A 112643-nucleotide genomic window follows, 5' to 3' on the forward strand; every position below is an offset into this window, starting at 1 on the left:
CACGGCCAGCACCAGGTAGACCCCGGCGGTGCCGAGCGGCAGCAGCGGGAAGAACGTCGCCGCGATCTCCCAGCGCCGCTGCAGGGCGAGGTAGACGAAGGAGTCGCCGACCGTGACCAGGCCGAGCAGCGCGGCCCAGAGCGTCACGCGCCGGAAGTCGCTCTGCTTGAGGAGACCCGCCGCCGTTCGCAGCGACACCGCGGCGCGGTCGACGCCGCCGGGGTGGTCGCGGACGAAGAGGGCCAGCAGCAGCACGGCGATCGCCGCGACGCAGAAGCTGGTGAAGAACACGCTGGGGTAGCTGCCGAGGCTCAGCGCGAGCACGGCCATGGCGACGAGCGGGCCGAGGAACGCGCCGACGGTGTCGAGCGCCCGGTGCACGCCGAACGACCGGCCGAGCGCGTCCGGCTCGCTGGACAGCGAGATCAGGGCATCGCGCGGGGCGGTGCGCACGCCCTTGCCGGTGCGGTCGGCGGCGAGGACGACGCCGATCGCGGCGACCGAGGAGCCGGCCGCGACCAGGCCGAGCTTGCACACCGCGGACAAGCCGTACCCGAACCCGGCGACGGCCTTCAGGCGCCGCCACCGGTCGGCGAGGTGGCCGCCGAGCACCCGCACCAGGGCGGTGGCGCCGGCGTAGAGCCCGTCGAGCAGCCCGAACTGCAGCGGGTTCAGGCCGAGGCCGAGCACCAGGTAGAGCGGGAGGACGGCGGTCACCATCTCCGAGGAGACGTCGGTGACCAGGCTGACCATCCCCAGCGCGACCACGTTGGCCGAGACCCTCTTGAGCGCGGGTTTCCGGTTCTCGCCGGCCGCCAGGTCCGAGGTACGGCTCGCCGCGATGTACATGCCCGGCTCCTAGTGGCAGGTGTAGGTCGGGCTGCTGTCGAGGACCTTGCCGTCGACGCCGATGAGCTGCGACTGGAACGAGGTGTCCGTCATCGACAGCTTGAGGACGCCGTAGGTCTTCAGCAGCTTGGCGGTCGTCGGGTGCGCGGTGTGAAGGTCGTACAGGCTCGCGCCGCCACTGCCGCCGACGATCTCGACCGGCCCGTTCGCATCGGCTTGGCCGTCGGCGTTCTGCGGGAGGAACCGCTCGTAGTCGTGGTCGTGGCCGTTGAGGACGAGATCGACCTTGCCGGCGGTCATGATGTTCCACAGCTCGATGCTGTCCGGGTTGTCGCCGTGGTCACCCGAGCTCCAGCGCGGGTGGTGGTAGTACGCGGCGACGCAGCCCTTCGTGTTGTTGGCGAGGTCCTGCTTGAGCCAGGTGACCTGGGGCGGCTCGGCGAAGTCGTCGTGGGTGACGAAGTCGTTGGAGTCGAGGGCGATGAAGTGCCAGTTGCCCATTTCCCAGCTGTAGTAACGCTTTCCCTGCGGCTTGGCGATGGCGCCGAAGTAGTCCTCGTAGCCTTTGAAGGGCGTGTCGTCGTAGGACTCGTGGTTGCCGGGGATGGGGTGGGTGATGCTCTTGAACTTGCCCCACGTCTTGTCGTAGTAGGACTTGAAGTCCGAGAGGTGCGCGTCGTCGTACTGGTTGTCGCCCATGGTGATCACGGCGGCCGGGTTCATCGTTTCGACGAGTTTCGCGGTCTTCACGTGGGCGCAGCTCGAACTGCTCGAGGTGCAGCGTTCGGCGATGTCGCCGGCCGCGGCGAGGACGAAGCTCGTTCCGCTGCCCGCCTTGGTCTTGACGGTGACCGGCGTGCTGGCGGCCGAGACGTTCCCGGCTGCGTCGCGCGCGCGGACGGCGTAGGTGTAGCTGGTGTCGGGCGCGAGGCCGGTGTCGGTGTAGGACGTCGTGGTGCTGGTGGCGACGGGGGTGCCGTTGCGCAGGATGTCGTACCCGGCGACGCCGACGTTGTCCGTGGCGGCGGTCCAGGTGAGGGCGGCGCTGGTGGCGGTGGTCGTGCCGGCGGTGAGGCCGGCCGGGGTGGTCGGGGGCTGGGTGTCGCCGGAGGAGTCCGTGCTGCCGAAGACCTGCATTTCCCAGAAGGAGTAGCCGTAGCTGGTGGCGCGGGTGACGCCGACGAAGCGGACGTACCGGCCGTGCGCGTTCAGGGTGAGGTCGTCGGTCTTGCCGTCGCCGGCGTCGACGGACGTGGCGGCGGTGAAGTTCGTGCCGTCGTCGGAGACTTCGATGCGGTACTTCTTGGCGTACGCGGCTTCCCAGTTGAGGAGCACGCGGTGGATCGCGGCGGACTGGCCGAGGTCGATCCGCAGCCACTGCGGGTCGGCGCCTGCGGCGCTGGCCCACCGGGTGGTGGCGCTGCCGTCGACGGCTTTGCTCCCGGCGTAGGACGAGCTCTCGACGGTGGAGGTCGCGACGGGTTTTCCTTGCGAGAGCAGGACATCGGCTTGTTCGCTGGCTTGTGCGACGACGATCGCGGAGGGCAGCAGGGTGGCCGCGGCTAGCACGGGGATGAGGCGGGTGAATGTTCGTAGACGGGTCGACGGCACGTCGCGCTCCTTACGGGCCTGGCGGTGGCGGGTGGGCTGCGGCGTCGGTTAACGGGAGCTAAACTGTTAGGAAACTTTCCTAACTAAGCAGACTGTATCGATGATCGGTTTCGGCTGACAAGACGTGTCTTGTCGTTGAATCGGTCAAGAGGGTGAGTTTCAGGCGGTTTCCCCAGCTCAGGGCGTGTGTCGATGAGCGGAATACTGCACCGCGCCGCGGGACGGCGGTCCGACCTTTCCCGGTGGCTTCAGTTTTTGTCGGTGGTCGCGGGTAGCGTGGGAACCGGGGGCAGCGCCCATCACCTCGCCCGTGCTTCCCTTGCTTCACAACAAAATCGAGCCTCGGCGCCGCCGCCGAGCTTCACCCGATCCAGCGATGATCATCGCACAGGTGTTCGGGTAGCTTCGGATGTATGACTTCAGCCGTCCGAACTCAGCAGCTTCTTGATCTCGCCGACCGCGGCCCGTCCCGCCCGATTCGCCCCGACGGTGCTCGCCGAAGGCCCGTACCCCACGAGGTGCAGCCGCGGCTCGCGCACGACGCGCGTGCCGTCCATCCGGATCCCGCCCCCGGGTTCCCGGACGTGCAACGGCGCGAGGTGGTCGATGGCCGCGCGGAACCCGGTCGCCCAGAGGATGACGTCGGCGTCGAAGCGAGAGCCGTCCGCCCAGACGACCCCGTCGGGCGTGATGCGCTCGAACATGGGCCGCCGATCGAGGATCCCGGCGGCCCGCGCGGCGCGCACCTCGGGCGTCACGGCCAGATCGGTCACGCTCACCACGCTCTCGGGAGGAAGCCCGGCACGCACGCGTTCATCGACCCTCGCGACGGCGTCGCGTCCCCAGTTTTCGCTGAAGGGCTCGTCCCGCCACACCGGCGGCCGCCGGGTGACCCACGCCGTCGCGCGAGCGAGCGGAGCGAACTCCATGAGTAGCTGAACGGCAGAGGCCCCGCCCCCGACAACGACAACCCGCCGGCCGCGAAACTCTTCGGGCCCGGTGTAGTCGGCCGTGTGCACCTGACGGCCGGCGAAGGTGTCCTGCCCGGGATAGCGCGGCCAGAAGGGCCGGTCCCAGGTACCGGTGGCACTGATGACGGCCTTGGCGGCCCACGATTCCGCGGGGCTCGCCACCACGAGCCGATCCCCCGCCCGCGTCACGGACTGGACGTCGACGGGTCGCAAGACAGGGAGGTCATAGACGCTTTCGAACCGGGCAAAGTACTCCGAGACGACCTCGGAGGCGGGCCGCGTCACGTCCGGGCTGCCGAAGGCCATGCCGGGCAGGTCGTAGATGCCGTGCACCTTGCCGAGCACCAGGGAGGGCCACCGGTACTGCCAGGCACCCCCAGCGCGTTTGCCATGGTCGAGGACGACGAAGCCATCGCCATTGGCAAACCCGGCCCGCCGAAGGTGATAGGCGGCCGAGAGGCCGGCCTGCCCAGCCCCGACAACCACGACGTCGGTCTCGTGATCCGCACGGCTCATGTCGGTTTCAACGGCTACGGCGAGGGGGTATTTCGCGCCGTTCATCACAGGGGCAGGTGTTGCGCGCCACCGCAGCAGAGCTGTACTCCGATGCCCGCTTACGACCCGAGCCGCACCAGCTCGGCCACCCAGCCCCGGCGGTCACGAGCGCAGCAAGGCCGCATTTCGCCCACGATCAGCGCCTCGCGACTTTTCAGCCGACCGTGTAATCCAGCCACCCACATGTCGCCGCTGCCCGCCACCCCCATCGACCCGGCCCGACCGCACCGCGGTCCGGCCCTGGTCCAAACCCGCACCTCCGCGCGCTCTCAACCGGCACCCTCGCCGCGCGGCACCGCAGCCGACCGCTCCCATCCGCACCCACCCGCAGGCCGCCGCCCGCAGCACCTCAACCGACCAGCCGCTCCCGCGCGCCACCCCTCACACGGCGACCCGGTTCCGCCCAGCCTCCTTCGCCCGATACAAAGCCGCATCGGCGGACCTGAGCACGTCATCCAATGTCGGCCCCGCGTCCGGATGCCGCGCCACCCCGATCGATACCGACAAACCGCTCACCCGGACCGTGCCACCGCCCGTCGAGATCACCACGTTCAGTTCCCCCACCGCAGCCCGCACTCGCTCGGCGATCGCCAGCACGTCCGCGCGGCCGATGGCCGGCAGCAGCACCACGAACTCCTCGCCGCCGAAGCGGCCGACCGTGTCGCCCTGGCGCACCGAGCCCGAGATCGCCACCGCCACCGCGGCCAGGACGTCGTCGCCGGTCAGGTGGCCGTACGTGTCGTTGATGCGCTTGAAGTGGTCGAGGTCGATCATCAGTACCGCGAACCCGCTGCCCGCCGGGCCGCGACGCTGCGCTCGCGTGTGTTCTCGCACCGCCGACTCGTGCCAGCCCGCCGTGTTGAGCAGGCCCGTCTTCTCGTCCGTCACCGCCGCTACCTGTAGTTGCTGTTTCAGCAACAGATACCGGTGCAACAGCAGCAACGGCGCGACCACGAACACCACCAGCACCGGCTGCTCGGCCAGCGCCAGCGCGGCGAGGCCGCCCAGACAGAGCGTCGCCAGCTCGAACGCGTTGTCCTCCCACGTGCCGATCAGGTCGGCCGCCGAGCGCTGGCTCGTGTAGAGGTAGATCCCGGCCGCGACCAGGCCGATGTTCACCAGCTCGAACACCACCGCGGCCAGGCAGAGCGCGAACAGCCCGCGCGCCGTCTGCAACGGCGTTCCGTGCAACCCGGACACCGCGAGAACGGACGAAGCAGCGAAGCACGAGAGCATCGCCCAAGCCGTGCTGGCGACGAAGCGATGCGCGGGCCGCGTACGCACCTGACGCCACACGCGCACCCACAGGTGCGTGTAGAGCACGACGGCCAGCAGCGCCACCCACGCGGGCGGCAGCAGCACGACGCCGGCGAGGTACCAGACCGACGTGACGTTGATGTGCGTCTGCCCGCTCATCCACCGCCGCAGCCGCTCGATCCGGCGCGACATCTCGGCCTGCGCCACGCCGAGCGCGACGAGCACCGCGAACCACACCGGTCGCACGGGCCCGCCGAACCCGGTGACCAGCGCGGTCCCGGTCGCGACGACGGCGACCAGCTCACACCCGAGCGCGTAGGTGATCCAGCGGGCTTTCGCCCCGCCCCACATTTCCCACCGCGCGGGCCAGCCCGGCCAGGCGGAAAGCGCTTCCCGGCGCACGGCGGCCTGGGCTCTCAAGAGCCGAAGCCACGGAAGTGACGGACCGGCATCGTGACGTACCCCTTGCGCGAAGTTCGGCCGACCAGGTAGCCCAGCGTAGCCGTTCCGGCGACGCGCGTCGCCAGTCCGGGCGATTTGCGGGCAACGCGCCTGCCCGAACACCCGCGCAGGGTAGATCCACCCAGCTCAGCGGCGCACGAGCGGATCATCGCCCGGGGAAAACGGACCCGAGAACGCGGGGCCGGGAACGCGAACCTGGGAACGCCGAAGTGGGAATCCCACCTCAGCGGTCCCACCCTCGCCATGGGAGGAGCAAGATCACCGACTGCCCGGCTCGGCGTGCAGCGCGAATGCCCCGGCCGCGACCACTTAGCGCGGCTCAAGCTCGCAGCGCCGATGCCCCGCGCGGGCCGCCCGCCAGTACAAACTCACACGCGGCCTGGCCGAGGCCAGGCGAAAGCGCCGCGGCCTGACCAGCGCCGCAACACTGGGTGGCAAGCCTCGGCCAGCGCGCCCGGCTCGGCTTCGCTCCGGAGAAACTCCTACTTGCGCAAGGCGCGGATGATCGCCACCAAGCCCACGATCGCCGCGATGCCGAGCAGTACCGGCGCCAACCGCTTCAGCACCGACTGCCCCGCGTAGTCGAGCAAGTCGATCGCTTCCGTCTCCGGGGCCGCCGGGACGCTTCGCAACGGTGGGCGGTCCGCCGATGTTGCCGCCGGCTTCGGGTCCGTGTTGATCTCTGCCGTCGTCGGGGCCGGTTTGACCGCCGGGGCCGGCTTGGCCACCGGCTCCGCAGTCGCGGTCGGCTCCGGTGTCGGCGCTGCGGCCACTGGCGATGGCGCCGGCGAAGCCGCCGGGGCCAGCTTGCCCGACAAGCACCCCGCGAACGTGTCGAGGATCTTGCCGCCCACCTCGCTGATCAGGCCGCGACCGAACTGGGCCGGCTTGCCCGTGATCGACAGGTCCGTCGCCACCGCGCCGTGGGTTCCGCCGTCGGCCTCCGTCAGCGTCAGCGTTACCGTTGCCGCCGCCGTGCCCGCTCCGCGGGAGTCCTTGCCCGATGCCTTGATCGTGACCTTGTGGGCGGCGTCGTCCTTCTCCAGGAACTCGCCGTTCCCCTTGTACAGCAACGAGATCGGCCCGAGCTTGACCTTCACCGTGCCGCTGAACTTGTCGCCTTCGACCTTCGTCAGCGTGGCGCCCGGCATGCACGGGGCGACGCGCTCGGGGTCGACGACCGCCTGCCAGACCTCGCCGATCGGTGCCGGGACGGTGAATTCGTGGTCGAGCCGCACGGGCCGACCTCCTTCCTGAAGACGACGGGTCTGATGCCCACCCTAGCCGCCGCCGCGGCGACGGCCAGGGTGTGACGCGTCAGGCTCCGGCCGCCGCCGCGATCGCGCGGCCCGTCAGCACCTGGGCCAGGTGGCGGCGGTACTCGACGTCGGCGTTGCTGTCGACCGGCGGGTTCGTGCCCTCCGCCGCGTGCGACGCCGCCGCGGCGATCGAATCGGCCGACGCCTGCACGCCGACCAGCGCCGCTTCGACACCGGACGCCCGGACCGGCGTCGAGCCCATGTTCGTCAGCGCGACCCGGGCCTCCTCGATGACGCCCGCCTCGGTGCGGACGGTGACCGCGACCGCGACCATCGACCACGCCTGGGCGACCCGGTTGAACTTCTCGTAGTGCGCCCGCCACCCGGTGTGCTTGGGCACGCGGACCTCGACCAGCAGTTCGTCCGGCGCCAGCGCCGTCGTGAACAGGTCCTGGAAGAACTCCGCGGCCGGCACCGTCCGGCGCCCGGACGGCCCGGCGATCACCAGCGACGCCTCCAGCGCGAGCACCGGCGCCAGCAGGTCGCCCGCCGGGTCGGCGTGCGCGATCGCGCCGCCCAAAGTCCCGCGGTGGCGGATCTGCGGGTCGGCCACCGTGTCCGTCGCTTCCTTGAGCAACGCCGCGTGCTCGGCCACCAACGCGTCCCGCTGGACGTCGTAGTGCGTGGTCATCGCGCCGATGACCAGCTCGTCGCCCTCCTCCCGCACGCCGCGCAGCTCCGCGACGCGCCCGAGGTCGATCAGCGTCGTCGGCGCGGCCAGCCGCATCCGCAGCACCGGCAGCAGGCTCTGCCCGCCCGCCAGCACCTTGGCGTCCTCGCCCGCCGACGCCAGCGCCTGCACCGCTTCGTCCACTGTGGACGGGCGGACGTAGTCGAAGGAAGCCGGGATCACTGCGCACCTCCGGTGGCGTCGATGGAACCGAGCCCGCCGCCCGCTTCGCCGCGGCCGGGGCCGCCCGCGTCGGTCGTGCCGTGCTGGATGGCGTGCCACACCCGCATCGGCGTCAACGGCATCTCGATGTCGTTCACGCCGAACTGCCGCACCGCGTCGATCACCGCGTTGACCACCGCCGGGGTGGACGCGATGGTGCCCGCCTCGCCGACGCCCTTGGCGCCGAGCGGGTTGGACGTCGCCGGCGTCTCCGTGCGGTCGGTGGTGAACGACGGCAGGTCGGCCGCCGACGGCAGCAGGTAGTCGGCGAACGTGCCGGTGGTGAGCGTGCCGCTGTCGTCGTGTTCGGTGCCTTCGAACAGCGCCTGCGCGATGCCCTGCGCGAGCCCGCCGTGCACCTGGCCCTCGACGATCAGCGGGTTCACCGCGACGCCGACGTCGTCGACACAGACGTAGGAACGCAGCTTGATCCGGCCCGTCTCGGTGTCCACCTCGGCGGCGCACAGGTGCGTGCCGTGCGGGAACGAGAAGTTCTCCGGGTCGAACGTGGCGTCCGAGTCGAGCGACGGCTCGACACCGTCGGGCAGGTTGTGCGCCGCGAAGACCGCGAGCGCGATGTCGCCCATGGTCGTGGACGTGTCGGTGCCCTTGACCGTGAACTTGCCGCCGGCGAACTCGAGGTCGTCCTCGGCGCATTCGAGCAGGTGCGCCGCGATCGGCTTCGCCTTGGCGATCACCTTCTCGGCGGCCTTGATGACGGCGATGCCGCCGACCACCAGCGACCGCGAGCCGTAGGTGTCCATGCCCTTGTGCGACGACTGGGTGTCGCCGTGCAGGATCTCGACGTCCTCGAACGCGACGCCCAGCTGGTCGGCGACGATCTGGCTCCACGCCGTCTCGTGGCCCTGGCCGTGCGCGGACGCGCCGGTCGTGACCTCGACCTTGCCGGTCGGCAGCATCCGGATCGACGCGTACTCCCAGCCGCCGGCGCCGTAGTCCAGCGAGCCGAGCACCCGCGACGGCGCGAGCCCGCACATCTCGGTGAACGTCGAGATGCCGATGCCGAGCTGGACCTTGTCGCCCGCCTTGCGGCGCTTGTCCTGTTCGGCGCGCAGGCCGTCGTAGTCGAAGAGCTGCTTGGCCTTTTCGGTGGCGGCTTCGTAGTTGCCGGAGTCGTAGGTCAGCCCGCACACCGTGGTGAACGGGAACTCCTCGTGCTTGATCCAGTTCTTCTCGCGCAGCTCCATCGGGTCCACGCCGAGCTCGACGGCGAGCTCGTCCATGATCCGCTCGATCGCGAACGTCGCCTCGGGCCGGCCGGCGCCGCGGTAGGCGTCGGTCAGCGTCGTCGTCGTGTACACGTTGGTGCACGCGAAGTGGTATGCCGGGATCTTGTAGATCGCGTTGAACATGAACGCGCCGAGGATCGGCACGCCGGGGCCGACGAGGCCGTTGTACGCGCCGAGGTTGGCGAGCAGCTCGACCTTGAGGCCGGTGACCTGGCCGTCGCGGGTCGCCGAGATGGTGATGTCCTGGATCTGGTCGCGGCCGTGGTGCGCGGCGAGCATGGTCTCCGACCGCGTCTCGTTCCACTTGACCGGCTTGCCGAGCTTCTGCGCGACGAGCAGCGACATCATCTCTTCGGGCAGGACGCCGATCTTGCCGCCGAAACCGCCGCCGACGTCCGGGGCGATCACGCGCAGCTTGTGCTCGGGGATCCCGAGCGTCAACGCCGACATCACGCGCAGGATGTGCGGGACCTGCGTGGCCGCCCACATGGTGATCTGCGTGCTGGTCGGGTCGACGACGCAGGCGCGCGGCTCCATGAACGCCGGGACGAGGCGCTGCTGGCGGAACCGGCGCTTGAGCACGACCTCAGACGAGCTGATCGCGTCTTCGACGTTGCCGCCGGTGCCGGCCTCGGCCGAGTCGAACTTCCAGACCGCGCTCGTGTTGGTGCCCAGGTCCTCGTGGACCAGCGGGGCGCCGTCGGCGATGGCGGCTTCCATGTCGAGGATCACCGGCAGCTCGTCGTACTCGACGTCGATCTCCTCGAGCGCGTCGTGCGCTTCGGCGGACGTGCGTGCGACGACGACCGCGACGCCTTCACCGGCGAAGTTGACCGTGTCGGAGGCGAGCACCGGGCGGCGCGGCGCCTTCATGTCCGGCGTGATCGGCCACGCGCAGGGCATGCCGATCGCGCCGTCGGGGTCGAGGTCCTTGCCGGTGTACACGGCGACGACGCCCGACGCGCCCTTGGCCGCCGACGTGTCGATCGAGACGATCTTGGCGTGCGCGAACGGGCTGCGCAGGACCGCCATGTGCAGCATCCCGGGCAGCGCGATGTTGTCGGTCCAGCGGGTGCGGCCGGTGATCAGCCGCTCGTCTTCCTTGCGGCGACGGGACTTGCCGACTTCCGGTTCGATCGTGGCGGTCATCAGTCACCACCCACGCCGACGTGCTTGGTCTCGGCGATGCGCTCGGCTTCGGGGCCGGCGCCGGGGCTCATGTGCTGCGCGGCGTCGCGGACCGCGCGGACGATGTTCTGGTAGCCGGTGCAGCGGCAGAGGTTGCCTTCGAGACCTTCGCGGACGGCCTGTTCGTCGGGGTCCGGGTTGTCGGCCAGGAGGTCGATCGACTGCATGATCATGCCGGGCGTGCAGAACCCGCACTGCAGTGCGTGGTTGTCGTTGAAGGCCTTCTGCACGGGGTGCAGCTGCCCGTCGCGGGCGAGGCCTTCGATGGTGGTGACCTCGCAGCCGTCGGCCTGGACGGCCAGGACGGAGCAGGACTTCACGCTGTGCCCGTCCAGGTGGACGGTGCAGGCGCCGCAGTTGCTCGTGTCGCAGCCGACGACGGTGCCGACCTTGCCGAGTTTTTCGCGCAGGTGGTGCACGAGCAGGGTGCGGGGCTCGACTTCGTCGGTGTACTTCGTCCCGTCGACGGTGACGGTGATGCGCATCAGGCCTCCAAAAGCCGGTTCGGGAACGGCCCGCCCGACCGTGATCGGGCTCACAGACTCCCGAGCGTGCTACGCGACCTTCGCGCGGACAAGTCCTGATGTCACACGTTCAACTACTTGTTCCGCAGATGCGCTGCGCTTACGCACTAGAAGCCGCATCTGCGGAAGTCCGGATGGGTGAACTTTTGTGGGCCACCTGGACCAGCGGTCAGCCGTGGATGCGCCCGGTGAGTTCGGCGAGCCGCTTTCCGCCGCCGCCCCACCGCAGCGCGATGATCTCGGCCGCGATGGACACCGCCGTCTCCTCCGGGGTTCGCGCACCGAGGTCGAGGCCGATCGGCGAGGACAGCCTTTCCAGCTCCGCCTCGGTGATCCCGGCTTCGCGCAGGCGGGCGAAGCGGTCGTCGTGCGTCTTGCGGGAGCCCATCGCGCCGACGTAGCCGACGTCGAGGCGCAGCGCGACCTCCAGCAGCGGCACGTCGAACTTCGGGTCATGGGTCAGCACCGCGATCGCCGTGCGCTGGTCGATCCGGCCCGCCTCGGCCTCCGCCGTCAGGTAGCGGTGCGGCCAGTCGACGACGACGTCGTGCGCGTCCGGGAAACGGCTGCTGGTGGCGAACACCGGCCGCGCATCGCAGACCGTGACCTGGTAGCCGAGGTAGGCGCCCATGCGGGCCATCGCGGCGGCGAAGTCGATCGCGCCGAAGACCAGCAGCCGGGGCGGCGGCTCGAACGAGTTGACGAACACCGCCATGCCTTCGCCGCGGCGCTGCCCGTCCGGGCCGTAGTGCAGCGTGCCGGTGCGGCCGCTGGCCAGCAGGCCGCGCGCGTCGTCGGCGACCGCGTCGTCCATCCGCGACGACCCGAGCGAGCCCGCGGTCCGGTCCGGCCAGACGATCATGTGCTCGCCGACCAGGCCCTCGCGCTCGTGCTCGATGACCGTGACGACCGCGACGGGCTCGCCGCCACGCACCGACGCGACGACGTCACCGAGCTCCGGCATCGACGCGCGGTCGACGTGCTCGACGTAGATGTCGATGATTCCACCGCAGGTCAGGCCGACCGCGAACGCGTCGTCGTCGGTGACGCCGTAGCGCTGTAGCACCGGCTTGCGCTCGGCGACGACCTCCTGCGCGAGCTCGTAGACCGCGCCTTCGACGCAGCCGCCGGACACGCTGCCGGCGACGGTCCCGTCGGGCGCGACGACCATCGCGGCCCCGGGCGCGCGCGGCGCCGAGGAGAAGGTCGCGACCACGGTGCCGAGGCCGACCGTCTCGCCGTCGGACCAGCGGCGGAACACGTCGTCGAGTACGTCACGCATCGGAAATCTCCCCGAGCAGTCGTTCCAAGGTGGCCAGGGTGTGCCCGGCCAGGAGCCGGTCGATGTGGGGCAGCGCGGCCACGATGCCCGACTGGACCGGAGCGTACCCCGCACGGCCGGCGTGCGGATTCACCCAGAATACGGCGTGCGCGAGCCGGCGCAGGCGCGCGAGCTGCTCGCCGAGCAGGCCGGTGTCGCCGCGTTCCCAGCCGTCGGAGAAGACGGTGACCACGGCGCGGCGCGCGACCCCGCGCTGGCCCCAGCGGTCGAGGAAGGCCTGCAGCGTCTCGCCGAGCCGGGTGCCGCCCGCGAAGTCGGGCACGGCCGAGCCCGCGGCGAGCATGGCGCGTTCGGGGTCGCGTTGCCGCAGCTGGCGCGAGACCCGCGTGAGACGCGTGCCGAGCGTGAAGACCTCGACGGACTGGGGCGCCGACCGCGTCAGGACGTGGGCGAAGCGCAGCAGGGCGTCGGCGTAGGGCGACATCGAGCCCGAGACGTCGATGAGCAGCACGACCCGGCGCGGCCGGCTGCCGCGGCGGACGTGCTGCAGCTTCACGGGTTCGCCGCCGCTGGCGAGCATGGCGCGCAGGGTGCGGGAGGGGTCGAGCCGTCCCCGGCGCGACGGCGTCCGGCGCGCGGCCGGGCGTGTCGGGGGGACGGGCCTCAGGGTCGCGAGGAGCTCCCGGAGGTGTTCGCGTTCGGCGGTGGTGAGGGCGGCGAGGTCGCGGTGGCGCAGGACCTCTTGCGCGCTGGCGGCGACTTTGAGCTGGTCAGGTGCGTCTTCGGTGGTGGTCTGCCCACCGTCGGCGTCGACGAGCGGCGCGATGCGGGCCTGCTTGGGCGCGGCGGCTTTCGCGCGTTGCGGCTTGGTCGTCTCGATGGCGAACCACTGGCTGAACGCTTCTTCGTAGCAGGGGAGGTCGTCGGGGCTGGAGCAGAGGGTGAGCCGGCCGGCCCAGTAGAGCTGGGTGGGTTCGGCGACATCGATCTCGGCGACCGCAGCCAGGTAGGCCTGCACCCGATGGGCATCGCAGGCGACACCGGCCTCCCGCAGGGCGGCGGCGAACCCGGCGTACCCGGCGACGGGATCGGCGGCGGTGGTCATGACTCCATTGTGCGCTCACCCGGCGACAGCCGGCCCTGTGGACAAGGCGCCGTCGGGCGACGGAGATCGTCGGTGCCCTCCGCTAGCGTGGAAACGGGGGCTCGTTTTTGGCGTCCCGGCGAGGAGTCGAACCTCGGACCTCGGCGTTCGTAGCGCCGCGCTCTGTCCTGCTGAGCTACCGGGACGGGGCGGTCTGCGCGCACGTCCCTCCCCGGACGGGCGCAGACCGCGCTCTTCGCGGCGACCGACCCGAGGTAGCGAGGGGTGGGCGCGAAGAGCCTTCAGGAAGATTCAGCGAACGGCACGGGAGATCGTGCCGCAGCGGTGCGTTTGCCGGTTCACGATCTCCTCCTCTCGGCGGTGGTTCCCGCGGTGTTGGGAAAAGGATGCCGGAGCCCGGCGCACCGGGCAACGCATTTAATTCTTCCGTCCTTTGTGGACGCTCAGGCGAACAGCGCGTCGAGTTTCGCGCGGACGCGGTCGAGGTCTTCGCTGTACTTCAGGACGGCTCCGAGCGTCCGGGCCGCCGATGCCGCGTCCAGTTCGTCGCGGTGCAGCGCCAGCAGGGCGCGGGCCCAGTCGAGCGACTCCGCCACCCCCGGCGGCTTGAGCAGGTCCATCTCGCGGAGGCGGTGCACCGCCTCGGCGACCTGGAGGGCCAGGACCTCACCGATCTCGGGGATCCGCCGGCGCAGGATGATGACCTCCCGCGCCAGGTCGGGGTGTTCCAGCCAGTGGTAGAGGCAGCGGCGCTTGAGGGCGTCGTGCACTTCGCGCGTCCGGTTCGAGGTCAGCACCACCAGCGGCGGGTGTTCGGCGCGGACTTCGCCGTATTCGGGGATGGTGACGGCGTGCTCGTCGAGCAGCTGCAGGAGGAAGGCTTCGAACTCGTCGTCGGCGCGGTCGATCTCGTCCACGAGCAAGACGCACGGCGCGGTGAGGGCCTGCAGGAGCGGCCGGGCCAGCAGGAAGCGTTCGGTGTAGAGCGAGCGTTCGGCGGCCTCGACGTCGAGGTGCCCGTCGCCGGCGGCCTCGAGGGCGCGCAGGTGCAGGAGCTGGCGGGGGAAGTCCCATTCGTAGAGCGCCTGGGCGGCGTCGATGCCTTCGTGGCACTGGAGGCGGATGAGCGGGCGCTCCAGCGCGGTGGCCAGGGCGATGGCGAGCGAGGTCTTGCCGGTGCCGGGTTCGCCTTCGCAGAAGAGGGGGCGGCCCATCCGCAGGGCGAGGAACCCGGCGGTGGCGAGCCCGTCGTCGGCGAGGTACCCGGTCGCGTCCAGCGCGGCGGCGAGTTCTTCAGGCGAGTCGGTCACGTTGTCGATCGTAGGCGGCACGCTGGTCACCGGCCGGGCAGATCGGCCCGGCGGTCGACGTCCCGGCCGCTGCCGAGGTCCCCGCATTCGATGAGTGTCAGGTCGGAGCGGGTGGACAGCCAGTCCCGGGCACCGCGGTCGCCCTGGGCGGAGCCGGCGATTTCGGACCACCAGCGGCGGCCGAAGAGAACGGGATGGCCGGGAACGCCGTCGTAGGAGGCGCGGGCGACGGTTCCGGTGGTGGCGTTCGCGGCGACGCGGGTGAGGACGTCGGCGCCGACCCACGGCAGGTCGACGAGGTGCACGAGGGCGGCGACCGGGCCGGGTTCCGCGGAGAGTGCGGCGAGGCCGGCTTTGAGGGAGGCACCCATGCCGGTCTCCCAGCTTTCGGCGAAGACGGCTTGGCGCGGATCGGGCAGGAGGGCGCGTACTTGTTCGGCGGCGGCGCCGAGGACAACGCGGACGGGGTCGCAGCCGGCGACGGAGAGGGTGTCGAGGGCGCGGAGGACGAGGGGCCGCCCGTCGAGTTCGGCGAGGGCTTTGGGTCCCCCGAACCGCCGCCCGGCCCCGGCGGCTAGCAGCAGGCCAGCGACGGGTGGGGTGGCCGGAGTCATCGGCGCACCGGCTTCCTGGCGACGGGCTGGGTCATCGGCGCGCCGATCGCCTGGTGAGTACTCCCGGCCTCGCCCGGCGCGGTTAACGCCCGGTCGGCAGCCCCAGCCGCCGGACCGACCGGCGCACCCAATGCTTGCCCAGCGACCCCGGGCGCGGGTTCGGCCGCCGCCACCACCGGGCCGAATGCCCGGCCGTTGTCAGGCATGGGCCCGGCCTGGGGCGCCGATCGCCAAGTCGGCCTCGATCGCCCTCGCCGTCTCCAGCAAGGGGGGTACCAAGTCCCTCTCCACCGACTCCGCCGTTGTGCGGCTCGCGTGCGTTGACAGGTTCACCGCCGCCACCACCCGGCCGCGGCGGTCGTGGATCGGGGCCGCCACCGATCTGAGGCCTTCCTCCAGCTCCTGGTCGACCATTGCCCAGCCTTGTTCGGTCACCTTGGCCAGTTCCGCGCGGAGCACGTCGGGCACGGTGACCGTGCGATCCGTCAGCGGGTCGAACTTCGCCACCACGAAAAACGCTTCCAGCTCCGCCCGGCTCAGGCCGGCCAGCAGGACGTGCCCCATCGAGGTCGCGTACGCCGGGAAGCGGGTTCCCACGTTGATGCTCACCGTCATGATGCGGGAGACCGCCACCCGGGCCACGTAGACGATGTCCGTTCCCTCCAGGACCGACACCGAACTGGACTCGTGCACCCGCGCCGACAGCTGCTCCAGGTGCGGCTGCGCGACCTCCGGCAGCGTCATGCTCGACAGGTACGAATACCCCAGCTCCAGCACGCGGGCCGTGAGGGAGAAGTACTTGCCGTCGGTGCGGACGTACCCCAGGTCGGTCAGGGTCAGCAGGAACCGGCGGGCCGCGGCGCGGGTGAGGCCCGTCGACCGGGCCACGTCGCTCAAGGTCAGCTCCGGCGCCTCCGCGTGGAACGCCTTGATCACGGCCAGGCCGCGCTCCAGCGACTGCACGTGGTGGGCACCGCGTTGCGCCGGTTCGGTGTCGGCCTCGGCTTCGCCCTGCCTCCCCACGTCCATGACCGCACCCTATCCGGCGTCGGCGGGGCGGGCGGTCGGCTCGCCGAGCTCGGCCAGGGTGCGCTGCGCGATGGCGAACGCCGCGTTCGCCGCTGGGGCACCCGCGTAGACCGCCGTGTGCAGCAGGACCTCGCCGATCTCCGCCGCCGTCAGGCCGTTGCGGATCGCGGCCCGGACGTGCATCGCCAGCTCGTTGTGCGCCTGCAGCGCGGTCAGCGCCGCGAGCGTGACGCAGCTGCGCGTCCGGCGGTCCAGGCCGTCGCGGGCCCAGACCGAGCCCCACGCGCCTTCGGTGATGTAGTCCTGGAACGGCCGGCTGAACTCCGTCGTGCCCGCGACCGCGCGGTCGACGTGCTCGTCGCCGAGCACCTCGCGCCGCACCTTCATGCCCTGCTCGTGGCGGTCGGTCACGCTCGCTCCAAGTGGTCCAGGATCAGCCGGGTGAACTCTTCGGGCCGCTCGTAGCTGCCCAGGTGCGCCGCGTCCGCGACGACCTCCAGCCGCGCGCCGGGGATGCCCGCCGCGATCAGGTCGGCGTGCCCCTCCGGCGGGGTGGACGGGTCTTCGGCGCCCGCGATGACCAGGGTCGGTGCGGTGATCTTCGGCAGCGCGTCGAGCTGGTCCATCCGCTCGATCGCGCCGCAGCAGGCCGCGTAGCCCTCGGCCGGGACCCCGGCGATCATCGAACGCAGGAACGCGGCGCGGTCCGGGTGCCGCTGGGCGTACGCGGGGGTCAGCCAGCGGGCGACCCCGGCCTCGGCGACCGCGGCGGTGCCTTCGGCGCGGACTGTGCGGGCCCGGTCCGCCCACATCCGCGGCGGCCCCAGCTTCGCCGACGTGCAGCAGAGCACCAGGCTCGCGACCCGGTCGGGCGCGTGGGCGCCGAGCCACATGCCGGTCATCGCGCCCAGCGACAGGCCGACCAGGTGCGCCCGCGCGACCTCGAGCTCGTCGAGCAGCGCGAGGACGTCGTCACCCAGGTCGCCGATTTCGTACGGCCCGGGCGGCACCGGCGAGGCGCCGTGCCCGCGCGTGTCGTAGCGGACCACGCGGAAGCCGCGTTCGAGCAGCGGCACGACCTGCGGCTCCCACATCCGGACGTCGCTGCCCAGCGACCCGCCGAACACCACCACCGGCCCGTCCTCCGGGCCTTCCACGACCCGGTGCACCCGCACGGCGCCCACGTTCCCACCTCCGTTCATACGGCGAAGAACACCGTCTCGCCGTCACCCTGCAGCCGCACGTCGAAGCGGTAGCCGTCGTCGCTCTTCGCCGCGATCAGCGTGCCGCGCCGCTCCTCCGGCACCGTCGCCAGCACCGGGTCGGCGGAGTTGTCCTGGTCCTCGAAGTAAATCCGCGTGACGACCCGGTTGAGCAGGCCGCGGGCGAACACCGAGACGTCGATGTGGCGCGCCTGCGTGGTGCCGTGCTCGCCCGGCACCGGGCCCGGCAGCAGCGTGAGGATTCCGTACGTCCCATCGGTTTCGGTCGGGCAGCGGCCGAAACCGCGAAAGTCGCCGGCCGCCTCGCCGCGCGGGTCGTCGGGGTGGCGGAAGCCGCCGTCCGGGTCGGCCTGCCACGTCTCGATCATGGCGTCCGGGACCGGGTCGCCGTTGCCGTCCCGGACGGTGCCGCGGATCCAGAACGCGCCGGGCGTGCCTTCGGGCACCACGTGCGGACCGTCCGGCCAGGGCAGCCCGATCGAGAGGTACGGGCCGACGGTCTGCGACGGGGTGGGCAGCAGCTTGGTCATTCGTCCTCGTCCTCTTCCTCTTCGAACACCGACGCGTCCCGCCCGCGCAGCACGATGTCGAACTGGAACCCGAGCGCCCACTCGGACTGGGTGACCTCGTGGTCGTAGCGGGAGACCATGCGCTGCCGGGCCTTCTCGTCCGGGATCGAGTTGAAGATCGGGTCCTGGGAGAAGAGCGGGTCGTCCGGGAAGTACATCTGGGTGACCAGCCGCTGCGTGAACGCCGAGCCGAACACCGAGAAGTGGATGTGCGCGGGGCGCCAGGCGTTGTCGTGGTTCTTCCACGGGTACGCGCCGGGCTTGATGGTGGTGAAGGTGTAGCGGCCGTCCCTGTCGGTCAGGGTGCGCCCGACGCCGTCGAAGTTCGGGTCCAGCGGCGACGGCCAGCGGTCGCCGGTGTGGCGGTAGCGGCCGCCGGCGTTGGCCTGCCAGATCTCGATGAGCGAGTCGCGCACCGGACGGCCGTCGCCGTCGAGGAGCCGGCCGGTGACGATGATCCGCTGCCCTTGTGGCTCGCCCTCGTGCTGGCGGGTGAGGTCGTTGTCGTGCTCGCCGAGGCGGCCGGGGCCGAGCAGCGGGCCGGTGACCTCGGTCAGCATCTGCGGCAGCAGCAGGAGGTCCTGCTTCGGGTGCCGCAGCGCCGTCGAGCGGTAGCCGGTGAAGCCGAGGGGCGGGTGCGTGCCTTCGGGGTCCTGCCCGTAGCGCGGCAGCCTGAATTCGGTCGGAGTGGCCACGTTTTCTCTCCCTTACCGGCCTTCGAGGACGACGGCCAGGCCCTGGCCGACGCCGATGCAGATGGCGGCCAGTCCCCAGCCCCCGCCGCGGTGGTGCAGGTCGTGGGCCAGCGTGCCGAGGATCCGGCCACCGGACGCGCCGAGCGGGTGACCGATGGCGATCGCGCCGCCGTGGGTGTTGACGATCTCCGGGTCGAGCTTCTTCCAGTCGCGCAGGCAGGCCAGCGACTGCGCGGCGAAGGCTTCGTTGAGCTCCACCGCGGCCAGGTCGTCCCAGCCGATGCCGGCCCGTTCGAGGGCGATTTCGGCCGCGCGGACCGGGCCGATGCCGAAGACGTCCGGGTCGACACCCGCCGCGCCGCGGCCGGCGATCCGGGCCAGCGGCGCCTTGTTCAGGCGGTTCGCGGTTGCCTCGTCGCCGAGGAGGAGCGCCGAGGCGCCGTCGTTCAGCGGGGAGGCGTTGCCGGCCGTGACGGTGCCGTTCTCCTTGCGGAAGACGGGCTTCAGCTTGGCGAGCTTCTCGGGGCTGGAGTCCGGGCGGATGCCCTCGTCGCGGGCCAGGTCGACGCCCTCGACCGGGACGACCAGGTCGTCGTAGAAACCTTCGTCCCACGCCTTCGCGGCGTTGACGTGGCTGCGGGCGGCGAAGGCGTCCTGCTCGTCGCGGCCGATGCCGTAGCGCTCGGCGAGCAGTTCGGTGGACTCGCCGAGGGAGATCGTCCACTGCGCCGGCATCGCCGGGTTGACCATGCGCCAGCCGAGCGCGGTGTTGTAGAGGGTCTGGTTTCCGGCCGGGAACGCCTTCTCCGGCTTCGGCATGACGAGCGGCGAGCGGGTCATCGACTCGACGCCGCCGGCGACGACCAGCGACGCGTCGCCGACCTGGATCGCGCGGCTGGCCTGCATCACCGCGTCCAGGCCGGAGCCGCAGAGGCGGTTGACGGTGTTGCCCGGAACGCTCGTCGGCCAGCCGGCGAGGAGCGCGGCCATGCGGGCGACGTTGCGGTTGTCCTCGCCCGCGCCGTTCGCGTCGCCGAGAGTCACCTCGTCCACTGTGGACGGATCGAGGTCGTTGCGGGCTTGCAGTGCCTTGAGGACACCGGCGGCCAGGTCGTCCGGGCGGACGCCGGCCAGCGCGCCGCCGTACCGGCCGAACGGGGTGCGGATCGCGTCGAGGACGTAGACGTCGGTCATGCCTTCTCCAGGTCTCGGAGCACCGTCAGCTCCTGCTCGGTCGGGGCGGGGGTGACCTTCAGGTCGTCCGCGACCTTCAGTGTCCACCCCGTGGCCTTGATCGCCTGGTCGAGCTCCACACCCGGGTGGAGCTCGGTGAGGGTCAGCTCGGCGGTCTCCGGGTCGGGGCGCATCAGGCCGAGGTCGGTCACCACCAGGGTCGGGCCCTTGCCGGGGAGGCCGAGCTTCTCGCGGTCGCCCTTGCCCGTGCCGTGGCCGAAGGACGTCACGAAGTCGACCTTTTCGACGAAGGCGCGGGGGCTCTGGCGGAGGACGATGAAGACCTCGCCGCAGGAGGCCGCGATCTCGGGGGCGCCGCCCGCGCCGGGGAGGCGGACCTTCGGGTCGTGGTAGTCGGAGCCGATGACGGTGGTGTTGATGTTGCCGAACTTGTCGAGCTGGGCGGCGCCGAGGAAGCCGACGTCGATGCGGCCCGGTTGGAGCCAGTAGTTGAACACCTCGGGGACGCTGACGACGGCGTCGGCGGTGTCGGCCAGCTCGCCGTCGCCGATGGACAGCGGGAGGCGGGACGGCTTCGCGCCGAGGCAGCCGGATTCGTAGATGAGGGTGAGGTTCGGGGCGTGAGCGCGGCGGGCGAGGTTGGCCGCCTTGCTGGGGAGGCCGATGCCGACGAAGCAGGAGGTGCCGTCGGCGAGAGCGCGGGCGGCCGCGATGCTCATCATCTCGTCGGCGGTGTAGTCGGTGCTCACGCTGGGACCTCCGCGGAGTCGGGCACGGTGGGGCGGGCCGGGATGGGGCGGCGGGCCGCTCGGGTCAGCCGCTGGGTCGGGGCCTCCGAGACGGAACGCAAGCCGCTCGGGGTGGGCGCCGGGTCGCCGCCGACCACCGGCCGGACAGCCCGAAGATCGCTGGCCGCCGCATGGGCTCGGGGCGAGACCGGGTGGCTCGCGGCGGCGAAGGCCGGCTGGGCAACTCCGCGACGGCGGATCCGCCGAGCCGACAAGCTGCTGCTCATGCCTTCACCCCGGTCAGCTCGTTCAGCCACTTCGTGAACGCCTCGCGGTCGCGGCCGACCTCGTCCCATGCCTGGTACGCCGAGTTGTCGCGCTCGTAGTAGCCCGCCGCGTACGACGGCTTCGCGCCTCCTGGGACCTCGGCCACCGCCGTGACCACCCACGCCGGGAGGACGACCGCTCCTGGACGGGGCTCCAGCTCGTCGACGATCTCCTCGACCGTCACGATCGAGCGCTTCGCCGCCAGGACCGCTTCCTTCTGGACCCCCGTGATGCCCCACATCTGGACGTTGCCGGCGCGGTCCGCGCGCTGGGCGTGGACGATCGTCACGTCCGGGTTCAGCGCTGGGACGGCCGTGAGCCGCTCGCCGGTGAACGGGCACATGATCGGCTTGATCGTGTCCGTCTGGGCCGGGAGGTCCGTGCCCGTGTAGCCGCGCAGCACCGCGAACGGCAGGCCGGACGCGCCGGCCACGTACCGGTTCGCCATGCCCGCGTGGCTGTGCTCCTCGATCTCGAGCGGGACCGGCCAGTCGTGCTGGACCGCGTCGCGGAACCGGTGCAGCGAGCCGACCCCGGGGTTGCCACCCCACGAGAAGATCAGCTTGCTCGCGCAGCCCGCGCCGATCAGCTGGTCGTACACGATGTCCGGGGTCATCCGCACCAGCGTCAAGCCCCGCCGGCCCTGCCGGATGATCTCCTGCCCGGCCGCGACCGGGATGAGGTGCGTGAACCCTTCGAGCGCGACGGTGTCGCCGTCGTGCACCAGCCGGCCGACGGCCTCTTCCAGTGACAGCAGCTCCGCCATCCCACGCTCCGAATCCGTTCGCATCACGCACACTCGTTCTTCAACCGAACATAGCACGACGAGGCAGCACCGACCAGACGTCTTCCACCCAATGGATGACGCACACACGACGAAGGGGACTTTCCTCGCGCCAGCAAGCGAAGAAAGTCCCCTTCGTGCGAGGGACTCAGCCGATCCGGACCAGCCGGGAGCCGTGCGGAGGCACCGCGGCCGCCGTCCAGGAGCCTCGGAACCGCCCGAGGTCCTTGCGCGCCACGAGGTCACGCACCGGCCGCGCGCCCGGGACACCCAGGTCCACCGTGATGTCCGCGGGCGCGGAACCCAGGTTGTAGACCGCCGCGTACCACGTCCCGTCCGGCGCCTTCTTCTTCCAGACCTGCAGGTTCCCGCCGGTCACCCGCGTCGGATAGGAACCGGCGTGGTCGACCGCGATGACCTCGGGGTTCGTCAGGATCGACACCGCCGAAGCGTCCAGGAAGTAGATGTCTCCCCCGACGTACAACGGCGACGACGCCATCGACCAGAACGTCATCACGCTCTGCCGCTCGACGTCGGAGATCCCGTCCTGGATGCCCGATCCGGTGTTGTTGCTGATCGGCATCGAGTCCAGATCCGGCCGGTACTGCGGCCCGAACACGCCCAGCCAGTCCGGCAGGTCCGACCACCGCGCCTTGACCGAGCTGTCCCAAGTGGACACCGTCTCGCAGTAGCACTCGACGTCGGTGTCGACGCGCACGCCGTTCGCGTACGGGGCCAGCGAAGAACCGATGGACCGCGGCACCGGCCACGCGCTCGCCGTCAGCCACATCGGCCGCCGCGAGTGGTCGATCGCCGACGACCACGCCTTGATGTCGGCGACGTTGTCCGCGGTCGTCCCGTCGACCTTGACGAAGTCGACGCCCCAGGACGCGAAGCGCGCCACGGTCGAGTCGTAGTACTTCTGGGCGCACGGGTTCGTGAAGTCGACCTTCCAGTTGCCGCCCCAGCCGTTCGACGGCGTCAGCGGCCGGTACGCGATGTCCTGAGCGCGGCACGACGTCCCGAGGATCGGCGCGTTCTTGTCGTAGACCTCCTTCTCGAGCCCGGTCACCGCGTACAGGCCCAGCTTCAGCCCGAGGGAGTGCACGTAGGAAGCCAATGTCGCGATCCCGGAGGGGAACCGCGTCGGATCGGGGTCGGGGATGCCGTTGACGTCGGTGTGGAAGACCCAGGACTGCGAAGCGTTCCAGCCCGAGTCGATGTTGACGTAGGTGTAACCGGCCGACTTGAGCTTCGAAGCCATCGCCGAAGCCGCGTCGCGGACGTGCGACTCGTTAAGCCACGAAGTGCCGTAACCCGCACGGGTCGACGACTCGAGGCTCCAGCTGCTCCAGCCCATGAACGGCTTCACGAACGGAGTCCGCGCGTCGGCCGCAGGAACGACCAGCGAGAAAAGCCCGAGCACAGCGAGGAAAACGGAAAGGAGGCGCTTCACTGAACACTCCTCGATAGGGGGGACCTACTCCTTGAGCCCGCTCGCCGCGATCCCGCGGACGATGAACCGCTGGGCGACCAGGAACATCGCGACCAGCGGCGCGATGGTGACCAAAGCACCGGCGAACAACGCCGGCAGGTTGACCGACTGGGCGGTCAGGAACGTCGAAAGGGCGATCTGCGCGGTCCACGACGACGGGTCCTGCCCGATCACCAGCGGCCACAGAAACGCGTTCCAGCTTTCGATGAACATCAGCGCGCCGAGCGACGCGATCATGCTTCCGGAGTTCGGCAGGACGAGCCGCCGGTAGACGCCGAGGTAGCCGAGCCCGTCGAGCCGCCCGGCCTCCTCGATCTCCGCCGGGAACCGCAGGTAGAAGTTGCGGAACAGGATCACGGTGAACGCGCTGAACAGGTTCGGCGCGATGATGCCCCACTCGGTGTTGACCCCACCCATCGAACCGACGACGACGAACGTCGGCACGAACGTCACCGACTGCGGGATCATCAGCGTGACCAGCACGTACGTGAACACCGCACGCCGTCCCGGGACGTTGATCCGGGCCAGCGCGTACCCCGCCATCGAACCGAACAGCGTGCCGACCGGGGCCGTGACGATCGCGACCAGGAACGAGTTCCACAACGCGTGCGCCATCGGCACCGACGCGTCGGCGAACAGGTCGCCGAAGTTGACCCAGGAGAGCGGGTCCGGCAGCCACGACCAGTCCGGCGAGCTGACCTGCCGGCGCGTCATCAGCGCGTTGCGCACCATGATGTAGAACGGCAGCAGGAAGACCAGCGAGAGCACGGATGCCAGGACGTACTTCGGGGCTTTCCGGTACACCGGGAGGACGGCCATCAGTCCTTCTTCCCGAAGCCGACGAACCGGCCCTGCAGCAGCGTGATCACGACGATGAGCACGGTCAGCAGGAACGCGCCCGCCGAGCCGACGCCGTAGTTCTGGTCGCCGAGCGCGGAGTCGTACAGGTAGACGAGCGGCGGCTTCACCGGCGCGGTCGCCGTGCCGGAAAGCCCGGTGCCGAACAGGTTGTAGAACTCGTCGAACGCCTGGAACGCGGCGATCAGGATCAGCAGCAGCACCGCCACCGACGTGTTCCGCAGCTGCGGCAGCGTGATGTAGCGGAAGGCCTGCCACTTCGTCGTGCCGTCCAGCTCACCGGCCTCGTACAGCGTCGGCGAGATCGCCTGCAGCCCGGCCAGAAAGAGGATCATGTACAGCCCGACCTGCAGCCACAGCCGCAGCGTCACGACCGCGACCCAGTACACCGGCGGGCTCGTCGTCGACAGCCACGGCACCGGGTCGGCGCCGAACAGGCCGCCGAGGACGTTCGCGACGCCGGACGGCAGGCCGTTGAACAGCGCCATCTTCCACACCAGCGCCGCGACGACGTACGACACCGCCGCCGGGATGAGGAACACCGTCCGGAAGAACGCCTTGCCGCGCTTGATGCTGTTGATCAGCACCGCGAGACCGAGCGAAGCCACGAAGGTGATCGGCACGATGAAGATCGTGAAGACCGCGATGGTCGACAACGACGTCAGGAAGGCGTCGTCGCCGAGCAGGAACGCGTAGTTGTCGAAGCCGATCCAGTGCCCGATCGTGATCGTGCCGCGGGCGTCGTTGAAGCTGAGTAGGAAGCTCCACGCGATCGCGACGTACTTGAACAGCCCCAGCCCGATCACCACGGGCCCGGTCAGCACGGCGAACGCGCCGATCGCCCGCCAGTCCCTCCGGCGGCGACGCTTCTTCGCCACCGCCGGAGAGGCCGCGGGAGCCTCCATCAAGGCCGTCATGCCAGCTGCTTGTCGACTTCGGCCTGCGCCTTCTTCGCCGCGTCGGCGAGCTCGGCGGCCAGGTCGGCCTGCCCGTTCGCGATCTTCGTCGCGGCCTGCAGGAACAGCGTCGCCGACGCCTTGTTCCACAGCCCCGAGTACGACTTGCCACTCTGCTGCGAGATCGTCACGGCGTCCTTCGCGGGACCGCTGGAGAACTCGGTCGTCCCCGCCGCGACCTCCTTGCGGGCCGGGATGTGGAAGCCGTACTTGACGCACCAGTCCTTCTGCAGGTCGGCGTTCTTGACCCACAGCCAGTCGATGAACTTCTTGGCGGCGTCCAAGTTGGCCGACTTCGCGTTCGCCAGCTGGTACCAGCCGCCGACGCGGGCGACCTGCTTGCCGGCATCACCGAACTTCGGCCACGCGACGACGCCGAAGTCGTCGCCCAGGGCCTTCTTGATGTCCGGGAGGGACCACAGGCCGCCCCACTGCATCGCGGTGGCGCTGTTGGCGAACGCGCCCGGGTCGGACCAGTCCGTCGGGTAGCCCTGCAGCAGGCCGCCGGTGTCGTGCAGCTGCTTGAGGCCGCCGATCGCGGCGATCGCCTCGGGTGACGCGAACGCGACCTTCTTACCGCTCGAGTCGAAGAAGTCGCCGCCGGACGACCAGAGCAGGAGCGTCGCCGCCTCGCCGACGCCGTCGGTGCCGACGTACAGGCCCTTCTGCTTGCCGGTGTTCAGCTTCCGCGTCGCCTCGAGCAGCTCGGCGAACGTCTGCGGCGGCTGGACGCCCGCCGCCTGCAGCACGCTCTTGCGGTAGTACAGCATCATGACGTCGTCGATCATCTTGACGCCGTAGACCTTGCCGTCGACGGTCACCGTGTCCAGCGCGGCTTGGCTGAAGTCGCCCTTGACCGGGTCGACGATGTCGTCGAGCGGCGCGAGCAGGCCGTTCTTGACGTTCTGGTAGCGGAAGTCACCCAGCTCGAACAGATCCGGCGCCTGCGCGGTGAGCATCGCCGAGTTCAGCTTGGTCTCGTAGTCGCCGGCGATCCAGCTGACGTTGATCGCGATGTCCGGGTTGGCCTTGGTGAACTCCTGCGCGTACCGCTGGACGGCTTGCTGCGTCCCGGATTCGCCGTACGCGTGGTACCACTGCTGCAGCGTGACCTTCGCGCCCGAAGCGGCGTTCTTGTTCAGCGGGTCCGAGGTGCAACCCGCGAGAGCCGCTCCCCCCGCGAAGAGAACGGAACCGACCAGGAAGCTTCGACGATTCATGGGGCTCACGAGGTGTCTCCTTGGACGCTGTCGAACACGAAAAGGCTCTGGACGGCGACGGCGGCGGCGCCCCGTGCCCACTCCTCGAACGGCAGCGGCCGGATGACCAGGCCACACCGGGCGGCGCTGCCGAACGCCTGGACCGCGAAGGTCCGGCGGATCTGCTCCTCGAACAGGTCGTAGGTGGCGACGCCCTCGCCGGACACCACCACCCGTTCCGGGCCGAACAGGTTGACCAGCGCGGCCAGCCCCAGCCCGATCGCGTGGCCGGCGGCGGCGAAGACCTCACGCAGCGGCTCGTCGCCGCCGCGAGCACGCGTCACGGCGTCGTCCATCGACAGCCCGGGTTCGCCGGTGACCTGCCGGGCGCGCGTCAGGATCGCTTCGGTGGACGCGATCGCCTCGACGCAGCCGCGCCCGCCGCAGTGGCACGCCGGCCCGCCGTCGGCGACCGGGACGTGCCCGATCTCCCCGGCGACGCCATGAGCGCCGCGGACCAGGTCACCGTTCACGACCAGCGCACTGCCGATGCCCGTCCCCACTGTGACCAGCGCGAACGACGACGCCCCGACCCCCTCCCCGAACCACTGCTCGGCGACGGCGAGGGCCTTGACGTCGTTTTCGAGGGTCACGGTCAGCCCGGTGGCCTCCTCGAGGAGTTCGGCCAAGGGGACGTCCCGCCAGCCGAGGAACGGGGAGTACCGGACGACGCCGGACGCCCGGTCGACGTCGCCGGACACCGCGACACCCAGGCAGTAGGCACGCTCGCGAAGCTCGCCGGACAACAACTCCCCGGCGAGATCGGCCAGCGCGCGGACGACGTGGTCGACGTCGTGACCGGTCAACGCGTGGTGGGCGCTGGCCCGGACGTCGGCGCGCAGGTCGGTGACCACGCCGATGAGGTCGTCGCCGGTGATCTTGACGCCGACGAAGTACTCGCGGTCCGGGCGGATCGCGAGTGGGTTGGCGGGGCGGCCGGCGCCCGGCGTGGTGCGGCCTTCGGAGGCGAGTTCTTCGAGGTAACCGGCTTCGATGAACGGCCGGGCGGCCTTGGTGACCGCGGCCGAGGACAGACCGGTGCGCCGGGCGACGTCGACGCGGGAAACCGGCCCTTCGGTCAGGACCGTGGTGAACACGGTCGCCGCCGCGGGACTGGTGATCGGCGCCCTTGCCGGTGCACTGCGAGGCATGGCCGGAAGGGTAGACAGGATTAATTAACTTCGTCAAGAATTTATTTTTTGCCTGGTCATGCCTACGCTCGGGATCATGTCGCTCGTCGAACACGACCCCGCGCACCGGCTCTGGCTGCTGCGCACCCCCGGCAGCTCGTACGCCTTCCGGCTCGACGCGGACGACCGGCCGCGGCACGTCCACTGGGGCCCGCCGCTCACGTTGGCCCAGGCCACGCAGGTCGCCGCGCGCCGCAACCCGGCCGACAGCAGCTTCGACGAGCCGGGCGACGAACGGCAGGAACTGCCCGCGGAAGGCGGCGCCTTCTTCGGCGTCGCCGCGCTGGCCGTGCGGTACGAGGACGGGACGTCCGCGCTCGAGTGGCGCTACGACGGGCACACCAGCACCGAGGACTCCCTGGTCGTGCGGCTCGTGGACCGGCACTACCCCCTGCAGCTCTCGCTGCACTACCGCGTCCGCGGCGACGTCGTCGAACGCTGGGTCTCCCTGCGCTCCGAAGAGCCGGTTTCCTTGCTGCGCACGGATTCCGCGTCCTGGACGCTCCCCCGGCGCACCGGGGCGCGGCTGACCCGGACGTCGGGAGCGTGGAGCGCCGAGTACGGCGTGCTGCGCGAAGCCGTGCCGGTCGGCGAAACCACGCTCACCAGCCGCCGCGGCGTGTCCAGCCACCAGGTCAACCCCTGGGTGATGCTCGACGCGGGCGACGCGACCGAGACGGCCGGCGAGGTGTGGTCGACCGCGCTCGCGTGGAGCGGGAGCTGGCGGATCACCGTCGAGCACACGCACACCGGCCGCGTCACGTGGACCGGCGGGTTCGGCCACGAACACGTCGGCTGGTCGCTCCGGCCCGGGGAAACCTGGGAGACGCCGGTGTTCGCCGGGCTCTACGCGGCCGACGGCTTCGGCGGCACCAGCCGTCGCTGGCACGCCTACGTCCGCGAGTTCGTCCAGCCGCACCCGGAGGAGCTGCGGCCGATCGTCTACAACTCGTGGGAGGCGACCGGCTGGGACGTCGACGAGCGGACCGAAACCTCGCTCGCCGAGGCCGCCGCGAAGCTCGGCGCGGAACTGTTCGTCATGGACGACGGCTGGTTCGGCGCCCGCACCGGCGACACCGCCGGGCTCGGCGACTGGACCCCCAACGAGCAGCGCTTCCCCGCGGGCTTGCGGCCCTTGGTCGACGCCGTCCACGCGCACGGGATGAAGTTCGGGCTGTGGGTCGAGCCGGAGATGGTCAACCCGGACAGCGATCTCTACCGCGCGCACCCGGACTGGGTGCTGCACATGGCGAACCGCGAACGCACGACGCTGCGCAACCAGCTCGTGCTGAACTTCGCGCGCCCGGACGTCGCGGACTGGGCGCACAAGTGGCTCGACCGGCTCGTCGGCGAGCACGGCATCGACTACCTCAAGTGGGACATGAACCGCGCGTTCACCGAAGCCGGCTGGCCGGGCGGCGACGCCGGGCGCGTGTGGGTGGACCACGTCCGCGCGGTGCACGCCATCCTGGACCGGCTGCGCGCCGACCACCCGGCGTTGCGCATCCAGGGCTGCGCGGGCGGCGGCGGGCGCACCGACCTCGGGATCCTCGCGCGCACCGACGAGATCTGGGCGTCCGACAACACCGACGCCGCCGACCGGATCACCATCCAGCACGGCTACGGCCAGATCTACCCCGCGGGCACGATGTCGGCGTGGGTCACCGACAGCCCGAACCCGACCACCGGCCGCGAGGCGCCGCTGAGCTTCCGCTTCCACGTCGCGATGGCGGGGGTGCTCGGTCTAGGCGGCGACCTGCCTCGCTGGTCCGCCGCCGAACTCGCGGAAGCGGCGGAACTCGTGGCGCTGTACAAGGAGATCCGGCCGGTCGTGCAGCACGGCGAGCTGTACCGGCTGGCGGACCCGGCGACGTCGGCGCTGACCGCGGTCCAGTACGTCCTGGGCGGCGACGTGGTCGTGTTCTTCTGGCGGCGTCCGACGGAGTTCGCGCGGCCGGTGACACCGCCGCGGCTGGCGGGACTGGAGCCGTCCGCGCGGTACCGCGACTCCGGCGGCGCCGTGCACGACGGCGCGGTGCTGCTGAGCCACGGCCTCGACGTCGACCTGCCGGGAAGCGGTTACGCGAGCGCGGTCGTGCGGCTGACCAGGGTCTGATTACCCACGCCGATCGGCGTGACCGGGGCGGGATCGATTGACTTTTCACGCACCGCGACACGCAGCCGCTGCCGGTGAGCACGTGCAAGGCGAAGTTCACCGCGGGCGGCGTCGACCAGCTGGAAACGCTGTCACGGCGACGGCACCGAAGATCGCGGCATCGCTGCGGACGATCAAGGAGCGCTCGCCGCGGGCGCGGATTCTGCTCGTGAACTACCTCGCCGGGCTGCCCGCGAGCGGGAAGGGCTGCTGGCCGGTCATCCCGATTGCCAATGGCGCCTGATCCCGATCTCGACGAGCAACCCGCCGCTGCTCGCGTTCCCCTTCCACCCCAACGGAGCCGGGGCCGCGGCGCAGTCGGAGATCGTCCTGGACGCGGTTCAGCGGGGCTGAATTGTCGGTGCCGTGAACTAGTCTGTCGGGGTGGCCAAGATCGTGGTGACCCGATGGATTCCGGACGACGCGGTGAAGCTCCTCGCCGAGGCGGGCGACGTGGTGGTGTCGCCCGCCGATCGGCCGTTGTCGCCGGACGAACTGCACGAGTTCGTCTCCGGCGCTTCGGCCGTCGTCGGGATGCTGCACGACCGGCTCGACGGCGCGCTGGCCGACGCCGCCGGGCCCGGGTTGAAGGTGGTCGCGAACGTCGCCGTCGGGTACGACAACGTCGACGTCCCGGCCCTGGCCTCCCGCGGGATCGTCGTCACGAACACGCCGGGGGTGCTGACCGACGCGACCGCCGACCTCGCGTTCGGCCTGCTGCTCGCCGTCACGCGGCGGATCGGCGAAGGGGAACGGCTGCTGCGCTCGCGCACGCCGTGGTCGTTCCACCTCGGGTTCCTGCTCGGCTCGGGCCTGCAGGGCAAGACGCTCGGCGTCGTCGGGCTCGGCCAGATCGGCCGGGCGATGGCCCGGCGCGCACAGGCGTTCGGGATGTCGATCGTCTACTCGGGACGGTCGAAGCAGGACTTCGACGCGGAATACGTGTCCTTCGAAGAACTCCTGGCGCGCTCGGACGTCGTTTCGCTGCACTGCCCGCTGACTCCCGAGACGCGGCACCTCATCGACGCCGCCGCGTTGCGCGCCATGAAACCCGGCGCCTACCTGGTGAACACCACGCGCGGCCCGGTCGTCGACGAAGCCGCGTTGGCGGACGCTCTCGAAGCCGGGGAGATCGCCGGCGCCGCGCTCGACGTGTTCGAGAAGGAGCCCGACGTCGAACCGCGGCTGCTCGGCCGCGACGACGTCGTGCTGAGCCCGCACCTCGGGTCCGCGACGGTGGAAACGCGGACGGAGATGGCCGTGCTGGCGGCCCGCAACGTCGCCGCGGTGCTCGCCGGGCGTCCCCCGCTGACGGAGGTGAAGCCGTGACCAGGGTCGTCATCGCGCCCGACAAGTTCAAGGGCAGTCTCACCGCGGTCGAGGCCGCGGAGGCGATTGCGCTCGGCGTGCGCGATGCCTTGCCGGACGCGGAAATCGTGACGTGCCCGGTCGCCGACGGCGGCGAAGGCACCCTCGACGTCCTCGAAGCGGCGGGCGCGCGGATCGTCCGGCTGACGGTCCGGGGGCCGCTGGAGGAGCCGGTCAAGGCTTCCTACGCGGTCTTGGACGGCACGGCGTACATCGAGTCGGCGCGCGCGTGCGGGATCGAGTTCGTCGAGCCCAGCCCGGAAACCGCGCTGGCCGCGCACACCTGGGGTGTCGGGGAGCTCCTCGCCGACGCGTTGATCCACGGCGCCCGCAGGCTCGTCCTGACCGTCGGCGGCACGGCCAGCACCGACGGCGGTGCCGGGATGCTCGGCGCACTCGGTGCGGGCGTGCTGGACGCGTTCGGCGCGCCAGTCGGCTTGGGCGGCGGCACGTTGGGGCGCGTCGCGTCGACCGAACTGGCTCCGGTGCGGGAGCGCATGGACGGCGTGAGCGTCGCAGTCGCGACCGACGTCACGAACCCGTTGCTGGGGCCCTCGGGGGCGGCGGCGGTGTTCGGGCCGCAGAAGGGCGCGGGCCCGTCGGAAGTCGCGTTGCTCGACGAAGCGCTCGGGCGGTGGGCGCACGCCTTGAAGGTGGGTGGCGCTCCGGACGTCTCGCAGGTCCCGGGTGCCGGGGCCGGCGGCGGGGTGGCCGCGGCCGCGATCGCGCTCGGGGCGACCGTCGAATCCGGGTTCGACCTCATCGCCGGGCTGACCGGGGTCGACCAGGCTCTGGACGGCGCCGATCTCGTCATCACCGGGGAGGGGTCGCTCGACGAGCAGAGCCTGAACGGCAAGGCGCCCGCCGGGATCGCGGACCGGGCGCGGCCGCGCGGGGTACCGCTGCTGGCGCTGGCCGGGCGGATCCAGCTCGACGCCGCCGGGCTGGAACGGCTGGGAGTGGTGGGGAGCAGCGCGTTGATCGACCACGCGCCCTCACTGGATTACGCGCGAGCGAACGCGGCGGAGTTGCTTCGGGCTCGCGCGGCGGAGGTGGTGCGCGCCTGGCGGGCCTGAACAGACTCGTTCACGACGTCGGCCGCCCGGTCGGCGAACGGACCTTCCGCGCCGCTGCGAAAGGCCCGTCCGCCGCGGTCAGCTCGTGTGCTGCGGCAGCACGGCGAAGGCGACTCCGCCGGCCTCGTCCTCCTGGACGTCGAGCACCTTGTCGTCGAGCAACGCGGCGGCCTGCGGCTCCAGGAAGACCTTCGGGCCTTCCTCGGCGCCGAGCACGCTGTCGCCCTCCGCGGGTTCGGGGGCGACCGACAGCGCGAGCTGGGCGCTCTCGCCGTCGGCGTTCTGGACGGCCAGGCGGAGCCCGGCGTCGCCCTCCCCCTGGCTGGTCAGTGCGGTGATCGCCTCGTTGGCGGCTTCGGTCACGGTCAGCATCTTCGGCCTTCCCTTCGTCGCGGTCCGATGCACTGGAAGCCCCCACGCTAGGGGCGTCCGTTCGGGCGTGCAGTCTGAGCGGGTCAGCTCTGCCGCGCCTCGCGGATGGCGTCCGCGACGGACCCGCCCGCGTAGTCCGCCTGTTCGCGCGGATCGGGGTCGGCGTGCCGGCGCGGCACTTCGTCTTCCGGGGCCACCGGCTCGAAGTCGGCCGGGGCGTCCTCGACGGTCTCGTCGAGCTGGTCCGCCGGGGTCACCGCGAGCGGGCGCTCCGGGACGGGCTCCGGCTCGGTGTCCGGCACCTCTTCGGCGAGGCGCTGGTCCATCGGCTCGCCTTCGCGGGCTTCTCGGGGCGTCGTGCCGAAGCGGTTGGCGGCGCTCCAGTGCTCGGGCGGCTCCACGCCCTCCTCGAGCGGGTCCACGCGCAGCTCGTCCTCGTCCAGCGCTTCACTGGGGGCCAAGCTTTCCGGTTCGGCCGCGTCACGGTCACTCACTGGTCTCTCCCGGCGCGTAGGAAACAGGCATCATCGGTGGACCTACCCGGGGTCCCGGAGGCCGAAACTCCGGCGGTGTCGCCGGGATCACATTTCTTCAACTGGTTTAACACATTCACAAGTTTGTGAACGCAAGGTAGGTTGGCATCATGGCCACCACCAGGTGCGCACCGGAGCACCGGCTGCTCGCCACCGATCCGGAACGCCACCACGAGCTCGGCACCCATGCCGCGTGGTACGTCGTGGCCGGCGTGGTGACGACCGGCGTCCAGGCCGTGCTGTTCCTCCTGCTGCGCGACGAGCTCGGCTCCCAGGTGGCGAACCTGGTCGCGATCGCGCTGACGACGGTCGGGAACACGGAGTTCCACCGCCGCGTGACCTTCGCCGGACGGCGGAGCAACGCGGGCAAACGGCACCTGCAGGACCTGCTGACGTTCGCCTTCTACGCCGGGTACGGCTCGGCGGTGCTGGCGATCCTCGACGCCGTGGTCGACCGGCCGACATCGTGGGAGGAGACGGGCACGCTGCTGCTGGCCAGCCTGGTCGGCGGGTTCGTGCGGTTCGCGGTGCTGCGCTGGTGGGTGTTCGCGCACGGCACCGAAGGCGCCGCGGCGGCCCACACCGGCTAGCGTCGGGGCCGTGGCCTCGGACGACATCACGCCCCACGCGGGCGGCAGCGAACCGGACTATCGCTTCACCCTGGCCAACGAGCGAACGTTCCTGGCGTGGTTGCGAACGGCGCTGGGGCTGCTGGCGGGCGGAGTGGCGGTCCACCAGCTGGTCCCGGCCCCGGCGAGCGCGGTCCTGGCGGGGCTGTGCGTAGTACTGGCGGCGGCCCTGGCGGCGACGGCCTATCCGCGGTGGCGGCGGGTGCAGATCGCGATGCGGGCCGGGGAGCCGTTGCCGCGGAGCTGGATGATCGTGGTGTTGACGGGCGGGCTGCTGGCTTTGACGGTGGCCGCGGCGGTGCTGCTGGTGGTGTCGTGAGCAAGCGACGCGGGGCACGGACGGGCGGCGAGCCGACCCAGGTGCCGCGGGACGAGCCGACCCCGCGAGGGCGGCGCGGCGGATCGGCCAAGCCCGGCGCGGTCCAGCCGCCTCCGGCCACGCCGCGCTGGCGACGAGCCAACCCAACCGGGACCGAGCAACTTCCGGCCATGTCGCGGCGGCGACCGGCCAACTCGGTCCGGACTGAGCCATTGCCGACCGCGCCGCGCCGGCGACCAGCCGACCCGACCCGGACCGAGGCACCTCCCACCATGTCGCGCCGGCGACCGGCCACGCCAACCCGGGCCGAGTCACCTCGCACCGCGCGAACCCCATCCCCCGCGAGGGTGCCTCGCACTCGGCCGCCGCGGACCGGGCGGACCTCGAGAATCGGCCTTCGACTCGGCCGCGTCCGAATTGGGCCGTTCGCGCGACCACGGACCGCACTCGGCGCCACCCCACCCGATCGGGTTATCCACACCCCCGCGGCCGCCGCTCCGGCCGTTCGGCTCAACCCCGCTTCACCTCGGCGTCGCACCCGAATACCGCTGCTTCGCGATTATCACGACGTCAGAAGTACCGTCATTCCCCGACGGACCCCCGCGTGACCAGCCCTGGCGGGGCTCAAGCCGAGCGGACCGGGCTCGCCTGGCGGCGGACCGCCCTCGCCTCCGCCGCCTGCACCGTACTGCTCCTGCACACCGCCGCCCAGCGCCATTGGGGTGTCGCACTGGTCCCCGTTCTGCTCGCCGCCGCCACATCTGCCCTGCTAGCAGGCGTGGCCGTGCGGCGGGAACGCGACCTTCGGACCGAAAAGCCCGCCGCGATGGGCCCGATTCTGCCCGCCGTGGCGTCGCTCGCCGTGACCGTGACTGCCGCTTCCGTGGCCGTCCTCCACTGACGGGTGAACTCGGCACATCCTGAAACCGATTAATCGCAATGTGCACGACCGGGTCGCGGGAACATCACGGTCACTGCTGCTAACGGGGTATTGGTCGTTGAAATCTGGACTGATGGCCCGGGAGGTGCTTACGATTACCGAGCGTCGCACCGAGCGCAGGTCAAGCGGGGGAGCCCGGGAAGATCTGCAATCGAAAAGTCACGGAGAGTGGAGCCCCCGGCAGCGACGGTCGAGGGTCGGCCGGGGAGACGACCATGACAGCACCGCCGAGGACCACCGAGCAATCCGCTTCCGACGTTCGCGATTATCGCACCCTGGAGTCATCTCCCAGGCCCAGCGGACGCCTGACGAAGGAGGACCTCGACCCTCTGGTGAAGGATGCCGGCGAGGGCAACCCCGCCGCCATCCACAACCTGCTCCAGATGATCGAACCGGTCGTCGTGCGGTACTGCCGCGCGCGGATGGGCGGCCGTGACCTCTCGTACCTCTCGGCCGACGACGTCGCCCAAGAGGTCTGCCTCGCCGTCCTGAAGGCCCTTCCGGATTATCAGGACCGCGGCGGCTCCTTCCTCTACCTCGTCCACGCGATCGCGGCCAACAAGGTCGCCGACGCCTACCGCGCCGTCGCCCGCGACCGCTCCGAACCCGTCCCCGAGCTCCCGGAGAGCCCGCACGTGGCCGGCAACGAGCCCGAGTCCCACGCACTGCACCTCGACCTCGGTGCCCGGCTCGGCCGGCTGCTCGCCTCGCTGCCGCGCGTACAGCAGGAGATCCTGACCCTGCGCATCGCGGTCGGCTTCTCCGCGCAGGAAACGGCCGAAGCCCTCGGCATCTCCGCGGGCAACGTCCGCGTGACGCAGCACCGGGCGCTGACCCGGCTGCGCGGCATGATCAGCGACGAAGAGTTCTAGGCCACCCCAGCGGCGGGCGGGGAAACCTCTTTTACCCCCTGGAAGAGGTTTCCCCGCTCGCATCCAAGCCGTAGACGCGGCGGGCGTTGTGCTCGAACACGCCCAGCCGCTCGGCGTCCGACAGCGAGCCGGTCAGCGCGATCGCCGCGTCCAGGACCACCTCGTAGGACGCCGCCAGCTCGCACACCGGCCAGTCCGAGCCGAACAGCAGCCGCTCCGGGCCGAACACGTCCAGCACGTGGTCGAAGTACCGGCGCAGGTGCCCGACCTCCCAGCCCGTCCAGTCCGCCTCCGTGACCAGCCCGGAGAGCTTGCACACGACGTTCTCGCGCGCGGCCAGCGCCGCGACGCTGGACGCCCACGGCTCCCACTCCCCCGCCGCGATCGGCGGCTTCGCCGCGTGGTCCAGCACCAGCCGCAGCTGCGGCAGCCGCAACGCGACCTCCGCCGCCGCGGGCAGCTGCGCCGGGCGGACCAGCAGGTCGTACGCCAAGCCCGCCGACGCCACCGCGCTCAGCCCGGCGACGATCTCCGGGCGCAGCAGCCAGTCGTCGTCCGGCTCGTTCTCCACCTGGTGCCGGGTCCCCACCAAGGGGCCGTCCGAAGAAGCCAGCCGGTCCGCGACGTCCGGGGCCGCCAAGTCCACCCAGCCGACGACGCCCGCGATCACCGGCTCGGCCTCGGCGATCGCCAGGAACTCCGCGGTCTCTTCGGCCGACGACACCGTCTGGACCAGCACGGTCGCGTGCACGCCGGCCGCCTTGGTCACCGCGCGCAAGTCGTCCACCGTGTACGGACGGCGGATCGGGGCCAGGGCCTCCCCCGCCATCCACGGGTACTCGCGCCGCGCCGGGTCCCACAGGTGGTGGTGCGCGTCGATCATGAGACTCCTTCGGCGAGGACGACGTCGGCGCGCAACAGGCCCGCGTCGACCAGGTCGGTCCACAGTTCCGGCGGCACGACGGCCCGCGCGCGCCGCGCGTTGACGCTGACCTGGGAAGGATCATGCGCGCCGACCACGACCGACGCCACCGCGGGATGCGCCATCGGCAGCGCCAGCGCGGCTTCCGGCAGCTCGACGCCGTGCCGCGCGCAGATCGCCGCGATCCGCCCGGCCCGCTCGACCAGCTCCCGCGGGGCTTCGGCGTAGTCGTAGACCCGGCCGGGCTCGGCGGTCGCCAGGATGCCGCCGTTGAAGACGCCGCCGGCGACCACCCGGACGCCGCGGTCGAGGCACAGCGGCAGCAGCTCGTCGAGCGCCGGCTGGTCGAGCAGCGTGTAGCGCCCCGCCACCAGCAGCACGTCGAGCTCGGTCCGGCGGACGAACTCCGCGAGCATGGGTGCCTGGTTCATCCCGGCGCCGAACGCGCCGATCACGCCCTGCTCGCGCAGTTCGCGCAACGCCGGGAAGGCGCCGCGCAGGGCCTCCTCGAAGTGGTCGTCGGGGTCGTGGACGTAGACGATGTCGACGCGGTCGAGCCCGAGCCGCGTCAAGCTGTCTTCGAGGGAGCGCAGGACGCCGTCGCGGCTGAAGTCCCACCGTCGCTTGTACGCGGCTGGGACGGCGAAGCCCTGGTCGTCGACGGCGGTGGCGCCGTCCGGGTTCGGTTCGAGCACGCGGCCGACCTTCGTCGAGAGCACGTACTCGTCGCGCGGATGGGACCGCAGGGCCGCGCCGAGGCGGGTCTCCGAGAGGCCCAGGCCGTAGTGCGGTGCCGTGTCGAAGTACCGGATGCCCTCGTCCCACGCGCGGTTCACGGTCGCGGCGGCCGTCTCGTCGCTCATCGCGTGGTAGAGGTTGCCCAGCTGCGCGCAGCCGAGGCCCAGCGGGGACAGGGAGAGTTCCAACGCCGTCACTCCTTTTCCGGCAGTTCCCAGACCAGCCCGATGCCGGTGTCGCCGCCGGAGTAGTCGTCTTCGACGGCCAGCAGCTCGGCCATCCTGGCCTGCCAGGGGACGTTCGCGGGGTGGTCCCGCAGGGCCGCCCGCATCGCCGCGTAGTCGTCGACTTCGACGACGTGAAAGAGGTCGAGACCGTTACGCCAGATCCGCCAAGTGCGGACACCGGCTTCGCGCAGGGCGGTGTCCAGCTCGGGCGGGATCACCGCGTGGACGGACTCGTACTCGGCTTCCTTGCCCGGCTTGAGCCGGGTGTGCAGAGCCACTCTTTGTGGTGCGGGCTGGTGGGTCATCACCACTCCTTGGCCGGGTCATGGCACGCTGGTGTCGAACACCGAAACATCCGAGGTCTGTTGCAGGGAGGGCGGACGCGATGCCCGTCACCGATGTCGCGATCGACAAGATCAAGGACATGATCATCTCCGGCGAGCTGGCGCCGGGCGACCGGCTGCCGAAGGAGGCCGAGCTGGCCCAGCGGCTCGGGCTCTCGCGCAGCTCCCTGCGGGAAGCCGTCAAGGCGCTGTGCCTGATCAGGGTGCTCGACGTCCGCCAGGGCGACGGCACGTACGTCACCAGCCTCGAGCCGAACCTGCTGCTCGACGCGATGACGTTCGTGGTCGACTTCCACCGCGACGACACCGTGCTGGATTTCCTCGCCGTGCGGCGGATCCTCGAGCCGGCCGCCACCGCGCTCGCCGCGTTGCACATGAGCGACGACGACATCACCGAGCTCGGCCAGCTCCTCGGGGAGCTGGAGGACTCGCCGACCGTCGAGGCGCTCGTCGCGAACGACCTGCAGTTCCACCGCAAGATCGCCGACGGCTCCGGCAACCCGGTGCTGTGCTCGCTGCTCGACAGCCTCTCCGGGCCGACCGCTCGCGCCCGCATCTGGCGCGGCCTCACCCAGGAGGGCGCGGTCGCGAAGACGCGGGAGCAGCACTCGGCGATCTACGAGGCCATCGCGGCGCGCGAGCCGGAGCTCGCGCGCTCGTGGGCGACCGTGCACGTCGCGGGCGTGGAGCAGTGGCTGCGCAACGCCCTGGGCACCGCGGACGACCCGACGGTGCCCGACTCGGACGACGGGCCGGCCGCCGAAGCTTCCTGACAGTGATCCGATGATCACGGGCTGACCATCAGGTCTGGGGCTTCCCGCCCGCGTACCGGGCGATGATCAGCGCGACCAGGATGATGGCGCCGTAGATCGCGCCCTGCCACTCCGCCGTCACGTGCGCGTAGTTGAGCAGGCTCGAGACCGACGACAGCAGCAGGACGCCGGTCAGCGCGCCGACGAGGGTGCCCTTGCCGCCGTCGAGCGAGACGCCACCGATCACCGCCGCCGCGAACACCTGCAGGATCATGCCGGATCCCTGGTTCGCGCCCAAGGCCCCGACGTAACCGGTGTACGCGAGCCCGCCGATCGCGGCCAGGACGCCGGCGACGACGAACACCGCCCACGCGATCCGGTCGACGCGCACACCGGCCGCCCGCGCGGCTTCGCGGTTGCCGCCGATCGCGTACAGCGCCCGGCCGACGCGGTGGTAGCGCAGCACCCACCCGGCCACGGCGAACAGCAGCGCCGCAAGCCACACCGACATCGGCAGGCCGAGGAACGTCGTCGTGGCCAGGTTGGTGAACGAGTCCGGCAGGTTGAACAGCGTCTTGCCCTTGGTCGAGCCGACCTGCACACCGCGCAACACGGTGAGCATGGCGAGGGTGACGATGAACGCGTTCAGCTTCAGCTTCACGATCAGGAAGCCGTTGACGAACCCGACCAGTGCCCCGCAGAGCGGGATCACCAAGAGGCCGACTGCGGCGGGCAGCTCGACGCCGAAGCCGGCCGACGCCGCCGGGATCACGACCATCGCGCCCAGCGCGGGCGCGAGACCCATCGTGGATTCCAGCGACAGGTCGAACTTCCCGGTGATCAGCACCAGCGACTCGCCGAGCACGACCAGCGACAGTGCCGCGGACGCGGTCAGGATGCTGACGATGTTGCTCCAGCCGACGAACGTGTCGTCGACCAGGCCGCCGATGACGAACACGACGACCAGGGCGGGCAGCAGGGCGAGTTCACGCAGCCAGACGGCTTTGCGGCGCCGGGGTGGGGCGGGCAGCTCCGTCTGCGGGGAGGTCATCACGTCGGTCACGAAAGCTCGACTCCTTCGATGTCGGCCACGAGGTCGCCGTCGGACCACCCGGCCTGGTGTTCGGCGACCACGGCCCCGGCGCGCAGCACCAGGACCCGGTCGCTCAGGCGCAGGTCGTCCAGCTCGTCGCTGACGATCAGCACCGCCTTGCCCTCGGCGCGCACCCGGTCGACGACCGCGAGCAGCGCCTCCTTCGACTTCACGTCCACGCCCGCGGTCGGGTTGATCAGCACGACCACCCGCGGGTCGCCGATCAAGGCCCGCGCCAGCACGACCTTCTGCTGGTTGCCGCCCGACAGGTCCGACACGGGCTGCTCGGCGCTCGCGGCGACGATGTCGTAGTCCTGCAAAGCCTGCGACGCCCTCGCGAACCGGGTGCGCGGCGACGCGATCCCGCCGCGGCCCAGCTTGTCCAAAATGGACATCGTCGCGTTGTCCGCGATCGAGTGGTCCAGGACCAGGCCTTCGTGGTGCCGGTCGCGCGGCACGCAGCCGATGCCCGCGCGCAGCGCCGCCGGGATGTCACCCGGCCGCAACGGCTCGCCGTCGACGCGGACCGTGCCCGCCGACGGCGTCCGCAAGCCGTAGACGGTCTCGGCGACCTGGTGCTTCCCGCTGGCGTTGCTGCCCGCGAGCCCGACGACCTCGCCGCGGCGCAGCCGGAACGAGACGTCGCGGAAGCCGTCGCCGGAGAGCCCGTCCACCGACAGGATCTCTTCGGCGTCGTCTTCGAGCGATTCGCGGGAAGCGGCGTCGCGGACCGACAGGCCGCCGGGTTCGCCGGTCATCGCGTCGACCAGGCGCGCCTTGCCGACCTCGGCGACCGGCGCGGTGAGCACGTGCTTCGCGTCGCGCAGCACGGTCACCGCCTGGCAGACCTCGTAGACCTCGTGCAGGTGGTGGGAGATGAACAGGAACGTCACCCCGCCCGCCTGCATCTGGCGCATCCGCTCGAAGAGCCGCTCGATGGCCTGGCTGTCCAGCTGCGCGGTCGGCTCGTCGAGGACGATGAACCGGGCGCCGTAGGACAGCGCGCGGGCGATCTCGACGAACTGCCGGTCCTCGACCGACAGCTCGCCGGCCGGGGTGTCGACGTCGACGTGGACGTCCCACGAGTCGAGCAGCTCACGGGCCTTGCGCCGCAACGACTTCCAGCCGATCGAGAACCCGCCGGCCGCCTGCCGGTTGAGGAACAGGTTCTCGGCGACGGTGAGCTGCGGGACGACCATCGCGTGCTGGTACACGCAGGCGACACGCGCCTTCCAGTCGTCCTGTTTGGACAGTGGCGGGGCCGGCTCGCCGCCGAACTCGACGTGCCCGGTGTCCGTGGCGGACAGTCCGGTGAGGATGGAGACGAGCGTCGACTTGCCGGCCCCGTTGCGCCCGACGAGCGCGTGCGACTCGCCGGGGTGCACGGTGAGGCTGACGTCGTGGAGCGCCACGGTGGGGCCGTAGCGCTTCCCGACTCCTACGGCGCTGACCACCGGGACGGCGGATTCGCCGGCGGGCAGCGCGGTCACAGGTTGTTCCCCCAGAGGGCCTTGTCGTCCACGTTGTCCTTGGTGATGACGGGCGCGGGCAGCTGGTCTTCGAGGATGCCGGGGCTGATCTCGACGATGGTGCTGTCGTGGTCGGTCGGGCCCGGCTTGAACGTCTCGCCCGCCATGGCCTTCTTCAGCCAGTACAGGCCGTACTTCGCGTACGCGTCGGCCGGCTGCGACACCGTGGCGTCCAGCTCGCCGGCGCGGATCGCGGCCAGCTCCTGCGGGATGCCGTCGTTGGAGACGAGCACGATGTGCTTCGGGTCGCCGACCGGGAAGAACAGGTTCTTGCGCTTGAGCGCCTGCTCGGTCGGGGCCAGGTAGACGCCGCCGGCCTGCATGTAGACGCCCTTGATGTCCGGGTTGGCCGTCAGCATGCTGTCCAGGCCGGAGGACGCCTTGTCGGCCTTCCACTCGGCCGGGATCTCCAGCACCTGGATGCCGGGGTACTTGGACTTCATGCAGTCGCGGAAGGCTTCCGAGCGGTCGCGGCCGTTGACCGAAGCCAGGTCGCCCATAATCTGCACGACCTTGCCGGACTTGACCTTCTGCCCGATCGCGTCGCACGCCTTGGTGCCGTAGGCCTTGTTGTCGGCCCGCACCACCATGGCGACCTTGCCGCTCTCGGGGGCGACGTCCACGGCGACGACCGGGACACCCTTGTTCTCGGCCTGCTTGAGCCCGGCGACGATCGCGGCCGAGTCCAGCGGCGTCACGACCAGGCCCTTGACGCCCTGGTTGAGGAAGGTGCCGATGTCGGTGATCAGCTTCGCGGGGTCGCTGTCGGCGTTGACCGTCGGGAGGACGTCGACGCCCTCTTCCTTGGCCATCTTCGGCACGTAGTTGTTGTAGGCCTGCCAGAACGGCGAGGTCAGCAGGGGCAGTGTGGCGCCGACCTTGCCGCCGGCGCCGCCGCCCGCCGCTGGTGCCGCGGCATTGTCCTTTGTGGACCCACACGCGGCCAGAACCAGGCCGCAGACGGCGGCCGTGGCGGCCACCTGGATCACCCTGTTTTGGAATAGCACAGCGCGCACCGCATCCTCCTTGATGACAGCGGAAATCAAGTCTTCTCAGTCGTGGTGAACGGGACCGCGGGGACGCAGGCCGTACATGCCGCCGTCGACCGCGAGCGCGGTGCCGGTGGTCGAGGCGGACAGCGGGCTGGCGAGGTAGGCGATCGCGTTCGCGACCTCGTCGGCGGTGACCAGCCGGCCCATCGGCTGGCGCGCCGCGAGGGCCGCGCGTTCGGCCGCCGGGTCGGCGGCGGAGTCGAGCAGCCGGCCCACCCAGGGGGTGTCCGCCGTGCCCGGGCACACGCAGTTGACGCGGATGCGGTCGGGCAGGTGGTCGGTCGCCATCGCCAGGGTCAGCGAGAGCACCGCGCCCTTGGTGGCCGAGTAGAGCGCGCGGTTGGGCAGGCCGGCCCAGGCCGCGATGGAGCAGGTGTTGACGATCGCCGCGGACGGCGAGTTCTTGAGGTGCGGCAGCGCGGCGCGGGCGAGCCGGACCATGCCGACGACGTTGACGTCGAACACGCGGTGCCACTCGTCGTCGTCGTTGGCCGTGACGTCGCCCTGCGCGCCGATCCCGGCGTTGTTGACGAGGATGTCGAGGCGCCCGAAGCGTTCCACGACGGCGTCGATGGCCGAGCGGACTTCGTCGTCCGAGGAGACGTCGCAGCGGAAGCCGTCGTCACCCGGCTTCAGGTCGAGCACCGCCACCTGCGCGCCGCGTTCGGCCAGCAGGGTGGCGACGGCCTGGCCGATGCCCGAGGCGCCTCCGGTGACGGCGGCCACCAGGCCCTCGAATTCACTCACTTGCGGTCTCCGTCCACTCGGGACCGTCCGGGAAGCGGAACCGGCGCAGCGTGGCGTCGTGCATCCGCGCGGAGAACCCGGGGGCGGTCGGGGCGAGGTAGCGGCCGCGCTCGACGACGGCCGGGTCGGTGAAGTGCTCGTGCAGGTGGTCGACCCACTCGATCGAGCGGTCCGCGTCGGTGCCGGACACCGCCACGAAGTCGAACATCGAGAGGTGCCGCACGAGTTCGCAGAGCCCGACGCCGCCGGCGTGCGGGCACACCGGGACGCCGAACTTGGCGGCCAGCAGCAGGATGGCGAGGTTCTCGTTGAACCCGCCGACGCGGGCGGCGTCCAGCTGTAGCACCGAAATCGCGTCCGCCTGCAGCAGCTGCTTGAAGACCACCCGGTTCTGGACGTGCTCGCCGGTCGCGACGCGGATGGGCGCAAGCGCTTTCGCGATGGCCGCGTGGCCGAGGACGTCGTCCGGGGACGTCGGTTCTTCGATCCAGTACGGGTCGTACGGCGCGAGTTCGGTCATCCAGTCGACCGCGGCCCGGACGTCCCAGCGCTGGTTGGCGTCGACGGCGATCCGGACGTCCGGCCCGACCGTCTCGCGGGCCAGCTTCATCCGCCGGACGTCGTCCTCGAGGTTGCCGCCGACCTTCAGCTTGATCATCTCGAAGCCGTCGGCGACGGCCTGTTCTGCGAGCCGCACGAGCTTCGCGTCGGCGTACCCGAGCCAGCCCGGCGACGTGCTGTACGCGCGGTAGCCGTGCGCTTCGAGCTGCTTGACGCGCTCGGCCCGGCCGGGTTCCGCGCGGCGCAGGATCTCCAGGGCCTCGGCCTCGGTGAGCGCGTCGGACAGGTACCGGAAGTCGACCAGCGACACCAGTTCTTCGGGGGTCATCCGCGCCGCGAACCGCCAGACCGGGAGGTTCGCGCGGCGGGCCGCGAGGTCCCAGGCGGCGTTGACGATCGCGCCGACGGCCATGTGCGCGACGCCTTTTTCCGGGCCCAGCCAGCGGAACTGCGAGTCGCCGACGAGCGTGCGCGACAGGTCGCCGAGCGCGGCCGCGTCCTCCGGAACGTCCCGGCCGACGACGTGCGGCGCGAGCGCGCGGATCGCCGCGGCCTGGACGTCGTTGCCGCGGCCGATGGTGAAGGCGAGGCCGTAGCCGTCCGGGCCACCGTCGGTGTGCAGCACGACGTAGGCGGCCGAGTAGTCCGGGTCGGGGTTCATCGCGTCCGAGCCGTCCAGCTCCCTCGACGTCGGGAACCGGACGTCGAGGACCTCCATACCGGTGATCTTCGCCATGGTCAGGCCTGCCTCGCGACCTGGCGCTGCCGGCCGAGCCCGTCGATCTCGAGCTCGACGACGTCGCCGTCGCGCAGGTACGGCTTCGGGTCGGGCTGCCCGAGCGCGACGCCTTCGGGGGTGCCGGTGTTGATCAGGTCGCCCGGCCGCAGCACCATCACCTGGCTCAGGTGGTGGATGATCTCGGCCACGGAGAAGATCATGTCCTTGGTGGACGAGTCCTGCTTCTTCTCGCCGTTGACCCACAGCCGCAGCCCGAGGTCCTGCGGGTCGGGCACCTCGCCGGCCGGGACGAGCGCCGGGCCGAGCGGGTTGAAGTTCTCGCACGACTTGCCCTTGTCCCACTGGGCGGTGCGGAACTGCAGCGCGCGCTCGGAGACGTCGTTCGAGACGACGTAGCCGGCGACGTACTCGAGGGCTTCCTCGACGCTGTCGAGGTAGCGCGCGGTCTTGCCGATGACGACGCCGAGCTCGACCTCCCAGTCGGTGCTGACCGACCCGCGCGGGATGAGGACGTCGTCGCCGGGGCCGACCACGACGTCCGGCGCCTTCATGAAGACGACCGGCTCGGTGGGCGGCGTCGCGCCGGTTTCCTCGGCGTGGCGGCGGTAGTTCATGCCGATGCAGACGACCTTGCCCGGCTGGGCGATGGGCGAGCCGACGCGGAGACCGGCTTCCGAAGCGACGGGCAGTTCCCCGGCGGCGAGCGCGGCGGCCACGCGGGCGACGCCGCCGGTGGCGAGGAACCCGCCATCGATGTCGGCGGTCAGGCCGCCCAGCTCGTAGGTCGTGCCGTCGCCGGCACGCACGAACGGACGCTCACTTCCCGGCTCCCCGAGACGCACAAGCTGCACGGATTTTCCCTTCACCCGCCCGACCAGACATCCGATGTATATCGCAGCCGGTTCGCTCGATCCAGAGCTGACGCCCAATCGGCCGGAAAATTGATCGGATCAGTACCGGTCCAGTACTCGTTCGAGTACGGCGTGTCACCGATCACAGGCCGGAATACCGCAGGTCATCGCGTCGCTGGTCGAAGTCGAGACCGACAGGAGGCGCATGACCACCACGGCGGAACGTACCGCGCCGAGCAGGCGGTCGCGGCTGAAGTTCGTCCTCATCCTGGGCGGCCTCTCGGCGTTCGGGCCGCTGTCGATCGACATGTACCTGCCCGCGCTGCCGCGGATGGCGGCCGACCTGCACGCGCCGGACACGACGGTCCAGCTGACGCTCACCGCGTTCATCGTCGGCTTGGCACTGGGACAGCTGGTGGTCGGGCCGCTGTCGGACTCCCTCGGCCGCCGTCGCCCGCTGCTGGTCGGGCTCGTGCTCTACGTCGTGGGGTCGGTGCTGTGCGCGGTGAGCCCGGACGCATGGCTGCTGGTGGCGGCGCGCGGCGTGCAGTCCCTCGGCGCGGCGGCCGGCGTCGTGATCGCGCGGGCCACGGTCCGCGACCTGTTCTCCGGCACCGCGATGACGAAGTTCTTCTCGACGTTGATGCTGGTCAGCGGGCTGGCCCCGATCCTGGCGCCGCTGATCGGCGGCCAGCTGCTGAACTGGACGTCGTGGCGCGGGGTGTTCGTGGTGCTGACGGCGTTCGGGGCGCTGCTGCTCGCGGTGGTGGCGTTCTTCCTGCCCGAGCCGTCCCTTTCGCGATCTCCGGCGCGGCTCGGCCAGGTGATGCGAACCTACGGGCGGCTGGCGCTGGACCGGTCGTTCGCGGGGTACGCGCTGGCGTCGGGACTGTTGTTCGCGTCGATGTTCGCCTACATCTCGGGGTCGTCGTTCGCGCTGCAGGGCGTGTACGGGCTGAGTCCGCAGGCGTACAGCGTGGTGTTCGGCGCGAACGGCGTCGGGATCGTGCTGGCGGGCCAGCTCAACGGGCGGCTCGTCGGGCGGGTGCGCGAACGCGTCCTGCTGCTTTCCGGGTTGCTGCTGGGGGTTCTGGGCGGGGCTCTCGTCTTGGTAACCGCGCTGTCCCGGGCGCCGCTGGCTTTCCTGTTGGTGTCGTTGTTCCTGCTGGTGTCGAGCATCGGGCTGGTGATGCCGAACGCGAGCTCGCTGGCGCTGGCGTCCCACGCGCGGTCGGCGGGGGCGGCGTCGGCGTTGCTGGGGGTGCTGCAGTTCGTGGTGGGCGCGGTGGCGACACCGCTGGTCGGGCTCGGCGGCCCGGGGACGGCGGTACCGATGGCCGCGACCATGGCGGGCTTCGCGGTGTTGGCGCTGGTGGCTTTCCTCGCGCTGACGCGGCGCGAGTCAGCCTCGCCCGAACCACGGCCGTAGGTCGAAGGCCAGGTCGGCAGCTGCAGCGGGTGCGCGCCCGGCACGTCGCCGAACGTCGAGCCATACTGCGCCGCGGACATCATCGTCAGGACTTCGCCACCGGGGCGATCAGGTCAGCGACGCCAGATCCGCCGTCTCGAGCTGTTCCGCCGTCACCTTCGCCCGCCCGTCGACCAACGCGCCCAACGCGTCTCCGTCGTCCCACATGTTCACGTTCATCGCCGCCGCCACTTCGCCGTCGCGCAGCCAGAACGCCGTGAACTCCCGGGAAGCCAGGTCTCCGCGGACCACCAGCTCGTCCGACGCCGGGTCCGCGAGGCCGCGGTACTCGCACCCCAGGTCGTACTGGTCGGTGAAGAAGTACGGCGACCCGAGGAACGGCTCGTTCTCCCCCAGCAGGTTCTGCGCCACGTGCGTGCCCTGGTCCTTCGCGTTCGCCCAGTGCTCCACCCGGACCCGGCGCCCGTAGCGGGGGTGGAAGTGCGCCGCGATGTCGCCCACCGCGTACACGTCCGGGGCCGCCGTGCGCAGGCCCGCGTCCACGCACACCCCGCCGTCGTCGGACAGTTCCAGGCCCGCCGCGTGGGCCAGCTCGACCCGGGGCGCCGCGCCGACCGCGACCAGGACGACGTCCGCCGTGATCTCGTCGCCGCCGGCCAGCCGCACGCCGCGGACGCCGTCCGGGCCGCTGGTGATCTCCGCGACCTGCTCGCCCAGCCGGTAGTGCACGCCGTTCGAGACGTGCAGGTCGCGGAACACGCCGCCGACCGTCTCGCCGACGACGTTCGCCAGCGGGACCGGCACCGGGTCCACGACCGTCACGTCCGCGTCGTGCTTCCGGGCCGCCGCGGCGGCCTCCGAGCCGATCCAGCCGGCGCCGACGATCACCACGCGCTCCGCTTCGGCGAACGCCGAGCGCAGCTTGAGCGAGTCGTCGAGGCTGCGCAGCGTGTACAGCCCCGGCAGGTCGCCGCCGGGGACCGGGAGCGACCGCGGCCGCGAGCCGGTCGCCAGGACCAGGCGGTCGTAGCGGTGTTCGCCGCCCGCGTCGTCCAGCACCAGGCGGGCGCCCAGCTCGATCCGGGTCGCCGTGACGCCGGGGGTGAAGCGGATGTCCTTCTCCGCGTAGAACTTCTCTTCGTGCACCCAGTCGGGCTCGTCGCCGTTGCCGAGCAGGACGCCCTTCGACAGCGCCGGCAGCTCGTACGGCCGGTGCGGGTCGGACCCCATCAGCAGGACTTCGCCGGTGTACCCGCGCTCGCGCAACGCGGCCGCGGCGGTCGCGCCACCCAGGCCCGCTCCGACGATGACGATCTTCCGCGGCTCCGACATCAGTGACCTCCCACGTCGACGAGACGGTGCGGACGGTACTCCCGAACGGACGTCGCCACGACCGGGGGATACGCCGGAAATCCGCGAAGCGCAAGAGAAAACTCGCGAGTAGGCAGATCGGGTGAACCGGCGTCATAGCGCCCCGGCGCGGCGCTCCCCCCTGCGCAGGAAGCACGACCACGAAGAGAAAACGGAGGGCGGCGACCATGAGTCGGGGCGAATGGTCGGTCGGCTGCCGGGATCTGGCCGGCAGGCGCAGGGACGTGACGGTGTTCGTCAGCAACGACAAGGTGGTGCTGGTCGCGCCGCCGGGTGAAGCGGCCGTACTGGGCCCGCTCGACGTCGGACGGCTGCGCGCCGCCCTGCGTGACGCCGTCGTGGCGACCGCCGACGACCAGCTGGAAACCTGACAACTACCGTTCCTACTTTCCAGTAGGTTAGAGTCGGTCCCCTACCGAAGGGACCGGCCATGACGACCTACTTCGTGACGGGCGCGACGGGCTTCATCGGGAAACGCCTGGTCGGCCGCCTGCTGCGGCGGCCGGAGACGTCCGCCGTGCACGCCTTGGTCCGCGAAACCTCCCGCGAGCGCCTGACCGCCTTGGCCGCGGCCTGGCCCGGCGCGGAGAAGCTGCACCCGGTGGTCGGCGACCTCGCCGAACCCCGGCTCGGCGTCGATGCCGCGCAGCTGCCCCACCTCGACCACGTCGTCCACCTCGGCGCGATCTACGACCTGACCGCGGACGAGGAGGCCAACCGGCGCGCCAACGTCGAGGGCACCCGGCACCTGCTCGCCTTCGCCGCCGCGGCCGGGGCGGACCTGGTGCACCATGTGTCCTCGATCGCCGTCGCGGGCGACCACGCCGGGCGGTTCACCGAGGCCGACTTCGACCTCGGGCAGCGCTTCTCCTCGCCGTACCACGCGACGAAGTTCCAGGCCGAGAAGCTCGTCCGCGAGCAGGCGCTGCCGTTCCGCGTCTACCGGCCCTCGGCCGTCGTCGGCGACTCGCGCACCGGCGAAATGGACAAGGTCGACGGCCCGTACTTCTTCCTGCCCGCCATCTCGCGGCTGGCGGCGTTGCCGGCGCGGCTGCCGCTGGCCGCCCCCGACCTCGGCGCGACGAACCTGGTGCCCGTCGACTACGTCGTCGAGGCGATGGAGTTCCTGATGCACCGGGACGCGCCGTCCGGGGCGACCTACCACCTCGCCGCCGCGCGGCCGCAGTCGCTCAACTCCGTCTACAACGCCTTCGCGCGCGCCGCGGGCGGCCCCACGATCCGGGCCGTGCTGCCGGCGCGGCCGTCCGGCGTAGTCCGGCGGGTCGGCACCCGGCTCGCGCACGCGGCGGCGAACGGCGTCGACCGCGTCCCCGGCGGCCGGGCCACCCGCGCCGCCGTCCTGGACGAGCTGGGCATCCCGCTGGACGTGCTGCCGCACCTCAGCATGGACGTCGTCTTCGACACCGCGCGGACGACGACCGCGTTGTTCGGCAGCGGGATCGAGCTGCCGGAGCTGCGGGAGTACGCGGCGCCGCTCCACCGGTACTGGCAGGCCCACCTCGACCCCGACCGCGCCCGGCGGCAGCACGGGCTCGCCGGGCGGACGGTGCTGGTCACCGGCGCGTCGTCGGGCATCGGCCGGGCGTCGGCGCTCGCCGTGGCGAGCAAGGGCGCGAAGGTGATCCTCGTGGCGCGACGGGAGTCGGAGCTGACCGAAGTCCGCGACGAGATCACCGCGGCAGGCGGTGTGGCGGCGGCCTACCCGTACGACCTCACCGACGGCGACGCCGTCGACGCGCTGGTCAAGGACGTCCTCGGCGACCACGGCGCGGTCGACATGCTGGTCAACAACGCCGGCCGGTCGATCCGGCGCTCGGTCGCGCTGTCCACCGAACGCTTCCACGACTTCGAGCGCACGATGGCGATCAACTACTTCGGCCCGGTGCGGCTGATCCTCGGCTTCCTGCCGTCGATGGCCGAGCGGCGGTTCGGCCACGTCGTCAACGTGACGACGCAGGGCCTGCAGACCGACACCCCGCGGTTCTCGGCCTACCTGGCGTCGAAGGCGGCGCTGGAGGAGTTCGGGCTGACGGCCGGGCGCGAGACGCTCTCGGACGGCATCACGTTCACCTCGGTGCGGATGCCGCTGGTGCGGACGCCGATGATCGCGCCGACCGGCTACCGCGGCATCCCGTCGAGCAGCCCGGAGCGCGCGGCCGCGCTCGTCGTGAAGGCCTTGGAAGAGCGGCCGGAGATCCTGAGCCTGCCCGAGGGCCGGGCCGCCGAGCTGGCGACGCTCGCCGCGCCGAAGCTCGCGCGGTTCGCCGCGCACCTCGCGTACCGGGCGATGCCGGAGTCCGCGCCCGAGGCGCGCGGGCTGCCCCGCCGGCCCGCGCCGGCGGCGGTCGCGGCGGCGATCACCCGCCTGATCTGGCGCCGTCGTGCTTGATCCCCGCGAATTCCGCGGAAACGCTGGCTCTGGAGACGACGGTACTTCTACCCTCGCGCGAGTCCCGTACACCGGTACGGGCGTGAACTGGGGAGTTCGAAATGCCGGAAATCACCACTGGGGAACGATTCGCCGCGGCCGATGAGACGGCCGCGATCGGCACGGCCAGGCACACCTTCGGCTGAGCCGTGGGCCGGAGCCGGGCCCCGCGCCCGGCTCCGGCCGCCCGCCTCGACGGAGGACCTCGGCGGCCCGGTGGTGCTGTCCATGCCGGTGCCGGGCCCGGCCGCTACCATCGCTTTCCGGGCGTGATCGGGGAGCGGAAGGCGGGCAGGCGTGGACGTGGCGAGTCCTGCGCGCACCGCCGCCCCGGAACCCGCGCCCGTGAAAGCCCGCCGGCCGCTGCTGCGCTGGGGCCTCCACGCCGGCTGGGTCCTCGTGCTCGCTCTCGCCACCGAACTGCGCGTCGGCCGCTTCGGGTTCCACCCCTCCGACCAGGGCTTCATCCTCGCCCAGGCCTGGCGCGTCCTCCACGGCGAAGTCCCGCACGCCGACATCATCTCCGCGCGTCCGCTCGGGTCGGCCGTGCTGCACGTCGCCGACTTCGCGCTGCCAATGCCGCTGTTCTTCGGGTCCAGCTTCCTCTCGATGATCGAGATCATCGTCGCCACCATCGCCTTCGCCGCGCTCGTCACCCGACGCCGCGTCCTCGAGTGGGGCCCGGGCATGACGGCGATGGTCGCGGCGGCGTCGCTGATCAACCTCAACGCCTTCCCGCTGATGGCCTGGCACACCGTCGACGGCATCGCGCTCACCGCGTGCGGTGCCTGGGCCCTCGACACCGGGCTCGGCAAGAACCACGCGCTCGCCCGCCGCGGCGGGCTCGGGCTGCTCGGCTGCGCGGTGTTCGTCAAGCAGAGCTTCGTGCTGGCCGCGGTGATCGGGGTGGTGTGGCTGCTGCTGCACCCGGCCACCCGGACGGGCGGGCGGCGCGTGCTCCGGTTCGTCCTCGACCTCCTCGCGCTCGGCGCGCCCGGGCTGCTGTACGTCGCCTGGGTCAGCCTCGGCGGCGGGTTCGCCGAGATGGTCGAGCAGCTGACCGGCGGTGTCCCCGCGTACGGCGAACGCCTGCTCGGGCTCTGGCTGGAAGACCCCGAGGCGCTGACCCGGGCGCCCGTGCGGGAGCTGGCCTTCTTCGCCGCGATCGCCGTGGTGCTGCTCGCCGTCCGGCTGCCGGGTGACCGGCTCGGCGCGGCCGGGCGGATCGCGTCCTGGGTGCTGGTGCTCGCCGGGGCGGCGGCGATCGTCTGGACCGTCGTCGACGGCCGGTTCACCGGCTCCTCGCGCTGGGCGGACGTCCTGTGGTGGATCGTCGCGGTGAGCGTGCCGGTCAACGCGGCCGTGACGCGCAAGGTGCCCTGGGCCGGGCTGCTCGTGCTCACCACCGGGTTCATGACCAGCCTGTCCTGGGGCAACGACACGCCGACGCTGCTCACCGGCACCCTCGCCCTGACGGCGTTGCTGCTGCTGAGCCACGTCGTCCCGCCGCGGCCGCGGCTGGCCCGCCGCTGGGTGACCGCGACGGCGGGCCTGACCGCGGTGGCGGTGTGCGGCTGGGTCGTCGTCGCCCGCCACGACCAGGCCGCCTACCTCGACCTCGGCCACGACCGGCTGACCGCCGACCTCGGCGACGTCACCCCGGCGATGGCCGGCATCCGCACCAACCCCTCGACGCACACGTTCGTCCGGCAGATCCGCGAGTGCCTGGACCGCTTCCCGGCCGCGAAGACGGCGATCCTGCCGGACAGCCCGTTCGCCTACCCCGCGTTCGGCCTGCGCAACCCGTTCCCGCTCGAATGGCCGCTGCCGCTGGAGATCGTCGGCGACGCGCCCGAACGCATGCTCGCGACGGCGGACGAGCTGAACCGCGAAGGCGGCTACCTGGTGCTGTTCGAGACGGACTCGATCCGGCAGCTCGCGACGGGCGGCCCGGTGCCGGAGTCGATCCCGGCGGACACGCCGGTGTTCGACTACCTCGGCCTGGAGAAGGCGATCCAGGCCCGGCTCACGGGCCGCGCCGTCACGTGCGGCAGCTTCGTGGGCAAGTACGCGCCCTAGTCCCGCTCGCCCCGCACCAGCTCGAGCAGGCTCTCCGGGACGTCGTCGCCGAACAGGCTCTCGAGGAGGACGGCGTCGTCGACGGGCGTCGCGCTGCGGACGAACATCGCCTCCTCGTAGTGCGCGATGGCCGCTTCGACGTCGCCCGGGTGCGCCGCGAGGGCCTGGCCGAGCTCCGCGCCGTCGAGCATGGCCAGGTTGGCGCCTTCGCCGTTCGGCGGCGCGAGGTGCGCGGCGTCGCCGACGAGGGTCACGCCCGGGACGCGGTCCCAGCGGAGCCCCACCGGCAGCGTGTAGTGCGGGCGCAGGACGGGGTCGGTATCGCCGTCGGTGATCAGCGCCGTCAGTTCCGGGGCCCAGCCGTCGAATTCTTCGGCGATCCGCGCGGCGGCCGCGGCCGGATCGGTGAAGTCGATGGCCGCGAACCACTCCAGCGGCCGGGACAGCGACACGTAGGTGTGCACGGTCTCGCCGCTCTCGCGGTGGGCGTTGATCCCGTCGTCGGGCGAGCCGCCGTGGGCGACCATCGACCCGCCGCCGACCGCCACCGCTGTGGCGGGGTGCTTCGTCTCGACGTCGAACAGGTAGGTCTCGACGAACGCCGTGCCCTCGTACTCCGGCGTGGCGCCGGTGAGCAGCGGCCGGACCTTCGACCACGCGCCGTCGGCGCCGACCAGCAGATCGGCGACGGCCGTCGAGCCGTCGGCGAAGGTCAGTTCGTGGGCGCCGTCGTCGAGCTTGCGGACCCCGCTGAGCTTGTGTCCCCATCGGACAGTGCCCGCGGGGAGCGCGTCGAGCAGCATCCGCCGCAGTTCGCCGCGCTGGACCTCGGGCCGGCCGCCGGTGCCGTCGTCGACCTTCTCGTACACCAGGTTCCCGTCCCGGTCGAGGATCCGCATCGCCTGGCGGCCGTCCAGGACGAGACCGCGGAACTCGGTCACCAGGCCGGCGGCTTCGACGGCGAGCTGCCCGTTGTAGTCGTGGATGTCGAGCATCCCGCCCTGCATCCGGGCCATCGGGGAGTGCTCGGCTTCGTAGACGGTGACGGGGATGCCGTGGACGTGCAGGACCCGGGCCAGGGTGAGGCCGCCGAGGCCGGCGCCGACGATCGTGACGGTCATGGTGCTCCTTCGGTTCGTTGTGCGGCAACCGAAGAGTGGCGCGGCGCTCTGGTGCGGCCCGCACACCGCACTGGCACGCGGCTGGCACCCGCTGTCAGTCGGCCAACAGGTCGTCGGGACTGCCGTTCGCCAGCGTCGCCAGGACGTCGAGCGCGGCTTCCAGGGTCGGCACCGGCGGCGCCGACACCGCGAGCCGGACGGCGTTCGGCGCATGGCCCGGCAGGACCGCGAACGCCGCGGCCGGCAGCAGCGCGATGCCGCGCCGGGCCGCCGCCGCGACGAACGTCTCCGCGCGCCACTGCTCCGGCAGTTCCCACCAGCGGTGGTAGGACGCGGCGTCGCCGCGCAGGCCCGGCAGCTTCTCCCGCACGACCACGGCCCGGGCGGCGGCGTCCCGGCGTTTCGCGGCTTCGACTTCGGCGAGGGTGCCGGTCATGATCCACCGCGTCGCCGCTTCGACGGCGAAGCGCGACGCGGCCCAGGCGCCCGACCGCACCGACGACGCCAGCCGCGCGGTCCACGCCGGCGGCGTCACCAGGAAGCCCGCCGTCAAACCGGGGGCGACGCGCTTGGAGAGGCTGTCGACGAACACCGTCCGCTCCGGCGCGTACGCGGCGAACGGCCGGACGTCGTCGCGCAGGAACGTGTAGATGCCGTCCTCGATCACCGGCAGGTCCAGCCGGGCGACGACCGCGGCCAGCTCTTCGCGGCGCTTCGGCGGCATGGTCGTGCCGAGCGGGTTGTGCAGCGTCGGCTGGACGTACAGCGCGCGGACCGGCCCGGCCGCGGCCAGCGCGTCGGGGACCAGGCCGTGCTCGTCGGTCTCGATCGGCACCAGTTCGACGCCGAGGCGGGCGGCGAGGCCCTTCACCACCGGGTAGGTCAGCGACTCGACCGCGAGCCGCTCCCCCACCGGCACAAACGCGGCGACCGCGGCCGCGATGGCCTGCCGCCCGGTGCCGGTGAACAGGATGTTCGCCCGGTCCGGCCGCCAGTCGCCGCGGGTGAGCAGCGTCGCCGCGGCCTGCCGCGCCGTCGGCGTGCCCGCGGCGCCGATCGGGTGCAGGGCCGCGGTGAGGACGTCGTCGCGGAGCAGGGGTTGCAGTGCTTGGGCGAGTTTCGCGGATTCCCCGGGCAGGACGGCGAAGTTGAGCTCGAGGTCGACGCGCGCGTCCCCGGGTTCGGCGAGCGCGGGTTCGGGCGGTGGTTTCGCGGCCCGGACGAACGTGCCGCGCCCGACCTCGCCGACGGCCAGGCCCCGCCGGACGAGCTCGCCGTAGACGCGGGCGGCGGTCGAGCCGGCGATCCCGCGCTGCCGCGCGAAACGGCGTTGCGGCGGGAGGCGGTCGCCGGGCCGGAGGCGGCCGGCTTCGATGTCCGCGGCGAGGGCGTCCGCGACGACGCGGTAGTCGTCCATGTCCACCTTCCCGCCTTCGAGCACTCCTCAGCATGATCGCAGCCCGCTAAGTTGGCGGTGGAGGTGCCATGACCGACAAGACCTGGGCCGAAGTCGACGACTACCTCACCGGGGCGCTGCTCCCGGCCGACCCGGTGCTCGACGACGCGCTCGCCGACTCGGCCGCCGCCGGGTTGCCGCGCATCGCCGTCGCCCCCAACCAGGGCAAGCTGCTGAACCTGCTGGCCCGGCAGGCCGGGGCCCGCTCGATCCTGGAGATCGGCACGCTCGGCGGGTACAGCACGATCTGGCTGGCCCGCGCGCTCCCGGCCGGCGGCAAGCTGGTGACCTGCGAATACGAGCCGCGGCACGCGGAAGTGGCCAAGGCCAACCTCGCGCGGGCCGGCTTCGGCGAGGACGTCGTCGACATCCGCGTCGGCGCCGCGCTCGACACGCTGCCGACGCTGACCGGGCCGTTCGACTTCATCTTCGTCGACGCGGACAAGAACAACCTCGCGAACTACGTGCGCGCGTCGCTGGAGCTGTCGCGGGCGGGCACGACGATCGTCGTCGACAACGTCGTCCGGCAGGGCCGGGTGACCGACGCGACGAGCACCGACCCGGACGTAGTGGGAGCGCGGGAGATGTTCGACGTCCTCGCCGCCGAACCGCGGCTGGACGCGACCGCCGTGCAGACCGTGGGCGCCAAGGGGCACGACGGGTTCGTGCTGGCCCTGGTCCGCTGACTCAGCGCGGCGGCCGCGCCACCGGTGGCGGGCCCCCGGCGACCGGTCGGGCCGGCTGCCCTGGGGACGCCGTCGCCGTGTACGCGCGCCAGATGTCCGCCGGGACGACGTCGCCGGTGAGCTTCTCGCCGTCGGCGTCCTTCAGCCGGCGTTCGTCGTCGGAGCCGATCCACACCGCCGTCGCCAGCCGCGGGGTGTAGCCGACGGCCCAGGCGTCCTGGTTGCCCTGGCCGCTGTGGTGCTCGGCCTCGCCGGTGCGCAGCGCGGCGCCGCTGCCGTCGGCGAGGGTGCCGGTGACGTCCCGGGCGATGCGGCGGCTCTCGTCGCCGTCCTCGTCGAACGCGGGCACCGCGGTGTCGGTGTGCTCCCAGACGACCGCGCCGCTCTCGTCCCGCACCTTCGCCACCAGGTGCGGGGCGGTGCGGCGGCCGTCGGCGGCGAACGTCGCGTAGGCGCCCGCCAGGTCGAGCGGCCGCAGCGGGTACCGGCCGATCGCGATGCCCGGCCCGATGAGGAAGCCGTCCTTCTCGCGCATCGTCGGCGTGCCGTCGACGGTCTCGGGGATGCCCGCTTGCCGCGCGGTCTCGCTCAGCGCGTCCGGCCCGAGCTTCTTCGCCAGCGCGATGAACGTCCCTTGGGCGTGCGCCCGCATTGCGGTGCGCGGCGTGCACTTCAGGCCGCAGATCTCCGGGTACTTGAACTTCTCGCCGAGGAACTCCTGTTCTTCGGGCGCCGCGACCGGCACGTCCGGGCCGTAGCCGCGGCGCAGGGCGGCGGCGAGCGTGAACGGGTAGAACGCCGAGCCCGCCGCGTGCGGGGTGCTCGCGTAGTCACGGACGCCCTGGTCGCCGCCCTGGTAGGCGCGGACGGCGCCGGTCTTCGGGTCGACGGACACGACCGCGCCGCGGAACTCTTTCGGCTCGCCCTTCAGCCTGTCCTGCAACGTCTTCTTCGCGGCGTCCTGCAGTCCGCGGTCCAGCGTCGTCTCGACGGTCAGGTCGCCCTGCTGCAGCCGCCCGAGCGGGAAGCCGTCCTGTTCCAGTTCGGCGAGGACCTGCTGCTTGACGTGGTATTCGTCGTAGCCGATCCGGCCCGCGCGGGTCTCGGACGGCGACTGGACCTCGGCACCGGGGTAGGCCATGGGTTCGCCGGGCGGCACGTACCCGCGGCTCTTGAGCTTGTCCCGGACGTACTCCCAGCGCCGGGCGGCGTGCGCGTCGCCGGAGGCGGCCGGGTCGTGCACCGACGGCGACTGGATCATCCCGGCGAGGAAGGCGGCTTCGCTCCACGTCATCGAGTCGTCGAGCTTCTTGCCGAAGTAGGCGTTCATCGCCGCGGCGGGCCCGAACGTGCCGCGGCCGAAGGAGATGATGTTGACGTAGCTTTCGAAGATCTGTTCCTTGCTCTGCTCCTGGGTGATCTTCGTGGCCAGCACGAGCTCGGCGAGCTTGCGGCCGATCGTCGCGTCGTCGTCGCCGGTGGACTTCTTGATGTACTGCTGGGTGATCCCGGACCCGCCGCCGACGCCGGTGAGGAACGCGCGGCCGATGCCGGTCGGGTCGAAGCCCTGGTTGTCCCAGAAGGTCGGGTCCTCGGTGGCGATGATGGCGTCACGCAGCTTCGCGGGCACCTGCGAGTAGGGCACGAAGGTCCGGTCCCCGTCGGCGGGAACGACCTTGAGCAGCGGCGAGCCGTCGGAGTAGGTGAGCACGACGGTCTTGTCGAGCCCGGCGAGGACCTCTTGGGGGCTGCGGACGTCGAGCACGAGGTAGGCGACCCAGAAGGCGATCAGCGGAACGCCGACGAGCGTGCCCACGGTCCAATAGGCGATCCGCCGGAGGCGCCGCCATCGGCAGCGCCGCGGGGTGTCCGGCTTCTCCGGGGTTTCGGCTTCGTCCTCGGTCAGCAAGGTCACGAATGGATGACGGCCGGACGGGTGAAGAGGTTCTGTGGAGAACTACCGAGGGTTGTTCGAATCCTGTCAAGACGGGTTCACGAGAGGAACCCATCTGGGCCTCGCGCCGAACCCAAAGACTCCGAAACTCGACCTGGACACCCAGAGGCTGACTGCGATGCGCAACGTCGATCCGGAGACGATCCGCGAGCATCTGGTCGAGATCGGTCACACCGTCTTTCCACCCAAGCAAGTGCTCGCCGTCGTGACCGGCTGGGAGCGGACAGGCCGCGGACGGGCGTGCCGGCTGGCTTTTACAGACCGAACCCGAAGTCTCGCTCGACGAGAGGGTTGCCAGTCTGGAGACAGCACTCACCGTGGCCAATGAAGCGATCGCCGGACTGTCCGCCCGAGTAGCCGAACTCGAACGAAAGAACTGAACTCCAGGGGCACCCGCAACAACGAACACCGAATACTCGCGGCCGGGCCGGCCGTCGGACAGCCACGTTCGTCACAAGACTCGGTCAGGAGAGGAACGCGCGCAGGAGGGAGGCCGTGCCTTCGATGTGCTCGGCCATCGCCTGGCGGGCGGCCGCCGCGTCGCCGGCCAGGATCGCGTCGACGATCGCCTCGTGCTGGGCGTTCGAGTGCTCGAGGTTGGGCGGCAGCAGCGGGATGCGGTCGAGCAGCTGGTTGACGCGGGTGCGGGCGTCGGCCATCGCCGTGGTCAGGGAGCCGGATGCCGTCACCTCCGCGATCGCCAGGTGCAGGCGGGAGTCCTTGCGGCGGTAGTCGTCGAGGTCCGCACCGGCGGCTTCGGCGAGCGTGCCGGTGAGGTGGCGGCGGTCGGCCGGGCTCAGCGACCGGGCGGCGGCCATCTCCGCCGCGCCCGTCTCGAGGACGTACCGGAGGCACAACGCGTCCTCCAGGCCGACGGCGTCGATCTTGCCGTCGGGTGCCGGCGGTCCGGGCAGCGTGTCGTTCACGAAAGTGCCGCCATAACGGCCTCGCCGTGACTCCACGTAACCAGCGTCGGAGAGGGCGCGGATGGCTTCGCGGAGCGTGACGCGGCTGACCCCGAGGCGCTCGGCGAGCTCGCGTTCCGACGGCAGCCGCTCCCCCGCGCCGACCACGCCCAGGCGGATGGCCTGCAGCAGCCGCTCGACGGTTTCCTCGAAGGCGTTGCCCGCGCGGACCGGCCGGAACAGCGCTTCACCGGCATTCACCACCGAGGTCGGTTCCATCCCGCGAGTTTACTGATCCGGCCAAAAGCAGGCCGACCCCCGAGCGGCACGTAAGCGCTGATGAGAAGCCATTCGGCCGTGACTGTGGCCGGATCAGTGAACAAACGGCGCAGCAGGCCGCAGTGGCACCATCGGAGTGGCCAGACCCGGTCGCTGTCGGTGACACTGGTGTTCGCGGTGCGGAAAACCGGTGGAACCGGACGGCCACGGTCGGCGACGATGGCACCACCGACACCGAACATCGACGCAGGGGGCGATCCGGTGCACTTCCTGATGGCGGAAGACCTGGTCCACGAGCGAGAGGACGAGCTGCGCCACGGCGTACGCAACGACCCGCCGAGCCGGGAGCTGCCGAGCCGCAGCCCGGGAACGCGGAAACAGCAGCTGGGCTGGCGCCTGGTCGAGGTGGGACTGCGACTGGCGGTGGAGCCGGAGGACCGCCGAAACTGAGCCGCCGCGTCAGCACTCGATGACGTTCACCGCCAAGCCGCCGCGCGCGGTTTCCTTGTACTTCACGCTCATGTCCGCGCCCGTCTCGCGCATCGTCTTGATCGCCTTGTCCAGCGTCACCACGTGGCTTCCGTCGCCGCGCATCGCCATGCGCGCGGCGTGGATCGCCTTCGACGCTCCCACCGCGTTGCGCTCGATGCACGGGATCTGGACCAGGCCGCCGACCGGGTCGCACGTCAGGCCGAGGTGGTGCTCCACGCCGATCTCCGCCGCGTTCTCCACCTGGGCCGGCGTGCCGCCCAGCACCTCCGTCAGCCCGGCCGCCGCCATCGCCGACGCCGAACCCACTTCGCCCTGGCAGCCGACCTCGGCGCCCGAGATCGAGCCCGTCTGCTTGAGGATCGAGCCGATCGCGCCCGCCGTGAGCAGGAACGTCACGATCCCGTCGTCGGTCGAGTGCCGGATGAACCGCTGGTAGTAGTGCAGCACCGCCGGGATGATGCCGGCCGCGCCGTTGGTCGGGGCCGTGACCACGCGCCCGCCCGCCGCGTTCTCCTCGTTGACCGCGAGGGCGTACAGGCTCACCCAGTCCATCGCGTACAGCGGGTCGTCCGCGCCGTCTTCGGCGAGCAGCTTCTCGTGCAGCGAACGCGCACGCCGCGGCACTTTCAGCCCGCCCGGCAGGACGCCTTCGTGGGTGCAGCCGTTGCGGACGCACTCCGCCATGACCGCCCAGATCGCCAGCAGCCCGTCCCGGACCTCCTCGCGGGAACGCCACGACAGCTCGTTCGCCAGCATGATCTCGCTGATCGGCTTCCCGGTGGCCGCGCAGTGCCCGAGCAGGTCCGCGCCGGTGCGGAACGGGTACGGCACCGGCGTCGAGTCTTCGACGAACACCGTGTCCGTCTCGTACGACTCGTCGCGGACGAACCCGCCGCCGACCGAGTAGTACGTGCGCTCGCGCAGCAGCGAGCCCGACGCGTCGAACGCGCGGAAGACCATGCCGTTCGGGTGCGCGGGCAAGGACTTGCGCCGGTGCATGGTGAGGTCGGTGTCCTCGTCGAACGCGATCTCGTGCGTGCCGCCCAGGAGCAGCCGGCCCGATTCGCGAATGGCCGAGATGCGCACCGGCACGGTGTCCGTGTCGATCTCTTCGGGACGCTCACCCGACAGCCCGAGCAGGACGGCTTTGTCGCTGCCGTGGCCGAACCCGGTCGCGCCGAGCGAGCCGAACAGCTCCGCCTGGACGCGGGACACCGAGGCGAGGTCGTCGCCGAGTCCGTCCACAAAGGTCAGTGCCGCTCGCATCGGCCCGACGGTGTGGGAGCTCGACGGGCCGATGCCGATGGAAAACAGGTCGAAGACGCTGATCGCCATTGATCCGCCCCTTCCTATCGCGCCAGCAGGGAGCTGGCTTCTTGCGCGGCCGGGCCCTGGTCGGCGAGGTGCTGCAGGTTCTCCGGCAGCTCCTCTCCACGGTAACCCTTGGTCTGGGCGTAGAGCCGACCCGCGCGGTACGACGACCGCACCAACGGACCCGCCATCACCCCCGCGAAACCCATCGCCTCCGCAGCCTTCGAATGCTCGACGAACTCCTCCGGCTTCACCCACCGATCCACCGGATGATGCCGAGCAGAAGGACGCAAATACTGCGTGATCGTCAAAATCTCACACCCCGCGTCGACCAGATCCTGCATCGCCGGAGCCACCTCATCCGGCGTCTCACCCATCCCCAGGATCAGGTTCGACTTCGTCACCAACCCGGCCTCACGCGCCTTCGAGATGACCTCCAGGGACCGCGCGTACCGGAAACCGGGACGGATCCGCTTGAAGATCCGCGGCACCGTCTCCACGTTGTGGGCCAACACCTCCGGCCGCGAGCCGAACACCTCAGCCAGCTGCTCAGGGTCCGCGTTGAAGTCCGGGATCAACAGCTCAACACCCGTGCCCGGGTTCAGAGCGTGGATCTGTCGGACCGTCTCGGCATACAGCCAGGCGCCGCCATCCTCAAGGTCGTCCCGGGCCACGCCGGTGACCGTCGAATACCGCAGCCCCATGGCCTGCACGGACTCCGCGACCTTCCGCGGCTCCGTCCGATCCAGCTCAGCAGGCTTGCCGGTGTCGATCTGACAGAAGTCACACCGCCGGGTGCACTGATCCCCACCGATCAAGAAGGTCGCTTCACGGTCTTCCCAGCACTCATAGATATTGGGACAACCGGCCTCTTCACACACCGTGTGCAGACCCTCGCGACGCACGAGACCCTTGAGTTCGGTGAACTCCGGCCCCATCCGCACCCGCGTCTTGATCCACGACGGCTTCTTCTCGATCGGCGTCTCACTGTTGCGAACCTCGAGACGCAGCAGCTTCCGGCCCTCGGGCGACGCGCTCATCGCGAAAGGTCCGCGTACAGCGGGTGCTTCTTGGCCAGCGTTTCGACGCGGTCGCGCAGCTTCGAGCGCAGGGCGTCGTCGAAGTCCGGCTTGAGGGCTTCGGCGATGACGTCGGCGACCTCGGCGAAGTCGTCGGCCTGGAAGCCGCGGGTGGCCAGCGCCGGCGTGCCGATCCGCAGGCCCGAGGTGATCATCGGCGGGCGCGGGTCGAACGGGACGGCGTTGCGGTTGACCGTGATGCCGACTTCGTGGAGGCGGTCCTCGGCCTGCTGACCGTCCAGAGTGGACTGGACGAGGTCGACCAGCACCAGGTGGACGTCGGTGCCACCGGTCAGCACGCGGACACCAGCCGAAGCGCAGTCTTCCTGCGACAGCCGCGCGGCCAGGATCCGCGAGCCTTCCAGGGTCCGCTCCTGACGCTCGCGGAACTCGTCGCTCGCGGCGATCTTCAGCGCGACGGCCTTGGCCGCGATGACGTGCTCGAGCGGTCCGCCCTGCTGGCCCGGGAACACCGCCGAGTTGATCTTCTTCGCCAGCTCCTCGCGCGACAGGATGAGGCCGCCGCGCGGGCCGCCGAGGGTCTTGTGCGTGGTCGTGGTGACGATGTCGGCGTGCGGCACCGGCGACGGGTGCAGCCCGGCCGCGACCAGCCCGGCGAAGTGCGCCATGTCCACCATCAGGCGAGCGCCGACGAGGTCGGCGATGCGGCGGAACTCGGCGAAGTCGAGCTGACGCGGGTAGGCGGACCAGCCGGCGATGATCAGCTTCGGCTGGTGCTCGACGGCCAGGCGCTCGATCTCGGCGAGGTCGACGATGCCGGTCTCTTTGTCGACGTGGTAGGCGGCGACGTTGTAGAGCTTGCCCGAGAAGTTGATCTTCATCCCGTGCGTCAGGTGGCCGCCGTGCGCCAGGTCGAGGCCGAGGATCGTGTCGCCCGGCTTGAGCACGGCGAACATCGCGGCCGCGTTGGCCTGCGCGCCCGAGTGCGGCTGGACGTTGGCGTGCTCGGCGCCGAAGAGGGCCTTCGCGCGGTCGATGGCGAGCTGCTCGACGACGTCGACGTGCTCGCAGCCGCCGTAGTAGCGGCGGCCCGGGTAGCCCTCGGCGTACTTGTTGGTCAGCACCGAACCCTGCGCCTCGAGCACGCCCACCGGGGCGAAGTTCTCGGAGGCGATCATCTCCAGGGTCGACTGCTGGCGGGTGAGCTCGTCGGCGACGGCCGCGGCGACCTCGGGGTCGACGTCGGCGAGGTGAGCGTCGAAAGTCGTCATCAGTTCTCCTGGGTGTGCGCGGCATACGCGGCGGCGTCGAGCAGGTCCGGCACGTCCCCGGTCAGACGCACCTTCAGGAGCCATCCTTCGGTGTACGGGTCGGAGTTGATGACCTCGGGGGTGTCCGATGTGGTGCCGTTCACCTCGACGACCTCGCCGGAGACCGGCGCGTACAGCTCGCTGACCGACTTGGTCGACTCGACCTCGCCGAACACCTCGCCCGCGGTGATCGTCGAACCCGCGTCGGGCAGCTGGACGAACACGATGTCACCGAGCGACTCGGCGGCGAAGGCCGTGATGCCCACGGTCGCGACGCCGTCCTCGACAGACAGCCACTCGTGTTCCTTGGTGTACTTCAGGTTCTCGGGGATGCTCACAGCTTGGAGTCCTTTACGCGCGGGAGTAGAAGGGCAGGGCGACGACCTCGACGGGCTCGATCCTGCCCCGGATGTCGACGGAGAGCTCGGTGCCGGGCTCGGCGTACGCCCGATCGACGTACGCCATCGCGATCGGGTAACCCAGCGTGGGCGACAGGGCGCCGCTGGTCACCTCGCCGATCTCGGTGCCGTCGGCCAGCACCGCGTAGCCGTGCCGCGGAGCACGGCGGCCGGCGCCTTTCAGCCCGACCCGCACGCGCGGGACGTCCTGCTTGGACCGCTCCTCCAGGGCCGCGCGGCCGACGAAGTCGCCCGGCTTCTCGAACTTGACGACCCGGCCGAGCCCCGCCTCGAACGGGCTCTGCTCGACGGTGAGTTCGTTGCCGTACAACGGCATCCCGGCTTCGAGGCGCAGCGTGTCGCGGCAGGCGAGGCCCGCCGGGACCAGGCCGTGCGGCTCGCCGGCCTCCAGCAGCAGCCGCCACAACGCGGGTGCCTCGTCGGCGTCGACGAACAGCTCGAAGCCGTCTTCGCCGGTGTAGCCGGTGCGGGCGAGCAGGACGTCGTGGCCCTTCACCGACGCCGGGACGCTGGCGTAGTACTTCAACGCGTCCAGGTCGGCGTCGGTCACGGCACCCAGGATCTCGACGGCCTTCGGCCCCTGGACGGCGATCAGCGCGGTGGTCTCGGACCGGTCGTCCACGACGGCGTCGAAGCCCGCGACCCGCTCGGCCAGAGCGTCCGCGACGACCTTCGCGTTGCCCGCGTTCGCGACGACCAGGTAGTGCTCGTCGGCCAGGCGGTACACGACGAGGTCGTCGAGCACACCACCGGACGCGTTGCAGATCATCGTGTACCGCGCCCGCCCCGGCTTCACGCCGGTCAGGTTGCCGACCAGCGCGAAGTCCAGGACGTCGGCCGCCTGCTTGCCCGTGACGTGGATTTCGGCCATGTGCGAGAGGTCGAACAGCCCGGCCGCCTCGCGGACGGCCTTGTGCTCGGCCAGCTCACTGGCGTAGCGGACCGGCATGGACCAGCCGGCGAAGTCGGTGAACAGCGCACCGAGTCCCTTGTGGACTCCGTGCAAGGAGGTTTCGCGAGACACTTTGGGCTCAGCCTTCGTAAGCGTTGAGGGGCGGGCAGGAGCACACGAGGTTACGGTCGCCGCGGGCGCCGTCGATGCGGCGGACCGGCGGCCAGTACTTGTTCTTGCGCGACACCCCGGCCGGGTACACGGCCAGCTCGCGGTCGTAGGGCTTGTCCCACTCCCCGACCAGCGTCTCCGCGGTGTGCGGGGCCCCGCGCAGCGGCGACTCCTCGGCCGTCCACTTGCCGTTCGCCACCTCGTCGATCTCGGCGCGGATGGCGATCATCGCGTCGCAGAACCGGTCAATCTCGCCCAGGTCCTCGGACTCGGTCGGCTCGACCATCAGCGTGCCCGCGACCGGGAACGACATCGTCGGCGCGTGGAAGCCGTAGTCGATGAGCCGCTTCGCGACGTCGTCGACCGTCACGCCGGTCTCCTTGGTGATCTGGCGCAGGTCGAGGATGCACTCGTGCGCGACCAGGCCGTCCTGGCCCGTGTAGAGCACCGGGTAGTGCGGGGCCAGCCGCGAGGCGACGTAGTTCGCGGCCAGCACGGCGACCTTGGTGGCCGCGGTCAGGCCGGGCGCGCCCATCATCCGGACGTAGGCCCAGGAGATCGGCAGGATCGACGCTGAGCCGTACGGCGCGCCGCTGATCGGGCCGACACCGGTCTCCGGACCGGCCTGCGCCAGCAGCGGGTGGTTGGGCAGGAACGGCGCGAGGTGCGCGCGCACCGCGACCGGGCCGACACCGGGACCGCCACCGCCGTGCGGGATGCAGAAGGTCTTGTGGAGGTTCAGGTGCGAGACGTCGCCGCCGAACTCGCCCGGCTTGGCCAGGCCCAGCAGGGCGTTGAGGTTCGCGCCGTCGACGTACACCTGGCCGCCGCCGTCGTGGACGATCTTGGCCAGCTCGTCGATGTCGTGCTCGTACACGCCGTGCGTGGACGGGTACGTCACCATGATCGCCGCCAGGGTGTCGCGGTGGGTGTCCACCTTGGACCGCAGGTCGGCGAGGTCGACGTTGCCCTCGTCGGTGCACTTCACGACGACCACGCGCATCCCGGCGAGCACCGCGGACGCGGCGTTCGTGCCGTGTGCGGATGACGGGATCAAGCAGACGTCCCGGCCTTCGTCGCCGTTCGCGCGGTGGTAGGCGCGGATCGCGAGGAGCCCGGCCAGCTCGCCCTGGCTGCCCGCGTTCGGCTGCAGCGACACCTTGTCGTAGCCGGTGACCTCGGCCAGCCACTCGGCCAGCTGGGCGACGAGGACGTGGTAGCCCTCAGCGTCTTCGGCCGGGGCGAACGGGTGGATGCCGGCGAACTCGCGCCAGCTGATCGGCTCCATCTCGGTGGTGGCGTTGAGCTTCATCGTGCAGGAGCCGAGCGGGATCATGCCGCGGTCGAGCGCGTAGTCCAGGTCGGACAGCCGGCGCAGGTAGCGCAGCATCGCCGTCTCGGAGCGGTGGGTGCCGAAGACCTCGTGGCCCATGAAGCCGCTCTCGCGGGCGAGGCCATTGGGCAGCGCGACGCCGTCTTCGACGTCCGCCTCGATGCCGAACGCGCGCAGGACCTTCGCGGTGATCGCCGGGGTGCTGACCTCGTCGAAGGCGACGCGGACGTGGTCGGCGTCGACGTGACCGAGGTTGATCCCGGCTTCGCGGGCGGCCGCGTGGACCTCGGCGGCCCGGCCCGGGACGCGCGCGACGACCGTGTCGAAGAACGACTCGTGCACGACCTCGACACCGCCCGTGCGCAGGACGCCGGCGAAGCCCGCGGCGAGGCCGTGGACGCGCTGGGCGATCTTCTTCAGGCCGTCCGGACCGTGGTAGACCGCGTACATCGCGGCGAGCACGGCGGGCAGGACCTGCGCGGTGCAGATGTTCGAAGTAGCCTTTTCGCGGCGGATGTGCTGCTCACGCGTCTGCAGCGCGAGGCGGTAGGCGGAGTTGCCGTCGGCGTCGACCGAGACGCCGACCAGCCGCCCGGGCAGCGAGCGCTCGAGCCCGGAGCGCACGGACATGTACCCGGCGTGCGGGCCGCCGTAGCCGAGCGGGACGCCGAAGCGCTGCGTCGACCCGGCGGCGACGTCGGCGCCGAACTCGCCGGGCGAGGTGATCAGCGTCAGCGCGAGGAGGTCCGCGGCGACGGTGAACAGCGCGCCCGCGGCCTTCGCCGACTCGGAAATCGCGTGGTAGAAGCCGCGGCCGCGCAGCACACCGGACGCGCCGGGGTACTGGACGACGACGCCGAAGAACTCCTCGGGCAGGCCGGTGAGCAGGTCGCGGACCTCGACCTCGATGCCCAGGGCCTCGACGCGGGTGCGCACGACGGCGATGGTCTGCGGCAGGCACTCGGCGTCGAGGACGACCTTGTTGGACTTCGACTTGGACGCGCGGCGCATGAGCGTGACGGCTTCGGCGACGGCGGTCGACTCGTCCAGCAGGGACGCGTTCGCGGTGGCCAGGCCGGTCAGATCGGCGACCATCGTCTGGAAGTTGAGGAGCGCTTCGAGGCGGCCCTGGGAGATTTCCGGCTGGTAGGGCGTGTACGCGGTGTACCAGGCCGGGTTCTCGAGGACGTTGCGGCGGATCACGCCGGGGGTGACGGTGTCGGAGTAGCCGAGGCCGATCATCTGCGTCATCGGCCGGTTGCGCGCGGCGAGGGCGCGCAGCTCCGCGGTGGCGTCCTCTTCGGACGCGGCGGGCGGGAGGACCAGCTCACGCGTGGCGCGGATGGCGCTCGGGACGGCGGCGCCGACGAGGGCGTCCAGGCTGCCGTAGCCGCATTCGGCCAGCATCTTCGCGCGTTCGGCCTCGGACGGGCCGATGTGGCGGGCGTCGAACTGCGTTGAAGTGATGGGGAGCTCCTCGGGCCGGGCACACGGGTGCGCTGGGAACTCCCCCTCTGTCATGGCACCTGAGAGTTTCACCGTGTGAGACACGGCTTTCACCTTGGGTGAGGCGCGGGTGCGCCTGCTTTCCAGAGTGGCCTCGCGCGAAGCGGTAACAGGTACCTGAGAGATTCTGGGGAGTTTGCTCCTTCGGTGCCCCACCGGTTTCGTGGGGGCTCTCCCGCCTCGGCTCTACGGCCCGATCTGCAGTTGTGACGGTCACGGTACCTGCCGGGTTCGAGGTCCGTCTACTTCACCCGGGCAACGCCACATCACCCTTCGAGCGCGGCTCGATCCGCGACCCGCCGCACGACGCCCCCGGCCAGCGCCGGGGGCCGCCGGACCCGGCCCGAGGGCAGGACCAGGCGTTTCAGCGGCCCGCCCACCGGCACCGGCGGGTGCCCGGCGCCCAGCAGCACCTGCTCGACGATCTGCTCGGCGAACCAGGCCACCGAGTCGTTGAGCCGGTCCAGCGAGGGGCGGTCGCCGTCGAAGACGTCCTCGTCGGCGAGCGTGACTTCGAAGTACGCGCAGCCGGGCGGGGCCGAGATCGCTTCCTCGATCGCCCGCGCGCCGGCCAGCGGGTCGTCGAAGCCCGCTTCGAGCAGCGGCTCGCGGTAGATCCGCGCTGCCCGCTCGCGCATGCGGGGGCCGTAGCGGACGACGACCGGGAGCCGCCCGGTCAGGTCCGGCACGGCCAGCCCGTGCAGCAGCATGATCGGCGGCACCGAGTGCACCAGCCGCGGCGCGGGTTCTGCCAGCTCGCGGGCGGTGATCCGGACGCGGTCGGCCATCGCGTCCGGGAGGCCGAAGTAGCGGAAGTCGACGTTGCCGAACCCGAGCCCGTCGGCGACCAGCGACGCCAGCAGCTCGCCGTACCCCCAGATCGGCGACAGCACCACGACGGGCGGCGCGGCGACCACGGGTGACGGCGCGGGCGGGCGCGTCGCCTCCTGTTCGGGCACCTGGATGACCAGCCGCGGCGGCTCGTGCCAGTCGTGCACCTCGGCGACCCGCCAGTAGAGCCCGAGCGGCCGCCACAGCTCGCCGAGGATGTCGTGCTCGATGATCCGGCGCACCTCGGCGTCGTCGTGCGGGAAGTCCCGCGGCGCCACGATCCCGACGTAGTGGTGGTAGGTGACGCGGACTTCGTCACCGCGCGTGGCCGAGCGGATCCGCATCTCCCAGTCGATCGGTGACGCGGCGATGGCGTTGGCGACCTGGGTGCCGGGCGAGGAGTAGACGAGCGCGGTGGCCTGCCGGAGGAACTGCCCGGCCTGGTCGATGCCCTCGCGCAGCGCCTTCGCGGCCTGGGCGACGTGCACCGGGCTGGCGAGGGAGTCGGGCAGCACGCCGGCGACACGCAGCAGCTCGGCTTCGGTCAGCCCGGTGACCTCGGCGAGCTGGGCCCAGTGGTCGAAGACGGTGACCTTGGGCGCGTGCCGGTGCTCGATCCAGCTGCGCAGGGTGGAGGTGGGGACGCCGACGCGTCGCGCGGCCTCGTCCAGGGAGAGGCCCCGCGAGCGGATCCCCGTCCGGACCGCTTCCGCCCACTCGTCGGCGCGCCAGTGCGTCACCTCACAAAGCTAACGAAACCCGCTAGCTTTGCGCAGGGACGAATCGCCCACCCGCGCCCGACGCTGTGAGCATGACCACCACCATCATCGCCCTCACGCTCATCGTCGGCGTGCTCACCTTCGCCGCCGGTGCCTTCCTCGCCTCCGAAATCGCCGTCCGCGTGCTGCGGCGCCGGGAAAAGCTCGTGTCGGAAGAGCGCAAGAAGCTCAACGCCGCCTGGACCTACCTCCGGGAGGTCTACGGCGTCAAGAAACCGACGCGCCGTTAGATCGGGGTGACGTACGCGCCGGAGATGCCGCCGTCGACCAGGAACTGGGACGCCGTGATGAAGCTGGCGTCGTCGCTGGCCAGGAACGCCACCGCCGCCGCGATCTCCTCCGGCTCGGCGAACCGGCCGACCGGCACGTGCACCAGCCGCCGCGCCGCGCGTTCCGGGTCCTTCGCGAACAGCTCCTTCAGCAGCGGCGTGTTCACCGGCCCCGGGCACAGCGCGTTGACGCGGATGTTCTCCCGCGCGAACTGCACGCCCAGCTCGCGGCTCATCGCCAGCACGCCGCCCTTGGACGCCGTGTACGAGATCTGCGACGTCGCCGCGCCCATCACCGCCACGAACGACGCCGTGTTGATGATCGACCCGCGCCCCTGGCGCTGCATGTGCGGCAGCACGGCCTTGCAGCAGTGGTACACCGACGTCAGGTTGACCCGCTGCACCCGCTCCCACGCCTCGATGCCGGTGGTCAGGATGGAGTCGTCCTCGGGCGGCGAAATGCCCGCGTTGTTGAACGCGACGTCGACCGAGCCGAACTGCTCGACCGTGCTGTGGAACAGGTTCTCGACCTGCTCGGCGTCGGTCACGTCGGTCTGGATGAACGCGCCGCCGATCTCGTCGGCCGCGGCTTTGCCCGAATCCGGCGTCAGGTCGCCGATGACGACCTTCGCGCCTTCGCTCGCCAGGCGGCGGGCCGAGGCGAGCCCGATGCCGCTCGCGCCGCCGGTGATCACCGCGACGCGGCCTTCGAAACGCTGGACCATTACTCCTCCGTGCTGAGAAAGACGTTCTTGGTTTCGGTGAACGCCGCCGCGGCGTCGGGGCCCAGCTCGCGGCCGAGGCCGGACTGCTTGAAGCCGCCGAACGGCGTCCAGTAGCGCACCGAAGAGTGCGAGTTCACCGACAGGTTGCCGGCTTCGACGCCGCGGGCCACGCGGAACGCGCGGCCGGCGTCGCGGGTCCAGATCGACCCGGACAGGCCGTACTCGGTCGCGTTGGCCATCCGGACCGCGTCGGCCTCCTCCGCGAACGGCACGACGGCGACGACCGGGCCGAACACCTCCTCCGCCACGGCGGGGTGCCGCAGGTCGGGCGGGGTGAGGACGGTCGGCGGGAACCAGTAGCCGGGGCCGGTGGGAGCACTGCCGCGGAACGCGACGGGCGCGTCGTCCGGCACGTACGACGCCACCTTTTCCCGGTGCGAAGCCGAGATCAGCGGCCCCATCTCGGTCTTCTCGTCGCCGGGGTCGCCGACGACGACGCCGTGCACCGCGGGCTCCAGGAGCTCCATGAAGCGGTCGTACGCGCTCGCCTGCACCAGGATCAGCGACCGCGCGCAGCAGTCCTGGCCCGCGTTGTCGAAGACGCCGTAGGGCGCGGTCGCCGCGGCCTTCTCCAGGTCGGAGTCGGCGAAGACGATGTTCGCGTTCTTGCCGCCCAGCTCCAGCGTCACGCGCTTCACCTGCGCCGCGCAGCCGGCCATGATCTGCTTGCCGACCTCAGTGGAGCCGGTGAAGACGACCTTGCGCACGTCCGGGTGGTCCACGAACCGTTGGCCGACAACAGATCCTTTGCCCGGCAGCACCTGGAAGACGTCCTCCGGGATGCCCGCCTCGCGCGCCAGCTCGGCCAGCCGGACCGCGGTCAGCGGCGTCAGCTCGGCGGGCTTGAGGACGACGGTGTTGCCGGCCGCGAGCGCGGGCGCGAAGCCCCAGCCGGCGATCGGCATCGGGAAATTCCACGGCACGATCACGCCGACCACGCCCAGGGGCTCCTGGAACGTGACGTTGACGCCGCCCGGCACCGGGATCTGCTTGCCGATCAGGCGTTCCGGCGCCGCGGAGTAGTAGTTGAGGACGTCCCGGACGTTGCCCGCCTCCCAGCGGGCGTTGCCGATCGTGTGCCCGGAGTTCTCGACCTCCAGCCGCGCGAGGTGCTCGATGTCGGCCTCGACGGCGTCGGCGAAGCGGCGCAGCAGCCGCGCGCGGTCGCCGGGGGTGACGTCGCGCCACGCCGGGAACGCCGCCCGCGCGCGGGCGATCGCCGCGTCGGTCTCCGCGGCGCTGGTCAGCGGAACCGTCCGCACCACCTGCTCGGTGGCGGGGTTCAGGACGTCGAACGTGCTGGTCATGCCCTCTCCTCGGTCGCGTCGACGAAGGCCGCGAAGAGCCGCACGTCGTCGCTGTCCTGCTCGGGGTGCCACTGGACGCCCAGGGTGAACTCACCGGGCACTTCGGCGGCTTCGATGGTGCCGTCGGCGGCCCAGCCGACCGGTTCCAGGCCGGCGCCGAGCCGGTCGACGGCCTGGTGGTGGTAGCAGAGCGTCTTGGTCTCGGACCCCAGGATCGCCGCCGCGCGGCTGCCTTCGGCCAGCGTGACGGTGCCCCGGCCGAACGTCGCCGGCGCGGGCTGGTGCTCGGTGGACTCCGTCGCCTCCGGCAGGTGCTGGACCAGCGTTCCGCCGAGCGCGACGCTCATCACCTGCAGGCCGCGGCACACGCCGAGCACGGGCTTCCCCGCCGCGCGCGCCGCCGCGAACAGGCCGAACTCGAACGCGTCCCGCTCCGGCCGGGTGTAGGTCGCGGGGTGCGGCTGCTGGCCGTAGCGCTCCGGTTCGACGTCGGCGCCGCCGGTGAGCACCAGGCCGTCCACTGTGGACACGAGCCGCTCGTACGCGTCGGACACCGGCGGGAGCAGCACCGGGATGCCGCCGGCCGCGACGACGCAGTCGACGTAGACCCGGTGCAGCAGCACGGCTTCGGTCTCCCAGACCAGGAACTTCGCGGGTTCCAGGTAGCTGGTGAGGCCGATGACCGGTTTAGAGGCGCTCGAAGCCACGGATCAGCTCCCAGTCGGTGACGGCGGCGTTGTAGGCGTCGATCTCGATCTTCGCCGCGTTCAGGTAGTGGTCGACGACGTCGTCGCCGAAGGCTTCGCGCGCCAGGGCGCTCTGCGCGAGGGCCGCGGCGGCCTCGGGCAGCGTCGTCGGCACGGTGCGGCGGTCGGAGTGGTAGGCGTTGCCGGTGAAGGGTTCTTCCAGCTCCAGCTCGTTCTCGATGCCGTGCAGGCCGGCGGCGATGAGCGCGGCGACGGCGAGGTACGGGTTGACGTCCCCGCCCGGCACGCGGTTTTCGACGCGCAGCGACTCGCCGTGCCCGACGACGCGCAGCGCGCACGTCCGGTTGTCGGTGCCCCAGGCGATCGCGGTCGGCGCGAAGCTGCCGGGCACGAACCGCTTGTAGGAGTTGACGTTCGGCGCCAGGAAGTAGGTCAGCTCGTGCAGCCCGGCGAGCTGGCCGGCGAGGAACTGCTCCATCAGCGTCGAGAAGCCGTGCTCGTGGTCCCCGGCCAGGACGGCGCGGCCTTCGGTGGAGCGCAGGCTGATGTGGATGTGGCAGGAGTTGCCTTCGCGTTCGTTGTACTTCGCCATGAAGGTGAGGCTCTTGCCCTCCTGCGCGGCGATCTCCTTGGCACCGTTCTTGTAGACGCTGTGGTTGTCGCAGGTGCTCAGGGCATCGGTGTAGCGGAAGGCGATCTCCTGCTGACCCGGGTTGCACTCGCCCTTGGCGGACTCGGGGTAGAGCCCGGCGCCGGCCATGTCGTTGCGGATGCGGCGCAGCAGCGGCTCGAGGCGCGCGGTGCCGAGCATCGAGTAGTCGACGTTGTACTGGTTGGCGGGCTTGAGGCCGTGGTAGCGCTTGTCCCAGGCTGCTTCGTAGGTGTCGTCGAAGACGATGAACTCGAGCTCGGTCCCGACGTAGGCGGCGAGCCCGCGCTCGGCGAGCCGCTCGAGCTGCCGGCGCAGGATCTGCCGCGGCGACATCGGGACGGGGCCGCCTTCGACGCGCTCGACGTCGGCGAGGACCAGCGCGGTGCCTTCGTGCCACGGGATTTCGCGCAGGGTCTCGAGATCGGGACGCAGCACGAAGTCGCCGTAGCCGCTGTCCCAGGACGAGAGCGCGTAGCCGTCGACGGTGTTCATGTCGACGTCCACGGCCAGGAGGTAGTTGCAGGCCTCGGTCGCGTGGCCGACGACCTCGTCCAGGAAGTACTCCGCCGAGCAGCGCTTGCCCTGGAGCCTGCCCTGCATGTCCGTGATCGCGACGAGCACGGTGTCGATCGTGCCCGCGTCCACGCGCGCCCGGAGGTCGTCGAGCGTGAGCATGCCTCGCCTGCGTGCCATCAGCCGCCCCAAAGGTTTGATGCGAATCCTTTGCGGCTTCTTCCTACCCGGTCACGGCCGCGCGGTCAACCGGAACAAAGGTATTTTGTTGACCCATTGACTGAGGGTGCCAGACTGGTACGGCGGGCCTCGGACGCCCGCCACCGGTATGTGCGGTTTGCCCGGCTGAGAAGAGTCTGTGAATTCGCCTCACCGGGAGGAATCCCGGGTACTCCGGCGTTGAACCGGGCAGGAGAGGTGAGATCGATGACCACAGCATTCACGCAGCAGAGCACGATCGGACAGCAGCAGGCGCGGCCGCAGCTGCCCACCCTGCCCACCGGCTGGCCGATCGGTTCCTATGAGTCCTACGAGCAGGCGCAGCGCGCGGTCGACCACCTCGCGGGCGCGGACTTCCCGGTGACCGACGTCACGATCGTGGGCGTGGAGCCGCTGCTCGTCGAGCGCATCGCCGGCAAGCTGTCCTGGGGCAAGGTCCTCGGCAGCGCGGCGACGTCCGGCGCCATGTTCGGTCTGTTCCTCGGCCTGGTCCTCAGCTTGCTGAACCCGGGTGCCGGGCTGGTGCCGATCGTGCTCGGCCTCGTCGCCGGCCTCGGCTTCAACCTGCTCTTCGGGGCGCTCGGCTACGCCGTGAACCGCAACAAGCGCGGGTTCGTCTCGCAGAGCCAGCTGGTCGCCCGCCGGTACGACGTGCTGTCGCAGCCCCGCAACGCCGAGAAGGGCCGCGCCCTGCTGGCGGACCTCGCGGCCCGCAGCGCTTTCGGCCACTGACGTACTGACGCACTGAAGAGCGAAGGCCACCTCCCCCGGGAGGTGGCCTTCGTTGTACCTGGGGACAACTCCGCCGGCTGTCCCGGAACTGTCGGTGCCCGCCGGTAGCGTGGAAAACGGGGGCTGCTCAGCTCCCCGAGGCCACCGCGGGAGCGTCCGGAGTCCCCGTCGGATCCGGAGTCCCCGCCGGGCGGCCCGAGCGCAGCAGCTCACCCCAGCGCGCCCGGTCGTACTCGGCCGGCGGCGTCTGCGCCAGGAACTCGCGCAGGATCCGCAGGAACCGCTCCGGGTCGGACCGGTGCGGGAAGTGCCCGGCTCCCTCGAACAGCACCAGCCTGCTGCCCGGCATCGCCCGGTGCGCGCGCCGCGCGTGGCCGCTCGGCACGACCCGGTCCTCCGTGCCCCACACCAGCAGCGTCGGGATCCCCTCGGTCAGGTAGCAGCGGTCCAGCATGTTGACGACCTGGCCGCGCCAGTCGACGACCGAGCGCAGCGTGCGCAGGAACGCCGAGCGCGTGCTCGGCTCGAGCAGGCGGACGTAGCGGGTCAGCACGTAGTCGAGGTCCGGGCCGAGCCCCAGGCCCTCCGACACCCGCAGCAGCTCGGCGAACCCGCGCAGCACCGGCAGCACCGGCCGGCTGCCCAGCAGCGGCAGCACCAGTCCCGCGCCCGGTGCGGCGGCCAGCCGCAGCAGCGGGTGCACGCTCGCCCCGACCCCGCCCGAGCCGACCAGGACGAGGCGTTCGCAGCGTTCCGGGAACTGGTAGGCGAACTGCATCGCGACCCCGCCGCCGAGCGAGTGCCCGACGACCGTCACCCGGTCGACGTCGAGCGTGGTCAGCAGGTCGCGCATGCCGCACGCGTAGGCGGCGACGGAGTAGTCGGCACGCGGCTTGGCCGAGGCGCCGTGGCCGAGCAGGTCGGGCGCGATCACCGTGTGGTCGGCCGACAGCGACGCGAGCAGGTCCAGCCAGGTCGCCGAGTCGTCGCCGATGCCGTGCAGGAACAGCAGAGCGGGTCCGCTCCCGGCGATCCGGTAGGCGCGCTCGTACCCGTGGACGACCCGTGTGCGCGGGGCGAAGGTGTCCGCCCCGACCTCCGTGAGTGGCACCGGTCCAGCTCAGCACGCCCGCGTTCGCGGGACGTTTCGCGCACGTTGGCATCGGGTGAACGCCGGGAGCGGCCCCGACCCGGCTCCCGGCGTTCGTTCCCCCGCTACTTCGTCGGCGTCGGCCTGGCCGGCGCGGACGAAGACGTCGGTGCGCTGGACGGGGAAGGCGGGACCGTCACCTTGGGGATCGCCGCGCTGAACGGCACGCCCGCGTCCTCGCGGCAGGCCGAGCGGTACCCGTTGTAGCCGTTGTAGTTGCCCTGGTCGTCGGTGACGCCCTGCTCGATCTTCGGCCGCGGGAACCGGTTGTCCGCCCCGATCTTCTCCTTGGTCCCGCTCGAGCGCTCGCAGCCGTAGCGGGTCAGCGTGAGCGGCCGGCCCTGTTCGTCGTAGAGGTAGACCTCGGTCAGCGGCTTGCCGTCGGCGTCGAAGGCGTAGACGTTCTCGACCTCGGCGCCGCCGTAGGTCAGCTGCTCGTTGCCGTACCGGTCGGACGACGGGTAGTACGACGGCGAGCTCGCGTAGGAGTTCCGGTGCGAGATGAGGTCGACCGCCGCGCCGAAGCCGCCCAGGATGCCGCCGATGACGAACGCCGAGATCGGCACGGCGAGCCACAGCAGCCGCCGGTCACCGCGCACGCGCGGACCCGCCCACACCGCCGCGACACCCGCGAGGATCAGGAACGGCAGCAGCAGCACCGCGCCGCGGGACCGCAGCATCAGCAGCAGCCCGAAGGCGATCAGCACGACGGCGCACAGGATCCACCACGCCGGCTTGAGCGACGCGAGGTAGCTCATCGCCTTCCCGGAGTCCTCCTGCTCGCGCCCCTTGGCGAGGATCTGCCGCAGCCACACGACCTCCGGCAGCGCCAGCACCGGCTCGACCCCGCCGCGCAGCAGCAGGAAGAGGCTGACGAGGAACACGGGCAGGAAGAGCACGGCGCCCAGCAGCCCGCTGGGGTCGACCCGGACGGCGGCGCCGAACGCGAACAGCGCGAGCGCCACGGCGCAGAGCACCAGGCCCCAGAACGCGATCCGCGGTTTCGCGAGGCTCGGCGCCTTCGCGGTGGTGAGCACCTGCGTCGCCCCTTCGGCCGCCGGCGGGTACCCGCCGGACGCGCGCAGCTCGGCGGCGTAGCTTTCCGGCGTGCCGAGCCGTTCGATCAGGGCCTCGACGCGGGCGCCCTCCCCCAGCTCGGCTTCGAGCTCCGCCAGGTGCGGGCGGACGTCCTCGAGGATTTCTTCGATCTCGCTCGCGGGCAGGTCGGCGAGCGCGGTGCGGACCCGCGCCAGATACACCCGCACGGCGGTCGGCTTGTCGCTCATGCTGCCTCTCCCAAAAGCACGTTCATCGTCGATGCGAAGCTCTGCCAGGTCTTGCCCGACTCGGCGAGGCGTTCGCGGCCCGGCTCGTTCAGGCTGTAGTACTTGCGGTGCGGGCCCTCTTCGCTGGGCACCACGTACGAAGTGAGCAGGCCGGCCTTGTAGAGCCTGCGCAACGTCCCGTACACCGACGCGTCCCCCACCTCGTCCAGGCCGGCGCTCCTGAGTCTTCGCAGGACGTCGTACCCATAGCCGTCTTCCTCGCGGAGCACCGCGAGCACGGCGAGATCGAGCACCCCTTTGAGCAGCTGACTGATCTCCACTGCACCCTCCAGTCTTACGCATGGAAAGGTACCACGCATTGCGCAGTAGTGCGCACGGCGGAGTGCCGTACGGGCGTGCCGGGTGCGGTCAGGCGGTGGGATCCACCGGGCGTTCGAAGAAGGATTCGAGGATCACGATGGTCTGCGTACCGGTGACGCCGTCGATCGCGAAGAGCCGGCGCAGTGACGCCTGGAGCTGCTCGGTCGTCGACGTGCGCACCTTGACCAGCAGTGCCGCCGGCCCGGCGATGACGTGCGCCTCGACCACTTCGGGCAGCGCCTCGAGTGCCGCGCGCACCGGCTCGTCCCCCATCCAGGCGTTCGCCTCGACGAGGACGTACGCCGCGACGCCGCGGCCGACCGCGGCCGGGTCGACGTCCACGGTGGTCCGGCGGATCACGCCCTGCTCGCGCAGCTTCCGGACGCGCTCGTGGGCCGCTCCGGCCGAGAGGCCGACGGCCTTGCCGAGCACGGTGTAGGCCTGCGTCGCGTCCTGCTGGAGTTCGGCGAGCAGCATGCGATCCACGTCGTCCACTACTTGACCATATCAGGTTCGGCAATCCATGCTGGTCGCAGAATCTCATTAGGGGTGAGCGGATGGACCTGGTCAAAACCGACTTCGAGGTGCTTGACGAGCGCTTCGCGCGCGTCAACGGTGACGAGTGGATGCAGCGCCTGCACACCGGCTGCCGCTGGACCGAGGGGCCGGCGTACTTCCCGGCCGGGCGCTACCTCGTCTTCAGCGACATCCCGAACGACCGCACGCTGCGCTGGGACGAGACGACCGGGCAGGTAGGTGTCTTCCGGCAGCCGTCGCAGTACTCGAACGGGCACACTGTCGACCGCCACGGACGGCTGATCAGCTGCGAGCAGGGCACTCGCCGCGTCACGCGGACCGAGCACGACGGCTCGATCACCGTGCTGGCCGCCGAGTTCGAGGGCAAGCGGTTCAACAGCCCGAACGACGTCGTGGAGCACTCCGACGGGTCCATCTGGTTCACCGACCCGAGCTACGGCATCGACAGCGACTACGAGGGGTACAAGGCGGAGAGCGAGATCGGCGCGTGCCACGTGTACCGCATCGACCCGTCGGGTGCGGTGCGGATCGTCGCGGACGACTTTTCGCGGCCGAACGGGCTGGCGTTCTCGGCCGACGAGTCGCTGCTGTACATAGTGGACACCCGGCAGCAGCCGAGCCACATCCGGGTGTTTTCGGTCGGCGTGAACGGGAGGCTCTCGGGCGGCGAGATCTTCGGGACGTGCGACAACGGCGTGTTCGACGGCGTCCGCGTGGACAGCGAAGGCCAGGTCTGGGCGGCGGCCCACGACGGCCTGCACTGCTTCGCCGCGGACGGGACGCTGATCGGCAAGCTGCGGGTGCCGGAGATCTGCGCCAACTTCACGTTCGGCGGGGCGAGGGGGAACGAGCTGTTCATCACGGCGTCGAGCTCGGTCTACACGCTGCGGGTCACGGTCAACGGGGCGCGCTACCCGCGTTAGCCCGCACCCGGTCCACCACCGCGCCGCGCTGCCAGGCCCGGCTCACCCGCACCAGCCACGCCGCTTCGGCTTCGACGTCCGCGTCGGCTTCCGTCGGGTCGCCGGGCTCGCCGCGTGCCGGCTCGAAGCGGCGTCCCTCGCGGCCCGCCTCGATCGCGGCGGCCAGGACCACCGCTTCGACCGTCGGCGCCAGATCGGCGTCGCGAACTCCCGCGCGGCGGGCCGCCGTCTCCACGCGGGCCGGGAGGTCCGGGTCGAAGTGCGCGCGGAGCGCCAGGTGGCCGTCGCGGATCTCGATCACCCTGCGGTACAACGCGAATTCGGCGCCGCCCGCCAGCCCGCGGCCCCGGTCGAGCGCGATGCCGGGTACGGCCGCGCGCAGGGCCGTCCACAGTGGCTCGATGCGGCGGTACGCGCGGTACGCCCGCACCCGGCCGAGCACCGACGACACCGCGGGCGACCACGCGGAGAGCGTCGCGCCGGCGGTGACGAACCCGATCGTCGTCGCGGCGAGCACCGACGACGGCAGGTCTTCGCGCGCGCCGATCCGCGCGGTCTCGGCGAGCCGGCGGACGTCGTCGACGTCCCAGAACGTCCACGCGAACGCGGCCACCACGCCGACCACCAGCAGCCAGAGCCCGGTGCGCAGCGGCCCCGGCTCGGCGTGCCACGCGCTGCGGGCGAACACCGCGATCAGCAGGCCGAGGCTGATCAGGCTGTAGACGAGGAAGACGATCTTGTCGGCGAGGGCGAACGGCAGGTCCGCGGACGAGAAGACCGTGTCGTCGCCGACGCGTCGCGGCTTCGAGAGGGTGAAGCAGACCGCGAGCAGCACCATGGTCGCGCCGGTGAACAGCGCGTGCGGCGCGAGCCGGGCGCCTTCGCCGCGCCACACCGACTGCGTGAACGCGACGGCGAACCCGATGGCGCCCAGCTTGAGCTCGTCCCCGGCCAGGCTCAGCACCCATTCGGTGACTGGGCCGGGGCCGGCGAGGGCGGCCATCGCGGGGCTCAGCACGAGGATGCCGGTGGCGATGCAGATGCCGAAGCCGGCGAGGAGCCACATGGTGCGCACCGGCTGGCTGCGGCGCGCCTCGACGAGCTTGTACCCGAACCCGGCGAACCCCACCACGCAGAGGTGGTAAGCCAGGGTCTCGATCACGGCGTCCGGCGGCGGGACCGGCCGCCGAAGAGGGAGTCGAAGCGCCGCAGGCCGTCCGGGACGTCGGGCGCGAGCTCGCGCGGCTCTTCGGGGCGCACGGCGCGTTGGGCGAGCAGGCTCGCGACGAGCTCGGCTTCGCGCTCTTCGACCTCGGTGTAGGTGGTGCGGCCGAGCACGCGCCGGACGAGTTCGGGCGAGAGGTTCGGCATGAGCTGCCGCCCGGCGGCGGCGTCGATGGCGACACCGTCCGCGCCGCCGTCGGCGCCGGTGTGGCCGCACAGCAGGTGGCCGACCTCGTGGAGCAGGATGTGCCGCCGGTGCAGGGCGGTGGTGTTGGTCGGGTAGAGGATGTAGTCGGCGCGTTCGGTGCTCATGAGCAGCCCGCAGGGAGCGCCTTCGGGGGCGCTGACGGGCATGAGCTCGATGGGCCGCTTCCGCGTCGCGGCGAGGCTCGCGACGAAGGTCTCGGCATCGAAGGGCTCGGGCAAGGTGACGGAGTCGGCGACTTCCCGAGCCCGCTTCCACAGAGCCCGCCCCGCGCGCCGCGATGGTTGCGCCACGTCAGCCCTCCCTCATGCCGCGCCCCCACGGCCTCGGCCGGTTCAACGCCGGGGCAGCGACGGGGATACGCGAGGGAAGGGAGATCGGCGGCGCAGATTTCGGGGCGGCGCCTGGCCGGCAGCCGACGCGAACGCCGAGCCGGTGACGGAAATCCGCGCTCGCCCGGTGGCCCGCGGCCACGCCCGACCGGCAACCCACCCGAGCGCCCGGCCGTTCGGCCGCGGCGACCGCCACCCTCGGCTCCCGGCTCGGGCCGGCAGCCAGCGGAGCCGTCACCTCAGCCCTCCCTCTTCGGTGCGCCGCGACCCGCCTCCCTTCGGGCGATCGCGTCGATCATGTCGCTGATCGTGTCCAAGCCGTCCGAGGACAGCGTCACCGCTCGCAGTGCCAGGTCCCGGACCCCCGCGTCGCGCAGTGCTCCCAGCAGGGCCAGCTCTTCCGCGATCTTCGTGCTCTGCTCGTCGTCGAAGAAGTATGCCGGAGGGACTCCGAAGAACTGGGCCAGTGCCTCCAAGTGCCGCTTCGTCGGGTTGTCGCGGCGGCCCGTGCGCAGCTGCCACAAGTACGTCGTCGAGAAGCTCTCGCCCGTTGCCTCGCGGCACGCCTTCGCGACCTCTTCGTTGCTGTACGGCTCCCGATCGGGCCTGCGGACCACGTGGAACAGCCGGTCGATCTTGTCGGCCAGCGTCGACTTTCCGGGCTCCTTGACCACGATGCACTCCCTCAGCTGCCAGGCACATTCATCCTAGCTGAAAGCTGAACACCATTTATCAACGCAAGTTGGCGCGCGGCCGGGGTTGGCATCGCGGGCAGGAGAACGACGACCGGTTCATGAACGGCTCCCGCCGGATCGCCGTGCCGCAGCGGTGGCAGGGCATCCCTTCCTGGCCGTACGCGTCGAGCGAACGGTCGAAGTACCCCGATTGCCCGTTGACGTTCACGTACAACGCGTCGAACGACGTGCCGCCCGCGCCCAGCGCCGCGTTCATGACGTCCGACGCCGCCGACAGCAGCTCGCGCCCCTTCGCGAGCGTCAATTTCTCCGTCGGCCTGGCCCAGTGCAAGCGGGCGCGCCACAACGCCTCGTCCGCGTAGATGTTGCCGATGCCCGACACCAGCGTCTGGTCCAGCAGCGCGCGCTTGACCTCCGTGCGCCGCGATCGCAGCGCGCGCACCGCCGCGTCGAGGTCGAACGCCGGGTCCATCGGGTCGCGGGCGATGTGCGCGATCGTGTCCGGGAGCAGCACGTCGCTGCCGATGTCACTGAGGTCGTCGAGCGCGAGGCCGCCGAACGTCCGCTGGTCGACGAACCGCAGCTCCGGGCCGTCGTCGGCGAAGCGCAGCCGGACGCGCAGGTGCTTCTCGTCCGGCGCGCCCTCGGGCTGGACGAGCATCTGCCCGCTCATCCCGAGGTGCGCCAGCAACGCCTCCTTGTCGGACAGTTCCAGCCACAGGTACTTGCCGCGGCGCCGCGCCGCTTCGACGCGGGTGCCGACCAGCCGCTTCGTGAAGTCCTCCGCGCCCAGCGCGTGCCGGCGGATGGCGCGCGGGTGCAGGACCTCCGCCTCGCGGATGGTCCGGCCCGCGACGTGCGCCTGCAGGCCCAAGCGGACGACTTCGACCTCGGGGAGTTCGGGCATGCGGCCATTGTGCCCGGGAGGTCTGACAATTTACGGCGCGGTGGGTCCGACGTCGGCCTTCGTCAGGGGGACACGGGTCGTGCCCGACGCGAAGTACTCGTCCGCGCCGACGTCGTAGGCACCGCTGCGGGTCTGCAGGTCGAAGTCCTTCGCGGCGAACGGGTACGAACCCACGCCGGCGTCGATCGCCGGGCTGCCGGAAGCCAGCCGGTACAGCCCGGCCGCGTCCTTGACCAGCTTCGGATCCACCGACCGGGACGGGATCCCCGCGGTGCCGCCGGTCGTGATGTTGCCTTCGTACTTGACCGTCGACCCGCTCGGCAGCGTCACGAGCGTCCCCGCCGTCCCCTTGACGATGTTGTCCGCGACCACGCAGTCCTTCGGCTTGAAGGCGCCGCCGTCGCCGTCGATCACGCTGCTGCTGCCCAGCACGGTGTTGTACGCGACCGTTACGCGGTCCGGACGGTCGTGCAGCTTGCTCGTCGGCCCGCTGTCGGCCTCGTCGCCGGACCCGAACACGATCGCGCGGCCGCCGGAGTTCGCCACGTAGTTGTTGACGATCTTGTGGTCGTTTCCGTGGAACCGGATCCCCGAACCGAAGAGCAAGTTGCCTTCGACGGTGCTGCGGTTGCCGTGGCGCAGCACGATGTAGCCCCGGCTGTCGCGGATCGTGTTGTAGCGCACCACGTTGTCCGACGACTTGACCGAGATCGCCTCGCTGTCGCCGTCCGCTTTCTCGAACAGGTTGTTCTCGATCAGCGCGTTGGCCGGGTACGACTGGTGGTCGCTGAGGCCCAGCCTGATCGACTCACCACCGTTCGAACCGCTGAACTGGTGGTTGTAGAAGTAGTTGTGGTGCACGTGGACGCGCTTGGCCATCGCGCCGGACGGCCCGAGGATCTGCAGGAACACGCCCTGGGTGGTGCGGTTCTGGAAGACGTTGCGGTCGACGACGGTGTCGTCTCCGCTGACCGTGACCCAGTTGCCGTCGGTGGTGAGCTGGAAGTCGTTGCGGGTCAGGCGGTTGCCCGACGCGCCGGCCGGGACGCTCAGCTTGGCGCTGCCCCGGAACTTGAACCCCTGCAGCACGACGTTCGAGACGCCGCTCGCGAAGGCGAACGTCTTCGAGCCGGTGATCGTCGCCTGGCCGGTGTGCTCGGCGGCGACGGTCACCGGCGCGGTGGACGTGCCGGACCGATTGATCGACAGCGTCGAGCCCGCGGAGTAGGAGCCGTCGGCGAGCACGATCGTGTCGCCGGGGTTCGCCTTGTCCATCGCGGACTGCAGCGCCGAAAGCGACGTGACGCGGACCTGCGCGGCCGAAGCCGCCGGTCCGGGCACGACGAGCAGCGCCGCCGCGATCAAGGGGATGAAGAACAGACGCATTCCGCCAACCTCTCAGTCAGGTACGAGCGCGGCGGATCGCCACACGCTACTGAGCGGTTCGGGAAATCGTCAACGGAGGTTCCCGGTGATCAGGACTCCGTGTCGTCCTTCTTCTCGGCCTCGAGTTCGGCGGACAGCGAGCGCCACGCCGTCTCGGCGGCCTTCTGCTCGGCTTCCTTCTTCGTCGAGCCGGTGCCGTGCCCGAGGGGACGGCCGGCGACGAGCACCGTGGCCGTGAACTCCTTGCGGTGGTCCGGCCCGGTGTCCTCGACCTTGTACTCGGGCACGCCGAGACCGGCCGACGCCGTCAGCTCCTGCAGGCTCGTCTTCCAGTCGAGGCCGGCACCGCGCAGCGGCGCTTCGGCGAGCAGGCCGTCGAAGAGGTGGTGCACGAGCTTGCGCGCGATCTCGATGCCGTGTTCGAGGTAGACGGCACCGATGACGGCTTCGAGGCCGTCCGCGAGGATGCTCGCCTTGTCCCGGCCGCCGGTGAGCTCTTCGCCCTTGCCGAGCAGCAGGTGCGCCCCGAGCCCGCCCTCGCCCAGCCCGCGGGCGACCCGCGCCAGCGCGTGCATGTTGACGACGCTGGCGCGGAGCTTCGCGAGCTGACCTTCGGGCAGGTCGGGGTGCGTGGTGTAGAGGTGGTCGGTGACGACCAGGCCGAGCACCGCGTCACCGAGGAACTCGAGCCGCTCGTTCGGCGGCAGACCCCCGTTTTCGTACGCGTACGAACGGTGGGTCAGCGACAGCCGGAGCAGCTCGGGGTCGAGTGTGACCCCGAGCGCTTCGAGCAACGGCGCCGGATCGGCGGGTGGTCCCCCGGGCGTCTTGCCCCCCATGTCGGCTACCCGATCAGGCGGGCTCGACGACCTGGCGGCCGTTGTGCTGGCCGCACGACGGGCACGCGATGTGCTGGAGCTTCGGCTGCTTGCAGGCGCGGTTGGAGCAGGGCACCAGCTGCACCGGAGCCGCCTTCCACTGGCTGCGGCGGGAGCGCGTGTTGGATCGCGACATCTTCCGCTTCGGGACGGCCACGAGTAGATCTCCTTAAGACGGTCTGCTCGCGGTCGTGCGAGCGAACTTTCTCACCGGATCGAGCTGGGGCGCTCGTCAGGTTTGCTTCTTCAGCTGGGCCCAGGCTTTTCGCCCGCATTCTCGTCGAAACGCTCGACCAGTGCGGCCCACCGAGGGTCTATCTTCTCATGCCCGTGTCCGGGCTCGAGATCGGCCCACTTGACGCCGCAGTCGATGCAGAGCCCGGCGCAGTCTTCGGTGCACAGCGGCGCCAGCGGGAGGGCCAGCACGATCGCGTCGCGCACGGTGGGCTCGAGGTCGATCCGGTCGTCGACCAGCCGGGGGATCTCGTCCTCGTCGGTGGTCTCCTCCGTGGCCGACCCCGGGTAGGCGAACAGCTCCTGGACCTCGACCTCGACCTCTTCGGTGATGGGGTCGAGGCACCGGGCGCAGGTGCCCTTCGCGATCGCCTTGGCGGTGCCGCTGACCAGCACGCCTTCGACGACGGACTCGAGCAGCAGGTCGAGTTCCAGCTCGGAGCCGGCTTCGATGGTGATGACATCGGGGACGCCGAGCGGCGTCTCCACCGGCACGCTGCGCGTGAGGGCGCGGCTGAGACCGGCGTGACGGCCGAGCTCACGGGTGTCGATCACCCACGGGCTGCGGTCGTCGAGCTGGGGGGTCTTGTTCTCGGACATCCAGTCCAGGGTACGCACCGGGTGCCACCTCTTTCGAGCTGGCACCCCGCTGGTCGGCAGGCCCCCGCGTCAGACGGAGGCCGGCCGCGCGGCTGAGAGGCTCGTCACACCTGGTAGTCGTACAGCGTCGGGCGCCCGCCCGAACTCGGCAGGTTCGCCGGCGACCTCAAGTGGTTGCGCCCCGAGTCGACCGTTCGCAGGGTCGTCGCCAGCAGCTCCGAGAACTCCGCCAGCTTCCCGTCCACGTACGCGTCGCAGTCCGCCCGCTGGCGGTCGGCCTCCGCGTGCGCCTCGTCGACGATGCGTGCCGACTCCGCGTGCGCCGCCTGGACGACCTCGGTCTGCGCGACCAGCCGGCCCTGCTCGGCACGGCCGTCTTCGATCGCCCGGTCGTACGCGTCGCGGCCGGCCTGGATCATGCGCTCGGACTCCGCCCGGGAGCGGTCCGTGAGGTTCTGGTACTCCGCCTGGCCCGCCGCCACCGCGCGGTCGGCCTGGTCGTGCGCGTCGGCGAGCATCTGCTCGGCCCGCGCCCGCGCGTCGGCCAGGATGCGCTCCGCCTCGTCCGTCGCCTCCGCGATCGCGCGCTCGGCCTCGGCGTTCGCCCCCGCGACCGTCTCCCCCGCCTCCTTGCGGGCGGCGTGGATCAGGTCGTCGCGCTTGTCGAGGACGTCCTGCGCGTCGTCGACCTCCGCGGGCAGCGCGTCGCGGACGTCGTCGAGGAGTTCGAGCACGTCGCCGCGGGGCACCACGCAGCTGGACGTCATCGGGACGCCGCGCGCCTCCTCGACGATGGTGACGAGCTCGTCGAGCGCCTCGAAAACCCGGTACACGGCAACTCCAATCCCCTGTCGCTGACATCAGTCTGCCCGTTTTCCGCGCGGAACCGGTGAACGCCACCGGCACCGGGCGTGTCCCCCTGGACCACACCCGGTGCCGGCGTCCCCCTACTGGGCGACGAAGCCCGGATCGGTGACGAGCGCGATCAGCTGCCGGTCGTCGAGCACGAGCCCGTCCCCAGCGGGGGCGTCGATCGGCGGAGCGGGGATGCCCAGCTCGGCCGCCGTCATCGGGGGGACCCGCCCGAGGTCGCTGACGTCGACGGAGGTCCCGTCGACGCGGTAGTGGGCGGCCGCGCGCCCGGCCACCGTGGTGGACGGCGGCCCGCCCGGCAGTCCTCCTTCGGAGACTTCCGAGATCACGACCGTGCTGCCGTCCGGCTGGGAGATCTTGTCGCAGCGCATCCGGCCGCCCGGCGGGCACGCCTCCGCCACCGGCCGCGTGTTCCGCGCCACCGTGAGCTTCCCCAGGATCGCGAGGGTGAAGGCGTGTCCCTTCCCCTCGTGGTCGACGAAGGAGATGCTCGTGCTCATCTCGTCGGCGTGCAGCTCACCACCCATGCTGTAGAAGCTGTCGATGACGATCTTGCGCGCGCCGGGGATCACGCCGGGCAGCACTTCCTTCAGGTGGGCCATGTTCCGCCGCTCCAGCGGGGTCTGCGGCTGCTGCGGCGGCTTCACGACGATCTCGGGCGGCAGGTAGGTCGTCGCCGGGGGCGCGGGCGGCGGGGGCGACGGCCGCAGCGCCACCACCGCCGCGCCGGCGATCCCCAGCGTCACGACCACGGTCGCCACGGTCGCGCGGCGGGTGCGCTGCCGCTTCGCCGCCTTCGTCACTACGTCGTCGGGGTCGAACCCCAGGGGCGGCTCGGCGAACGACACCTCGCGCAGCCGCGTCTCCAGGTCGGTCATCACGCGCTCCTCTCGGCGGCCTCGAGCCGCTTCAGCTCCGCGCGCAGGGCTTCGAGCCCGCGCGCGGTCTGGCTCCGGACGGTTCCTTCGGAGCAGCGCAGTGCCTTCGCGACCTCGGCGACCGGGAGGTCGGCGCAGTAGCGGAGCACGACGGCGGCGCGCTGCTTCGGCGGAACCCCGGCGAGGGCGCGGAGGACGAGCGCGACCTGGACGAGGTCTTCGGCCAGGTGCCAGTCGCCGCACAGGAGGAACGCCGTCCGCCGCAGCGGCAGCGCCCGTTCCCTGGCGAACTCCCGGAACCCCGCCTCGTCCCCAGGCCGCATCGCGCCTCCCCGTCCGATGTTCCCCCGGTACTCACGGACGAGGGGGCGCGGCGCGTTGCACGGGAGCTCAGGAATTCAGGTCGATCCGCTTGAAAGTGGCGTAGTGGTCGGGCGTGTAGGCGAGCTCGCCCGCCTTGCCGGAGATCACGCGGTCGTTCGTGCCGACGGCGAAGAGCTGGTAGTAGCCCGACGCGCAGGCCGGGAGCACGCCTTCGCGGTTCTCGTACGTCGTGCCGGTGGAGGCGCCGCCGCGGACGTTGTTCACCACGGTCTTCGCGGCCGACGAGAGCTGCGAGTAGCCGATCTTGGCCAGGCCGGACAGGTCGCCGCAGGCGTGCGTCGTGCCGCCGCCGGAGACGTCGATGACCTTGAACGTCGCGTAGTGGTCGCCGGTGTAGAAGTACTCGCCGCCCGAGCCGGTGATGATGCGCCGCGTGCCGCGGTTGCTCGCGCCGGGTGTCGGGACCGTGTACTCGTGGTAGTAGCCCGACGCGCAGGACGGGAGGACGCCTTCGCGGTTGTCGAAGACGACGCCGTCGTTCCGCGGGTACGGGAAGGGGCCGCCCTTCTGGATCAGGTTGTACGTCGTCGTCGCCTCGGCGGGCAGGGCCGAGAGCGTCGTGTGCGAGAACCCGGACAGGTTGCCGCACGCGTTCTGCGCGGCGACCGCGCGTGAGTTCGTCACCGCTTCGGCGGCGGTGACCCCCATGGACAACGTGGCCAGGAGCGCGAAAAGGATCGCGACCAGGCGTGATCGGTTGTTGGTCATTTTCGGACCGTAATCCGATCGGATGATCACCAGAAGGCGAGAATGTGAACTCGCGCGGCAGCGGCCGCAAGTCCCGACGAACGTAGGGGGCCGATCAGCGGCCGAGCTTCGGGAACTTCTCCGAGAGCCGCTCGTAGACCACCGCCGGGACCAGGTGCTCGATGTCGCCGCCGAGGGCCGCGACCTCCTTCACCAGCGAGCTGGACACGAACCCGTACGCCGGGTTGTTCGCCATCAGCAGTGTCTCGACGCCGGTCAGCTCGCGGTTCATCTGGGCCATCTGCAGCTCGTAGTCGAAGTCGCTGACCGACCGCAGGCCCTTGGCGACCGCCGCGATGTCGTTCTCGCGGCAGTAGTCGACCAGCAGGCCCTCCCACGAGTCGACGCGCACGTTCGGCAGCTTCGAGGTGATCTCGCGCAGCATGTCCAGGCGCTCTTCGACCTCGAAGAGGCCTTTCTTGCTCTTGTTCACCCCCACCGCGACGACGACCTCGTCGAACAGCACGCTGGCCCGTTCGATGATGTCGAGGTGGCCGTTGGTGGCCGGATCGTAGGAACCGGGACAGACCGCACGCCGCATGGCGCGGACGCTACCGTGCCGCACCCGGTTTCCGCCGCGTGGCTCACGCCACAGGCGTGTATTCGGCCCAGAAGACCGCCGTGTCGCCGTACTTCTTCTCACGCGTGGGTTCGAAGCCCGCGGGCCACGCGGGCGCGCCGTCGCGGGCCGCGCGTTCGATCACCACCAGCGCCGACGGCCCCAGCCAGCCGCCCGCCGCCAGCGCCGTCAGCACCTTGCCCAGCGCGGCCGCGTCGACGGCGTACGGCGGGTCCGCCAGCACCAGGTCGAACGGAGAGGGCGCGGGCGCCGCGACGACCGCCTCGACCTGCCCGGCGCGGACGGCGCCGCCCAGGCCGAGTGCCGCGACGTTGCCGCGCAGGACCTCCACCGCGCGCCGGTCGGCCTCCACGAACAGCGCGTCCGCCGCGCCGCGGGAGAGCGCTTCGAGGCCGAGCGCGCCGGAGCCCGCGTAGAGGTCGAGGACGTGGGCGCCGGCCACCTCGCCCGCCGTCTCCAGGGCGTTGAACAGGGCTTCCCGCACGCGCTCCGACGTCGGCCGGGTGCCCTTCGGCGGCACCTTCAGCCGCCGCCCGCCCGCCGTCCCGGCCACGATCCTGGTCACCCCCTGATTGTGCGGGGATGACACGGCGCACTGATGGCCGGGACATCGGTGTGCCCGCCGGAGCCAACGCGTAGAGTCGTTCTTCGCCCTCGGAGGCGATCCAGAGCTGTCAAGGAGCCATGCGTGTCGGAACCTCGGGTCAGACGGGCCGAGATCGCCATCGAACAAGCCCACGTCGATCGCGTGTACACCCGTCTGGACGAACTGCGCGCCCAAGCCGAGGCGATGCGCACCAAGGGCTACGAGATCGGCCAGGGCGCGCAGCGCGAGGCGATCTTCGAGCAGGCGTCGATGCTGTTCGAGCGCGACATGATGGTCTACCACGCGAACCAGACGCTCCAGTCGCTCGACGCCGAGTACGAGGGGCTCGTCTTCGGCCGGCTCGACGACCGCGAAGGGGAACGCACCTACGTCGGCCGGCTCGGCATCCGCGACGCCGAGTTCGACAACCTCGTCACGGACTGGCGCGCGCCGGCCGCGGCCGCGTTCTACCAGGCCACCGCCGAAGAGCCGATGGACGTCGTACGGCGGCGCGTGATCCGCTGCTCGGGCCAGAACGTCCTCGACGTCGACGACGACGTCCTGATCGCCGACGCCGTCCCCGAAGACATGCAGATCGTCGGCGAAGGCGCGCTGATGGCCGCGCTGGGGCGCTCGCGCGGCGAGAAGATGCGCGACATCGTCGCGACCATCCAGAAGGAGCAGGACGAGGTCATCCGGGCGCCGTGGCGCGGGGTCACCGAGATCACCGGCGGGCCGGGCACCGGCAAGACCGCCGTCGCCCTGCACCGCGCGGCCTACCTCCTCTACCGCTACCGCCGTCAGCTCGGCGGGGCCGGAGTGCTCGTGATCGGGCCGTCGGGCGTGTTCACCAGCTACATCTCGCGCGTCCTCCCCTCGATGGGGGAGACGAACGTCGAGCTGCGCGCGCTCGGCGAGGTCCTCGACGGCCTGGAGGCGACCCGGCAGGACGCGGCGCCGCTGGCCGCCATCAAGGGGTCGCTGCGGATGCGCAAGATCCTGCTGCGGGCCCTGCGGGACACCCCGCCGGAGGCGCCGGAGGAGATGCGGATCGTCTACCGCGGCGAAGTCCTGAAGCTGAACGCGCGCGAGCTGGAGAAGGTGCGCCGCAAGGCCCACACGCAGGGCGCGCCGCCGAACCGGTCGCGGATCCGGGCGGCGGAGATGCTGCTCGACGCGCTGGCGGCGAAGGCCGAGGAGTACGCGAAGGCCGACGGCAAGCAGCTCGACCGCGCCGAGCTGATCACCGACCTCGGCGAGCGGATCGACTTCCACCGGTTCCTGGTCGTGTGGTGGCCGGTGCTGTACCCGGCGCAGATCCTCAAGTGGCTCGGCGAGGAGAAGCGGCTGGCGTCGGTGGCGAAGGGCGTCCTGAACCGGCAGGAGATCTCGCTGCTGGCGGCGGACCTGGCGGACCGCTCGCGGGGCTGGTCGATCGCGGACGTCGCGCTGCTCGACGAGCTGCGCGTGCTGATCGGGCCGCCGCCGAAGCGCAAGCGCCGCCAGATGATCGAGGCGGAGCCGGAGCGCTCGGGCGGGGCGCCGACGCGGCCGGAGCACTACGACGAGTACTCGCACGTCGTCGTCGACGAGTCGCAGGACCTGTCGCCGATGCAGTGGCGGATGGTCGGGCGGCGCGGCAAGTACGCGAGCTGGACGGTCGTCGGCGACCCCGTGCAGAGCTCGTGGCCGGACCCGGCGGAGGCGGCCCAGGCGCGCGACCAGGCGTTCGGCGTGAAGACGGCCCGGCGGCGGTTCACGCTGCGGACGAACTACCGGAACTCGGCGGAGATCTTCGACCTCGCGGCGAAGGTGGTCGCGGGCCACGCGGAGGCGGGCGAGCTGCCGGTGGCGGTGCGCAAGACGGGCGTCGAGCCGGAGGTCCGCCCGGTCGAGGCGGCCGGCCTGGCGGCCGCGACGCAGGCGGCGGTGAAGGAGCTGCTCGGCGCGGTCGAGGGCACGGTCGGCGTCATCACGGCGATGGACCGGGTGCCGGAGGTCGCGGGCTGGGTCTCGGGCCAGGTGGACGAGCGGCTCAAGGTCGTCGGCAGCCTGGACTCGAAGGGCTTGGAGTACGACGCGGTGGTGCTCGTGGAGCCGAACGACTTGATCGTCGAGTCGACGACCGGCCGGCGGGTGCTGTACGTGGCCCTGACCCGCGCGACGCAGCAGCTGATCGTGCTGGCCTCGAACCCCGACTGGATCCCGGCCGCCTGACACGCTGAAGGGCTCCTCCGAGGGCGGGATGCGGGGGCTCCCGCCCTTGAAGGAGCCCTTCAGACCCCCGGTGAAGAAACGTCTCGCGGACGGACGCCGTCCGAGGGCATGTCTAGTGGACAAAAGTTGTTCGGTGTCCGCGCGCCGGCACCGAACAACAACGCCGAACAACTCGTTATGAACACGGCAGGGCGTAGTCGATGCCCGGCAGGCTCGCCGACCACTCCGCTTCGGTGATCCGGGGCGCCGCGACGGCACAGATCCGGTCGGCCGCCCGGTCAGGATCGGACTCCGAGAACCGTACCTTCCCGTCCGCGACCGCGCCCGCCAGCGTGTGGCCGTCCGGGGCGAACTGGACGGCGTAGACCCGGTCCGCTTCCTCAGGCAGCGTCGCGTACGGCTCGGCGCGGGCGACGTCCCACAGCCGGATCGTGCGGTCGTAGCTGCCGGACGCCAGCACCCGGCCGTCGCCGCTGAAGGACACCCCCATGACGATGTCGGTGTGCCCGGCGAGGACCGCCGACACCCGCGCGGCGGCGGGGTCCGCGACCGACCACAGGCGCACGACGCGGTCGGCGCCCGCCGTCGCCAGCGTGCGGCCGTCCGGGCTGAACGCGACCGAGAAGATCGTGTCGGTGTGCCCTTCGAGCTTGGCCAGCGGCCGCGGGGCCCGGGGCGCCGAGACGTCCCAGAGCCGCGCGGTGTGGTCCCAGCTGCCGCTGGCCAATGTCCGGCCGTCGGGACTGAAGGCGAGCGTGTGGACGTCGTCGTCGTGCCCCTGCAGCTTCGCGATCTCGACCGGGTGCAGGCGGTCGGCGAGGTCCCAGAGCCGGACGGTGTGGCCGTCGCCCGCCGTCGCGAGAACCTTGCCGTCCGGGCTGAACGCGACCGCGTCGATCTCGTCGTGCGGCCGGGAGAACACCGTCGGCGGCCCGGGGTGGGCCGGGTCGGTGATGTCCCGCAGCGCCATCGTGTGGTCCCAGCTGCCGGTGGCCAGCGTGCGGCCGTCCGGGCTGATCGCGACGCCGCAGACCGCGTCGCCGAAGCCGCCGATCGTGGCGACCGTCCGGGGCGCGCCCGGGTCGGCGAGGTCGTGCAGCCGCACCACCTGGTCGTAGCCGCCGGTCGCGAGCACCCCGCGGCCGAACGCTTCGTGGCACGCCCGCGCCGTGTGGGCGGGCAGGGCCGGGCCGGGCAGGTCCCAGAGCCGGGCGGACTGGTCGTCGCTGGCCGTGGCGAGCGTGCGCCCGTCGCGGCTGAACACCACCGACCCGACGGCGCCGATGTGCCCGGGCAGCGACTGCAGCTCCCGCGGCTGCCGCGGATCGGCGACGTCCCACAGCCGCGCGGTCCGGTCGAAGCCGGTCGTGGCCAGGGTGTCCCCGTCGGGACCGAACGCGACCGACCGGACGATCGCCTTGTGCGCGCCGAGCGACGCCAGCTGCGCCGGCGCGGCGGGATCGGTGACGTCCCACAGGCGCGCGGTCTGGTCGGCGCTCGCCGTGGCGAGGGTGTGCCCGTCGCGGCTGAAGGCGACCGAGTGCACGACGTCGGTGTGCCCGGTCGCGACGCCGAGCGGGCGCCCCCCGGCGACGTCCCACAGGCGGGCGGTCTTGTCGGCGGACGCCGAGGCGAGCAGCCGCCCGTCCGGGCTGAACGCGAGGTTGTTGACGTAGGACGTGTGCCCGGTCAGCTCCCCCGCCGGCCGCGGGTGGCGCGGGTCGGAGGTGTCGTACAGCCGGAGCGCGCCGGTGACGTCGCCGGTCACCAGCAGCGGCGCGACCGGGCTGAAGGCGACCGCGTAGGACTTGCCTTCGTGCTGCTCGACGATCATCCCCGGACCCGGCCGAGCCGGGTCGCCGACGTCCCAGACCCGGGCGGTGCCGTCGAACCCGGCGGTGGCGACGGTCCGGCCGTCGGCGCTGAAGGCGACGTTGTTGACGTTGCCGGTGTGGCCGGTCAGCACGCCCAGCGGCACCGGGTGGTGCGGGTCGTGGACGTCCCACAGGCGGGCGGTGCCGTCCCAGCTCGCGGTCGCGAGGACGCGGCCGTCCGGGCGCAGCGCGACGGTGTTGACCCGGCCGGTGTGCCCGGTGACGCGGGTCGAATACGGCGTCGCGAACACCCCGAGCACGCTGCTGCGCGCTTCGGCGCTCGGGTCGAGGCGGTACGCGGCGAGCGCGAGCTGCGCGGCCAGCGCGGGGTTGGTGGCGCGCATGGCCAGCGCCTGCCCGGCGACCTTCTGCGCGAGCGCGCTGTTGCGCTGGTCGGTCGCCGTGCTCTGCGCGTGCACGGCGAACGCGGTGGCCGCGACCGCGAACACCAGCAGCACGGCGAGCAGCGCGACGAGCTGCCGCAACCGCCGGGTGCGCCGGCGGTCGCGCTCCTTTTCGGCGTGCTCGGCGGCGAGGCTGGCGTCGAGGAACCGCCGTTCCCGCTGGGAAAGCGCGGTGTCCTGGCGCGCGGCCCACTCCCGCGCGACGGCCAGCCGGGTGCCGCGGTGCAGCCAGCCGGAGTCCTCGCCGACGGCCTCCCAGGCGTCGGTCGCCTCGGTGAGCTGGCGGTGCACGCGCAGGCCTTCGCGGTCTTCGGTGAGCCATTCGCGCAGCCGCGGCCAGCCGCGGATGAGGGCCTCGTGCGTGATCTCGATGCCGGTGTCGTCGAGGGTGACCAGGCGCGCGGCGGCGAGGCCGTCGAGCACGACAGCGGTGTCTTCGTCGTCGGTGTCGAGCTCGCCGCGGCCGATCCGGCGCTTGGTGTCTTCGGTGCCTTCGCCGAGCGCGGTCATCCGGAGGAAGACCTGCCGGGCCAGCCGCTGCTGGCGCGGCGAGAACCGCGCGAAAGTGCTTTCCGACGTCTGCGCGATGGCCCGCTCGATGCCGCCGGTGGACTCGTACCCGGCCAGGGTGAGCGTGGTGCCGCGCCGGCGTCGCCACGTTTCGAGGAGGGCGTGCGAGAGCAGCGGCAGCACGCCCGGCCGGCCGGTGGCGTCCGCGACGAGCTGCGAGACGAGCGCCGTTTCGACGCGGTACCCGGCGTCGACGGCGGGCCGCGAGATCGCCTGCCGGAGCTCCTCGGTCGTCATCGGGCCGACGAGGACCTGCGCGTCCTGCATGGCTTCGGCGAGGTCCGCGTGCCGCGCGCAGTGGGTGTAGAAGTCGGTGCGAATGCCGAGGACGACCCGGGTCCGGCTGCCGGGCTCGGTGGTCGCGGTGACGAGCGCGTCGAGGAACCGCGCGCGTTCGCGCTCGTCCTGGCAGAGCGTGAAGACCTCTTCGAACTGGTCCACGACCAGGACGACGTCGGTGTCGTCCACTTCGGCGAGCTGCCGGGCGGCGAGGCCGAGGTTGCGCGGGTGCGCGGCGAAGTCGTCGAGCAGCGCGCCGGGCGCGAGGCCGAGCGCGGCGGCGAACTTCACGGCGCACTCCTGCAGTGGCCGGGCGCCCGGGGTGAGCAGGACGACCGGGTCCTTCACCGACGGCAGCAGACCCGCCCGCAGCAGCGACGACTTCCCGGAACCGGAGGCGCCGAGAACGGCGAGAAAACGCTGTCCCGAAAGCCGGGCGACGAGCTTTTCGACCAGCCGTTCGCGGCCGAAGAACCGGCTCGCATCGGCGGGGGTGAATGCGGCCAGCCCGACGTACGGCGGCTTTTCCCCGGTTTCCGGCTCGGGCGCGGCGGCCTCGTCCGGCCGCGTGCCGTCGGCGACGGCGTGCCAGCGCTCTTCCCATTCACCGGGCACCCCGCCGCAGGCCCGGACGTAGGCGAGGGTCACGGCCAGGCTGGGGAGCTTCCGCCCGCCGGCGGCCTCCGAAAGCGTCCCGGCCGAATAGTGCGCGCGCCGGCCGAGCTCGCGGTACGTCGGATTCCCGGCGCTTTCCCGCAACCGCCGAAGATCGGCGGCGAATCCGGTCAGCGGGTCGTCCCCGGGATCCAAGGGTCGCTCCGGACGCGGCACCCCGTCCTCCCTGTTCCGGTTTCCGTCCCACGGTATCGGCTCCCACGCCGGACCGGGCCCGTTCGGGGAAACCCGGCCGGCGCGTGAAGGCCGTCACAGCCGTCACCGCGGAGGAGCCGGGAAGCAATCGCGGCACCGGGGCGTTGGACCCGGTTGTGAGCTCACTGCCTGACGTGCCGCTGTCCGTGCTCGACCTGTCCCCCGTCTCGGAGGGGAACACCGTCGGCGAGACGCTGCGCAACACCCTGGACCTCGCCCGGCACGCGGAACGGCTGGGCTTCACCCGCTACTGGCTCGCCGAGCACCACAACATGCCCGGCATCGCCAGCTCGGCCACGGCCGTGCTGATCGGGCACGTCGCCGACGCGACCGAGCGGATCCGCGTCGGCTCGGGCGGGATCATGCTGCCCAACCACGCGCCGCTGGTCGTCGCCGAGCAGTTCGGCACCCTCGAGGCGTTCCACCCGGGCCGCATCGACCTCGGCATCGGCCGCGCGCCGGGCACCGACCAGCGGACGGCGCTGGCGCTGCGCGGCCCCGGCGGGCTGTCCGCGGACAACTTCCCGGAGCACCTGCAGGAGCTGATCGGCTACTTCACCCATTCGGAGGCCCGCGGCGTCAACGCGGTGGTCGCCGAGGGCAACCAGCCGCCGGTGTGGCTGCTCGGCTCGAGCGGCTTCAGCGCGCAGCTCGCCGGGCGGCTCGGGCTGCCGTTCTCGTTCGCCCACCACTTCGCGGCCGAGAACACGATCCCGGCGGTGCAGCTGTACCGCGAGAACTTCCGGCCGGGCGTGCTCGAGGAGCCGTACGTGATGCTCGGGGTGTCGGTCGTCGCGGCCGAGACGGACGAGCGCGCGCAGTTCCTGGCCGGCCCGTCCGGGCTGACGTTCCTGAGCCTGCGCCGGGGCCGCCCGATCGCGCTGCCGACGCCGGAGGAGGCGGCCGAGTACCCGTACACGGAGATCGACCGCGCGTTCCTGGCCGACCGCTTCGGCTCGAGCATCATCGGCTCGCCGGAGACGGTCCACAAGGGACTGGAGCAGCTGCTCGCCGACACGGACGCGAACGAGCTGATGGTCACGACCATGGTTCACGGGCACGCCGACCGGGTCCGGTCCTACGAGCTGCTGGCCGGCCTCAAGTCCTGAAAGACGCACCGAAGGGCACCTTCGTCCCGCGGGAGGCGATGGAGGTGCCCTTCCGCGCGTCCGGTGTTACAAAGGTGCCCTTCCCCCACTTCCGACAGCCGGGTCGGTATTTTCTTTTCCTTCTTTGACAACAAGATCCGGTCCGTTTGTCAGTGCCGGACAAGAAATGCGCGGTTACCAGCCCGTGACCGCGTGATCCCGCTCAAGTTCTTGTCTCCCAGCAGGGCCGTCGTTAGCGTACCGACCAGTAGGAAACGGCACGGTGATCCCCGAGACCGTGAATGGCCGACCATTGTTACCCCGTTCGGACCATTTCCCCTTGCTCATCTCGGGTGCATTCGGCGTGCCGCCGAAACCGCTGGGGAGGCACACGAATGGCCGAACGGACGACGACGGCGTCGTTCCCCGGGGCCGCCGCGCTGCGGCAGACCGGGCGGCTCTACGGGCTCGGTCTGGACGTCGTCCGGCTGACGTTCCGGCGCCCGTTCCAGCTGCGTGAGCTGATCCAGCAGTTCTGGTTCATCGCGAGCGTCTCGATCCTGCCGACCGCCCTGGTCTCCATCCCGTTCGGCGCGGTCATCGCGCTGCACATCGGGTCGCTGACCACGCAGATCGGCGCGCAGTCGTTCACCGGCGCCGCCAGCGTCCTCGCCATCATCCAGCAGGCCAGCCCGATCGTCACCGCGCTGCTCATCGCCGGCGCGGGCGGCAGCGCGATGTGCGCCGACCTCGGGTCGCGCACGATCCGCGAAGAGATCGACGCCATGGAGGTCCTCGGCGTCTCGCCCGTCCAGCGGCTGATCGTGCCGCGGGTGCTCGCCGCGATGGGGGTCGCCGTCTTCCTCAACGGCATGGTCAGCGTCGTCGGCGTGCTCGGCGGCTACTTCTTCAACGTGATCATGCAGCACGGGACGCCGGGTGCGTATCTCGCGAGCTTCTCCGCGCTGGCCCAGCTGCCCGACCTGTGGATCAGCGAGATCAAGGCGGTCATCTTCGGGTTCGTCGCCGGGGTCGTGGCCTCCTACCGCGGGCTGAACCCCAAGGGCGGGCCGAAGGGCGTCGGCGACGCCGTCAACCAGTCCGTGGTCATCACGTTCCTGCTGCTGTTCGTGCTGAACCTGGTGCTCACCACCGTCTACCTGCAACTCGTGCCGCCCAAGGGGAGCTGATCGTGACGACCACGGACCTCCCGAGGACGACGCGCGTGCGCGAAGCCGTCGACCGCCGCTTCGGCTTCCTCGACACCCTCGGCGACCAGATCCTCTTCTTCCTCCGCGCGATCGCCTGGATCCCGCGAGCACTCCGCCGCTACCTGCGCGAGATCGTCCGCCTGCTGGCCGAAGTCAGCTTCGGCAGCGGCGCGCTCGCCGTCATCGGCGGCACGATCGGCGTGATGATCGGGATGACCGTCGCCACCGGCACGGTCGTCGGCCTGCAGGGCTACTCCGCCCTCAACCAGGTCGGGACGTCGGCGTTCGCCGGGTTCGTCTCCGCCTACTTCAACACCCGCGAAATCGCCCCGCTGGTGAGCGGGCTCGCGCTGAGCGCCACCGTCGGCTGCGGGTTCACCGCGCAGCTCGGCGCGATGCGGATCTCCGAGGAGATCGACGCCCTCGAGGTCATGGGCATCCCCAGCGTCCCCTACCTGGTGACGACCCGGGTGATCGCCGGCTTCCTCGCCGTCATCCCGCTCTACGCGATCGGGCTGCTGTCGAGCTACCTCGCCTCGCGGCAGATCACCGTGTGGTTCTTCGGCCAGTCCGCGGGCACCTACGACCACTACTTCCTGCTGTTCCTCCCGCCCGGCGACGTGCTGTGGTCGTTCGGGAAGGTCCTGGTGTTCAGCGTGGTCGTGGTGCTGGCCCACTGCTACTACGGCTTCCGCGCGAGCGGCGGCCCGGCCGGCGTCGGCGTGGCGGTCGGGCGCGCGGTGCGCACCGCGATCGTCGCGATCAGCGTGCTCGACTTCTTCCTGTCCCTCGCGATCTGGGGTGCGACGACCACCGTGCAGGTGGCCGGATGAGAAGGGAAACCCGCCGCAAGGCCGGGATCCGCACCGCGGGCGTGCTGTTCCTGGTGGTGCTGGGCGTGCTCGTGACGCTCTCGATCAAGGTGTACGACAAGGACTTCGTCAGCACGGTCCCGGTGACGCTCAAGGCGAGCCGGATCGGCAACCAGCTCCAGGCCGGTGGCCAGGTCAAGGCCCGCGGGGTGCTCGTCGGCGAGATCCGCGGCGTCCGGGCGACGCCGCAGGGTGCCGAGATAGCGCTTGCCCTGGAGCCGGACAAGGTGGACATGCTGCCCGGCAACGTCTCCGCGCTGCTGGTGCCGAAGACGCTCTTCGGCGAGCGGTACGTCCAGCTGTCCATTCCGGACGGTGTCCGCGCGCCGCACCTGGTCGCCGGTTCCGTGATCGAGCAGGACCGCTCGGCGAACGCGATCGAGCTGGAACGCGTCTTCGACAACCTCTTGCCGCTGCTCAAAGCCGTCCAGCCGCAGAAGCTCGCGACGACGCTGACCGCGGTGTCGACAGCGTTGCAGGGTCGCGGCGAGCAGATCGGCGAAACGCTTTCCACCGCCGCGGACTACCTGAAGGACTTCAACCCGCAGCTGCCGGCGTTCACCAAGGACGTCCAGGACCTCGCCTCGGTTTCGCGGCTCTACGGCGACATCGCCCCCGACCTCCTGGACGCGCTCACCGACTCCGCCGTCACGCTGAACACCGTGCGGGACAAGGCACCCGACCTCGCGACGGTCTACCAGGAAGTGTCCGGTTCGGCCGGTGAGGTCCGGGAGTTCCTGAACCGCAACAAGAACACCATCATCGCGCTCTCCGCCGACAGCCGATCGGCGCTGGAGGTCGCGGCGCGCTACTCCCCCAGCTTCCCCTGCACCATCAAGGCGATGGACGCGCTGCGCGAGCCGGTCGACGAGGCCCTGGGCAAGGGCACCAACCAGCCCGGCATGCACGCGCAGGTCACCGTCACCCAGGCACGCGGCAAGTACGTGCCCGGAAAGGACGACCCGATGTACCCGGCCGACGGCGGCGGGCCGCGCTGCTACCCCAGCGGCGTCGCCCCGACGACCGGCACCGCCGCGGTCGCGCCCGGCGCGCCGCGGCACCCGCTGGTGACCGGCACGCGCGACGACCTCGGCGTCGCGAACTCCCCGCAGGAACGCGAACTGCTCGCCACGATCCTGGCGCCGCAGCTGGGCGTGCCGACCGGGCAGGTCGCGGACTGGAGCAGCGTGCTGGTCGGCGCGCTCTACCGCGGCACGGAGGTGACGCTCAAGTGAGGAAGTTCGCCGCCCCGCTGGTCAAGAGCCTCATCTTCATCCTGGTCACCACGGCCGCGACCGTGCTGCTGGCCGTGTCCATCGCCAACACCGGCGTCGGCCGGACCGACCTCTACGGCGCCACGTTCACCGACGCGACATCGCTGAACGTCGGCGACGACGTCCGGATCTCCGGCGTCCGGGTCGGCCAGGTCGAGGAGCTGGAGATCGCCGACCACAGCCTGGCGCACGTCAAGTTCTCCCTCGACGAAGGCCGGCAGCTGCCCGCCGACGTCGGCGCGGTCATCAAGTACCGCAACATGGTCGGGCAGCGCTACATCGCGCTCGAACGCGGCGCGGGCGGGAAGGGCACGCTGCCGGTCGGCGGCGAAATCCCGCTGGACCGCACGACGCCGGCGCTGGACCTGACCGACCTCTTCAACGGCTTCAAGCCGCTGTTCCAGGCGCTCTCGCCCACCGACGTCAACCAGCTCTCCGGCGAGATCGTCCAGGTGCTGCAGGGCGAAGGCGGCACGGTCGAGGAGCTGCTCGCCCACACCGGCTCGCTGACCTCGACGCTGGCGAGCCGCGACCAGCTGATCGGCGACGTCATCACCAACCTCAACCACGTGCTCGGCACGGTGAACAGCAAGGGAACCGCCCTGACGACGCTGATCTCGACGCTGCGGGAGCTCGTCTCCGGCCTGGCCGCGGACCGCACCGCGATCGGCGACGCCATCGGCGGTCTCGGCGACCTCTCCACGGCCACCGCGGGCCTGCTCGGGGACGCGCGGACGCCGTTGAAGGACAGCATCACCGGGCTCGACCGCGTCACGCAGAACCTCGCCGACGAGAAGACCCTGCCCGGTCTCGAACAGACGCTGAGCACGCTGCCGGAGAAGCTGAACGGGCTGGGCCGGATCGCCTCCTACGGCTCGTGGATGAACTTCTACCTCTGCAGCGCCACCCTGCGGACCACGCCCCCGCGCGGGACGCCGGTCACGGCGGAGAGGTGCGGCTCGTGAAGTCCTTCAAGGAACGCAACCCGCTCACCCTCGGCGTCGCCGGGAGCGTCGTGCTCGCCGCGCTGCTGACCGTGACGTTCAACTACGACAACCTGCCGGTCGTCGGCGGCGGCACCACCTACCGCGCCGAGTTCTCGGAAGCGGCCGGGCTGCAGGCCGACGACGAGGTCCGCGTCGCCGGCATCAAGGTCGGCGAGGTGCGCGACGTCGCACTGGCCGACGACCACGTGCTCGTCACCTTCCGCGTCAAGAACGCGTGGGTCGGCGACCGGACGTCGGCGGAGATCCGGATCAAGACGCTGCTGGGGCGCAAGTTCCTCGCGCTCAAGCCGACCGGGGACGCCGTGCAGGACCCGGACCAGGCGATCCCGCGCACCCGGACGGTCACGCCCTACGACGTCACCGAGGCGTTCAACGGCCTCGCGAACACCGCCGGCTCGATCGACGCGACGCAGCTCGCCGACAGCTTCACCGCGATCAGCGACACCTTCCGCAACGCCCCGGCGCACGTGCGCACCGCGCTCGACGGCCTGTCCGCGCTGTCGAAGACCGTGTCCTCCCGCGACGACCAGCTCGCCGACCTGCTGGCCAACGCCAAGAAGATCACCACGACGCTGGCGAACTCCAACGAGGACTTCGAGCAGCTGCTCTCCGACGGCAACCTGCTGCTGGGCGAGCTCGACCGGCGCCGCCAGGCCATCCACGACCTGCTGACCGGCGCGCAGGCCCTGGCCACCCAGCTCTCCGGCCTGGTCGCCGACAACACCGCGGCGCTCAAACCGGCGTTGAGCCAGCTGAACACGGTCACCGACCTGCTGTCGCGCCAGAACGGCAACCTGGAGCGGAGCCTGGCCGCCGCCGGGCCGTACTTCCGGCTCGCGAACAACGCGCTCGGCAACGGCCGCTGGATCGACGCCTACCTCTGCGGCCTGCTGCCGGAGAACCGCGACCCGTGCACGCCGCCGAAGCAGTTCGGAGCCCCGAAGTGAACGCCACCCGCACCTACCGGTTCCTCGCCGCGGCGGTCGTGACGGCGCTCGTCGTCGTGGCCGGGCTGTGGTGGATCTTCTCCGGTACCGGCCTCGACCGCGCCACCGTGCTGTTCTCGCGCGCGGTCGGCGTGTACAGCGGCTCCGACGTCCGGCTGCTCGGCGTCCGGATCGGTCAGGTCGAGTCGGTGACCCCGCGCGGCGAGCAGGTCGAGGTGACGCTGACCTACGACGGCTCCGCGCCGATCGCCGCCGACACCGACGTCGTCGTCATCGCCCCCAGCGTCGTCGCCGACCGGTACGTCCAGTTCTCCAAGCCCGCGCGCGGTGGCCCGCGGCTGGTGAACGGCGCGACCATCGGCGTGGACCGCAGCGCGACCCCGGTCGAGCTGGACGAGCTCTACGCCAGCCTCGACACGCTCACCAAGGCGCTCGGCCCGGACGGCGCCAACAAGAACGGCGCACTGTCGGACCTGCTCACCACCGGCGCGAACAACCTGCGCGGCAACGGAACCGCGTTCCACGACTCCGTCAAGCAGCTCTCCGAGCTGGCCCGGACGCTCGCCGGCAACTCCGGCGACCTGTTCACGACCGTCCGGGAGCTGCAGCGGTTCACGTCCATGCTGGCCGACAACGACGCGCAGGTGACGAAGGTCAACCAGCAGCTCTCGTCGGTGTCCGGCACGCTGTCGGCCAACCGCGACGAGCTGGCGTCGGCCCTGCGCTCGCTCGGCGGGGCGCTCGCCGACATCCAGGGGTTCCTCAAGGACAACCGCGCGCTCATCAAGTCCAATGTGGACAAGCTGGCGGTGACCACGCAGACGCTCGTCGACCAGCGCGCGTCGCTGGCCGAGACCCTGGAGACCGCGCCGCTGGCCGCGAACAACCTGCTCCAGACGATCGACCCGGCGACCGGGGCCCTGCAGAGCCGCACCGACCTGCTCGACTACCTGCCGCTACCGGTGACCGGGTCCGTCTACACGAACGAGGCGGGCGGCCGATGAGACCACTGCGACGCGTAACGGCGCTGGCAGCCGGCTGCTGCCTGGTGCTGACGGCCTGCTCGGGCGAGTTCAAGGGCGTCTACGACCTCCCGCTGCCCGGCGGCGCCGACGTCGGCGACCACCCGTACCACGTCACCGTCCAGTTCGCCGACGTCCTCGACCTGGTGCCGCAGGCCGCGGTGAAGGTCGGCGACGTCCCGGTCGGGCGCGTCGAGACCATCCGGCTCGGCGCTGACGGCTGGACCGCCGAGGCCGTCGTCGAGGTCAACGGCGACGTCGTGCTGCCCGCCGACGCGGTCGCGCGGCTGCGGCAGTCCAGTCTGCTCGGTGAGAAGTTCGTCGAACTGGCCGCACCGGACGGGGAGACGAAGGTGAGCGCGCGGCTGGCCGACAACGCCGTGATCCCGGTGGCGCGCACCAACCGCAACCCCGAGTTCGAAGAGGTCTTCGGCGCGCTTTCGCTGCTGCTCAACGGCGGCGGCATCGGGCAGCTGCAGACCATCAACCGCGAGCTGTCCAAGGTGATGACCGGCAACGAGACGCAGATCCGCTCGTTCCTCTCCGGCGTCAACACCCTCGCCACCGACCTCGACGCGCACCGCCAGGACATCACCGCGGCCCTCGAAGGCGTCAACCAGCTGGCCACGACGCTCGCCGGCCGCGACAAGCAGGTGTCGGGCGCGCTGACCGACCTGACGCCGGGCCTGCGCACGCTGACCGACCAGCGCACCCAGCTCGTGGCGATGCTGCAGTCGCTCGACGACCTCTCCGGCGTCGCCACCGACGTCATCCACAAGAGCAAGGACGACCTCGTCGCCGACCTCCAGGCCCTCGCCCCGATCCTGCACCGCCTCGCCGACGCCGGGGCGTCGCTGCCGAAGGCGCTGGAGATCCTGCCGTCCTTCCCGTACACCGACGCGGTCATCCCGGCGATCAAGGGCGACTACCTCAACGTCTACCTGTCGGTCATCCCGGCGCCCGGGGTACCGCTCCCGCCGCCGGGCGAGGGCACCCCGCCCGGCCTGCCGGTCCTGCCGCTGCCCTCGGGAGGCCAGTGATGCTGACCACCCGGGTCCGGATCCAGGTCGTCGCGTTCGTGGTGATCTCGCTCGTCACGGTCGCGTTCGTCGGCGCGAACTACGCCGGGATCGACCGGCTCTTCGGCGGCAGCGGCTACACCGTGAAGCTCGAGCTGGCCGAAGGCGGCGGCATCTTCACGAACGGCGAGGTGACTTACCGCGGGGTCGCAGTCGGGCGGATCGGCGAGCTGCGGCTGACGCCGTCCGGGATGGAGGCCGACCTGGTCATCGACGGCTCGGCCCCGCCGATCCCGTCGAACGCCCAGGCCGTGGTGGCCAACCGGTCCGCGGTCGGCGAGCAGTACGTCGACCTGCAGCCGCGGACGTCCGACGGCCCGTACCTGGCCGGCGGTTCGGTCATCCCGCGTGAGAAGACGACGCTGCCGATGCCGGTGCAGCACCTGCTCGGCGACCTCGACTCGCTGACCGCGTCGGTGCCGACCGGCGACCTGCGCACGGTCGTCGACGAACTGGACGACGCGCTGCGCGGCACCGGCCCCGACCTGCAGGTCCTGCTGGACACCGCGACGTCGTTCACCAAGGACGCGTCGGTCAACCTGCCGCAGACCACCAAGCTGATCGACGACGGCTCGACCGTGCTGCGCACGCAGCTGGACTCGTCGGCCGAATGGCGCTCGTTCGCCGGCAACGCCAAGCTGTTCGCCGCGCAGCTGTCCTCTTCGGACGGTGACCTGCGGCGGCTGATCGCGACCGCGCCGCCCGCCGCGTCCGAGCTGGGGAACCTGCTGCGGGAGAACGACCCAGGCCTGCCGATCCTGCTCGCCAACCTGCTGACGACGGCGCAGGTGTTCCAGGCCCGCACCGGCCAGCTGGAGCAGCTGCTGGTCGCGACGCCCAAGGCGGTCGCGGCGACGTCGACGGCGTTCGACGGCGGCGACGCCAACCTCGGCATGGCGCTGACCTTCTACGACCCGCTCCCCTGCCGGGCCGGGTACGAGGGCACGAAGTTCCGGCCCAGCACGGACACCTCGCCGCTGCCGTTCGACACGGGCGCGTCCTGCACGCTCGCGCCGGGCGACGCGACGTCGGTGCGCGGCTCGCAGAACGCGCGGCACCTGCCGGTGCCGGCCGCCGCGGTGCCCGGCTCGGGCGCCCCGCTCACCGCGCCGGACGGCCTGACGGTGTCCCCGACGATCGAGGAGATGCTGTGGCTCGGAAAGTGAAGTGGCCGTTGCTGGCGGCGATGCTCGCACTCGTCGTCACCACCGCCTTCGCGGGCTGGTCGGGTTTCACCTGGTACCGCACGGCGCACAGCGAAGAGCTCACCTACGGCACCGCGCGCGACGAAGCGCTGAGCGCCGGCCGCGAGCTGGTCGCGCGGCTGTGCACCCTCGACTACCACCAGCTCGACCAGGGTCTCGCGCAGTGGCTCGACGCGTCGACCGGCCCGCTGCACGACCGGCTCGCCCACACCGACGACGCCACGAAGAAGACGCTCACGCAGGACGCGACGGTGTCCACCGGCAAGGTGCTGGACGCGGCGATCGGCGAGCTGGACGAGCACGCCGGCACCGCGAAGCTGATCGCGTCGGTGGAGATCACCGCGCAGAAGGAAGGCGTCGCGCCGGCGACCAAGCGCAACCGGTTCGCCGCGGGACTGACCCGGACCGAGGGCGGCTGGAAGCTCAGCGCGCTCGACGAGCTGCCGGTGGGGGCGAGATGAGCACCTCCACCACCGACGAAGAGGTGGCCGTCGAAGAGGTCGTCGTCGAGGAGCCGCGGCGCCGGCGGTTCCTGCTGCCGCTGCTGGTCGCCGTCTCGGTGCTGCTGGCCGGCACCGGCGTGGCGTTCACCCTGGCGGCGCGGTCGGCGGCGGACGCCCCGGCGGCGGCCAACCACGCCCTGACCGACGTCGGGGCCACCGCGGAGGTCACCTCGGCGGTGACCCTCGCGCTCAACCGGATCTTCTCCTACTCCTACGACCGGACCGACGTCACCGAGCAGGCCGCGAAGGACGTCCTGCGCGGGGACGCCCTTTCCACCTACGACCGGCTGTTCGCGCAGGTGAAGGAAAAAGCACCGGCCCAGAAACTGGTGCTGACGACGCGGGTGACGTCTTCCGCGGTGCAGGAGATCCGCGACGGCCGCGCCCGGCTGCTCGTGTTCCTCGACCAATCGGCGACCCGCGCCGACAACAATTCCAGCAGTTCCGCCGCGGCCCAGCTTTCGGTGGTCGCGGAACGTGAGGGAAACACCTGGAAAATCACCGGGATCACCCCTCGCTGACCCTGTTTTCCCCGCTGTTTCACAATGTGAAGGAGAGTCGGCATGCCTACTTTGTCGCGCACTCGGAAGAACGGCCGGAATTGGGCGCGCGCGGCCGCGGTCACGGCGGTCGCCGGCATCGCGATGAGCGTTGTCACCGCCGTTCCCGCCTCGGCCGACGTGGTCGAGATCCCGGTCGGCTACACGGTCACCGGCAGCACCGTCATCAAGAAGACCGGCAGCGCGATGAGCCTGGGCCCGGGCAACCTCGACGGCGCCCTGATCATCGACGACCAGACCGGCTCGGTCGGCCTGCGCGCCGACCTGACGCTGCCGCCGTCGCAGGCCAACATCTCGCTGGTCTCGGGCATCTTCAAGATCAAGGCGAAGGTCAAGATCACCCCGACCGGCCCGGCCACGGGCACCATCGCCGACGGCACGCTGACCACGCACGCCCAGGCGAACATGGAGATCTACGACATCTGGGCGGGCGTGCTGGTCCCGGTGATCCCGCTGCCGACGGTGCCGGGCAGCTGCAAGGCGAGCAAGCCGCTCGACCTGGACCTGAGCGCCAAGGACGTCGACATCTTCGGCCCGAAGATCACGGTGACCGGCACGTACACCATCCCGGACTTCAAGAACTGCTTCATCGCCGACCTGGCCCTGGGCGCGCTGGTGTCCGGCCCGGGCAACACGATTTCCCTGGACCTGGCTTCCAAGAACGCGGGCTGACCCGGTACGCGAAGAGGGGCTTCCCGGCCGGGAAGCCCCTCTTTCGTGCTGGTCAGCAGGGTGCGGAGGGGTCCTCTTTGATCGCGACGGTGAACCGGTCGCCGGCGGAGAGGGAGAGGAACGGACCGCAGAGCCCCCAGCTCACCGGGTCGCCTTCGGTCACGTCGTTGGAGCCCCAGGCGACGTAGTCCCCGTTGCTCTTGAGCGCGAAGTTGAAGGTCCACCCGGCTTCGATCGCGACGACGTCCGACTGCGCCGCCTCGGGGACGTCGACCTGGTGGTTGTCGTCGCGGCCCCACGCGATGACCCGGCCGTCTTTGAGCGCGAGACTGTGCTGGTGACCGGCGGAAATCGCGGTGACACCCGACTTGGCGTCGGCGGGCACGTCGGTCTGGCCGTGGTCGTCGGCGCCCCAGGCGAGCACCCCGCCGTTCTTGAGCGCCAGGCTGTGGTCGCCACCGGCGGAAACGGCGGTGACGCCGGAGGTCGCGGCGGCCGGGACGTCCGACCGCAGGCCCCAGCTGAGCACGCGCCCGCCCTTGAGGGCGAGGTTGTGCATGGCGCTGGTGGAGATGGCGGTGACGCCGGACTTCGCGTCGGCGGGCACGTCGGCCTGGCCGTACCAGTCGTTCCCCCAGGCCAGGACGCTGCCGTTCTTGAGCGCGAGCTCGTGGCCCCAACCCGCGGCGATCGCGCTCACCCCCGACCTCGCCGCCTCGGGGACTTCGGTCTGCCCGAAGTTGTTGTCGCCCCACACCAGGACCTGGCCGCCCTTCAGGCCCATGGCGTCCATCCCGCCCATGGAGACGGCGCTGAGCCCCTCGGAGGCCTCCGGCGGCGGGCCCATGATGTAGTTCGAGAAGCCCCATTCGACGACGCCGCCGGTGCCCGGCGCCTGCGCGGAAGCGGACGCGGCCGACACCACCGGCACGGCGGCCAGGGTGGCGGCGAGCAGCACGGAGGCCCGGCGAGGGGCGGTGCGGAAACGGGGGGCCACGGCATCCTCTTTCGCTGAATCGATTCCCGCGGTCACGGTGCGCGCGTGGTATCGATAGTAACGCGGACAACCACCGATCGGAACGCGGTCGAGTATTTGTCAAAATCGCACCAAGGTCATCACCGCACTGCTCCGGTGTTGACAAGAACTCATCCGGGCAATGGCCGGTGAAAACCGACCACGTGACATCCTTGTTGCGCAACCGACTGGCGAGTAACCTCATTTATCACAGCCACCTCGCGAGGGTTCGGGCTGCACCAGGGAAAACACCCGGGGGAATTCGCGGTACCGCTTCGGTCCGCGGGGCGCGTGGGCAACGCCCGCCCGAGACGTCAACTGGATGATCGAAGGAGATTGACAGTCATGACCCGACTCAGGAACCTGTCCCTCAAAGCAGTCACCACGGCCGCGGCCGTGAGTGCGCTCGGCATGGTCTTCACCGGCGTGGCGTCGGCCGACACGGCCTACAACGCGGCCGCCACCTACCGGTGCACGTTCCCGGGCATCCCGCAGCAGGACGTGGGCATCACCGCGTCGCTGACCGGGCCGGACTCCGTCCCCGCCGGCACCACCGTCACGCCGACCAACGTGGGCGGCACCGCGACGATCTCCGCCGCGGTGCACTCGCTGCTGACCGCCGTCGGCTACGACGGCCTCCGCGGCACGGCGACGGTCCCGGTGACCGCCGCCCGCGGCACGGTTTCCGGCCCGGCGAGCGGCCTGAACATCCCGCAGACGATCTACCCGGCCGGCGGCCCGATCACGGTGGTCATCAGCCAAGTGGCGACCTCGTCGATCCCGACCTACACCGCCCCGGCGACCGCGGGCAGCGACACCCTGTCGCTCGGCACGCCGATCACCGCGGCCCTGCAGTTCCACAAGGCGTCCAACAACACCTGGGCGAACTGGAACATGACCTGCACGCCGAAGACGACGAGCCCGGCGCAGAACCTCGCGTTCTCGCCGAACTTCGTCATCACGTGACAGCGCTGAACTAGCACCACCGTAGGGATGGCCGGGGCCCCGGCCATCCCTACGGCTCGTTTCCCCCGCGGCACGGACAGGAGCACGGCATGGCCCGACGGCTGACCCGGCGGACGGCGACCCGCGGCGCGCTCGCGCTGGTGTGCGCGGTGTCGGTCACCACCGGCGCGTTCACCGGGACGGGTTCGGCCGCGCCCGGCACCGCCGCCGCGGACGCCGGCAAGGGCGGGCGCGAGGTCGCGAAGACCGTCGCGGCGTCGTGCCCCTTCGCCGATCCGGTGGGGCCGCTGAAGCTCGACGTGAAGACCGAGGCCACGCTGCCCGCCTCGATGACCGTGGGCAAGCCCGCGACGATCGACGGCCTGGCCGTGTCGTTCGCGCTGCCGCGCGCCGCCGCCCAGCAGCTGCTGGGCACGGGCACCAAGCTCGAAGGCGGCTTGACCTTCCAGCTGCTGCTGGAGCAGGGGAAGGTCAAGGACACCCTCGCCGTCCCGCTGACCATCCCCGCGACGCCGCTCCCGGCCGACGGCGACCTGCTCTTGACGGCCAAGGGGACGCTCCCGGCGTTCTCCCCGTCCGCCGCCGGCCTGCTGAAGATCCGGTTGACCGCCCCGAAACTCGCACTGGGCCCGACGGGCGCGCCGGCGGACCGGCCCGCCGAGCAGGTGCCGTGCACCGCCGAGACCGGCCAGGACCTCTCCTTCGGCTCGGTCGCGGTGCTGGCGGCCGCCGCCGCACCGTCCGGCAAACCGCTGCCCGGCAAGAAAGCCACGCCGGCGCCTCAGCCCGGTGGCACCCAGAAGCACCAACTGCTGGACGAAGTGCCACCGGCCGACGATAACGTCACGTTGGTCCTGCCATTGCAGCCGAACCAGATCGACAACACGGCCACGATCACCAAGACCGGCGCCACGGTCCACAGCAAGCCGGCCGCGCTGGTCAACGGCGTCTGGTTCCGGATCACCACACCCGACGGGTTCCCGCTCCGGAGCGAGATCACCGGCGAGGTGGCGTTCGCGCCGGTGACGGTGTCCTACCTCGGCTACGGGTTCCTGCCGATCAGCGCGACGGTCGAGTTCCTGCCGGTCGACCACCGAAGCGGCAGGATGATCCACTCGTTCGGCACGCTGTTCGACGGGATCCTGCGCAACCACCTCGACGTGGTGTCGCGGCTGAGCGACGTCAAGGTGAACGGCGTCCCGCTCGACGCGGGCCCGGACTGCGTCTCGGCGACGCCGATGCCGATCGACATGATCGGCGAGTACGACCCGTTCACCGGCGGCCTGATCGGCACCGACCCGGCGAACGCGGACCCGAAGTACCGCGGCTTCACGTTGCCCCCGTTCAAGAACTGCGGCGCGGCGGAGAAGCTGAGCTCGCTGTTCACGGGCCAGAACTCGGGCCCGGGCAACCAGGCCTCGGCGCGGCTGACGATCATCCAGCTGTGCGTGGAGGCCGACCACCGCAACTGCCCGCCGGTCGCGCCGATCCCCGCGGAGGCGTTCCGCGCGAGCCGGTGATCGATCCACTGTGGACACACTTCGAAGGGGAGTCGAAATGTTCCTGCGCATCCTCACCACCGTTTCGTGCGCCGCCGCGCTGGCGGTGCCCACGGCCGCCCAGGCGGACGCCGCCACCCTGACCTACCGGACGGGTGCCTTGGTGTACTTCTGCGAGCTGTTCCCCGGCCTCTCGCCGCAGCCGGCGACCGTCGAAGCGCGGTTCGACGCACCGGACTCCGTCCCGTCGGGTACGACGGTCACCCCGGCCGGTGTGGGTGGCGTGCTGCGGTTCGACGTGGGCCCGCACGCCATCATGACCGCGTACGGCTACGACGGCTTCCGCGGCAGCGCGAACCTCGGCCTGACGGCGGCTGGCGCGACGCTGTCCGGGCCGTCGGCGACCGGGCTGACCGTGCCGGAGACGATCTACCCCGCCGGCGGGGCCATCGAGGTCCCGTTCGCGCAGTCCGCGAGTTCGGTGGTGCCGTCGCTGACGGCGGGCACGGCGGGCTCGGCGACGGTATCGCTGGCCACGACGGCGGCCTTCCCGCTGGAGTACCACAAGAAGGCGAACGGCGAATGGACACCGTGGACCATGCGGTGCACCCTCAAGGTGACGAACCCCGCGCAGAACACGGCGTTCAGCCCGGCGATCCCGGTGACCTGACGGGCTCTGGAGGAGTGATCGTCGGGCAGTGCAGCGGGGCGCCCGAGCGGTCTTTCAGCCCGTCGAGGCCTTCGTCTTCGTACCGGTGTTTCCACCGGCAGAACACGGTGCGGCTGATGTCGTGGTAGCGGCAGGTCACCGCGAGGTTGTCGCTGATCTCTTCAGCGTGACGCAGGACGGCAAGGCGCCGGTTCGCACGCCTGACCAGGTTCTTCTGTCATGAGCCTCCCTTGATCAGGATCCCAGACTGTCGACAACCTCTGTCAGCTTTAGAGCTAGCGGCCCGTCCACTGTGGACGCGAGCCGCCGGCGCGCGGCGAGGGCAGCAGCTCGCTCACCGGGTACTGCAACGGCAGCGGAGCCGCACCCGCACGCAAAGCCAGCTCCATCTCGAACCGCGCCGCCGGGTCGCGGAGGCTGTCGCCGAACGTCGCCTGCAGCTGTCGCATGCGGTAGCGGACCGTCTGGGGGTGGACCCCCAGGCGCTCCGCGATCTCCACCACGTTGCCCTGGCTGTCCAGCCACGCCCGCAGCGTCTCCAGGAGCCGCTCCTGCTGCTTGCCCGTCATGTCCGCCAGCGGCGCGAACAGCCGGTGCCGCAGCGTGCCGATCAGGCCCGTGTCGGAGTTGACCAGCAGCGTCGCCAGGTGCTCCTCCGCGCGCAGCACCGGGCGCGGGGCCAGGACGCCGCGCTCGGCCAGGTGCAGCGCGTTGCGCGCCCAGCGCAGGGAATCCGCCACCGACGCCAGCGGGACGCACGGGCCGATCGAGAGCCGGCAGTCCGGCAGGGCCACCTGCAGCGTCGCCAGGCGGGCGCCGCCGAGCTCGCCCGGGACCACCAGCTTCGGGTCCGGCGTGTCCAGCTCGGCGAGGATGTCGGCGTCGAGGCCCGCGTGGCGGCGGGCCGGGGCGACGCCGTCGGCCGGGCAGACCGCCACCGGGGTCGCGTCCGTCGGCACCGGCCAGCCGATCAGCTGGGCCAGCTCGGCGATCGCCTTGGGGGACGCAGGTGGCGTCTCCAGGATCAGGTGCAGCAGCTTGCGGCGCCACGTGTCGAGCGCTCCCGCCGTGCGCGCCTTCGCCTCCAGGTAGCCGTCGAGCGCGACGGAGGCGAGTTCGTCCATGAACGCCAGCATCGCGTCGGCCAGCTGGGACATCACCGCCGACGAGAGCCCGCTGCGTCGCCCCACGCGCATGATCCGCCGCCACGACACGCGCGCGCCGACGCGGTACGCCGACTGCAGCGTGTCGAGGCTGCGGCCTTCCCGCATTTCGTTCTGCCCCAGCCGGTGGTGGACCTCGTGGGACTGCTCCTTCGACACCGTCGGGTCGGCGATCTGCGCGACGAACAACGTGATCGCGTATTCGACGCCGGCGCGGATCGACTTGCCGTACGGGCCGTCGAGCGGACGCGCGTAAGCGGCGATGGTCGCGCGGATCTCGTCGACGATCTCGGCCGCGAGGCTGGCCAGCTCCGGCCGCAGGATGTCGGCGAGCTTGCGGGGTAGTGCGGCCGGTGGCGCAGCGTGTTCGAATCCGCGCTCCACCGACATCGCAGCTCCTTCGCTCCGCCCCGCAGACCCCGGGTGACCGGTCCCCGCACCTGAAGCGGGGTGACAACGGACACATCGAAAAGCTAGCGCCGAATGTGTCACCCGGATGAAGGGAAACCGATTTCTTGTCAGCTTCGTGACAAGTTCACCGGACCCGGCTGCGGAACGCTGACAAGTGCCCCGCCGACTGCACGGTCACCTGCGTACGA

Annotated in this window: 107 protein-coding genes, 1 tRNA gene and 1 riboswitch (1 of these 109 running past the window's edge); of the genes, 33 read left to right on the forward strand and 75 right to left on the reverse strand. The window is 71.3% G+C overall.

Annotated elements, in window-relative coordinates; genetic code table 11:
- The 26 genes from ACZ7OH_RS19880 to ACZ7OH_RS20005 all read right to left on the reverse strand — a co-directional run.
- Nucleotides 1–849, reverse strand: partial view of an MFS transporter gene (locus ACZ7OH_RS19880; RefSeq protein WP_470282102.1) — the 5' portion only. It extends 381 nt beyond the left edge of the window; 849 of the gene's 1230 nt are visible here — the first part of the coding sequence; the start codon lies at nt 847–849; the stop codon falls past the left edge of the window.
- Nucleotides 850–858: 9 nt separating this feature from the next.
- A complete protein-coding gene (locus ACZ7OH_RS19885; RefSeq protein ID WP_470282249.1) occupies nt 859–2418 on the reverse strand; it encodes a discoidin domain-containing protein in 1560 nt (519 codons plus the stop codon).
- Between the two features lie 461 nt (nt 2419–2879).
- Nucleotides 2880–3947, reverse strand: coding sequence for an NAD(P)-binding domain-containing protein (locus ACZ7OH_RS19890; RefSeq protein WP_470282250.1), 1068 nt, complete (start codon nt 3945–3947; stop codon nt 2880–2882).
- 420 nt (nt 3948–4367) lie between these two features.
- Nucleotides 4368–5594 (reverse strand): GGDEF domain-containing protein, encoded by a 1227-nt coding sequence (locus tag ACZ7OH_RS19895; protein ID WP_470282251.1) that lies wholly within the window; start codon nt 5592–5594, stop codon nt 4368–4370.
- Nucleotides 5595–6187: 593 nt separating this feature from the next.
- A complete protein-coding gene (locus tag ACZ7OH_RS19900; protein WP_470282103.1) occupies nt 6188–6943 on the reverse strand; it encodes an SRPBCC family protein in 756 nt (251 codons plus the stop codon).
- A 79-nt stretch (nt 6944–7022) separates the two neighbouring features.
- Nucleotides 7023–7877, reverse strand: coding sequence for an FAD binding domain-containing protein (locus ACZ7OH_RS19905; RefSeq protein WP_400903559.1), 855 nt, complete (start codon nt 7875–7877; stop codon nt 7023–7025).
- Entirely contained in the window at nt 7874–10315 is a 2442-nt protein-coding gene (locus tag ACZ7OH_RS19910; protein ID WP_470282104.1) for a xanthine dehydrogenase family protein molybdopterin-binding subunit, read from the reverse strand. Before ACZ7OH_RS19910 ends, ACZ7OH_RS19905 begins: the two co-directional genes overlap by 4 nt.
- The gene (locus tag ACZ7OH_RS19915) at nt 10315–10839 is read right to left on the reverse strand and encodes a (2Fe-2S)-binding protein (RefSeq protein WP_372670547.1); all 525 of its coding nucleotides are present in this window, start codon (nt 10837–10839) and stop codon (nt 10315–10317) included. Before ACZ7OH_RS19915 ends, ACZ7OH_RS19910 begins: the two co-directional genes overlap by 1 nt.
- A gap of 208 nt (nt 10840–11047) precedes the next feature.
- Nucleotides 11048–12160, reverse strand: coding sequence for an XdhC family protein (locus tag ACZ7OH_RS19920; protein WP_400903556.1), 1113 nt, complete (start codon nt 12158–12160; stop codon nt 11048–11050).
- Nucleotides 12153–13265, reverse strand: a complete 1113-nt coding sequence (locus ACZ7OH_RS19925) for a vWA domain-containing protein (protein ID WP_470282105.1) — start codon at nt 13263–13265, stop codon at nt 12153–12155. The genes ACZ7OH_RS19920 and ACZ7OH_RS19925 overlap by 8 nt, the downstream gene beginning before the upstream one ends.
- 108 nt (nt 13266–13373) lie before the next feature.
- Nucleotides 13374–13450 (reverse strand) — tRNA-Arg (locus ACZ7OH_RS19930).
- Nucleotides 13451–13708: 258 nt separating this feature from the next.
- Nucleotides 13709–14575, reverse strand: a complete 867-nt coding sequence (locus ACZ7OH_RS19935) for an AAA family ATPase (protein WP_470282106.1) — start codon at nt 14573–14575, stop codon at nt 13709–13711.
- A 26-nt stretch (nt 14576–14601) separates the two neighbouring features.
- Complete coding sequence (locus tag ACZ7OH_RS19940) at nt 14602–15189, reverse strand: nucleotidyltransferase family protein (RefSeq protein ID WP_470282107.1); 588 nt, start codon at nt 15187–15189, stop codon at nt 14602–14604.
- Nucleotides 15190–15387: 198 nt separating this feature from the next.
- Complete coding sequence (locus ACZ7OH_RS19945) at nt 15388–16218, reverse strand: IclR family transcriptional regulator domain-containing protein (RefSeq protein WP_470282108.1); 831 nt, start codon at nt 16216–16218, stop codon at nt 15388–15390.
- Nucleotides 16219–16227: 9 nt separating this feature from the next.
- A complete protein-coding gene (pcaC, locus tag ACZ7OH_RS19950; RefSeq protein ID WP_470282109.1) occupies nt 16228–16629 on the reverse strand; it encodes a 4-carboxymuconolactone decarboxylase in 402 nt (133 codons plus the stop codon).
- Complete coding sequence (gene pcaD / locus ACZ7OH_RS19955) at nt 16626–17402, reverse strand: 3-oxoadipate enol-lactonase (RefSeq protein ID WP_470282110.1); 777 nt, start codon at nt 17400–17402, stop codon at nt 16626–16628. Before pcaD ends, pcaC begins: the two co-directional genes overlap by 4 nt.
- Nucleotides 17403–17416: 14 nt before the next feature.
- Nucleotides 17417–17971 (reverse strand): protocatechuate 3,4-dioxygenase subunit alpha, encoded by a 555-nt coding sequence (gene pcaG / locus ACZ7OH_RS19960; RefSeq protein ID WP_470282111.1) that lies wholly within the window; start codon nt 17969–17971, stop codon nt 17417–17419.
- Nucleotides 17968–18705, reverse strand: a complete 738-nt coding sequence (gene pcaH / locus ACZ7OH_RS19965) for a protocatechuate 3,4-dioxygenase subunit beta (RefSeq protein ID WP_470282112.1) — start codon at nt 18703–18705, stop codon at nt 17968–17970. The genes pcaG and pcaH overlap by 4 nt, the downstream gene beginning before the upstream one ends.
- 12 nt (nt 18706–18717) lie before the next feature.
- Nucleotides 18718–19899 carry a thiolase family protein gene (locus ACZ7OH_RS19970; RefSeq protein WP_470282113.1) on the reverse strand — a complete coding sequence of 394 codons (1182 nt, stop codon included), beginning with the start codon at nt 19897–19899 and terminating at the stop codon, nt 18718–18720.
- The gene (locus ACZ7OH_RS19975; protein ID WP_470282252.1) at nt 19896–20621 is read right to left on the reverse strand and encodes a CoA-transferase subunit beta; all 726 of its coding nucleotides are present in this window, start codon (nt 20619–20621) and stop codon (nt 19896–19898) included. Before ACZ7OH_RS19975 ends, ACZ7OH_RS19970 begins: the two co-directional genes overlap by 4 nt.
- A gap of 289 nt (nt 20622–20910) precedes the next feature.
- A complete protein-coding gene (locus tag ACZ7OH_RS19980) occupies nt 20911–21720 on the reverse strand; it encodes a CoA transferase subunit A (RefSeq protein WP_470282114.1) in 810 nt (269 codons plus the stop codon).
- A 166-nt stretch (nt 21721–21886) separates the two neighbouring features.
- Complete coding sequence (locus ACZ7OH_RS19985; protein ID WP_470282115.1) at nt 21887–23194, reverse strand: glycoside hydrolase family 27 protein; 1308 nt, start codon at nt 23192–23194, stop codon at nt 21887–21889.
- Between the two features lie 24 nt (nt 23195–23218).
- Nucleotides 23219–24052, reverse strand: coding sequence for a carbohydrate ABC transporter permease (locus ACZ7OH_RS19990; protein ID WP_470282116.1), 834 nt, complete (start codon nt 24050–24052; stop codon nt 23219–23221).
- Entirely contained in the window at nt 24052–25008 is a 957-nt protein-coding gene (locus ACZ7OH_RS19995) for a carbohydrate ABC transporter permease (RefSeq protein ID WP_470282117.1), read from the reverse strand. Before ACZ7OH_RS19995 ends, ACZ7OH_RS19990 begins: the two co-directional genes overlap by 1 nt.
- Complete coding sequence (locus ACZ7OH_RS20000) at nt 25005–26267, reverse strand: ABC transporter substrate-binding protein (protein ID WP_470282253.1); 1263 nt, start codon at nt 26265–26267, stop codon at nt 25005–25007. Before ACZ7OH_RS20000 ends, ACZ7OH_RS19995 begins: the two co-directional genes overlap by 4 nt.
- Before the next feature lie 5 nt (nt 26268–26272).
- Nucleotides 26273–27457 carry an ROK family protein gene (locus ACZ7OH_RS20005; RefSeq protein WP_470282118.1) on the reverse strand — a complete coding sequence of 395 codons (1185 nt, stop codon included), beginning with the start codon at nt 27455–27457 and terminating at the stop codon, nt 26273–26275.
- A gap of 76 nt (nt 27458–27533) precedes the next feature.
- On the opposite strand from ACZ7OH_RS20005, the gene ACZ7OH_RS20010 reads away from it, so the two are divergent.
- From ACZ7OH_RS20010 to ACZ7OH_RS20020, 3 genes are all read left to right on the forward strand, one after another.
- A complete protein-coding gene (locus ACZ7OH_RS20010; RefSeq protein ID WP_470282119.1) occupies nt 27534–29612 on the forward strand; it encodes an alpha-galactosidase in 2079 nt (692 codons plus the stop codon).
- Nucleotides 29613–30035: 423 nt separating this feature from the next.
- Nucleotides 30036–30980, forward strand: a complete 945-nt coding sequence (locus tag ACZ7OH_RS20015) for a 2-hydroxyacid dehydrogenase (protein ID WP_470282120.1) — start codon at nt 30036–30038, stop codon at nt 30978–30980.
- Entirely contained in the window at nt 30977–32095 is a 1119-nt protein-coding gene (locus ACZ7OH_RS20020; RefSeq protein ID WP_470282121.1) for a glycerate kinase, read from the forward strand. The genes ACZ7OH_RS20015 and ACZ7OH_RS20020 overlap by 4 nt, the downstream gene beginning before the upstream one ends.
- A 78-nt stretch (nt 32096–32173) precedes the next feature.
- Here ACZ7OH_RS20020 and ACZ7OH_RS20025 read toward each other — a convergent pair whose 3' ends face one another.
- Both ACZ7OH_RS20025 and ACZ7OH_RS20030 read right to left on the reverse strand, forming a co-directional pair.
- Nucleotides 32174–32467: an iron-sulfur cluster biosynthesis family protein gene (locus tag ACZ7OH_RS20025; protein ID WP_400903523.1), complete on the reverse strand. Its 294-nt coding sequence runs from the start codon at nt 32465–32467 to the stop codon at nt 32174–32176.
- An 83-nt stretch (nt 32468–32550) separates the two neighbouring features.
- Nucleotides 32551–32961, reverse strand: a complete 411-nt coding sequence (locus ACZ7OH_RS20030) for a hypothetical protein (protein WP_400903521.1) — start codon at nt 32959–32961, stop codon at nt 32551–32553.
- Between the two features lie 149 nt (nt 32962–33110).
- On the opposite strand from ACZ7OH_RS20030, the gene ACZ7OH_RS20035 reads away from it, so the two are divergent.
- The 4 genes from ACZ7OH_RS20035 (at nt 33111) to shbA (ending at nt 35760) form a co-directional block, all read left to right on the forward strand.
- Complete coding sequence (locus ACZ7OH_RS20035) at nt 33111–33590, forward strand: GtrA family protein (RefSeq protein ID WP_400903520.1); 480 nt, start codon at nt 33111–33113, stop codon at nt 33588–33590.
- Nucleotides 33591–33600: 10 nt separating this feature from the next.
- Nucleotides 33601–33948, forward strand: a complete 348-nt coding sequence (locus ACZ7OH_RS20040) for a YidH family protein (RefSeq protein WP_470282122.1) — start codon at nt 33601–33603, stop codon at nt 33946–33948.
- A gap of 604 nt (nt 33949–34552) precedes the next feature.
- On the forward strand, nt 34553–34849 hold the full coding sequence (locus ACZ7OH_RS20045; protein WP_470282123.1) for a DUF202 domain-containing protein: 297 nt from the start codon (nt 34553–34555) through the stop codon (nt 34847–34849).
- A 254-nt stretch (nt 34850–35103) separates the two neighbouring features.
- A complete protein-coding gene (gene shbA / locus ACZ7OH_RS20050; RefSeq protein WP_470282124.1) occupies nt 35104–35760 on the forward strand; it encodes an RNA polymerase sigma factor ShbA in 657 nt (218 codons plus the stop codon).
- 31 nt (nt 35761–35791) lie between these two features.
- On the opposite strand, the gene ACZ7OH_RS20055 is transcribed toward shbA, so the two are convergent.
- Genes ACZ7OH_RS20055 through ACZ7OH_RS20065 form a run of 3 tightly spaced genes read right to left on the reverse strand, consistent with a single transcriptional unit; the run spans nt 35792 to nt 37952 of the window.
- A complete protein-coding gene (locus ACZ7OH_RS20055; protein WP_470282125.1) occupies nt 35792–36643 on the reverse strand; it encodes an amidohydrolase family protein in 852 nt (283 codons plus the stop codon).
- Nucleotides 36640–37608, reverse strand: a complete 969-nt coding sequence (locus ACZ7OH_RS20060) for an aldo/keto reductase (RefSeq protein WP_470282126.1) — start codon at nt 37606–37608, stop codon at nt 36640–36642. The genes ACZ7OH_RS20055 and ACZ7OH_RS20060 overlap by 4 nt, the downstream gene beginning before the upstream one ends.
- A 5-nt stretch (nt 37609–37613) precedes the next feature.
- Nucleotides 37614–37952 (reverse strand): L-rhamnose mutarotase, encoded by a 339-nt coding sequence (locus ACZ7OH_RS20065; protein WP_372670518.1) that lies wholly within the window; start codon nt 37950–37952, stop codon nt 37614–37616.
- A gap of 80 nt (nt 37953–38032) precedes the next feature.
- Between ACZ7OH_RS20065 and ACZ7OH_RS20070 the strand changes: the two genes are divergently transcribed.
- On the forward strand, nt 38033–38764 hold the full coding sequence (locus ACZ7OH_RS20070; protein ID WP_400903509.1) for a FadR/GntR family transcriptional regulator: 732 nt from the start codon (nt 38033–38035) through the stop codon (nt 38762–38764).
- Nucleotides 38765–38792: 28 nt separating this feature from the next.
- Here the strand turns inward: ACZ7OH_RS20070 and ACZ7OH_RS20075 are convergent, their stop codons facing one another.
- The 6 genes from ACZ7OH_RS20075 to ACZ7OH_RS20100 all read right to left on the reverse strand — a co-directional run bounded on the left by ACZ7OH_RS20075 (nt 38793) and on the right by ACZ7OH_RS20100 (nt 45315).
- Nucleotides 38793–39806, reverse strand: coding sequence for an ABC transporter permease (locus ACZ7OH_RS20075; RefSeq protein WP_470282127.1), 1014 nt, complete (start codon nt 39804–39806; stop codon nt 38793–38795).
- A complete protein-coding gene (locus ACZ7OH_RS20080) occupies nt 39803–41326 on the reverse strand; it encodes a sugar ABC transporter ATP-binding protein (RefSeq protein WP_470282128.1) in 1524 nt (507 codons plus the stop codon). Before ACZ7OH_RS20080 ends, ACZ7OH_RS20075 begins: the two co-directional genes overlap by 4 nt.
- Complete coding sequence (locus ACZ7OH_RS20085) at nt 41323–42354, reverse strand: sugar ABC transporter substrate-binding protein (RefSeq protein WP_470282254.1); 1032 nt, start codon at nt 42352–42354, stop codon at nt 41323–41325. Before ACZ7OH_RS20085 ends, ACZ7OH_RS20080 begins: the two co-directional genes overlap by 4 nt.
- A 63-nt stretch (nt 42355–42417) precedes the next feature.
- The gene (locus tag ACZ7OH_RS20090; RefSeq protein WP_470282129.1) at nt 42418–43164 is read right to left on the reverse strand and encodes an SDR family NAD(P)-dependent oxidoreductase; all 747 of its coding nucleotides are present in this window, start codon (nt 43162–43164) and stop codon (nt 42418–42420) included.
- A complete protein-coding gene (locus ACZ7OH_RS20095; protein ID WP_470282130.1) occupies nt 43157–44461 on the reverse strand; it encodes an enolase C-terminal domain-like protein in 1305 nt (434 codons plus the stop codon). Before ACZ7OH_RS20095 ends, ACZ7OH_RS20090 begins: the two co-directional genes overlap by 8 nt.
- A 2-nt stretch (nt 44462–44463) precedes the next feature.
- A complete protein-coding gene (locus ACZ7OH_RS20100) occupies nt 44464–45315 on the reverse strand; it encodes a fumarylacetoacetate hydrolase family protein (RefSeq protein WP_470282131.1) in 852 nt (283 codons plus the stop codon).
- A gap of 205 nt (nt 45316–45520) precedes the next feature.
- Here ACZ7OH_RS20100 and ACZ7OH_RS20105 point away from each other — a divergent pair, with 205 nt between their 5' ends.
- Nucleotides 45521–46744: a multidrug effflux MFS transporter gene (locus ACZ7OH_RS20105; RefSeq protein ID WP_470282132.1), complete on the forward strand. Its 1224-nt coding sequence runs from the start codon at nt 45521–45523 to the stop codon at nt 46742–46744.
- A 108-nt stretch (nt 46745–46852) separates the two neighbouring features.
- Here the strand turns inward: ACZ7OH_RS20105 and ACZ7OH_RS20110 are convergent, their stop codons facing one another.
- On the reverse strand, nt 46853–48076 hold the full coding sequence (locus ACZ7OH_RS20110; RefSeq protein WP_470282133.1) for an NAD(P)/FAD-dependent oxidoreductase: 1224 nt from the start codon (nt 48074–48076) through the stop codon (nt 46853–46855).
- A 206-nt stretch (nt 48077–48282) separates the two neighbouring features.
- Between ACZ7OH_RS20110 and ACZ7OH_RS20115 the strand changes: the two genes are divergently transcribed.
- The 3 genes from ACZ7OH_RS20115 to ACZ7OH_RS20125 all read left to right on the forward strand — a co-directional run bounded on the left by ACZ7OH_RS20115 (nt 48283) and on the right by ACZ7OH_RS20125 (nt 52643).
- Complete coding sequence (locus ACZ7OH_RS20115; RefSeq protein ID WP_372670508.1) at nt 48283–48486, forward strand: hypothetical protein; 204 nt, start codon at nt 48283–48285, stop codon at nt 48484–48486.
- 59 nt (nt 48487–48545) lie between these two features.
- Entirely contained in the window at nt 48546–50525 is a 1980-nt protein-coding gene (locus ACZ7OH_RS20120; RefSeq protein ID WP_470282134.1) for an SDR family oxidoreductase, read from the forward strand.
- Between the two features lie 336 nt (nt 50526–50861).
- Complete coding sequence (locus tag ACZ7OH_RS20125) at nt 50862–52643, forward strand: hypothetical protein (protein WP_470282135.1); 1782 nt, start codon at nt 50862–50864, stop codon at nt 52641–52643.
- Here ACZ7OH_RS20125 and ACZ7OH_RS20130 read toward each other — a convergent pair.
- Together ACZ7OH_RS20130 and ACZ7OH_RS20135 are read right to left on the reverse strand one after the other, a co-directional pair.
- A complete protein-coding gene (locus ACZ7OH_RS20130) occupies nt 52640–53764 on the reverse strand; it encodes an FAD-dependent oxidoreductase (RefSeq protein WP_470282136.1) in 1125 nt (374 codons plus the stop codon). The two genes, ACZ7OH_RS20125 and ACZ7OH_RS20130, sit on opposite strands and share 4 nt — an antisense overlap.
- Nucleotides 53765–53858: 94 nt before the next feature.
- Nucleotides 53859–55181: an aminotransferase-like domain-containing protein gene (locus ACZ7OH_RS20135; protein ID WP_470282137.1), complete on the reverse strand. Its 1323-nt coding sequence runs from the start codon at nt 55179–55181 to the stop codon at nt 53859–53861.
- Nucleotides 55182–55249: 68 nt separating this feature from the next.
- Between ACZ7OH_RS20135 and ACZ7OH_RS20140 the strand changes: the two genes are divergently transcribed.
- Nucleotides 55250–55906, forward strand: coding sequence for an O-methyltransferase (locus ACZ7OH_RS20140; protein ID WP_470282138.1), 657 nt, complete (start codon nt 55250–55252; stop codon nt 55904–55906).
- Between the two features lies 1 nt (nt 55907).
- Here the strand turns inward: ACZ7OH_RS20140 and ACZ7OH_RS20145 are convergent, their stop codons facing one another.
- Together ACZ7OH_RS20145 and ACZ7OH_RS20150 are read right to left on the reverse strand one after the other, a co-directional pair.
- The gene (locus ACZ7OH_RS20145; RefSeq protein ID WP_470282255.1) at nt 55908–57815 is read right to left on the reverse strand and encodes a transglycosylase domain-containing protein; all 1908 of its coding nucleotides are present in this window, start codon (nt 57813–57815) and stop codon (nt 55908–55910) included.
- A gap of 509 nt (nt 57816–58324) precedes the next feature.
- Nucleotides 58325–59044, reverse strand: a complete 720-nt coding sequence (locus tag ACZ7OH_RS20150) for a FadR/GntR family transcriptional regulator (protein WP_470282139.1) — start codon at nt 59042–59044, stop codon at nt 58325–58327.
- Nucleotides 59045–59263: 219 nt separating this feature from the next.
- Here ACZ7OH_RS20150 and ACZ7OH_RS20155 point away from each other — a divergent pair, with 219 nt between their 5' ends.
- Entirely contained in the window at nt 59264–59494 is a 231-nt protein-coding gene (locus tag ACZ7OH_RS20155) for a hypothetical protein (protein WP_470282140.1), read from the forward strand.
- 9 nt (nt 59495–59503) lie between these two features.
- On the opposite strand, the gene ACZ7OH_RS20160 is transcribed toward ACZ7OH_RS20155, so the two are convergent.
- The 7 genes from ACZ7OH_RS20160 to ACZ7OH_RS20190 form a co-directional block, all read right to left on the reverse strand.
- A complete protein-coding gene (locus ACZ7OH_RS20160) occupies nt 59504–60871 on the reverse strand; it encodes an L-serine ammonia-lyase (RefSeq protein ID WP_470282141.1) in 1368 nt (455 codons plus the stop codon).
- Between the two features lie 14 nt (nt 60872–60885).
- On the reverse strand, nt 60886–61887 hold the full coding sequence (lipA, locus tag ACZ7OH_RS20165) for a lipoyl synthase (protein ID WP_470282142.1): 1002 nt from the start codon (nt 61885–61887) through the stop codon (nt 60886–60888).
- The gene (gene glyA / locus ACZ7OH_RS20170) at nt 61884–63158 is read right to left on the reverse strand and encodes a serine hydroxymethyltransferase (protein WP_470282143.1); all 1275 of its coding nucleotides are present in this window, start codon (nt 63156–63158) and stop codon (nt 61884–61886) included. The genes lipA and glyA overlap by 4 nt, the downstream gene beginning before the upstream one ends.
- Nucleotides 63158–63535 carry a glycine cleavage system protein GcvH gene (gene gcvH / locus ACZ7OH_RS20175; RefSeq protein WP_400903470.1) on the reverse strand — a complete coding sequence of 126 codons (378 nt, stop codon included), beginning with the start codon at nt 63533–63535 and terminating at the stop codon, nt 63158–63160. The genes glyA and gcvH overlap by 1 nt, the downstream gene beginning before the upstream one ends.
- A 13-nt stretch (nt 63536–63548) precedes the next feature.
- Nucleotides 63549–64640 carry a glycine cleavage system aminomethyltransferase GcvT gene (gene gcvT, locus ACZ7OH_RS20180; protein WP_470282144.1) on the reverse strand — a complete coding sequence of 364 codons (1092 nt, stop codon included), beginning with the start codon at nt 64638–64640 and terminating at the stop codon, nt 63549–63551.
- A gap of 7 nt (nt 64641–64647) precedes the next feature.
- Nucleotides 64648–67533, reverse strand: a complete 2886-nt coding sequence (gene gcvP / locus ACZ7OH_RS20185; protein WP_470282145.1) for an aminomethyl-transferring glycine dehydrogenase — start codon at nt 67531–67533, stop codon at nt 64648–64650.
- A gap of 79 nt (nt 67534–67612) precedes the next feature.
- Nucleotides 67613–67706, reverse strand: a riboswitch (glycine riboswitch).
- A gap of 78 nt (nt 67707–67784) precedes the next feature.
- Complete coding sequence (locus ACZ7OH_RS20190) at nt 67785–69089, reverse strand: helix-turn-helix domain-containing protein (RefSeq protein WP_470282146.1); 1305 nt, start codon at nt 69087–69089, stop codon at nt 67785–67787.
- A gap of 71 nt (nt 69090–69160) precedes the next feature.
- Between ACZ7OH_RS20190 and ACZ7OH_RS20195 the strand changes: the two genes are divergently transcribed.
- Entirely contained in the window at nt 69161–69358 is a 198-nt protein-coding gene (locus ACZ7OH_RS20195; protein ID WP_470282147.1) for a hypothetical protein, read from the forward strand.
- Here the strand turns inward: ACZ7OH_RS20195 and ACZ7OH_RS20200 are convergent.
- The 4 genes from ACZ7OH_RS20200 to ACZ7OH_RS20215 are packed head-to-tail and all read right to left on the reverse strand — an operon-like array spanning nt 69355 to nt 73523.
- Nucleotides 69355–70122: a 3-oxoacyl-ACP reductase gene (locus ACZ7OH_RS20200; RefSeq protein WP_470282148.1), complete on the reverse strand. Its 768-nt coding sequence runs from the start codon at nt 70120–70122 to the stop codon at nt 69355–69357. The genes ACZ7OH_RS20195 and ACZ7OH_RS20200 overlap by 4 nt on opposite strands.
- Nucleotides 70122–71489, reverse strand: a complete 1368-nt coding sequence (locus tag ACZ7OH_RS20205; RefSeq protein WP_470282149.1) for an aldehyde dehydrogenase family protein — start codon at nt 71487–71489, stop codon at nt 70122–70124. Before ACZ7OH_RS20205 ends, ACZ7OH_RS20200 begins: the two co-directional genes overlap by 1 nt.
- Complete coding sequence (locus ACZ7OH_RS20210; RefSeq protein WP_470282150.1) at nt 71486–72196, reverse strand: gamma-glutamyl-gamma-aminobutyrate hydrolase family protein; 711 nt, start codon at nt 72194–72196, stop codon at nt 71486–71488. The genes ACZ7OH_RS20205 and ACZ7OH_RS20210 overlap by 4 nt, the downstream gene beginning before the upstream one ends.
- Nucleotides 72177–73523, reverse strand: coding sequence for a glutamine synthetase family protein (locus tag ACZ7OH_RS20215; RefSeq protein ID WP_470282256.1), 1347 nt, complete (start codon nt 73521–73523; stop codon nt 72177–72179). The genes ACZ7OH_RS20210 and ACZ7OH_RS20215 overlap by 20 nt, the downstream gene beginning before the upstream one ends.
- A 264-nt stretch (nt 73524–73787) precedes the next feature.
- On the opposite strand from ACZ7OH_RS20215, the gene ACZ7OH_RS20220 reads away from it, so the two are divergent.
- The gene (locus ACZ7OH_RS20220) at nt 73788–74312 is read left to right on the forward strand and encodes a YflT domain-containing protein (protein ID WP_400903458.1); all 525 of its coding nucleotides are present in this window, start codon (nt 73788–73790) and stop codon (nt 74310–74312) included.
- A gap of 127 nt (nt 74313–74439) precedes the next feature.
- On the opposite strand, the gene ACZ7OH_RS20225 is transcribed toward ACZ7OH_RS20220, so the two are convergent.
- From ACZ7OH_RS20225 to ACZ7OH_RS20240, 4 genes are all read right to left on the reverse strand, one after another.
- Nucleotides 74440–75423 (reverse strand): alpha/beta fold hydrolase, encoded by a 984-nt coding sequence (locus ACZ7OH_RS20225; protein ID WP_400903457.1) that lies wholly within the window; start codon nt 75421–75423, stop codon nt 74440–74442.
- Nucleotides 75424–75527: 104 nt separating this feature from the next.
- The gene (locus tag ACZ7OH_RS20230) at nt 75528–76748 is read right to left on the reverse strand and encodes an HAAS signaling domain-containing protein (protein ID WP_470282151.1); all 1221 of its coding nucleotides are present in this window, start codon (nt 76746–76748) and stop codon (nt 75528–75530) included.
- Complete coding sequence (locus tag ACZ7OH_RS20235; protein ID WP_400903454.1) at nt 76745–77068, reverse strand: PadR family transcriptional regulator; 324 nt, start codon at nt 77066–77068, stop codon at nt 76745–76747. The genes ACZ7OH_RS20230 and ACZ7OH_RS20235 overlap by 4 nt, the downstream gene beginning before the upstream one ends.
- Nucleotides 77069–77156: 88 nt before the next feature.
- Nucleotides 77157–77603, reverse strand: a complete 447-nt coding sequence (locus ACZ7OH_RS20240; RefSeq protein WP_470282152.1) for an Lrp/AsnC family transcriptional regulator — start codon at nt 77601–77603, stop codon at nt 77157–77159.
- Nucleotides 77604–77665: 62 nt separating this feature from the next.
- On the opposite strand from ACZ7OH_RS20240, the gene ACZ7OH_RS20245 reads away from it, so the two are divergent.
- A complete protein-coding gene (locus tag ACZ7OH_RS20245) occupies nt 77666–78568 on the forward strand; it encodes an SMP-30/gluconolactonase/LRE family protein (protein WP_470282153.1) in 903 nt (300 codons plus the stop codon).
- Here the strand turns inward: ACZ7OH_RS20245 and ACZ7OH_RS20250 are convergent.
- From ACZ7OH_RS20250 to rsmD, 14 genes are all read right to left on the reverse strand, one after another.
- Entirely contained in the window at nt 78543–79730 is a 1188-nt protein-coding gene (locus tag ACZ7OH_RS20250) for an MAB_1171c family putative transporter (protein ID WP_470282154.1), read from the reverse strand. The genes ACZ7OH_RS20245 and ACZ7OH_RS20250 overlap by 26 nt on opposite strands.
- Nucleotides 79727–80290: a hypothetical protein gene (locus ACZ7OH_RS20255; protein WP_400903448.1), complete on the reverse strand. Its 564-nt coding sequence runs from the start codon at nt 80288–80290 to the stop codon at nt 79727–79729. The genes ACZ7OH_RS20250 and ACZ7OH_RS20255 overlap by 4 nt, the downstream gene beginning before the upstream one ends.
- 278 nt (nt 80291–80568) lie before the next feature.
- Nucleotides 80569–81003 carry a helix-turn-helix domain-containing protein gene (locus tag ACZ7OH_RS20260; RefSeq protein ID WP_372670481.1) on the reverse strand — a complete coding sequence of 145 codons (435 nt, stop codon included), beginning with the start codon at nt 81001–81003 and terminating at the stop codon, nt 80569–80571.
- A gap of 58 nt (nt 81004–81061) precedes the next feature.
- Nucleotides 81062–81931 (reverse strand): bifunctional DNA-formamidopyrimidine glycosylase/DNA-(apurinic or apyrimidinic site) lyase, encoded by an 870-nt coding sequence (gene mutM, locus ACZ7OH_RS20265; protein WP_470282155.1) that lies wholly within the window; start codon nt 81929–81931, stop codon nt 81062–81064.
- 30 nt (nt 81932–81961) lie between these two features.
- Entirely contained in the window at nt 81962–83317 is a 1356-nt protein-coding gene (locus tag ACZ7OH_RS20270) for a polysaccharide lyase 6 family protein (RefSeq protein ID WP_470282156.1), read from the reverse strand.
- A gap of 89 nt (nt 83318–83406) precedes the next feature.
- Nucleotides 83407–84156, reverse strand: coding sequence for a ribonuclease III (gene rnc, locus ACZ7OH_RS20275; protein WP_400903443.1), 750 nt, complete (start codon nt 84154–84156; stop codon nt 83407–83409).
- 13 nt (nt 84157–84169) lie between these two features.
- Entirely contained in the window at nt 84170–84352 is a 183-nt protein-coding gene (gene rpmF, locus ACZ7OH_RS20280; protein ID WP_013223689.1) for a 50S ribosomal protein L32, read from the reverse strand.
- Nucleotides 84353–84441: 89 nt separating this feature from the next.
- Nucleotides 84442–85029, reverse strand: a complete 588-nt coding sequence (locus ACZ7OH_RS20285) for a YceD family protein (RefSeq protein ID WP_470282157.1) — start codon at nt 85027–85029, stop codon at nt 84442–84444.
- A gap of 104 nt (nt 85030–85133) precedes the next feature.
- Nucleotides 85134–85862 carry a DivIVA domain-containing protein gene (locus ACZ7OH_RS20290; RefSeq protein ID WP_470282158.1) on the reverse strand — a complete coding sequence of 243 codons (729 nt, stop codon included), beginning with the start codon at nt 85860–85862 and terminating at the stop codon, nt 85134–85136.
- Nucleotides 85863–85976: 114 nt separating this feature from the next.
- Nucleotides 85977–86780, reverse strand: a complete 804-nt coding sequence (locus tag ACZ7OH_RS20295; protein WP_470282159.1) for a hypothetical protein — start codon at nt 86778–86780, stop codon at nt 85977–85979.
- Nucleotides 86780–87103 carry a sigma-70 family RNA polymerase sigma factor gene (locus ACZ7OH_RS20300; RefSeq protein ID WP_470282160.1) on the reverse strand — a complete coding sequence of 108 codons (324 nt, stop codon included), beginning with the start codon at nt 87101–87103 and terminating at the stop codon, nt 86780–86782. The genes ACZ7OH_RS20295 and ACZ7OH_RS20300 overlap by 1 nt, the downstream gene beginning before the upstream one ends.
- A 67-nt stretch (nt 87104–87170) precedes the next feature.
- Nucleotides 87171–87872, reverse strand: a complete 702-nt coding sequence (locus ACZ7OH_RS20305; protein WP_470282161.1) for a ribonuclease domain-containing protein — start codon at nt 87870–87872, stop codon at nt 87171–87173.
- A gap of 94 nt (nt 87873–87966) precedes the next feature.
- A complete protein-coding gene (coaD, locus tag ACZ7OH_RS20310) occupies nt 87967–88452 on the reverse strand; it encodes a pantetheine-phosphate adenylyltransferase (protein ID WP_400903433.1) in 486 nt (161 codons plus the stop codon).
- A 43-nt stretch (nt 88453–88495) separates the two neighbouring features.
- Complete coding sequence (rsmD, locus tag ACZ7OH_RS20315; RefSeq protein ID WP_470282162.1) at nt 88496–89056, reverse strand: 16S rRNA (guanine(966)-N(2))-methyltransferase RsmD; 561 nt, start codon at nt 89054–89056, stop codon at nt 88496–88498.
- Nucleotides 89057–89179: 123 nt separating this feature from the next.
- Here rsmD and ACZ7OH_RS20320 point away from each other — a divergent pair, with 123 nt between their 5' ends.
- Complete coding sequence (locus ACZ7OH_RS20320) at nt 89180–91294, forward strand: HelD family protein (protein WP_470282163.1); 2115 nt, start codon at nt 89180–89182, stop codon at nt 91292–91294.
- A gap of 175 nt (nt 91295–91469) precedes the next feature.
- Here the strand turns inward: ACZ7OH_RS20320 and ACZ7OH_RS20325 are convergent, their stop codons facing one another.
- Nucleotides 91470–95231, reverse strand: a complete 3762-nt coding sequence (locus tag ACZ7OH_RS20325; protein ID WP_470282164.1) for an nSTAND1 domain-containing NTPase — start codon at nt 95229–95231, stop codon at nt 91470–91472.
- Nucleotides 95232–95407: 176 nt separating this feature from the next.
- Here ACZ7OH_RS20325 and ACZ7OH_RS20330 point away from each other — a divergent pair, with 176 nt between their 5' ends.
- The 12 genes from ACZ7OH_RS20330 to ACZ7OH_RS20385 all read left to right on the forward strand — a co-directional run bounded on the left by ACZ7OH_RS20330 (nt 95408) and on the right by ACZ7OH_RS20385 (nt 106731).
- Nucleotides 95408–96400 (forward strand): LLM class flavin-dependent oxidoreductase, encoded by a 993-nt coding sequence (locus tag ACZ7OH_RS20330; protein WP_470282165.1) that lies wholly within the window; start codon nt 95408–95410, stop codon nt 96398–96400.
- A gap of 374 nt (nt 96401–96774) precedes the next feature.
- On the forward strand, nt 96775–97569 hold the full coding sequence (locus tag ACZ7OH_RS20335) for an MlaE family ABC transporter permease (protein ID WP_470282166.1): 795 nt from the start codon (nt 96775–96777) through the stop codon (nt 97567–97569).
- 2 nt (nt 97570–97571) lie between these two features.
- Nucleotides 97572–98423, forward strand: a complete 852-nt coding sequence (locus tag ACZ7OH_RS20340) for an MlaE family ABC transporter permease (RefSeq protein ID WP_400903422.1) — start codon at nt 97572–97574, stop codon at nt 98421–98423.
- Nucleotides 98420–99697: an MCE family protein gene (locus tag ACZ7OH_RS20345; RefSeq protein WP_470282167.1), complete on the forward strand. Its 1278-nt coding sequence runs from the start codon at nt 98420–98422 to the stop codon at nt 99695–99697. Before ACZ7OH_RS20340 ends, ACZ7OH_RS20345 begins: the two co-directional genes overlap by 4 nt.
- Nucleotides 99694–100701, forward strand: coding sequence for an MCE family protein (locus tag ACZ7OH_RS20350; protein WP_470282168.1), 1008 nt, complete (start codon nt 99694–99696; stop codon nt 100699–100701). The genes ACZ7OH_RS20345 and ACZ7OH_RS20350 overlap by 4 nt, the downstream gene beginning before the upstream one ends.
- Nucleotides 100698–101690: an MCE family protein gene (locus tag ACZ7OH_RS20355; protein WP_470282169.1), complete on the forward strand. Its 993-nt coding sequence runs from the start codon at nt 100698–100700 to the stop codon at nt 101688–101690. The genes ACZ7OH_RS20350 and ACZ7OH_RS20355 overlap by 4 nt, the downstream gene beginning before the upstream one ends.
- Complete coding sequence (locus tag ACZ7OH_RS20360) at nt 101687–102694, forward strand: MCE family protein (protein ID WP_470282170.1); 1008 nt, start codon at nt 101687–101689, stop codon at nt 102692–102694. The genes ACZ7OH_RS20355 and ACZ7OH_RS20360 overlap by 4 nt, the downstream gene beginning before the upstream one ends.
- Nucleotides 102691–103752, forward strand: a complete 1062-nt coding sequence (locus ACZ7OH_RS20365; protein ID WP_470282171.1) for an MCE family protein — start codon at nt 102691–102693, stop codon at nt 103750–103752. The genes ACZ7OH_RS20360 and ACZ7OH_RS20365 overlap by 4 nt, the downstream gene beginning before the upstream one ends.
- Complete coding sequence (locus tag ACZ7OH_RS20370; protein ID WP_470282172.1) at nt 103752–104957, forward strand: MCE family protein; 1206 nt, start codon at nt 103752–103754, stop codon at nt 104955–104957. Before ACZ7OH_RS20365 ends, ACZ7OH_RS20370 begins: the two co-directional genes overlap by 1 nt.
- Nucleotides 104958–104977: 20 nt before the next feature.
- Complete coding sequence (locus ACZ7OH_RS20375; RefSeq protein WP_470282257.1) at nt 104978–105457, forward strand: hypothetical protein; 480 nt, start codon at nt 104978–104980, stop codon at nt 105455–105457.
- The gene (locus ACZ7OH_RS20380) at nt 105454–106020 is read left to right on the forward strand and encodes a hypothetical protein (RefSeq protein ID WP_470282173.1); all 567 of its coding nucleotides are present in this window, start codon (nt 105454–105456) and stop codon (nt 106018–106020) included. The genes ACZ7OH_RS20375 and ACZ7OH_RS20380 overlap by 4 nt, the downstream gene beginning before the upstream one ends.
- 42 nt (nt 106021–106062) lie before the next feature.
- Complete coding sequence (locus ACZ7OH_RS20385) at nt 106063–106731, forward strand: hypothetical protein (RefSeq protein WP_470282174.1); 669 nt, start codon at nt 106063–106065, stop codon at nt 106729–106731.
- Between the two features lie 52 nt (nt 106732–106783).
- Here the strand turns inward: ACZ7OH_RS20385 and ACZ7OH_RS20390 are convergent, their stop codons facing one another.
- Nucleotides 106784–107728: an RCC1 domain-containing protein gene (locus tag ACZ7OH_RS20390; protein WP_470282175.1), complete on the reverse strand. Its 945-nt coding sequence runs from the start codon at nt 107726–107728 to the stop codon at nt 106784–106786.
- Between the two features lie 363 nt (nt 107729–108091).
- Here ACZ7OH_RS20390 and ACZ7OH_RS20395 point away from each other — a divergent pair, with 363 nt between their 5' ends.
- The 3 genes from ACZ7OH_RS20395 (at nt 108092) to ACZ7OH_RS20405 (ending at nt 110881) form a co-directional block, all read left to right on the forward strand.
- Nucleotides 108092–108712, forward strand: coding sequence for a DUF6801 domain-containing protein (locus ACZ7OH_RS20395; RefSeq protein WP_470282176.1), 621 nt, complete (start codon nt 108092–108094; stop codon nt 108710–108712).
- Between the two features lie 89 nt (nt 108713–108801).
- Nucleotides 108802–110232, forward strand: coding sequence for a DUF6801 domain-containing protein (locus ACZ7OH_RS20400; RefSeq protein WP_470282177.1), 1431 nt, complete (start codon nt 108802–108804; stop codon nt 110230–110232).
- Nucleotides 110233–110269: 37 nt separating this feature from the next.
- A complete protein-coding gene (locus ACZ7OH_RS20405) occupies nt 110270–110881 on the forward strand; it encodes a DUF6801 domain-containing protein (RefSeq protein ID WP_470282178.1) in 612 nt (203 codons plus the stop codon).
- Here the strand turns inward: ACZ7OH_RS20405 and ACZ7OH_RS20410 are convergent.
- Nucleotides 110856–111089: a helix-turn-helix domain-containing protein gene (locus ACZ7OH_RS20410; protein ID WP_470282258.1), complete on the reverse strand. Its 234-nt coding sequence runs from the start codon at nt 111087–111089 to the stop codon at nt 110856–110858. The genes ACZ7OH_RS20405 and ACZ7OH_RS20410 overlap by 26 nt on opposite strands.
- Before the next feature lie 67 nt (nt 111090–111156).
- Nucleotides 111157–112434 carry a PucR family transcriptional regulator gene (locus ACZ7OH_RS20415; protein WP_470282179.1) on the reverse strand — a complete coding sequence of 426 codons (1278 nt, stop codon included), beginning with the start codon at nt 112432–112434 and terminating at the stop codon, nt 111157–111159.
- Nucleotides 112435–112643: the final 209 nt, after the last annotated feature.

This window comes from Amycolatopsis sp. NPDC114478 (assembly GCF_055633805.1).

What these genes read in the sequence shown, in the direction of transcription:
- ACZ7OH_RS19890 (WP_470282250.1), bottom strand. Translation starts at nt 3,947, where the DNA reads ATGAGCCGTGCGGATCACGAGACCGACGTCGTGGTTGTCGGGGCTGGG.
- ACZ7OH_RS19895 (WP_470282251.1), bottom strand. Translation starts at nt 5,594, where the DNA reads ATGTGGGGCGGGGCGAAAGCCCGCTGGATCACCTACGCGCTCGGGTGT.
- ACZ7OH_RS19910 (WP_470282104.1), bottom strand. Translation starts at nt 10,315, where the DNA reads ATGACCGCCACGATCGAACCGGAAGTCGGCAAGTCCCGTCGCCGCAAG.
- ACZ7OH_RS19915 (WP_372670547.1), bottom strand. Translation starts at nt 10,839, where the DNA reads ATGCGCATCACCGTCACCGTCGACGGGACGAAGTACACCGACGAAGTC.
- ACZ7OH_RS19920 (WP_400903556.1), bottom strand. Translation starts at nt 12,160, where the DNA reads ATGCGTGACGTACTCGACGACGTGTTCCGCCGCTGGTCCGACGGCGAG.
- ACZ7OH_RS19925 (WP_470282105.1), bottom strand. Translation starts at nt 13,265, where the DNA reads ATGACCACCGCCGCCGATCCCGTCGCCGGGTACGCCGGGTTCGCCGCC.
- ACZ7OH_RS19940 (WP_470282107.1), bottom strand. Translation starts at nt 15,189, where the DNA reads ATGACTCCGGCCACCCCACCCGTCGCTGGCCTGCTGCTAGCCGCCGGG.
- ACZ7OH_RS19945 (WP_470282108.1), bottom strand. Translation starts at nt 16,218, where the DNA reads ATGGACGTGGGGAGGCAGGGCGAAGCCGAGGCCGACACCGAACCGGCG.
- pcaG (WP_470282111.1), bottom strand. Translation starts at nt 17,971, where the DNA reads ATGACCAAGCTGCTGCCCACCCCGTCGCAGACCGTCGGCCCGTACCTC.
- ACZ7OH_RS19970 (WP_470282113.1), bottom strand. Translation starts at nt 19,899, where the DNA reads ATGACCGACGTCTACGTCCTCGACGCGATCCGCACCCCGTTCGGCCGG.
- ACZ7OH_RS19975 (WP_470282252.1), bottom strand. Translation starts at nt 20,621, where the DNA reads ATGATGAGCATCGCGGCCGCCCGCGCTCTCGCCGACGGCACCTCCTGC.
- ACZ7OH_RS19980 (WP_470282114.1), bottom strand. Translation starts at nt 21,720, where the DNA reads ATGGCGGAGCTGCTGTCACTGGAAGAGGCCGTCGGCCGGCTGGTGCAC.
- ACZ7OH_RS19990 (WP_470282116.1), bottom strand. Translation starts at nt 24,052, where the DNA reads ATGGCCGTCCTCCCGGTGTACCGGAAAGCCCCGAAGTACGTCCTGGCA.
- ACZ7OH_RS19995 (WP_470282117.1), bottom strand. Translation starts at nt 25,008, where the DNA reads ATGACGGCCTTGATGGAGGCTCCCGCGGCCTCTCCGGCGGTGGCGAAG.
- ACZ7OH_RS20000 (WP_470282253.1), bottom strand. Translation starts at nt 26,267, where the DNA reads ATGAATCGTCGAAGCTTCCTGGTCGGTTCCGTTCTCTTCGCGGGGGGA.
- ACZ7OH_RS20005 (WP_470282118.1), bottom strand. Translation starts at nt 27,457, where the DNA reads ATGCCTCGCAGTGCACCGGCAAGGGCGCCGATCACCAGTCCCGCGGCG.
- ACZ7OH_RS20010 (WP_470282119.1), top strand. Translation starts at nt 27,534, where the DNA reads ATGTCGCTCGTCGAACACGACCCCGCGCACCGGCTCTGGCTGCTGCGC.
- ACZ7OH_RS20025 (WP_400903523.1), bottom strand. Translation starts at nt 32,467, where the DNA reads ATGCTGACCGTGACCGAAGCCGCCAACGAGGCGATCACCGCACTGACC.
- ACZ7OH_RS20035 (WP_400903520.1), top strand. Translation starts at nt 33,111, where the DNA reads ATGGCCACCACCAGGTGCGCACCGGAGCACCGGCTGCTCGCCACCGAT.
- shbA (WP_470282124.1), top strand. Translation starts at nt 35,104, where the DNA reads ATGACAGCACCGCCGAGGACCACCGAGCAATCCGCTTCCGACGTTCGC.
- ACZ7OH_RS20055 (WP_470282125.1), bottom strand. Translation starts at nt 36,643, where the DNA reads ATGATCGACGCGCACCACCACCTGTGGGACCCGGCGCGGCGCGAGTAC.
- ACZ7OH_RS20065 (WP_372670518.1), bottom strand. Translation starts at nt 37,952, where the DNA reads ATGACCCACCAGCCCGCACCACAAAGAGTGGCTCTGCACACCCGGCTC.
- ACZ7OH_RS20070 (WP_400903509.1), top strand. Translation starts at nt 38,033, where the DNA reads ATGCCCGTCACCGATGTCGCGATCGACAAGATCAAGGACATGATCATC.
- ACZ7OH_RS20095 (WP_470282130.1), bottom strand. Translation starts at nt 44,461, where the DNA reads ATGGCGAAGATCACCGGTATGGAGGTCCTCGACGTCCGGTTCCCGACG.
- ACZ7OH_RS20105 (WP_470282132.1), top strand. Translation starts at nt 45,521, where the DNA reads ATGACCACCACGGCGGAACGTACCGCGCCGAGCAGGCGGTCGCGGCTG.
- ACZ7OH_RS20110 (WP_470282133.1), bottom strand. Translation starts at nt 48,076, where the DNA reads ATGTCGGAGCCGCGGAAGATCGTCATCGTCGGAGCGGGCCTGGGTGGC.
- ACZ7OH_RS20115 (WP_372670508.1), top strand. Translation starts at nt 48,283, where the DNA reads ATGAGTCGGGGCGAATGGTCGGTCGGCTGCCGGGATCTGGCCGGCAGG.
- ACZ7OH_RS20120 (WP_470282134.1), top strand. Translation starts at nt 48,546, where the DNA reads ATGACGACCTACTTCGTGACGGGCGCGACGGGCTTCATCGGGAAACGC.
- ACZ7OH_RS20130 (WP_470282136.1), bottom strand. Translation starts at nt 53,764, where the DNA reads ATGACCGTCACGATCGTCGGCGCCGGCCTCGGCGGCCTCACCCTGGCC.
- ACZ7OH_RS20135 (WP_470282137.1), bottom strand. Translation starts at nt 55,181, where the DNA reads ATGGACGACTACCGCGTCGTCGCGGACGCCCTCGCCGCGGACATCGAA.
- ACZ7OH_RS20140 (WP_470282138.1), top strand. Translation starts at nt 55,250, where the DNA reads ATGACCGACAAGACCTGGGCCGAAGTCGACGACTACCTCACCGGGGCG.
- ACZ7OH_RS20150 (WP_470282139.1), bottom strand. Translation starts at nt 59,044, where the DNA reads ATGGAACCGACCTCGGTGGTGAATGCCGGTGAAGCGCTGTTCCGGCCG.
- ACZ7OH_RS20155 (WP_470282140.1), top strand. Translation starts at nt 59,264, where the DNA reads ATGGCACCACCGACACCGAACATCGACGCAGGGGGCGATCCGGTGCAC.
- ACZ7OH_RS20160 (WP_470282141.1), bottom strand. Translation starts at nt 60,871, where the DNA reads ATGGCGATCAGCGTCTTCGACCTGTTTTCCATCGGCATCGGCCCGTCG.
- lipA (WP_470282142.1), bottom strand. Translation starts at nt 61,887, where the DNA reads ATGAGCGCGTCGCCCGAGGGCCGGAAGCTGCTGCGTCTCGAGGTTCGC.
- glyA (WP_470282143.1), bottom strand. Translation starts at nt 63,158, where the DNA reads ATGACGACTTTCGACGCTCACCTCGCCGACGTCGACCCCGAGGTCGCC.
- gcvP (WP_470282145.1), bottom strand. Translation starts at nt 67,533, where the DNA reads ATGACAGAGGGGGAGTTCCCAGCGCACCCGTGTGCCCGGCCCGAGGAG.
- ACZ7OH_RS20195 (WP_470282147.1), top strand. Translation starts at nt 69,161, where the DNA reads ATGACCACCACCATCATCGCCCTCACGCTCATCGTCGGCGTGCTCACC.
- ACZ7OH_RS20200 (WP_470282148.1), bottom strand. Translation starts at nt 70,122, where the DNA reads ATGGTCCAGCGTTTCGAAGGCCGCGTCGCGGTGATCACCGGCGGCGCG.
- ACZ7OH_RS20205 (WP_470282149.1), bottom strand. Translation starts at nt 71,489, where the DNA reads ATGACCAGCACGTTCGACGTCCTGAACCCCGCCACCGAGCAGGTGGTG.
- ACZ7OH_RS20215 (WP_470282256.1), bottom strand. Translation starts at nt 73,523, where the DNA reads ATGCTCACGCTCGACGACCTCCGGGCGCGCGTGGACGCGGGCACGATC.
- ACZ7OH_RS20220 (WP_400903458.1), top strand. Translation starts at nt 73,788, where the DNA reads ATGACCACAGCATTCACGCAGCAGAGCACGATCGGACAGCAGCAGGCG.
- ACZ7OH_RS20230 (WP_470282151.1), bottom strand. Translation starts at nt 76,748, where the DNA reads ATGAGCGACAAGCCGACCGCCGTGCGGGTGTATCTGGCGCGGGTCCGC.
- ACZ7OH_RS20245 (WP_470282153.1), top strand. Translation starts at nt 77,666, where the DNA reads ATGGACCTGGTCAAAACCGACTTCGAGGTGCTTGACGAGCGCTTCGCG.
- mutM (WP_470282155.1), bottom strand. Translation starts at nt 81,931, where the DNA reads ATGCCCGAACTCCCCGAGGTCGAAGTCGTCCGCTTGGGCCTGCAGGCG.
- ACZ7OH_RS20270 (WP_470282156.1), bottom strand. Translation starts at nt 83,317, where the DNA reads ATGCGTCTGTTCTTCATCCCCTTGATCGCGGCGGCGCTGCTCGTCGTG.
- rnc (WP_400903443.1), bottom strand. Translation starts at nt 84,156, where the DNA reads ATGGGGGGCAAGACGCCCGGGGGACCACCCGCCGATCCGGCGCCGTTG.
- ACZ7OH_RS20285 (WP_470282157.1), bottom strand. Translation starts at nt 85,029, where the DNA reads ATGTCCGAGAACAAGACCCCCCAGCTCGACGACCGCAGCCCGTGGGTG.
- ACZ7OH_RS20295 (WP_470282159.1), bottom strand. Translation starts at nt 86,780, where the DNA reads ATGACCGACCTGGAGACGCGGCTGCGCGAGGTGTCGTTCGCCGAGCCG.
- ACZ7OH_RS20300 (WP_470282160.1), bottom strand. Translation starts at nt 87,103, where the DNA reads ATGCGGCCTGGGGACGAGGCGGGGTTCCGGGAGTTCGCCAGGGAACGG.
- ACZ7OH_RS20305 (WP_470282161.1), bottom strand. Translation starts at nt 87,872, where the DNA reads ATGACCAACAACCGATCACGCCTGGTCGCGATCCTTTTCGCGCTCCTG.
- coaD (WP_400903433.1), bottom strand. Translation starts at nt 88,452, where the DNA reads ATGCGGCGTGCGGTCTGTCCCGGTTCCTACGATCCGGCCACCAACGGC.
- ACZ7OH_RS20335 (WP_470282166.1), top strand. Translation starts at nt 96,775, where the DNA reads ATGGCCGAACGGACGACGACGGCGTCGTTCCCCGGGGCCGCCGCGCTG.
- ACZ7OH_RS20345 (WP_470282167.1), top strand. Translation starts at nt 98,420, where the DNA reads ATGAGAAGGGAAACCCGCCGCAAGGCCGGGATCCGCACCGCGGGCGTG.
- ACZ7OH_RS20365 (WP_470282171.1), top strand. Translation starts at nt 102,691, where the DNA reads ATGAGACCACTGCGACGCGTAACGGCGCTGGCAGCCGGCTGCTGCCTG.
- ACZ7OH_RS20370 (WP_470282172.1), top strand. Translation starts at nt 103,752, where the DNA reads ATGCTGACCACCCGGGTCCGGATCCAGGTCGTCGCGTTCGTGGTGATC.
- ACZ7OH_RS20375 (WP_470282257.1), top strand. Translation starts at nt 104,978, where the DNA reads ATGCTCGCACTCGTCGTCACCACCGCCTTCGCGGGCTGGTCGGGTTTC.
- ACZ7OH_RS20380 (WP_470282173.1), top strand. Translation starts at nt 105,454, where the DNA reads ATGAGCACCTCCACCACCGACGAAGAGGTGGCCGTCGAAGAGGTCGTC.
- ACZ7OH_RS20385 (WP_470282174.1), top strand. Translation starts at nt 106,063, where the DNA reads ATGCCTACTTTGTCGCGCACTCGGAAGAACGGCCGGAATTGGGCGCGC.
- ACZ7OH_RS20395 (WP_470282176.1), top strand. Translation starts at nt 108,092, where the DNA reads ATGACCCGACTCAGGAACCTGTCCCTCAAAGCAGTCACCACGGCCGCG.
- ACZ7OH_RS20400 (WP_470282177.1), top strand. Translation starts at nt 108,802, where the DNA reads ATGGCCCGACGGCTGACCCGGCGGACGGCGACCCGCGGCGCGCTCGCG.
- ACZ7OH_RS20405 (WP_470282178.1), top strand. Translation starts at nt 110,270, where the DNA reads ATGTTCCTGCGCATCCTCACCACCGTTTCGTGCGCCGCCGCGCTGGCG.
- ACZ7OH_RS20415 (WP_470282179.1), bottom strand. Translation starts at nt 112,434, where the DNA reads ATGTCGGTGGAGCGCGGATTCGAACACGCTGCGCCACCGGCCGCACTA.